We start from the raw sequence: 114,049 nt of genomic DNA, 5'->3' as shown, positions 1-114,049 counted from the left end.
CGCGCGCCCCTCCCCGCCTCGACCAGCCGCGCCTGAACGACCGCGCCGACGCGCGGCCCTTCGCCGTCGCGCTCGATCCGCGCTTCGAAGATCTCTCCGTCCTCGACGAGCGCGGCGCGGCGCTCGCCGATGCCGTCCTCGTACAGCCACTCAGCCAAGCGGCACCCCGGCGGCGGCCAACAGCGACCGCGTCTCGAACAGCGGCAGGCCGACGACGTTCGAATGGCTGCCCGACAGGAAACGCACGAAGACCTCGGCCTTGCCCTGGATGGCATAGCCGCCCGCCTTGCCCATCCCCTCGCCGCTGTCGACATACCAGTCGATCTCGGCCGCGCTCAGCGCCTTGAAGGCGACGATCGTGTCGGCAACCCGGACGCGCGGCTTGCCGTCGGCGCCGACGACGCACACGCCCGACCAGACATGGTGCCGGCGGCCCGACAACAGCGCCAGCATCCGGCGCAGATCGGCTTCGTCGGCGGGCTTTTCGAGGATGCGGCGGCCGACCGCGACGGTCGTGTCGCCCGCGAGCACCACCTCGCCCGCCGCGCGTTCGACCGCGAGCGCCTTCGCTTCGGCGAGCCGCGCGACATAGGCGCGCGGGAGCTCGCCCTTCAGCGGGGTCTCGTCGATTTCAGGGGCCGCGATGCGCGCCGGCGTCAGGCCGATCCGCGCCAGCAGTTCGCGCCGGCGCGGTGAGGTCGATGCCAGTACCAGCGCGGGAGAGGTCGCCGCGCCGCTCACTTGAAGCGATAGGTGATCCGACCCTTGGTCAGGTCATAGGGGGTGAGTTCGACGAGCACTTCGTCGCCCACCAGAACGCGGATGCGATTCTTGCGCATCTTGCCGGCCGTGTGGCCGAGAATCTCGTGGTCATTTTCGAGTTTGACGCGAAACATCGCGTTGGGCAGCAGTTCGACCACCTGGCCGCGCATTTCCAGAAGTTCTTCTTTCGCCATCTATCCTCTATGGGCTCGAAATATCAGGATGCGGGCCCATAACGCCAAATGACGGCAATTGAAAGCAATCTGTCATCCGGCCGGATTGTGCTTCGCGAGGAAGGCATCGAGGCGGTCGAACCAGTCTTTCAGGTTCACCGGATTCGAGAATCCGTGGCCCTCTTCCTTATAGGCGACATATTCGAAATTGCTGTTCCCTGCGGCCTTCAGCGCCGCGATCAGATTCTGCGACTGGCCGATCGGGACCGTGCCATCATCCTCGCCATGCGCGATCAGCAACGGCCGCTGCAGGCGCGCGGCCTGCTGCGTCGGCGAAACCGAAGCGAGATCGAATTCGGGTTCGCCGGTGACGCGGGCGCGCCAGCGCTTGCCCGCCTCCTTGTCGAGATAGCGCCGGTTATATTTGAGCATGGCCTTCAAATCGGCAACCCCCGCCAGGCTCGCCGCGCAGCGATAGCGTTCGGGATTGCGGATCGCGCCCCACATCGCGGCATAGCCGCCATAGGAGGCCCCGACGATGCACACCCGACCCTTGTCGACGATGCCCTCCTTGACCAGCCAGTCCATCCCGTCGTCGAGATCGTCCTGCATCTTGCGCCCGATCTGGCCGATGCCGGCATCGCCGAACGCAGTGCCATAACCGCCCGATCCGCGGAAATTGGGCTGGAGCACCGCATAGCCGCGGTTCGCGAAAAACTGGACCTGCGGATCATATTCGAGCTTGTCGCGCACCCCATAGGGGCCGCCGTGCGGATAGACGATCAGAGGAAGACCCTTCGCCGCGCGCCCCTTCGGCAGCGTCAGATAGGCGGGGATGTCGGTTCCGTCGCGCGCAGCGTAATGCACCGCCCTGGTCACCGCGAGCCGTTCCGGGTCGAGCGCCCGCTGCATCGCGGCGATCGGAGACATCTGACCGGCGGTGCGGTCGAGGAAATAATATAGGCCCGGTTCGTCGGGGGCTGTCGCGAGGACCAGCATCTGCTTGCCGTCGCGACTCCGCGACGCAACCCACGCCTCGCGGCCGGGAATGGCCCGATCGAGCTGCCCCTGCAGCTTCTTGTTCACTGGATCGAACCATTCGACCCGATCGCGATCGTCGGTATAGGACACGCCCTCGAGCGCGGTTCCACCAAGGTTCAGCCAATAATCGTCGATGTCGTAACGGTCGTTGCCATAGACCAGCTCGCCGAGTTCGCGTGTGCGATAGTTGAAGCGATACAATGCCTGCCGGCCATTTTTGTCGCTGAGCGCATAGCCTTCGTCCGATCCCGTGACGATCTTTGCGATCTGGAAATAGGCGTTCTCGTCGCTCGGCTTCACCGCCGCGATCAGATCGAATTTCTCGCCGTCCGAGCGCCGGTAGTAGAATTTGAGCTTGCCGGCCTCGAAACCGACGCCGGCGCGGACGATACCGGTATCGTCGGCATACCATTCCCAGATCGGCGCACGCCGCCGGATGAGTTCGGTCATCGCCCCGTCGGGAAGGGACACGCGAAAGACCGACGGATAATCGAACATGTCCGACTGCATGGACAGAAGCAGATAATGGCCGTCGGGATCGATGAAGAGCACGTCGTCACCCTCCAGCGAACGCCCGACCCGTCCGAGCGCCTTGTTGGTCTTCGTGGCGAAGTCGTGGAGCAACAACACCGTCTGGCGCACATCGACATTCATGAAGCGCGAGCTGCGTTCGATACTGATCAGAAGCTTGTCGTTGCCCGCCCACCGCAGCCAGCGAAAATCGACCTTTTCGGGCAGGTCGACGCGCGACATCGCCTCCTGGTCGACGGCCCGATACAGGATTGCCTGCCGACCCTTGATCCGGCCGAGAAAGGCGATCGACTTGCCATCGGGTGACAAGGCCGCGTTCGATATTTCCGGAAGCCGCGCCAGTTCCTCGGTAGAGATCCGTGCCGGAGGTATGGCCGCCGTCGTCTGCGCGGCGGCCGTCGCCGGACGGATGATCGCTGCCGCAAGCGCAAGCAGCATGCACTCCAATGCCCTCATCATTCCCCCATTCCCTGCGGCCGAACAATAAGCCCCCGGAATTTCGAGGCAATCGGGAATTAGTTCACAATGCGCAGCTTTCGCGCGACGCGCCAGCCGACGGTCTTGGCCCACGCATAACTCGGCCAGCGCGGCGGCATCTTCGGGTCGAGGCCGATGCGGCGGAGCGCGGCGTTGGCGGCGTGCGCCTCGGACTCGCGGTAGCTCCATTCGCTGCGCCAGGTGATCGACAGCGAGATCGAGGGCGCGTCGCCATTGGCGACGAAATGCGGCGCCATCACCGGCATCAGCACCGCGTCGCCGGGGCCGAGCGGCACCTGCTGCGCGGCGCCGAGATACTCATCCTGCCACGGCAGGTTGCGATGCCCGCCGGTGTGATAGCGCTCATGCTGGGTGCGATGCGCGAAGCGTTCGTCGCCCGAGGGCCAGACGTGCATCACCTTGGCCCCGCGCAGCTGGAGCAGGATATTATGCTCGGGGTCGAAGTGGAACGGCGTGATCGATCCCGGCGACGAGATGAAGACGAAGCCCTGCGGCGTCAGCATCGCGCCGGTGCGCGGCTCGACCACCGGCGCCAGTTCGCCGAGCAGGTCCATCAGCAGCGCACGATAGTCGGGCACCGTCTCGATATTCTTGAGTACCGCCCAGCTTCGGTTGGTGTCGATGGTACGGATTGTCTCACCGATCGACAGGCCGTTCGACGGCACATCCTCGGGCGCGATCCCGATCGGCACATCGCCCGGATTATATTCGACCTGGCCCGCGGGCAGATTCTCGCCGAGCGCCGCAAGCGCGTCGAGCGACAGCAGCCGGTGATCGGGCAGACGGTGGTGCAGCAGCCCCGCTTGCGACGGGTACAGCGCCTCCATCCGCGCAAGCGTTTCCGCCGCGAAAACGGGCTGGTCGCTGGTGGGCTGGTCGATGATGGTCTGGCCGGTCATGCCTGGTCTTCTACCTTCGATGCGGGGCGCTTCCAACGGCGCCAGATCCTTTCCGCCTGCGCGAGCGCGCGAAAGCGCAACCGGTCGCCGCTACCACCGAGTGGCGCGTTGACCCAGACGAGATGCCGCCGTTCGCGCCAGACGCTGTCGATCATCGGGTGATCGGGCGCCGCACAGCTGTCCACCCACGCGATGCGCGGATCGCCCAGCAGGTCGAGGTTCGCCTGCTGGAGCAGGACGCCCGGCGAGAAGCGGGCATAATCCTCGTCGAACGCGGTCTTGAAGGAGAAGGCGCCGGGGACGCTGAGGAAGTTGACGAGCATCGCGAGCGGCCGGTCGTTCAGCACCAGCGCGCGCATATCGAGCTTGCCCGCCGCCGCGGCCGCGGTGAGGATCGCGCGGAACCACGCCTCGGTATCGCCGTGGCTGGCGAGCGCCGAGCCCGCCCGGCCCTTCCATCCGCGCGCCTCGAGGTCGAGGAACGCGCCAATCCATTGCTCGACCGGCTCGTCGCCCGTCCAGCGGCGAAAGGAGACGCGCCCTTCCTCGCCGAGACGGTTGGCCTGCCGGCGCAGTTCCTTGCGCTTTTTCGCGCGCACCGCCGAGTCCCAATAGGCTTCGGGCGAAAGGTCGCTTTCGAGCAGCGCGCGCTCCTCGCGGTGGACGATCTCCGCCGCCGCGCCGCGATCGCGCGACACGTCGGCGAGCGCGCGGTGCAGCGGCCCGTCCTCGGTCAGACGCGGCACATGGATCAGCGTGTGCGCCCAGCCCGCCGCATCGCACCAGCCGAGCAGGATCGACCAGAAAAGATGCTCCATCCCCGCGCGCACCAGCGGCGCCCCGTGGAAATGGTTGGGATGCGCCCAGCCGGTGACGTGGCGCAGCGGCAGGGGGCCATATTTGACCGCCGACGCAAGCGGCATCACGCCGATCAGGGGACCGTCGCGCTCGCCCATCACCATCACCAGCCGCGCTTCGCGCGCGGGGTCGAGCAGGTGCAGCGCCGGTTGCAGGCACCAGCGTTCGACGAAGGGATTGGGCTCGCTCGCCTCGTCCGCCAACCCGTCCCACGCTGCAGCGAGGTCGTCGGACAGCGCCAGCGGGTCGACGATGCGCACCGCGAGCGCCGCCGAATCCCCGGCTGCGGTGGCAGTGACCGGAAAGGCTGGATGGACCGTCATCGCCGGTTATCCTAGCATCGAAGCGTTAAGAGGAGGTGGCAATTCGTCTAAGCGCGAAGTCTGTAACTTCGTCATCCCGGACCCTTCGACAAGCTCAGGACAGGCTCGATCCGGGATCCATGTTTGAGGCGCGAGCTCGAATGGACCCCGGATCGAGTCCGGGGTGACGATGGGAGGAACGCCCAACCGAGACGCCAGCGCGTTCAGATACCGAACAGCTTCGCCAGCGACTTTTCGAGCATGAAGAATTGCCAGATCAGCCGGCCATGATCGCGGCGGCCCGACTGGTGCGCGGCGACGACACGTTCGATCTCGGCCATGTCGAACCAGCCCGACCGCGCGAGCGTCGCCGAGGTCGCGAGCGCCTTTGCCTGCGGTGCGAGCGGTCCGCGGAACCATTGCGTGACTGGCGTGACGAAGCCCATCTTCGGCCGGTAGAGGATGTCGTGCGGCAGATAGCGTTCCATCGCCTGCTTCAGGATCGCCTTGCCCGTCCCGCCCTTGACGCGCATCGACGCCGGCAGGCTTGCGGCGAATTCGATCAGGCGATAGTCGAGCAACGGCTCGCGCGCCTCGAGGCTGACCGCCATGCTCATCCGGTCGGTCTTGGTGAGGATGTCGCCGGGCAGCCAGATCATCAGGTCGGCATATTGCGCCCGGTCGAGCGCCTCGCGCGCCGGCGCCTCGCTCATCGCCTTCCAGTAGCGCGCTTCGGCGATATGGTCGCCGAGCGCATGGATCGCGGCGTCGTTGTAGAGCCGCGCGCGCTGCGCGGGACCGGTCACGCCGACCGCCTCGGCATAAGCCTCGATCCCGCCCTTCGACAGACCGGCGAGCGTCGCGCGCGCGCGCAGCGGGCGCGGCGCCCAGTCCATCTGCGGCCAGACGCGCGACAGCGGGCCGAGCAGGCCGCGCCGCAGCACGCCAGGGATCAGGCCGCGCAGCCGCTCCTCCTGATGCTGGAAGACGAGGCGGCGGTATCCCGCGAACGCCTCGTCGGCGCCGTCGCCCGAGAGCGCGACCGTGACCTGCTCGCGTGCGAGTTCGCAGACGCGGTAGGTCGGCAGCGCGCTGGCGTCGGCGAAGGGTTCGTCGAACATGTCGGCGATCCTGTCGACGAGCGCGAAATCGGCGGCGGCGACGGTGCGCGTCCGATGGTCGGTCGCGAAGCGTTCGGCGATCGCTTGCGCATAAGCGGTCTCGTCGAGCGCCGCCTGGTCGAAGCCGATCGTGCAGGTCTTGACCGCCTTTGCGCTCGCCTCCGCCATCAGCGCGACGACCGCGCTGCTGTCGACGCCGCCCGACAGGAAGGCGCCCAATGGCACGTCGGACACCATGCGGTCGGTGACCGCGGCGCGCATCAGGTGGACGAGATGCTCGGCCGCCTCGGCCTCGCCGACGCGGACGCGCTTCGAAAAATCGGGCGCCCACCAGCGCTGCGGCGCGGGAAAGGGCTTGCTGCGTTCGAGGAGGAGAAAATGCCCCGCGGGCAATTTCTCGACCCCCGCGACGATGCAATTGTCATCGGGGACATAGCCCAGCGCGAGGAAGTCCTCGACCGCCGCAAGATTGGGCTCTTGCCGCAGCAACGGATGGCGCAGCAACCCCTTCAGTTCCGACGCAAAGGCAAGCGAACCGTCGGACAGCCGGACATGATGGAGCGGCTTCACCCCCAGCCGGTCGCGCGCGAGGAACAGGCAGCCGCGCGCATGGTCGTGGATCGCGAAGGCGAACATGCCGTTCAGGCGCGCCAGGCATTCGACGCCCCACTGCCGCCAGGCCGCGAGGATCACCTCGGTATCGCCGCTGGTGCGGAAGCGGTGGCCGCGATCTTCCAGCTCGGCGCGCAGCTCGCGGAAATTATAGATTTCGCCGTTGTAGGTGATGGTGACGATCTCGTCGTCGCTCGCCATCGGCTGCGGGCTGCCCGCGATATCGATGATCGACAGGCGCAGATGGCCGAAACCGACGCCGGGCGCGGTCCAGGTGCCGCTGCCGTCGGGGCCGCGATGCGCCATCGGGTGGAGCATCGCGCGCAGGCGCGAGGGATCGACCGGCTTCGCCGTCTCGATATGATAAATGCCTGCGATCCCGCACATATAGAAAGCGGTCTTAACGCGTTTCGAGCGCGCGGTCAGCCATTGCCTGCGCTCCACCCGACGCGGAAACGAAAGCGGCGATCGCATCGCGGCCGCCGTGCGCCTCTTCGGCCGAGACGATCAGCGACAGCGCCCGGGGGTCGCCGCCGAACAGGCGCGCCCTCAGTCCGGCCAGTTTCGCGGTCCGCGCGCTGCCCGTCGCAGTGCCGCCCACAACATACCAGCTCGCGGCATCGCGCAGCAGCGGGCCGGGGTGGAGCAGGCGTTCGGCCTTGCCGCCGTCGACCGCGGGGAGCGCGGCGCTCCATGCCCATTTACCGTCGGGATCGATCGCGCCCTGCCCGAAGGCGACGACTTCGCGCCCTTCGCCCTGCCGTTCATAGCCGCCGATCGCGACCGTGACGCGGTTCCCTTGTCGATCGGTGAAATGGCCGACGACCCGCCGGTCGGCGCCGTCGAAGCGGGGCTCCCAGACGACAGGCTCGGGCGCGGCGGCGGTCCATCCGGCCGGGGTCGCGACCGCAATCGTTTCGGGCAACTCTGCCGTGCGCCCGCCGACGAGCGTCGCCCAGCCGACGAAGAGCAACGGAATGGCAATCGCCCCGCACAGCACAGCCGCCGCATGGCCGGCGCGGCGAAGCACGCCTTCGAGCCCGCTCACATCGACCGCGACATCGTTCGCGGGCCGGTCGAACCAGCGGCGGGCAACAAGCATCACGACCAAAATGACCAGGCCGAAGAAGATCCAGCCATAAAAGACATGATCGATCCCGCCCGCCGCCTCGATCCCCCAGATTTCGGCCGCGACCATCGTGCCATAAGCGCGCAGCGCGTTGGCTAGGATCGTCGTGGCCAGCGCGAGGCCGACGAAGATGATACGCCGCGTCCAGCTTTTGAAACAGAGGTGCGCGGCGAACACCGAATAGGCGAGCATCGCGATCAGGAAATTGACCCCCGAACAGGCCTCGGCCACCTCGAAAAAGCCTGCGCGGGTGGTGATGAACACGCCCTCGATCTCGGCCGACAGGCCCGACAGATGCAGCAGCGCAAGCGAGATTTTCGCGGTGAGCGTCTGGAGCAGCGGCACCAGCTCCTCGCCGAACGGCACGAGGAGCAGTGCGTAAGCGAGCGGAAACAGCAGCCCGCGCACCAGCTTCTCACCCAATGTCGCGGCCACGGCGCCCTGCAGCATCAGCACGAGGCCGAGTTGCCGGAACAGCCCGACCCCCGCCGCCTCGCCGACGAGCCACACCAGCCCCGCGCCCGCGATCCAGACCAGCGCGGGCCACCAGAAAGCGGGCGTCAGCGGGCGCAGCAGCGCGGTACGCTGCGACACCAGCCAGCCGATCATCGGCACCATCAGCAGGCAGTGGGTGAAGGTCGAACTGTGCCACCAGATGCCGGCCATATCGGCGGCGTCGCGGTGGAAGACCGCGAGCATCGCCGCCGCCACGCCCGCGAGTGCGGCAAGGTGCCGCTGCCAGCGCGTCCAGTCCCGCGGGCGGGCGATGGTGTGCGCCGTCATGCCGCGAGCCCGAGCAGGCGCGCGAGCGGCGCGAGCTGCGCATCCCAGCCATAGCGCGCGATCATCTGCGCCCGCGCCGCCCTTCCCATCGCGGCGGCGGCGGCGGGGTCGTCGAACAGGCGAACGACGGCGTCGGCCATCGCACCGGCACCGTCGGCGACGAGCAGATGCTCGCCCGGCGCAGCGTCGATCCCGGTCGCGGCGGCGGCGCTCGCGACCACGGGCCGCGCCATCGCCATCGCCTCGAGCAGCTTGTTCTGCACCCCGCGCGCGAGGAGGAGCGGCGCGACCACCGCATCGGCGGCGGCGAGCCACGGCCGGACGTCGGGCACCTCGCCGGTGACGATCACGCCGGGCAGCGTTTCGAGCGCGCGCACCTCTTCGGCCGGCGCGCGGCCGACGATCGCGAAGCGCGCTTGCGCGTGATGCTGGCGGATGTGCGGCAGGATATCCGACGCGAACCAGCGCACCGCGTCGATGTTCGGCCGATAGTCCATCTGGCCGGTGAAGACCGCGAGCGGGCCGTCGCCCTCGCCCACGCGGTCAAACGACAGCGCGGGATCGAAATGGCCGGTGTCGATGCCGTTCCCGACGGCATGCACCGTGTCGGCGCCGAGCCCGCTGCGCGCGCGGAACAGCGCCGCCTCGGCTTCGCTGACGAACAGGCTCGCATCGACCGCGCGCGCGACCTTGGCCTCGAACGCGCCGAGCCTCCGCGCCTCGCGCGCATGAACCCAGTGGAGCGGCTGGCGTTTGTCCTGCTCGGCATAAGTGGCGAACTTCGCCGAATCGACGTCGACGAAATCCATGACGACCGGCCCCGCGAACCCGGCCGGCAGATATTGCGCCATCTGCCCCGAGAAGGCGACGATATGGCTCACCTTGCCGATCGCGAGCAGCGCGCCGACATGTTCGGCAAGCGCGGCGCTGCGGAACAGGCGGTTCGACACCGGTTCGCCGCGCAGGACTGCCGACGCCAGGGCCACGGGGCGCGATACGCCGCGCACCTCGATGCACAGGCTCCTGCAAAGCGGCGCGAGTTTCGCTTCGGCGACGGCGGCATCCTCGGCCGTATCGGCGAGCGCAGCGACATGGACGGGCGCGAGCTTTGCCAGCGCCTCGAACATGTGCCAGCTGCGGATACGGTCGCCGCGGTCGGGGGGCCAGGGCGCGCGGTGGACCAGAAACAGGATCTCGGCCATTACCCGAGCCCGCGCGCAATCAGCGGGCCGATGCGGTTCGCCGCCCATAGCGGCAGTTTCTTCCAGAGGTCGACCTGCAGCCTATATTTGGCGCTGGTCGGGTTGGTGTCGCGCGCGCGTTCACCGGGCGCGAGCCAGCGCGCATAGACGAGCGGCTCGGGCTCGAAGCCCCAATTCTTCTTGTACGCGAAGGGCCCGGTGCCGAGTTTCGAGCGGCCGAAATCGAAGCGCGTGCAACCCTTCGCCCGCGCATGGCGCAACAGCGCGAAATACATGAGCTCGTTGGCGCGCAGCCTGCGCGCGTCGGCGGTGCCGCCGCCCCAATAGGGCATCACCGTACCGCGCCAATAGAGGCTGAGCACGCTCGCGACCGGCGCGCCATTGGCACGCACCGTCAGGATGTCGGCGTCGCCACCGAATGCGTCGAGCACCGCGTCGAACAGCGCCTTCGGGAACACCGGCGTGCCAAGGTTGCGGACGCTGGTCGCATAGATGCGATAATGGTCGCGCCGTTCGGCTGCATCGGTGCCGGTCGTGACCGTCAGCTCGCTTTCGAGCGCCTTGCGCACCTCGGCGCGCTGCTTGCGCGGAACGGCGAGCAGTTCGGCGTCGTCATCGGCGGCGAGGTTGCGGACGAAGCCGGCATAGACACCCTCCTCGCGGAGCCACCCGTCAGCGTCGGGAAGCGCCCCGCCGCGCAGTTCCACCGAGGGAACGCCGAGCGATTTCGCCATGTCGGCCGCGCCCTGCGCGAGCGTTGCGGCGACCGCGTCATTGTCCGCCAATATACCGCCGTCGACTGCAAAGCCGCTGCCGACGAGCGCCTGCCCGAAGAGCGGCGAGCGGACATGATGAAGCGGCAGCAGCCCGGTGAGCGCGCCGCCCGCGCCGCGCGCGGTCAGAAGGTGGCAGACGTGTCCGGTCGCGCGCGTGATCGCCTCGCACCACGCGCGGCTGTGGAAGGGCGTCGCCTCTGGATGCGCGGCGACATAGGCGTCCCATGCGTCGACATCGGTCAGCGGCACCGGTGGCTGAATCGGCGCGTTCACGCGGCGGCGCGCCACGACTGCGCGCGCTCCTGCTGCGCGGGGAGCAGCGCGTCGGCGCGGGTCCATTCGAAATCGGCGAGCAGTTTCTTCAGCTTGCCCGCCATTGCGGAAAGGCCGGTGTAGTGGCGGATTCTCGACCTCACCGGCGCATCGGCGACGCGCGGCTGGCCGGGATCGATTTCCCACGGATGGAAATAGAGGATCGCGGGATGCCCCTCGCCATTCATCCGCTCGATCGCCCAGCGCGTGAAGCCATAGGGGAGCAGGCGCATGAAGCCGCCGCCACCCGCCGCCAGCGTGCGCCCGGCAAAGCGCGCGGTCGTCACCGGCCATTCGACAAGCTCGCTGTCGGGCAGCGGGCGCCAGGCGTGGCGCGGGCTCTGCGGCCAGCCATAATGGTCGTGGACGACGGGTGCGACACTCGACGAATAGGCATAGCCCTGTTCGGCGAGCACGGCATGCGCCCACGGCGTGCGCGTATCGACCGAGAAGCTCGGCGCGCGATAGCCGCGGATCGCGACCCCGCCGAGATCTTCGAGGATCGCCCGCGTCTTTGTGAGGTCGGCGGCGAAATCGCCGGCCGTCATCGAGAAGACGCGCTTGTGATCATAGCCGTGGCTGGCGAGTTCATGCCCCGCCGCGACGATGCGCCGGATCAGCGCCGGATAGCGTTCGGCGACCCAGCCGAGCGTGAAGAAGGTGCCCTTGGCGCCCGCCTCGGCGAAAATCTGCAGCACCGCGTCGCAATTCGCCTCTACCCGGCATTCGAGCGTCGGCCAGTCGGCACGGTCGATCGTGCGCTCAAAGGCGCCGACCTGGAACCAGTCCTCGACATCGACCGACAGGCCGTTCTGCATCGTCCCTCACCTTCATCAACATCTTAGCAGTCGATGTTCAGAACGTCACGCCGCCCAGACTTCGGACTTCGTGGGGTTGGGCGAATTTTCGGGATCGCGTTCGACCCATTCGATGAGCAGGTCGAGCACGCGGCGCAGCGCCGCATCCTGTTCGACGAGCCGCGCCTCGAGGCTGGCGATCTGGCTTTGCAGCGCCGCGATCTGCGCATCATGCGCGGCCGGGGCCTGAGCGACGGGTTCGGAAACAAGCTCGATCACGTCGTCGGCCGCGGCGGGCGTCCCGGCCTGATCGGCGACGAGCGTCCGCGCGGCGGCGAAATCGGTAGGCGCGGCAAAGGGCGGCCGTCCATCGTTCGCCGCGTCGGACCACGCCTGCGGCGGCTCGGCGGCGGCGGCCGCGTGCGCGACAACCTCCTCGACCGGTAGCGGGGCCAGGCTTGCTTCGTCGATCCCGCGGTCGGCCTCGATCTCGCCGATCACGTTGCGGACATGCTGCGCCGAAATGCGGTGCAGTTCCTCGACCGCGCCGAACAGCAGCAGGCGGCTGACCAGCACGTTCAATTTGCGCGGCACGCCGTCGCTATAGTCGTAGATCAGCTCGAACGCCTCGGGCGCGAAGCTCGGATTGCCCGTCCAGCCGACCTTCTTGAGGCGGTGGAGGATATAGGGTTCGACCTCCTCGGGCTCCATCGGGTCGAGGTGGTGCGTCGCGATCACCCGTTGACGAAGCTGCTCGAGCGCGGGCGTATGGAACAATGTCTGGCGGAACTCGGGCTGGCCGAGCAGGAAGATCTGCAGCAGCGAATGGTCGCCGAGCTGGAAGTTCGAGAGCATGCGCAGCTCTTCGAGCGCCGAGATCGCAAGATTCTGCCCCTCGTCGACGATCAGCAAGGTGCGGCGGCCGGCGCGCGCCTGTTCGCGCAGATATTGCTCGATCGAGCGGAGAAGCTCCGCCTTGCTCTGCTCTTCCCACTCGATGCCGAACTGTTCGGCGACGAGGCGGAGCAAATCGTCGCCCTCGACCTGCGTCGACACCAGCTTGACCGCGGTCAGGCGGTTGGGATCGATCGTGTTCATCAAATGGCCGACGAGCGTCGTCTTGCCGGCGCCGACGTCGCCGGTGATGACGATGAACCCCTCGCCCTGCGCGAGGCCGTAGCCGAGATAGGACATCGCCTTGCGGTGCGTGCCGCTCTCGAAATAGAAAGCCGGATCGGGCGTCAGCTGGAAGGGCCGACCGGTGAAACCATAATATTGATCGTACATCGAAATTCCCCGATCAGAAATTGTACCGCAGGCCCACCAAAGCCGAACCGATCAGGCGGCTGTTGAAGCCATCCTGGTCGAACGCGCTCAGCGCCGCCGCCGCGCTGCCCGTCAGCGAACGCCAGATGCGCCGCGAATAGGCTGCCGAAATCCCCGCCGACTGGACATCGCCCGCACCCGGCGCGCCATTGTCATAATAGTTCAGATAGCCCGCAATGCTGAGATCCGAATCGACATCGAGCTGGCGCCCCGCGGTCAGGAAGAGATAATAGCTCTCGTCCTTCGTCCCATCGAGATAGGCGAGCGGTGACGCCGCCGGAACGAGCAGGCGGCGGCGGTCGTAACCGACCCCGACGCCATAGCTCCAGCGGCCGTAGCTCGAGCTCAGGATCGCCTGCACGCCGCGGTTGCGATACTGGAACGTCCCCGCATTGCCGAGCTGGTTGTTGAGGCAGCCGCCGGTCTGTTCGCCGAAGACGCAGGTGTTGACCTCGCCGCTCACCGGATTGCGCGTCGGGTCGAACTGGGTCGGCAGCGCTGCGAGGCCGGTCGACAGACCGCGACCGAAGCTCGACAGCCCGTCATAGACGCCGACCTGGACCAGGGTCGCATGGTCGGGGCGATAGGCGAAGCTGCCGGTATAGACGGTGTCGCCATAGCGGCGGCCGACGCGCGCGGTCAGCGAGGTGCGGCGGCTCGGCTGCCACATCACGCCCGCGTCCCAGATCAGCCCGTCGACGTCGAACGACAGCTGGCGCGGGCTCGATGTGTCGGTGACATAGCGGCCGTTCGCGTCGAGCACCGGCACGCCGTTGGCATCGACCACCGGGTCGCGCTGGCCGATCTCGACATCCTCGTAACCGACGCCGCCGAGCAGCGCGACGGTCGGCGAGATCGGGACGGTGATGTCGGCGCGGGCGTATTTGCCGTCGAAACGCTGGTCGAGCTGGCTCGCATCCTCGCGTTCCCAGCCGCCCGATACCTGCCAGCCGAACGGCAGGTCGCCCGGCCGCTGGCCGATGCTGCCCCACGCGACATGGTTGGTCGAATGGTCGAAGACATCGCGGGGCTGGACGCCGGGCGCGAGCACCGCGGGATTGTCGACCTCGACCTTGGTGTAGCCGAAGCGATAGCCGGCGCCGACGTCGAGATTGCCGATACGCCGCGCGAAGGTCGGCCCGGCGTAGATGGAATAGAGGTCGGCGACATTGGTCCCGCCCCCGATGAAGAAGCCGCTGTCGGCACCCTGCCCGTCGGCGCGCGCACGCGTCGCGAGCGCCCCGGCCTCAAGGTTCAGCCCCTGCGCGGCTTCGAGGCGGCCGCGCACGAGGCCGCTCAAAATATCGGCGTCGCTGAGCCCGCCGCTTTCGCCGAAGCGATGTTCGTAGCGGATCGTCCCCGCAAGCTCGGCGCGGCGCGTCACGATCGCCGCGTCGACACCGACCGCGACGGTCGTGTAGGTCAGGACATCGCCGTCGCCGCCTTTCAGGTCGGCGGTCAGCACCTGATCGACCTCGAGATAGGGGCTGACGTCGACCTGCCGCTGGCGCTTCTTGCGTTCGCCGCGCTTCGCCTTGCGGCCGGTTTCGGATGCCGAAGGCGCGCTGCTTGCGCCCGGATCGCTGGACGCGGCGCCGGGATCGCCGGAGAATTGCGCCTCGGCGCTCGTCGCGGTTCCCGCGAGCAGCAGCGCGGCAAGCGCCGCCGCCGTGCGCAAGGTGATACGGGGAGACATCACGCGCCGCCTCCCTGGCCGTAATAGGTGCCGAAACGGCGGCCGCCCGGCGAGAATTTCACGCCGTTGAGCAGGAGCTGGATGTGCGGGCACGCCCCCATCAGGCCGATCGCGTCGCGCAGCGCACTTTCCATCGTCAGATCGGCGCGCACGACCATGATGAGTTGGCCGACATGCCCGGCGAGCACCGCCGCGGGCGACGCTGCAAGAACGGGCGGCGAATCGAGGATGACGATCCGGCCCGGCGCGCCCTGTTCAAGCTGCGCGAGCAGTGCTTCGGTCCGCGCCGAGGCGAGCAGTTCGGTATCGTGCATATGCTGCGTACCGGCGGGCATGACCTTCAGCCCGGGAATGTCGGTCTGGATCAGGCAATCGGCGAGCGGCAGATGCGGATCGGCGAGCGCATCCATCAGCCCCGGACTATTTTCAAGGCCAAGCGCTTCGAGCACACTCGGCTTCGCGATATCGGCGTCGATCAGCAGCACGTCGTGGTCGGCCTCGACCGCGAGGCTGAGCGCGAGGTTGACCGCGGTGAAGGTCTTGCCCTCGCCGGGGTTCGCCGAAGCAATCAGCACACGGTGGCCGCGCGGCACGACCGGACGGTTCGCGGTCCCCGCGAAATTGCGGATGATCTCGCGCTTCACGATGCGATATTCTTCGGCAATGCCGGTCACCGGGGCGCCGGGCACGACCATGCCGCGGGACGCAAGCCGGTCGCGGTCGATGCGGCCGTGGCGCGCGGGCTCGATCGCGGGCGCCGCCTTCGCGACATCCTTGCGCGGCGAGGCCTTCACGGGCGCCGGTTCCACGACGGGCGCCACCTCGATCACGGCTTCGGAAGCGGCCTCGGGCGGCAGTACGTCCGCGACCGGTGCAGTCTTGGTCTTCCGCACCTTCTTCTCGGGCTCGGGCGGCAGCTTCGACACGTCGATCGTCGACGCATTCTTCGCGGGATCGAGGCCGAACATGTCGGCGGCGCGTTCGAGCAGCGAGGGCTGGCGCTTGACGGGGCGTTGGTCGTTCATGTCCTCTTCCCCGCTCACGCGACCATGCCGCGCTGGACGAATTCGGCGATCAGCAGCAGCGCATAGAGGCCGACGAGCGCCCCCGCTCCGCTGGCGAGCCACACCAGCCTCTTCCGGCGCTCGACATGGCGGTCGGGCGTCACCACCTCGGTAATCGACCCGATCACCGGCAGCCCGCTCGCACGCTCGAGCTTCGCGGCGGTGGCATAGCTCGGGCGGACCTGCGCGAGGCCGAAGGCCGCGCCGATGCCGCCGCCGATCCCCGCCAGCAGTACCAGCGTCAGGAACAGCGGCCGGTTCGGCGCCGCGGGGCTGGTCGGCTTCGACGGGGGATCGAGCAGTTCGATCTTGATCGCGTCGGTTTCGGTCTGCGCATCGCCGCGCAGCCGCACCTGCTCGCGCTGGGCGAGCAGCTTGTCATATTGCGCCTTGGTCGCGGTATATTCGCCGTTGATCCGGTCATATTCGGCGGCGACACCGGGGTTCTGGATCTGCTGCGAGGTGATGCGCGCGATGTCGCCCGTCAGCTGCGACTTGCGCGCGGTCAGCGCGCTGACCGTCGCCTGGCGCTCGGCGCGCATCGCGGCGAGCGAGGCATAGGCGGGATTCTGCATCCCGCCGCCGCCACCGCCGCTGCCTTCGCGGTCGGCGATGGCCTTCAGCGACGCGATCTGGCTCTTCAGCGCGATGACGTCGGGATGCGCGTCGGTGAGCCCGCGCGCGCGCATCGAGGAAAGTTCGTTCTGCGCCCCGGCAAGCTGCTGGCGCGCGACGCTGCCGCCCACGCCGCCGCCGACGCCGGGGACCGACTGCGGGGTCGAGGCAAGCTGGCCGTTCGCGGCTGCAAGCTGCGCCTGCGCCGATACAAGCTGACTGTCGATCTGGCCGAGTTCGGCGCGCGCCGCCTCGACGCGCTGCGCGGGCGAGCCCGTGCCGCCCGGGATCAGGCCGATATTCTGCGCCTCGAACGCGGCGCGGCGCGCCTCGATCTCGCGCAGGCCCTTTTCGCGGTCGGCGATCTGCGAATCGAGGAATTTCAGGCCCTCGCGCGTGTTGACGCGGCCACCGCGCAACTGATCGTCGCGGAATACGGTGATCAGGCTGTCGAGTATTCCGCTCGCGAGCTTCGCATTGTCGGCGTCGGACAGGCTGCCGATCCCGACCGAAGAGGTCAGCTCGAAGATATTCTGCTGCTGCGGCACGACCTTGATATTCTGCTGCAACATCGCGACCGCGCCCGCCTTGTCGCGCTCGCCGGCATCGGCGCCGATCAGCCCGGTCGTCGCCGCAACCTTTTCGAGGTTGCGCGCGCTGGTCAGCGTCTCGCGGATCTGGTCGATCTGCTGCCCGGCCCCGAACGAGCCGCCGGTGCCATCGTCGGGCAGGATCTGGTTGACGTCGACGAGCAACCGCGCGCGGCTGTCATAGCGGTTGGGGATCGACGCGACCGCAAGCCAGCCGAGGATGCAGATGCCCCAGGCGACCGCGAGCACGAGCCAGCGGCGCGTCCAGACGCTGTGCACCGCCACCCGGATTTCGTCGTAAAGGCCGTTCATTGCTCGCTGTCAGTCCTTGGCAATCATGTCGGTGGGGGCAAAGATCAGAACATGCTTTCGGGGATGATGATCACATCGCCCGGTTGCAAGCGGACGTTCGCCTTGATGTCGCCGCGCTTGATGAGGTCGTTGAGGCGGAGCCCGAATTCCTCCTGCTTGCCGGTGCCCTTGTCATAGCGGACGAGGCGCGCCTTGTTGCCCGCCGCATATTCGCCAAGGCCGCCGACCGCGATCATCGCGTCGAGCACGGTCATGTTGGCGCGGAACGGGATCGAAGCCGGCTTCTCTGTGGCGCCAACGACGCGCACCTGCTGCGAGAAGGTGCTGTTGAAACTGGTGACGATCACGCTGACGATCGGATCGGTGATATATTGGCTGAGCTGCAGCTTGATGTCCTGCTGCAGCATCGTCGGCGTCTTGCCGACCGCGGGCATGTCGGTGATCAGCGGGGTGGTGATGCGGCCGTCGGGGCGGACCTGCACCTTGCCGCCGAGTTCGGGATTGCGCCACACGAAGATCTGCAGCTCGTCGAGCGGCCCGATGATATATTCCTCGCCCGGCCCTTCCTGGTTCGCAACGAAATTGGCGCTGGGAAGCTGCGGCGCCGACCCCGTGCTGCCCATGCATCCCGCGAGGGCGGTCGCGGCGATACCCGAGACCAGCGCAAGGCGTGCGACATGAAGCGAGGGGAAGGACGTCATATTCAAATCACCTTTCGAGCGGCCGAGTGCCCTCTGCCGCCCCTAAACGGCTGCAAAGAAACCCATTGCGTCAGCTTCCGCTATTGCTCGAAAGGGTGAATATACCGTTAGTCTTGCGCTAAGTTCGAGCCGCGTTTGCCTCAGTTTGTGCCGTATCGGCACAGAAACGGCTCTATACGAGCATTTCGCGCGCCGGTCCCTGTCCGAGAAAGCCCGCCGGACTTGCCGACGCACCATAGGCGCCGGCAAGGAAAAGTACAATCAGATCACCGACTTGCGCGCGCGGAAGCGCGACCTGATCGCCCAGACGGTCGAGCGGGGTGCAGAGGCAACCGACCACCGAGACGGTCTCCTCGGGATCGGCGCCGAAGCGATTCGCTACCCCTATCGGATAGTTGCGGCGGATGACGGTGCCGAAATTGCCGCTCGCGGCGAGCTGGTGGTGGAGGCCGCCGTCGGTGACGAGAAAGGTCTCGCCATGGCTGGCCTTGCGGTCGATCACGCGCGTCAGATAGACGCCCGCCTCCGCCACCAGCCAGCGCCCGAGTTCCATCGCGAACCGGCTGTTCGCGAGCGCCGCGTCGCGCGTCGCAAGCGTGTCGCCGAGCGCGGCACCGACCGCCGCGACGTCGACCGCGACGTCGCCGGGGAAATAGGGAACGCCCATCCCGCCGCCGAGATTGACGAGCGGCGGCGTCGCGCCGATCGCGTCGGCCAATCGTCCGGCAAGCGCCACGGTCTGCGCCTGCGTTTCGGCGATGGCACCGGCATCAAGTGCCTGCGATCCTGCGAAAATATGGAACCCCTGCCAGTCGGCTCCGGCGTCGATGAGGCGGCGGACGAGCGCGGGAACGGTGTGGGCGTCGACCCCGAAGGGCTTGGCGCCGCCCCCCATCTTCATCCCCGATCCCTTGAGGTCGAAGTCGGGATTGACGCGCACCGCGAGCCGCGGCGCAACGCCGAGCCGCGCGGCGATCGACAGCGCCCGTTCGGCTTCGCCGGCGGATTCGAGGTTGAGCGTCGCGCCCGCCTCGATCGCGGCTTCGAGTTCGCGGTCGCGCTTTCCCGGCCCCGCGAAGCTGATGTGCTCGGCCGCCATTCCGCTCGCCAGCGCGGCCTTGAGTTCGCCCCCCGACGCAACGTCGAAACCGTCGACCAGCCGCGCCATGAAGGCGAGCAGCGGCGCATAGGGATTCGCCTTCATCGCATAGTGAAGCTGGACCGATGGCGGCATCGCGGCGCGCCATTCGGCGACGCGTGCGGCGAGCAGCGCGCTGTCATAGACGAAGAGCGGCGTGTCGCCCGCCACGTCGGCGAGCGCCTCGGCGCGGTCGCCGCCGATCAGCAGCATGCCGTCGGCATCGGCCGCAAAACCGGGCGGGATCGGACCGTGGGGCTTCATGCCGCCACCGCCTTCGCCCAGTCGGCGGCGATCGCGACGCGGTCGAGCTTGCCGTTGGGGTTCCGCGGCAACGCATCGCGCCACTCGATCGTCTGCGGCTGCATGAAATTGGGGAGGTTCTGGCGGAGATAGGCCGAGAGCGCGGCTATGTCCTCGCGTCCCTCCCTGCCGCGCACGATCAGGACGATCGCGGCGCCGAGCCGCGGATCGGGAACGCCGAACGCGACGGCTTCGAAAATCAGGCCCGATGCCACCGCGACATCCTCGACCTCGGTCGGGCTGACGCGATTGCCCGCGGTCTTGATCATCGCATCGTCGCGCCCGATGAAAGTGAGCAACCCATCGCTGTCGCGCCGTACCGTATCGCCGGACCATACCGCCGTTCCGCCGTATCGCGACGCGGCAGGCGCCGGCCGGAAGCGTTCGGCAGTCCGCGCCTCGTCCTGCCAATAGCCCTTCGCCACCAGCGGTCCGGCGTGGACAAGCTCGCCCGGCTCGTCATCCGCCGCGACGCTGCCGTCGGGACGGCAGACCAGAATTTCAGCGTGCGGAATCGCCCGGCCCATCGAGGTCGGATGCGCCGCGACGAGCGCGGGGTCGAGGAAGGTCGAACGAAAGGCTTCGGTCAGCCCGTACATCGGATAGATGTCGGCCTTCGGAAAGGTCGCGCGCATCGCGTCGATCAGCGAGGGCGTCAGCGCGCCGCCGCTGTTGGTCAGGCGTCGGAGCAGCGCTGCGATCTCGGCAGGCCAGTCGCTCTCGACGAGTTGCACCCAGAGCGGCGGCACCCCCGCCAGCGTCGTCACGCCATGGCGCGCCACCGCCTTCACGACATCGCGCGGGGTCAGATAGTCGAGCGGCGCCACCGAAGCCCCCGCATACCAGCTCGAAAACAGCTGGTTCTGACCATAGTCGAAACTCAGCGGCAGCACCGCCAGCACGCGGTCGCCGGGCACGATCTTCAGATAGGTCGCGACGCTCTCGGCCCCCAGCCACAGATTCGCATGGCTCAGCATCACGCCCTTCGGCAGTCCGGTCGATCCGCTGGTGTAGAGGATCGCGGCCAGATCGTCGGGTTCGGCGATCGACGGCGGCAGGCCCTCCCCGCCCGAATCGATGACGTCCTCGGCAAGCTTCAGATCCTGAACCGCGCAATCATCGGGCAGTCCGTCGCCGAGCATGTCGGCGCGCGATCGGTTGGTGACGAGCAGTTTCGCGCCGCTGTCAGCCAGGATATGCGCGACCTGCGCGCCCTTGAGCAGCGGGTTGACCGGCACATGGATCAGCTCGGCGCGTGCGGCCGCCAGCGGCAACAGGCAGGTCGCGCGCGACTTCGCGCCCCAGCTCGCGACGCGCTCGCCCGGACCGCCGGCCTCGGCCAGCAGCCACGAGGCGAGCCGTCCGACCGCCGCGTCGAGGTCGCCGAAGCTCAGCACGCGGTCGCCGGTCAGCAGCGCAGGCGCATCCGCCGCGCCGCGAAGCGCGAGATGGTCGACCGGATACGACTGTGGGTTTTCGGCTTTGGTCATCGGCTGTTAGGAGAGAGTTGATAGAGGGCCGCAGCATGCAAGGGAACGGTGAAGATCGCGCTAATGATAAGACGCTGCCCGCCACAGCGCGCGCGGCGGATGGCGCATCGCCGTTCGACCGTGCCGAATGGTTCGCGCTGATCGAGGCGCATGGCTTTGCCGCTGGCGGCCGGCACGATGCAAAGGCGACCGTCGGCGACGTCACCGCATGGCTTCCTCTGCGCGCCGAGAAATCCGGTCATTTCGCGGGCCTGACCAACTGGTACAGCTTCGCCATCCGGCCGCTTTACGAGGGTGACGGGGATCGGGGCGTAGCCCTGACCGCGCTTCTGCGCGATATCCGCAACCGGGCCGCGCGCCTTTCGCTCTACCCCGTTCGCGACGGTGATCGCTCCGCCATCCAGTCGGCGCTGCGCGCCGCCGGATGGTGGGTGGACGCCCGCCCCGCGGGTGACCGCCACTGGCTCGACCTCTCCGATATGGACCATGATGGCTGGTGGGCGAGCCGCCCGGGCGCGCTGCGCAGCACCGTCCAGCGCAAGGCGAAGAAGGGCATCGTCGATATCGCGTTGCTGACCTGCTTCGATCCGGAAAGCTGGGCCGCCTATGAAGAGATTTACGCCGCGAGCTGGAAACCGGAAGAAGGCCATCCCGCGCTGCTGCGCGCCTTTGCCGAGGCCGAAAGCGCGCGCGGCACGTTCCGGATGGGATTGGCGCGTATCGAGGGCGCGCCGGTCGCCGCCCAGTTCTGGACGGTCGAGGACGGCACCGCCTTCATCCACAAGCTCGCGCATGTCGAGGACAGCCAGAAGGCGTCGCCCGGCACCCTGCTCTCGGCCGCGCTCTTCCGCCATGTGATCGACATCGACGGCGTGAAGCGCGTCGATTTCGGCACCGGAAACGACGCCTACAAGCGCGACTGGATGAACCGGCACGAGCCCCTTTGGCGGATCGAGGCTTTCAATCCGGCGCGCATCGCGGCATGGGGGCCGGCATCGAAAGCCTTTGCGCGTTCCATGCTGGGGAAAGATACGTGACCGAACCGACCTTCGAACCGTCCGGCGTCGACGCCACGCTTCGCGCGCTGCTCGCCGATGTGCTCGGCCTCGGCGAAGAGCGGGCGGCGGCGCTGACCGACGACAGCGGCCTGTTCGGCGAGCTGCCCGAATTCGATTCGATGGCGGTCGCGACCGTGCTGACCGAGATGGAGGACCGCCTCGGCATCATCATCGACGACGACGAGATCGATGGCGAGATTTTCGAAACCTATGGCAATCTCCTCGCCTTTTCGCTGCGCAAAGTGAACGGTTGAGGTAGGCGCGGGGCGGCATGGCAGAGCATCTGTTCCGCATCGCCCCGTCCGGCGCGAGCCGCGCCACCATCCTGTTCGTGCCGCCGCTGTTCGACGAAGCGAACCGCCTGCGCCGGACGCTGGTCCTGGCGATGCGCGCGCTGGCAGCGGAGGGATATGCGGCGGTGCTGCCCGATCTCCCCGGCCAGAATGAAAGCCTGATCGCGCTGGAAGACGTCGATCTCGAATGCTGGCGGGATGCGCTGGCAGAGGTCGCGGCCGGAATCGACGGCCCGGTCGTGATCGCGTCGATTCGTGGCGGCGCGCTGATCGATCATCGCGCGGAGGCCGCCGCCTGGTGGCGGCTTGCCCCCGTCGGCGGCGCGCCGTTGCTGCGCACGATGCTGCGCGCGCGCGTGACCGCGGATCGCGAGGCGGGGATCGAATCGTCGCTGGAAAGCTTGCAGGCGGCGGCAAGGGACGCGCCGCTGCTGCTCGCGGGCAATGCGCTGTCGCCCGCGATGGTCTCCCAGCTCGGCGCCGCCGAAGCGCAGCCGGTCGCGCCGCTGCGCGCGATCGGCCTTGGCGCCGACGGCATCGCGGGAACGCCATTGTGGCTGCGCGCCGAGCCCGGCGAAGATGCGGCGATGGCGGCTGCGATCGCCGCCGACATCGCCGCATGGAGCAAGACATGCGGCATCAGCTGAGTTTCGTCTGCGAAGGGGCAGCGCTCGCCTCGACCATCGACGAGGCGCCGGGCTCGACGGGCCTGCTGATCGTCTCGGGCGGCAATGAGGTACGGAGCGGCGCGCATCGCGGGATGGCGATGTTGGCGCAGCGGATCGCCGCGGTAGGGCAACCGGTGTTCCGCTTCGACCGCCGCGGAATCGGCGACAGCGAGGGGGTCAACGGCGGCTATGCAAGCAGCGGACCCGACATCGCCGCCGCGATCGCGGCGTTTCGCGAGGCCGCACCCCATGTGACGCGCATCGTCGCGTTCGGCAATTGCGATGCGGCGAGCGCGCTCTTGCTGCACCAGCCGCTGGCGCTGGACGCCCTGATCCTTGCCAATCCGTGGACCTATGAAGACAGCGTGGAGGAAGCCGACGAACCCGCGCTGCCGCCCGCTTCGGCGATACGCGCGCGCTATCTGGCGCGGCTGAAAGATCCGAAAAGCCTGCTGCGCCTGCTGAAGGGCGAGATCGACATAGGGAAATTGTTTCGCGGCCTCTCCGCCCTGAAACAGGCGCCGCAGCCGCCCGCACCCGACAGCCTCGCCGACCGGCTCGACAGGATCATCGCCGAGCTGCCCTGCCCCGCAATGATCCTGCTCGCTACCGGCGACCGCACCGCGCAGGCCTTTATGGACGCGCTGGCGCCGTCACTCGCCTCTATCGAGGCGAACCCTTCGACCGTCGGGATCGAAAAGCTCGCCAGCCCGTCACACAGCTTTGCCGGCAAGGATGCCGACTGGCTGTTGGCTCGGATATTGAGAGGGCTGGCCTGACGGCCGCGTCGGGTTGGGGAGCGGACCAAACGCCCTCTCCCCTTCAGGGGAGAGCGCTATTCCGTCAATGTCCACCACCGGTCGTTACCCGCCGCGCGGCCTATGCCTCCACCATCGCGTGATATTCGGCCTCGGCCAAAAACCGTTCGGCGTCGAGCGCCGCCATGCAGCCCATGCCCGCGGCGGTCACCGCCTGACGATAGACCTTGTCGGTGACGTCGCCCGCGGCGAAGACCCCGGGGATCGAGGTCAACGACGTGCCGGGCGTCACCTGCAGATAGCCGTCGTCGTCGAGCGGCAGCTTGCCCTTGAACAGCTCGGTCGACGGGCTGTGGCCGATCGCGACGAAGCCGCCGTCGGTCGGCTCGTGGCTCGCCGCGCCGGTGACGGTGTCGATCAGGTCGACGCCGACCAGACCCGACACCCCCTCGCCCGAAACAAAGCGGTCGACGCGCTTGTTCCACAGCACCTTGATCTTCGGGTTGGCGAACAGGCGATCCTGCAGGATCTTCTCGGCGCGAAGGTGGTCGCGGCGGTGGATCAGGGTCACATCGTTGCTGTGGTTGGTGAGATAAAGGGCTTCCTCGACCGCGGTGTTGCCGCCGCCGATGACGACGACCTTCTTGCCGCGATAGAAGAAGCCGTCGCACGTCGCGCAGGCCGAGACGCCCTTGCCGCCCAGTTCCTGCTCACCCTCGACGCCCAGCCATTTAGCCTGCGCGCCGGTCGCGATCACGAGCGTTTCGGCGAGATAGATATCGCCGCCGTCGCCGGTCAGCCTGAACGGACGCTGCGACAGGTCGACGTCGACGATCGTGTCCCAGATCATGGCTGTCCCGACATGCGTCGCCTGCGCGGTCATCTGCTCCATCAGCCATGGGCCCTGGATCACTTCGGCAAAGCCCGGATAGTTCTCGACGTCGGTGGTGATGGTGAGCTGGCCGCCGGGCTGCAGCCCCTGCACGACGATCGGCTTCATCCCCGCGCGCGCCGCGTAAATGGCGGCCGACAGGCCGGCGGGGCCGGAACCGAGAATGAGCATTTTGGTGTGGTGCGTGGCGGGCATGATCGTCTTTCGGGTCCGGAGGCGAATCCTGTGCGGGATCGCACAGATGGGTGTTGCCAACCGCGCTAGCAAGGGTCAGTTTCCGCGCCAAGGGGGAGCATGGAAAAGGACATTTCATCCGAGCAGCGAGAGGGAGCGGGCAGGCGGCCCGACCGCTGGGTGCTGATAACCGCCTTGGCGATTGCCTTCGCGGTCGCCGTTGGCTCCTACACCGCCGCCGCCGCGGGCACCGCCGGGGCCATCGGCTACACGGTTCTCGTCATCCTGCCCGCCGCACTGTCGGCCTTCGTCGCATGGGTGGGCAGCATGGGACGCAACTGGCCGCGCTCCACCTTCGCCCTCGTGCCCGTCTGGTTGAGCGTGGGCGTCGCCGTCATCGGCGCCGTTGCATTTCGCGAAGGAATCGTCTGCATCCTGATGCTGTTGCCGCTTTGGCTTCTATTCGGAATGCTGGGCGTCTGGCCGGTCTATCAGTATCGCAAACAGAGCAATGGCGTGGATTCCAGCATCTTTCGTGCGAATGCGCTCTTGCTGTTGCCGCTGCTTTCCTTGGTCGTCGATCAGCATGTCGCGCCGCCGACCGCTCGCTATCAGGTCGTTCGTGAAATCAGCGTCGCTGCGCCGCCGGAAGCGGTCTGGCCGCAATTGCTTGCAATTCCCGACATCGGCGCGGCTGAAGGTGTCTGGACGTTCAGTCAGAGCCTTCTTGGCCTGCCCCGCCCAACCGGCGCCAAGCTGACCGGCCGGGGCGAAGGTGCCGTCCGCGACGCAGAATGGGAGGGCGGGGTGCGGTTCCAGGAAATCGTGACGCGCTGGCAACCCGATCGCGCGCTGCAATGGCGTTTTTCATTTCCCGACGCGTCGATCCGCCTGCGCACCGACGAACATATCGACCCGCACGGCCGCCATCTCTGGATCGAAAGTGGGGGTTATGACCTGATTCCCATGCAAGACGGCGGGACGAAAATCCGGTTGTGGACGCACTATCGCGCCGCGACGCCGCTCAACGCCTATGCGGCGATGTGGGGGGAGATGATTTTGGGCGACATCCAGAATAATGTGCTCGCCATCGTCGCCGGCCGGATCGCCCAGGAGAAGGACCATGAATAGCTGGTGGGAACGTCATGGGGTGCCGCGGGTGATCAAATGCGCCTGCTCGCAGGGGCAGATCATGAAGGCGCGGAGCAAGGTCGTGCCGCACGCGCAGGGCGATGTGCTCGAGCTTGGCTGCGGCGGCGGGATCAACATGGAATTTTACGAGCCCGCGCGCGTGACGAGCTTCACCGGGCTCGATCCCTCGCCCGAGCTGCTCGCGATGAGCCGCGCGGCGGCGTCGGCGCGCGGGATGGACGCCGACATCCAGGGCGGGATCGGCGAGGCGATGCCGTTCGAGAGCGGGCGCTTCGACACCGTCGTGACGACCTTCACCCTCTGCTCGGTCGCCGATCAGGCGGCGGTGCTCGGCGAAATCCGCCGCGTGCTGAAGCCTGGCGGAACAGCGCTGTTTCTGGAGCATGGCGGCGCCCCCGACGCCGGCGTCGCGAAATGGCAGCGGCGGATCGAGCCGGTGTGGAAACGCATCGGCGGCAATTGCCACCTGACCCGCCCGATATCGCAGGCGTATGAAAAGGCCGGTTTTTCGGTGGACCGGCAGGGCGCGGCCTATATGCCCAAGACGCCCCGCCCCTTTGGCTGGGTCGAATATGGCGCCGCGCGCGTCGCATCGTGACGGGAGGATAGCGCGATGATCCGTTTGTGGCTCTTCATTCTTTCCGCCGCCTTTCTTATCGCGCCGACCGGCGCCGAGGCGCGCAAGGTCGCGCTGGTCATCGGCAACGGCGATTATGCGAACACCAGCCGCCTCGCGAACCCGCCGAACGACATCAAGCTGGTCGCGGCGTCGGCGAAGCAGGCGGGGTTCGACGATGTGACCGTCGCGGCCAATCTTTCGGTCAACGATTTCCAGAAAGTCATGCGCGACTTTCGCACCAAGGCCGAAGGGGCCGAGATCGCGATGGTCTATTATGCCGGGCACGGGATCGAGGCGCAGGGAAAGAACTGGCTGATCCCGACCGATGCGCAGCTCAAATCCGACCTCGACCTGCCCTATGAGGCGATCAACCTCGACCGGATGATGGAAGCGGTGTCGGGCGCGCGGATCCGCATCGTCATCCTCGATTCGTGCCGCAACAACCCCTTCGGGCGCACATGGAAATCGGGGACGCGCGCGGTGCAGACGGGGCTCGCCGGCGTCGAGGCCGACGATGTGCTCGTGATCTTTGCCGCCGCGCCGGGCCAACTCGCCGCCGACGGCACCGCCGGCAACTCGCCCTTCGCGACTTCGCTCGCGAAGCGCCTCCCGCAGCCCGACCTGCCGGTGCAATTGCTTGGCGGCGCGATCCGCGACGATGTGCTGGCCGCAACCGGCGGCCGGCAGCGGCCGTTCGTCAGCGCCAGCATTACCGGCACGCCCTTCTATCTGGTCCCGCGCGCGGGTCAGGCTTCCACGGGAAATCGCGCCGCGCTCGAAGAGCTGATGTGGAAGGGCGCGGTCGCCGAGAACAGCGCCAGCGCGTTTAAGGCCTATCTTGCCGAATTTCCGTCGGGCAAACATGCGGCGCAGGCCGGCGAGAGCGTCGCGCGCCTCGCGAAAAATCCCAGGGCCACGCCGGTCGCCGCAAAATCCCTGGTGACGGCGTCGCTTCCGGCGACGAAGAAATACACGCTCTCGAACATCCGCGTCGAGGCGGTGAAGCTGACCGGGCGGCTCGGGCTCGGCCTGCCCGACCAGTTGTTCCTGCGCTTCAACACCGGCGAGCGTTTCCCCGAGGGGTCGCGCGAGATTTTCTCGATCAAGAAGGGCGAGAGCTGGGTCGTCGACCGGAATTTCACCTTCGAACAGCCGGTGAGCTTTCAGCTGCGCGAATTCGACGATATCGGCGGCAGCGACAATATCGGCACCGTCGACCTGGGTTCGACGCCCGGCACCTTCACCCGGACGCTGAACGGCGACGCCAGCGACTATAAGGTGACCTATACGCTGACGGTGGGGTGACGGCCGGTTGCGGACATTCAATATTTCGTCGCCCCGGACTTGATCCGGGGTCCATGACTTGAGCGCTGCTGTGGATCCCGGATCAAGTCCGGGATGACGAAGGTCTGGAGTCCAGCCAAAGCGGCCAGAATATAGAGTCCGCGCTATTCCTTCTCGCCGACCTCGACCAGCCCGTGCCCGACGCTGACGCGCTCGTCGAAGACGAAGCAACTGCCGTGCCAGCGGCTGTCGGCTTCGGGCACCTGCTCGAGATAGGCGAGGATGCCGCCTTTCAGATGCGCGACGTCCTCGACGCCTTCGCTGCGCAGGAAAGCGGTCGATTTCTCGCAGCGGATGCCGCCGGTGCAGAACATCGCGATGCGCTTGCCGGCGAAACGCTCGGCGTTAGCGCGCCACCAGCCGGGGAAATCGCCGAAGCTTTTGGTCCCCGGATCGATCGCGCCGTCGAAGCTGCCATAGCCGACCTCGAACGCATTGCGCGTGTCGATCACCACCGTGCCCGGATCGTCGACAACCGCATTCCAGTCAGCCGGGTCGATATAGGTTCCGGCGTCGCGCGCCGGGTCGACCCCCGACACCTTCATGGTCACGATTTCCTTCTTCAGCCGCACCTTCAGCCGCTGGAAGGGCATCGCCGCGGCGGCCGAATATTTGACGTCGAGTTCGGCGCAACCGGGCAGCGCGCGGATATGGGCGATCACCGCCGCGATGCCGGCTTCACTGCCCGCGATCGTGCCATTGACGCCCTCGCGCGCGAGCAGCAGCGTGCCCTTTACCCCCTGCACGGCGCAAAGGTCGAGCAGCGGCTGGCGCAGCGCGGCGGGATCGTCGAACGGCGCAAAACGATAGAGGGCGGCAACGGTGAAGGTCATAGGGCGCTCCCCTTACCCGCTCGCATCGAGCGAAGTCGAGATGCCTATCGTTGGCGCATGGCCTCACGGTGTCTCGACGTCGCTCGACACGAACGGATATCGTGAGGTCGCCTACCGAAAGGGATCGCTCCGCGCGGTCGCATAATGCGCCATCGCCATTGTGGTCCATTGCGCGTTGACGCGGATGCAGGTCGGGAAGACGCTGGCGTCGGTCACCAGCACATTGGTCGTGCCGTGGACGCGGCATTCGGGGTCGACGACGCCATATTGCGGGTCTTCGTTGATCGCGTTGCCGCCGTGCGGGTGGCTGCTCGACAGCGTCGCGTCGTCAGCTTCCTTTATGGCCTCTTCGAAGAAATCGTCGATATCCATGTCGGGTGTCACCACCTGGCCTTTGGTAAGCGCCGGATAGCATTCGAGCGCCCCCGCGGCGAAATGTACCTTGGTCAGCGTCGCCATCGCGCGGCGCAGCAGCGGCAGGTCTTCGTCGACGTCGAGCTTGAACTTGAGCTTGCCGTCCGTCACCTGCCCCCGCCGGTCGGCGGGGAAGAGGATGCCCGCCGAATGGACGCGGCCGAAATTCTTCATCCGGGCCGCATGATCGCCGAACCAGCCGGGCATCAGCGACGCCATCGCCATCGGCGGCTGGAAATGACTTTCGAGCAGGAAGTCGCCGCAGTCGACATAGCTCGTCATCTGGTCCTCGTCCCACGCATTGCCGCCGACGCCCGGCGGCATCAGCGCGACGACGGGCGACGCGATGTTGAGCGACACCTGATATCCGGTGCCGCTGATGTCGCTGCGATCGAGGAATTTCGACGACGCGATCGTCCCCGCCGCGACGACCACCCCGACGCGCGCGCGGACGAACCGTTCGGACCCGCCCGGCAGCACCAGCTTCACCGCCTCGGCCTCGCGGCGTCCGTCGATGCTCGTCTGCCAGACGATGCGCTCGGCCTTCGTCCCCGGCAGGATGCGCGCGCCATGGTCGCGGCACGCATCGGGCAGATAGGTCTGCGCCATCCCCATCCGCCGTCCATAGGGACATCCCGCGTTGCAATAACCGCAATAGGCGCAGGCATTGGGCGTATTCGGCGGCCCGAAATTCTTCGCGAACCAGTCGGCGACCGCGCGCTTTTCCCTGGGGTCCGACGAGGTCGCGGCATAGGCGTGCCAGCCGTTCGTCAGGTGCGGCCCGTTGTGCCGTCCGCTGCGCGGCTCGGCCGTGTCGATGCCGAGGCGCCCCCTGATCGCGTCGTAGCTCGCATGAAACGCCGCCTTGTCGACCGGCGCGCCGATGCTGGCCCATTTGTCGAGGACATCGACCGCGTCGGGATGCGTGCGCCCGGGTTCATTGACGCGCAGGCAGATACCGTTGTTGACCGTCGACGACCCACCGACGCAGCGCCCCTGAAACACCACGAAATCGCGATCGGTCGAGGTCTGGAGCGCGCCATGCTTGAACAGGTTCGCGACCATGTCGAGTTCGTGGTGATCGATCCGCGGCGAGGGGTAGAAGGGCCCCGCTTCGACAATCAGCACCTTATAGCCCCGCGCCGCGACATTGTAGGCGGCGACCGACCCGCCCGCGCCCGAACCGACGACGATCACGTCATATTCATCGCCGAGCGTCGCCGCATCCAATATAAAGGCATCGTCGATCTCGCGGCCTTCGACGCGCTTGATTTCCAGCTCGCCGGGTCCGCGAACGCGATGCTTCGGCAGGGTGAAGCCGATCTGCTTGTGGACGGGGTTATTCAGGTTGGCATCCTGATCGCCCGGCATCCAGTGACCATAATAGCAGGCGTAAACGATACCGCGCAGCCGCGCCATGTCCTGGAAAAGGTCGATCTGGCTGTTCTGCAGGCGGTTCCGGATCCGCTCGACGCGCGTTGCGACGCCGACCTCGGCGAACATCGGCCCCAGCACGATCTCGGTCCCGGTGAGCGAGAGGCGGATCTCGTCGAGCTTGGTCCCGCCGACCTTGCCGAACAGGCTGCTGATGTTGGCGACGACCTGATCGGGCGTGATTTTCATCTCGGCGCCATGGAACAGCGCCTCGGTCAGCGCCTTCAGGAATTTGAGTTGCCCGAAATTGAACGGTGCGGCCACAAGCCCTTCCCCCCCCCCCTGCTGAGCAGGCGTCTGTGTCCGGGCTCCGCGCCCGAAAGGCAAGCCTATATCGCGCTCAGGCGGCGGCCGTCGCAACCGTTTCGGACAGGAACGGCCGCACCGCCGCCATCGCCTGTTCGACATAGAGACGCTTTTGGCCGACCGGCGCGACATAGTGAAGCGCCTCCTCGACCGCCTCGACGCCAGCCAGCCGCGCGATCATCCACGCCGCGAGATATTGCGAGGCAAGGCAGCCGCCCGCGGTCGCGACATTGCCGTGCGCGACGAACGGTGCGTCGATCACCTCGACCCCGGCCTCGATCACCCAGGGCTTGGTGGTCAGGTCGGTGCAGGCGGGCAGATCGCCGATCAGGCCGAGCTTCGCCAGCAACAGCGTTCCCGAACATTGCGCCCCGACCAGCTGGCGCGCGGGGTCGAGGCGGATGGCGTCCAGAAATTCGGGGTCGGCGGCATAGTCGCGGGTACGAGTTCCGCTGCCGATGATCACCGCGTCGGCCTCGGCGGCGAACGCGATCGGCTTCTGCCGCGCCACGGTCACGCCGTTCATCGACGTCACCTCGGCACTCGGCGCGGTGATATGCGCCGCCCAGCCGCGCGGGCGCAGGCGATTGAGGATGGCGGCCGCGACGAAGGAGTCGAGTTCGTTGAAGCCGTCGAAGGTCAGGACCGCGATCTGCATATCATTCTCCGCCGCCAAGATAGGCGAGGACCCGGCCTTTTCCAGCGCCAGCCGCTACACGGTTCCGGAAAATATGTCGGCGCGCCATGCGGCGAGCGCGGCGGCGTCGCGCGGCGACGCGAGATAGCGGCCCCAGGCCAGCGCCTCGTGCGCAACGATTCCGAACTCCCAGACGCAAAAGGTCGGCCGCACCGTCCCCGCCGCGTCGGGATAGGCAGGATCGAACGGCGCAAAGGCGGACATGTCGCCATGGCGATACCACACCGCCTCCCACAACTCGTTCGACCCGCGCCAGACCGAGACGAGCAGGAAATAGAAATCGGCGCCGCAGCGATGGAGCAGCACGAAGCCGCAATCGCCGGGTTCGACCGCCGCATCTGCCTTACCGCCGAACCAGTCGTCGCACAGGCGCGCGACGCCGTCGGGAACGGGCGCATCGGGTGCGGTCAGATGGTAGAGTTTGAGAGCCGCGCCGCCGGCTTCGCGCAGACCCGCAAACCTGCCGACCTTGGCATAGTGGCGATAGGCATCATCGACGGCAGCGGACATGGCGGACTCCCTTTTGTTCCACCTATGTTCTACATGCCGCCGATCGGGCGGGCAACCGGCTTTCGATCAGGCCGCCTTCTTCTCTTGCCGATATTTGTGAAGCAACGGCTCGGTATAGCCCGACGGCTGCGCCACGCCCTCGAAGATCAGCGCGCGCGCGGCGCGGTACGCAATACCGTCGGGCGTCAGCTTTTCGTACAGCGGATCGCCCGCATTCTGTGCATCGACCTTGGCCGCCATGCGCGCCAGCGCGGCATCGATCTGCGCTTCGCTGCAGACACCGTGGAGCAGCCAGTTGGCGAGCGCCTGGCTGGAAATACGGAGCGTTGCGCGGTCCTCCATCAGGCCGATATCGTCGATATCGGGCACCTTCGAGCAGCCGACACCCTGATCGATCCAGCGCACGACATAGCCCAATATGCCCTGGCAATTATTGTCGAGCTCGCGCGCGATCTCGGCCTCGCTCCAGTTGCGCCCGGTGGCGACGGGAATGTTCAGCAGCCGATCGAGCGACGGCACCGCCTCGCCCGCGATCTCGCGCTGGCGGGCGAACACATCGACCATATGATAGTGGAGCGCGTGCAGCGTCGCGGCGGTGGGCGACGGCACCCACGCAGTGTTCGCCCCCGATTTGGGATGACCGATCTTCGCGTCGAGCATCGCTTTCATGAGGTCGGGCATCGCCCACATGCCCTTGCCGATCTGCGCCTTGCCCGAAAGCCCGCACGCAAGGCCGATGCGGACGTTGCGGTCCTCGTAGCTCGCGATCCAGTCGCTCGACTTCATCTCACCCTTCGGGATCATCGGTCCCGCACGCATCGAGGTGTGGATTTCGTCGCCGGTGCGGTCGAGAAAGCCGGTGTTGATGAAGACGATGCGGTCGCGCACCGCCTCGATGCACGCGGCGAGATTCGCGCTCGTGCGGCGTTCCTCGTCCATCACGCCGACCTTGATCGTGTGGCGATCGAGGCCGAGCATATCCTCGACCGCGTTGAAGAGGCGGTCGGTGAAGCCGCATTCCTCGGGGCCGTGCTGCTTGGGCTTCACGATATAGATGCTGCCCGCGCGGCTGTTCTTGCGGCTGCCGAGGTTGTGCAGATCGTGGAGCGCGCAGAGGCTCGTGATCACCGCGTCACACAGCCCCTCGGGCGCTTCGGCGCCGTTCGGCAGGCGGATCATCGGCGTCGTCATCAGATGGCCGACGTTGCGCACGAACATCACGCTGCGGCCCGGCAGTTTGAACGCCGTACCATCGGGCGCGGTCCAGCTGCGGTCGGGCTCCATCGCGCGCGTGACGGTGCGGCCACCCTTCGCGAAGCTTTCGGTAAGATCGCCGCGCATGAGGCCGAGCCAGTTGGTATAACCGAGCACCTTGTCCTCACCATCGACCGCGGCAACGCTGTCTTCGAGGTCGATGATCGTCGTCAGTGCGGCTTCGAGGATGACATCGGCAATGCCCGCCGGGTCGGTCCTGCCGATCGCGCTGTCGGGGTCGATCACCAGCTCGATGTGCAGGCCGTTATGGCGAAGCAATATCGCGCCGGGCTTGCTGCCCACCCATTGCGACGGATCGGCGAGCGTGAGTTGCCCGCCCTGCCAGTCAGCCCAGCTTCCCGAAGCGAGGGGGACAGTTTCGTCAAGGAACGCCTTGGCGCGCGCGATCACCGCCGCGCCGCGCTCGGGATCGTAGCCGCCAGGCTTCGCCGGCGGCGCGTCGAGCGCGTCGGTGCCATAAAAGGCATCGTACAGGCTGCCCCAGCGCGCATTTGCGGCGTTCAAGGCGAAGCGGGCGTTGAGCGCGGGCACGACGAGTTGCGGCCCCGCCATCGTCGCGATCTCGGGATCGACGTCGGCGGTCCCGACCTTGAACGGCGCGGGTTCGGGGACGAGATAACCGATCTCGCGCAGGAACGCCTGATAGGCGGCGGCGTCGTGCGCCTGCCCTTCCCGCGCGCGGTGCCAGGCGTCGATCTTCGCCTGCAGATCCTCGCGCTTTGCGAGCAGCGCGGCATTTTCGGGCGCGAACCGGCCGAGCAGATCCGCAAAATCGCGCCAGAACTTGGCGCTATCGAGCCCGGTGCCGGGCAGCGCCTTTGTCTCGATGAAATCGACCAGACGCGAATCGACAGAGAGGCCATTTCGGTCGAGAAAATCAGTCATTCAAGCACCCTTTGGTCAGCGCGATCGCGCAATGGAATCCGGGGAGGAAAGGGCCGCCGCCCTATGCCGCGAATGCAGCAGCTTGGCAATGGGGTGCCAATGCCCGCGCAGACCGCTATAGGCCCCGGCATGATACCGCGCGAACATCTCGGCACAGCGCCCGTCCCCGGCGGCGATGCGCTCCATCTCTATCGGCGCGGCAAGGATTTCACGATCGCGCTCGATGGCAATGACCTGATGAGCACCCGGATGAGCGGCTCCGAGGAAGCGCTTGCCGAAATGAGCTGCGACCGGCTGCGCGGCGACGCCGAAAAGGGTGGGGCCCCGCACCTGCTCATCGGCGGCTATGGCATGGGCTTTACCCTGCGCGCGGCCCTGGCGCGGCTCGGCCCGGACGCGCGCGTCACCGTCGCCGAACTGGTGCCCGAGATCATCGATTGGGCGCGCGGGCCGATGGCGGAGCTGACCGCCGGGGCGCTCGACGACCCGCGCGTCGAGCTGCGCATCACCGATGTGTCGGGCGTGATCGGCGGCGCGGCGCAATCGTTCGACGCGATATTGCTCGACGTCGACAACGGCCCCGACGGTCTGACGCGCGAGAGCAACGACCGCATCTATTCGATGGGCGGACTTGCGCGCGCGAAGGCCGCGCTGCGGCCCCGCGGACTGTTGGCGATCTGGTCTGCCGCGCCCGACGCCAAATTTTCACGCCGCCTGAAAGAATCGGGCTTCGCGGTCGAGGAAGTCGTCGTGCGGGCGCGCAGCAACGGCAAGGGGCCGCGGCACATCATCTGGTTCGCGCGTGCCCTTTGACCGGCAATGACAAGGGGTCGCAAAGCCCGGTTCGGCTGGCTATAGCCATGCGATGACCAGCCTCACCGCCACCGAAAACGCGACGATCGAACGCGCCGCCGATGCGCCGATGCTCGCGCAGGTCGAACAATGGGCGACCGTGAACAGCGGCACCGGCAACCTTGCGGGGCTCAGGACCGTCGCCGGTCATCTCGCCGATGCTTTTGCGGCGCTGCCGGGCGACATCCGCCTCGTCGCGCCCGATCCGGTCGAAAGCGTCGACGCCGCCGGCAACATCCGCACCGCGCAGCGCGGCGACCACCTCCACCTCCGCGTCCGGCCCGACGCGCCGGTCCAGTTGCTGCTGACCGGCCACATGGACACGGTATTTCCCGCCGATCATCCGTTCCAGACGCTTCAATGGCTCGAGCCCGGCGTGCTCAACGGCCCCGGCACCGCCGACATGAAGGCGGGCATTTCGGTGATCCTCGCGGCGCTGAAGGCGCTCGAAACCTCGCCGTTTGCGCCGCGCATCGGCTATGACGTGATGATCAACAGCGACGAGGAGACGGGCAGCCACGCCTCGGCCGCGCTGATCGCCGAACTCGCGAAGGGCAAGACCGCGGCGCTGACCTACGAGCCCGCATTGCCCGACGGGGGCCTTGCCGGCGCGCGGCCCGGCAGCGGCAATTTCTCGGTGATCGTCCACGGCCTGTCGGCGCACGCCGGCCGCAACCCCGAGGACGGCCGCAACGCGCTGATCGCCGCCGCCGATCTGGCGCTGCGGCTGAACGCGCTGAAATCGCCCGACCTCAAGGTCAACCCGGCGAAAATCGACGGCGGCGGCCCGAACAATGTCGTGCCCGATTCTGCGATCTTGCGCGTCAACCTGCGCCCTTCGACTCCCGAGGCGATGGCGGCGGCCGAAGCCGCGCTCCGCGACGCGGTCGCCGCAGTTTCCCGCGAGCACGACGTGCATTGCCATATCCACGGCAACTTCAACCGGCCACCCAAGCCGCTCGATCCGGCCGCGACCCGGCTGTTCGAACTGGTGCGCGACTGCGGCGCCGCGCTCGGCCTGCCGCCGATCCGCTGGAAGGCAACCGGCGGCGTCTGCGACGGCAACAATATCGCGGCATGCGGCGTGCCGGTGGTCGACACGATGGGTCCGCGCGGCGGCGCGATCCATAGCTCGGACGAATTTCTGATCGTCGACAGCCTCGCCGAACGCGCGCAGCTGTCGGCGCTGACCATGATGAGAATAGCGGAACGGGGGACTGTGTGAATTATGTGATCCGGGCGGCCAAGCCGGGCGACCTGCAGAGCATTTACGAGATGGCGAAGCTGACGGGCGGCGGCTTCACCAACCTCCCCCCCGACAAGAAGGCGCTGCGCGCCAAGCTGGAGCGTGCCGAGGCCGGATTCGCGTCGGAAAAGGAATATCCGGCCGACGAGCTGTACCTGATGGTGCTCGAGGATCTGGACAGCGGCGAGGTGCGCGGCACCTGCCAGATTTTCGGGCAGGTTGGCCAGCGCTGGCCCTTTTATTCCTATCGCATCGGCACCGACAGCAAGCATAGCGAACAGCTCGGCCGCACCTTCCACGCGCAGGTACTGATGCTGAGCAACGACCTCAACGGGTCGAGCGAGGTCGGCGGACTGTTCCTCCACCCCGCGGCGCGCGCCGGCGGGCTCGGGCTGCTGCTCGCCCGCTCGCGCTATCTGTTCATCGCACGGCACCGCGCGCGCTTCGGCGACCGCATCCTCGCCGAGCTGCGCGGGGTGATCGACGAAGCGGGCGGATCGCCCTTCTGGGACGGGGTCGCCGGCAAATTCTTCGGGATGAGTTTCCAGGAGGCGGACCAGTTCAACGCGGTCCATGGCAACCAGTTCATCGCCGACCTGATGCCCAAACACCCCGTCTATATCGCGATGCTGCCCGAAACCGCGCGCGCGGTGATCGGCGTCCCGCACCCGACCGGACGTGCGGCGATGCGGATGCTGGAGAATGAGGGCTTCGCCTTCGAAAATTATGTCGACATTTTCGACGGCGGCCCGACGATGACCGCGCGCACCGATCAGGTCGCGAGCATCCGCGATGCGAAGCATGTCGAAGTGAGCGGCATTGCCGAGGGCGGCGAGGACGCGCTGATCGCGACCGGTCAGCTGCGCGATTTCCGCTGCTGTTTCGGCACGGTCGGCGCGGGTGGGACGATCGATCCCCATGCGGCAGAGGTGCTGGGGGTCGGGGCCGGCGATCCGATCAGCTGGATCGGGAGGTAAGCCATGCTCACCGAAATCAATTTCGACGGCATCATCGGCCCGACGCACAATTATGCGGGGCTCAGCCGCGGCAATATCGCATCGGCGTCAAACGCGGGCGATGTGTCGCAGCCGCGTGCGGCGGCGTTGCAGGGCATCGAGAAGATGCGCCACAATATCGCGCTCGGGCTTCGCCAAGGCTTCTTCATGCCGCTCGACCGGCCCGACGCGCCGTGGCTCGAAACGCTGTGCACCTCGCTCGATACCGCCGAGCCGCACCTGCGCGCGCAGGCGTGGTCAGCCTCGTCGATGTGGGCCGCGAACGCCGCGACCGTCTCGCCCGCGCCCGATAGCGGCGACGGCAAATGCCACCTCACCGTCGCCAACCTCGTCACCATGCCGCACCGCAGCCATGAATGGCCGGGGACGCTGGCGCAGCTGCGCATCGCCTTCGCCGATCCGGCGTTCGCGGTGCATGGTCCGGTTCCCGCGCCGTTCGGCGACGAGGGCGCGGCGAACCATATGCGGCTCTGTTCGGGGCACGGATCGGCCGGCGTCGAAATCTTCGTTTACGGGTTGAGTGGCGGCCGCTTCCCCGCGCGCCAGCATATCGACGCATCGAAGGCGATCGCGCGCAAGCACAAGCTCGATCCCTCGCGCACGCTGTTCATCCGCCAGTCGGACACCGCGATCCAGGGCGGCGCCTTTCACAACGACGTCGTCGCGGTCGCGAACGAGCATGTGCTGTTCACGCACGAAACCGCGTTCGAGGATCGCGAAGGCGCGCACGCGCAAATCCGCGCCGCCTTCCCCGATGTCGAGATCGTCGAGGTGCCCGCGAGCGCGGTCAGCCTGCCCGAGGCGATCAAATCCTATCTGTTCAACGCCCAGCTCGTCAGCCTGCCCGATGGCGGCATGGGGCTCGTTCTCCCCACCGAAGCGCGCGAGACGCCCGCGGTCTGGACCTGGCTGGAGGCGCATGTCGCGGGCAACGGACCGATCCGCCGCCTGCTGCCGGTCGATGTCCGCCAGTCGATGGCGAACGGCGGCGGCCCCGCCTGCCTGCGCCTGCGCGTCGTCGCCGACCCGTCGACCGTCGACCCGCGCTTCCTCGCCGACCCCGCGAAGCTCGACCGGATCGCCGACGTCGTTGCCGCGCATTGGCCCGAAGCGATCGCGCCCGGCGACCTCGCCTCGACGGCGCTGGTCCGTGACGTCCAGCGCGCGCGCTCGGCGTTGCTGGAGGCGCTGGGGCTGGCGGAATTGATCTAGACGGGTTTCGACCGGAGGTTGCCGTTTGGTTCCTCCCCGTGGCGAAGCCATGGGGAGGTGGCAGCGCGAAGCGCTGACGGAGGGGCAAATGGCGCGACGTTGCCGCCCCTCCACCATCGCCTGCGGCGACGGTCCCCCTCCCCATCGCTGCGCGACAGGGAGGATATTCCTTTCTTCGTCATCCCGGACTTGATCCGGGATCCATCGCGGCGTTGAAGTCGTGGACCCCGGATCAAGTCAGGGGTGACGAATGTCTCGAATCCACCCCAATGCAGACACCACCCTCAAATAAGCCTTTCCTACATTATCCTGCCGTGCCAGCCTTCATCTGGCTCTTTCATTCGGTGAAGAAAGGCGGTCGCGGTCCGGCTTGCAGGCGCGGCCGCGGCGAGACATGCGAGATGCGTTCGCCCCCCCTTCCAAACCGGCGATGCAATGGACTGAACTTTCCTGAACTTTGGAATTCGGGACACGATGACGAACGAACGCAGGACAGCTTCCCATTCCAATCCGAACCGCCCCTTCCCTCCTCTGTCGGGTTAATTTACAGTTTACCATAAGCCCGGCGCGCCGAATCAAGGATTTGCGCCACTGGCACATCCCTTGCTTCGGGAGATGGTGATGCTGAAAAAAATCGGTCGCCTGTTCGTCATCAAGACCCGCTTCGAAGCGTGCCTCATCATTTATGCCCTTGCCGTCGGCGCCATGGCACGCGGCATGGCGTATATCGACCATTATCCGGGGGTCGGCGGCAAGCTGCTGCTGCTCGCCTGCACCGGCTCGGTCTTCCTTGCCGGCGGGAAGATCTTCGACTGCCTGCGCTACGAAAAGGCGGCCGAGGCGGCGAAGGTGGCCGATTGAGGCGGCGGACTTTCGTCCGTCACCAGTTTGTGCCAAGGCCGATCGCATGAGCAGGATCGGCGGGCGTCCCGAAATCAGCACCCAGCATGTCTATGGCCTTACGCTGCGCGTCGCGCGCTGGCGGGCGGGTGCGTCCGGAACGCCGCTGCTGTTCCTTAACGGCATCGGCGCCGACATCGCCGCCGCCGCACCGCTGCTCGCGCAGATTCACGGCCGCGAGGTGTGGACGCTCGACATGCCGGGGGTCGGTGGGTCGCCCGACGCGATCCTGCCCTATAACGCGCCGACGATGGCGGCCATCGTAATGGAGATCGCCGACCGGTTCGATCAAGCACAGATCGACCTTGCGGGATTCAGTTGGGGCGGCGCGCTGGCCCAGCAAATCGCGGTGCAGTTTCCGGGCCGTATCCGGCGGATGGTCCTGATGGCGACGACGCCGTCGGTCGGCGCGCCCGGCATCGGCTGGGCGGCGCTGCTCGACGACGATATGCTCGCAAGCGGGCTCAAGCTGCCAACCGCAACCCCGCTGGGCCTCACCTATCAGACCATGGCGATGGCGGGCTGGACGAGCGCGGCGATGCTGCCGCACCTCAAGAACACGCCCGTCCTCATCCTGATGGGCGAACGCGACGGCGTCGTCCCCGCGGGCCATGGGCAGGCGATCGCCGACCTGATCGACGGTGCGGTGCTGGAAGTGGTGCCGGGATCGCACCTCTTCCCCTTCACCCACGCCGCGAAGATCGCGACGCGGATCAGCGAGTTTCTGGATCGGCCGGACGCGGCACAAGCTGCCGCTTGAGGAAATCGTCGATCGCCGCGGCGGTTTCGTCGGGCGCTTCCTCCATCGGCAGATGACCGATGCCGTCCAGCAGCACGACCTCCGACCCCTCGATGCGTTCGTGGAAGGTCTGTGCGGCGGTCGGGTTGATCAGCCGGTCCTTCTTGCCGAACAGGATCAATGTCGGCGCGGTGATCGCGCTCACCTGGCTCGCCATCGCGGGCTGGCGGTCCATCCGCGCGCGCAGCACCGTCGCCTCGCGGTTGCCGGGGAAGCGCAGCAACTCCCAATAGCGATCGATCATCGCGTCATCGACGATATCCTGCTTCTCGATCGATCCGCGCAGCGATTCCTCGACGAGCGAACGCGGCGTGATCTGTGTCGCGAGCCAGCGGCCGATGGGATATTGGAGGACGCGGAAGCCGACGTTCGACGGCGGCGCCTTTTCGCCCTTGCGCAGCGGCATTCCCGCGGCGTCGATCAGCAGCAGCGCGTCGATCCGCTCGGGCCGCGCCAGCGCATAGCGCCATGCGACCCAGCCGCCCATCGAATTGCCGCCGATGCTGAAATGGTCGAGCGCCAGCTTCGCCATCACGACATCGACCGCCGCCATCATGCCGTCGGCGCTGTAATCGGTGTCGGGGGTGGCGCCGGTGAGCCCATGCCCCGGCAGGTCGAGCGTCACGATGCGGTAGGTGCCTCCAAGCCGCTTCACCAGCGGCTCCCACGTCTGAAGGCTGGCGTTCGAGCCGTGGAGCAGCAGCAGCACCGGCCCGTCGCGCTTGCCCTGATCGCGGTAGTGGACGCGCTGTCCCGCCGGCCCCGCAGCGAAGGCGGCGCCCGGCCCGCCATATTTGGCGATCATCGCGTCGCGGTCGGTGTCGGGGGTACGCAGAACGAGGAAGGCGACGACGATCGCGAGCAGCAGGCCGAGCGGGATCAGGACGCGCTTGCGACGGAACAGCGGACGCCGCGGCGGCAACGGTTCGAAATCATCCTCGTCGATCGTTTGCATATGCCCCCCTCCGAGCATGCGGACCCTAGCTCCGATGCCCGTCCCGTCAATCCACCCTATTGGTGAATCGGGCGGCGGAAGGTTTCGGGCAGGAACAACAGGCCGACGACGACGGTCGATGCCGCGACGATGACCGGATACCAGAGGCCGTAATAGACATTGCCCGTCGCCGCGACCATTGCGAAGGTGGTCGTCGGCAGAAAGCCGCCGAACCAGCCATTGCCGATATGATAGGGCAGCGACATCGCGGTATAGCGGATGCGGCTGGGAAAGAGCTCGACCAGAAGCGCCGCGATCGGGCCGTAGACCATCGTCACCAACAGCACGAGCCAGAAGAGAATTGCGACGACGAGCGGCTTGTTCATCGCGGCGGGAGCGGCCTTTTCGGGGTAGCCCGCGGCGGCGGTCGCGGCGGCGAGCTCCTTGCGGAACGCCTCGGCCGCGCCCGCGCGATCCTCCTCGGCAAGGCGCCAGGGATCCGGCGCGATCAGGATTCTCTTGCCGACCCAGACGTCGGCGCCCTCGCCCGTGATCCGCTCGCGCGTCACGCTTGTATAGCTCACCCCCGCCCTCGCCAGCGCCGACTTGGCGATGTCGCAGCCGGTGCTTTCGAACTTGTTCTTGCCGACCGGATCGAACTGGAAGGCGCACGAGCCGGGATCGGCGGTGACGGTTACCGCCGCGGCCTCCTGCGCCTTTGCCATCGCCGGATTGGCGGCGGTGGTGAGAAGCTGGAAGGTGGGAAAATAGGTGAGTGCGGCGAGCGCGCAGCCCGCGAGGATGATCGGCTTGCGTCCGATCCGGTCGCTCAGCCAGCCGAACAGGATGAAGAAGGGGGTGCCGAGCGCCAGCGCGATGGCGATCAGGATGTTCGCCGTCGCACCGTCGACCTTCAGCGTCTTCTCGAGGAAGAAGAGCGCATAGAATTGCCCCGCGTACCAGACCACCGCCTGCCCCGCGACCGCGCCGAACAGCGCAACGAGCACCCATTTGAGGTTCGCCCAGCGGCCGAAGGCTTCTGTCAGAGGTGCCTTGGAGGTCGTCCCTTCCTCCTTCATCTGCCTGAAGACCGGGCTTTCCTCGAGTTGGAGGCGGATCCAGAGCGAGACGCCGAGCAGCACGATCGAGATCAGGAAGGGAATGCGCCAGCCCCAGTCGGCAAACGCCTGTTCGCCCATCGCCGAGCGCGCCGCGATGACGACGAGCAGCGCCGCGAACAGCCCGAGCGTCGCTGTCGTCTGGATGAAGCTGGTGAAGAGCCCGCGTTTCCCCTCGGGCGCGTGCTCGGCGACGTAAGTGGCGGCCCCGCCATATTCGCCGCCGAGCGCGAGCCCCTGGAGCAGGCGGAGGCCGATGAGCATCGCCGGGGCCGCGGTACCGATCGAGGCATAGGTTGGCAGCAAGCCGACGAGAAATGTCGAGAGGCCCATCAGGCCCATGGTGACGAGAAAGGTGTTCTTGCGCCCGACGAGGTCGCCGATGCGCCCGAAGACGAGCGCGCCGAACGGTCTTACGGCGAAACCCGCCGCGAACGCCGCGAGCGCGAAAATGAAGCCGGTCGTCTCGTTGACGCCCGAAAAAAATTTCGCCGAGATGATCGTCGCGAGCAGGCCGTAGAGGTAGAAATCATACCATTCGAAGATCGTGCCGAGCGACGAGGCAAGGATGACCTTGCGCTCGCTCTGGCCGCTATCGATGGGTGAGGCTACCCCTGCGTCCGTCATTCGCTACCCCCTCGCCCAATTATGGCGCGAAGGGTACCCGGTCGCGGACTTCGGTCAATGGCGCAGATGCACCAACCCCACAACTTCGTCATTGCGAGCGAAGCGAAGCAATCCAGAGCGGTTTAAGCCACCCTAGATTGCTTCGTCGCTACGCTCCTCGCATTGACGAGGGTTTTCGTATCAACCGACGCGCTTGACCGCGCCCTTGTGCGCACCGACACTCTTGTTGCGCGGGCGGAAGCGGCGTTTGCGCTGACCTTCCGCCCCCTCGCCGCCGCCTGCAGCACCGTCACGGCGCGGACCGCGATCACCACGGGGCTTGTTCGCGTCGCGACCCCGCAAGGCTTCGTCGCGCTGGCGCTGCGGGTTGCGGCCCTGGCTGCCGGTGTCGCGCGGCGGCTGCGCCGGCTTGGGCAGGTTGCGCACCAGCTCGTTGAAATTCTCGGGCAGCGGCATCGGCTCGGACTTCGACCGCGTGACGCGCTCGATGTCGCGCATGTACGGACGCTCGTCGGGGGCAATGAAGCTGATCGCCTTGCCTTCGGCGCCGGCGCGCGCGGTGCGGCCGATGCGGTGGACATATTGTTCGGGCACGTTGGGGATCTCGAAATTGATCACATGGCTGACCCCCGACACGTCGATGCCGCGCGCGGCGATGTCGGTCGCGACGAGCAGCTTGATGTCGCCCGAGCGGAAGGCCTGCAGCGCGTGGGTGCGCTGCGACTGGCTCTTGTTGCCATGGATTGCCATCGCCTTGATGCCCGCACCCGCGAGGTGGCGCACGACGCGGTCGGCGCCATGCTTGGTGCGGGTGAAGATGAGCGCGCGGTCGATGTCTTCGCGGGCAATGACCGAATGGAGCAGCGCCTGCTTTTCCTTCTGTTCGACGAAGGTCGAATATTGGCTGATCTTTTCGACCGTGGTCGCGGCCGGCGTCACCGATACGGTGACCGGATCCTCGAGGAACTGTTCGGCCAGATGCGCGATCTCCTTCGGCATCGTTGCCGAGAAGAAGAGGTTCTGGCGGCGCGACGGCAGCAGCTTGGCGATACGGCGCAGCGAGTGGATGAAACCCATGTCCATCATCTGGTCGGCCTCGTCGAGAACGAAGATTTCGACATCGTCGAGGCGCAGCGCGCGCTGGTCGATCAGGTCGAGCAGGCGGCCCGGGGTGGCGACGAGGATGTCGACGCCCTGCGCCAGGTCGCGGATCTGCTTGTTGATCGGCACGCCGCCGAACACGGTCGAGACGCGCAGCTTGGTGAAGCGGCCATAGTCGCGGCAGCTCTGCGCGATCTGCGCCGCGAGTTCACGCGTCGGCGCGAGGACGAGCATCCGGCAGCTGCGCGGATTGGCGCGGTGCGGATAGGTCAGCAGATGATGGATCGACGGCAGCGAGAAGCCGGCGGTCTTGCCGGTGCCGGTCTGCGCGATACCGCACAGGTCGCGGCCCTTCATCAGCGGCGGGATCGCCTGCACCTGGATCGGGGTGGGGACGGTATAATCCTTGGCGGCGAGCGCGCGATTGATGTCGGCGTGCAGGCCAAAGTCGTTGAAAGACGTCATAAAATACTCACATAGGGCGACGCGCAGGCGCATCCGTTCGCATCGAACGGACGGCGCACGGCCGCGGGTTCGAAACGACCCGCGTGAAAGGGTGCCTCAAGGGGACAAAGCGCTGGTCCGGCTCGCCCGCGCCTGAAAATGGACGGGAAATCACGCTGCCGGTGGTTGCGGCGGGGAAACCCGCCATGCTGCGCTGCACAACATATGGCATAGCGTGCGCAATTTTGCAAGCCGGTTACGAATGTTAGTGTCGCTACGCCTTGTCGCCGCCCTTTTCTTTCGTCATCAAACGCGATGGAGGGAGAGCGATATGGCCGAAAAGATCATCGTCATCGACGAGGGCACGACCTCGACCCGCACCATGCTGTTCGATGCCGATGGCACCCCGCTCGGCAGCGCGCAGCGCGAGTTTCGCCAGCATTATCCCGGCCCCGGCCTGGTCGAGCATGATGCGGCCGAAATCTGGACTGCCACGCTCGACTGCACGCGCGACATCGTCGAGCAGGCGGGCGGGGCGCATCAAGTGGCCGCGATCGGTATCACCAACCAGCGCGAGACCGTGGTGTTCTGGGACCGCAAGACCGGCGAACCGCTCGCCCCGGCGATCGTCTGGCAGGACCGTCGCACCGCCACCGACTGTGCGGCGCTGAAGGAAGCGGGGCACGAGGCGGCGGTGCAGGCGAAGAGCGGCCTGCTGCTCGATCCCTATTTTTCGGGCAGCAAGATCGGCTGGGCGCTGAAGCATTGGCCGCAGCTTCGCGATGCCGGCGACCGGCTCGCGGTCGGGACGATCGAATCCTACCTCGTCTTCCGGCTGACCGGCGGCATCCACGTCACCGACGCGACGAACGCCTCGCGCACGCTGTTGATGGACATCAACGGCGCGGGCGGCTGGGACGCCGATCTGTGCGGCCTGCTCGGCGTGCCAATGGGCCTGCTTCCCGAAATCGCCGGCTGCACCACCGCCGTCGGGACGACCGACCCCGACCTGTTCGGCGGCCCGATCGCAATCAGCGGCATGGCGGGCGACCAGCAGGCGGCGACGATCGGGCAGGCGTGCCTGTCGCCGGGGCAGACCAAGGCGACCTTCGGCACCGGCGCCTTCATCCTGTCGGCCAGCGGGCGCGAGCGGCCGGTGTCGACGAACCGCCTGCTCGCCACGATATTGGTGCAGGAGGGCGACGCGCGCTCCTATGCGCTCGAGGGATCGGTGTTCGTCGCGGGGAGCCTGATCAAATGGTTGCGCGACGGGCTCGGCCTGCTCGCGAGCGCGGGCGAGAGCGAGGGGCTCGCGCGGTCGGTTCTCGACAATGGCGGAGTTTATCTGGTTCCCGCCCTCTCCGGTCTCGGCGCGCCGCACTGGCGACCCGATGCGCTGGCGGCGCTGTCGGGGCTGAGCTTTGCGAGCACCAAGGCGCATGTCGCTCGCGCCGCGCTCGAGGCGCAGGCGTATCAGGCTTATGACCTGAAATCGGCCTTCGCCGCCGACGGGGTCGACTGGGCCGAGCTGCGGATCGATGGCGGTATGGCGGCGAACGACTGGATGGCGCAGGACCTGGCGGACATTCTGGACATCGCGGTAGAGCGGCCCGGCTTCGTCGAAAGCACCGCGCTGGGCGCGGCGATGCTGGCAGCAACTGGCGCGGGGCTCTATCCCGACCTGGCCAGTGCCGCCGCCGCGATGCGCGGCACCGCGACGCGCTTCACGCCCGCGCTGGAGGCCGACAAACGCAAAACGCGCCTTGCCGGCTGGCAAAGCGCGCTTGCAAAAGTCCTCGGCTGAGGAAGCGAATTAGCGCTTGAGGGTGAGGCCACCGAAGCGCTTGTTGAACTTCGCAACCTGGCCGCCCGCGTCGAGCATACGGCCCGTGCCGCCGGTCCACGCCGGGTGCGCCGTCGGGTCGATTTCGAGCGTCATCACGTCGCCCTCTTTGCCCCAGGTCGAGCGCGTCTGATATTCGGTGCCATCGGTCATCTTGACCGTGATCATGTGATAGTCGGGGTGAATGTCTTTTTTCATGTCCTGGCTCCTGTGCCGCCGGTTACCGACCGGCGACTGAGTCGATGCTGTCCCCGTCACGGGGCCCGCGAAGCGGCGTCCCCTAACGGCGAATCTTGGAAATTGCAACACCTACGCTCGTCATCCCGGACCTGATCCGGGATCCATCGCAGGCGTTGAAGTTGTGGACCGCGGATCAAGTCCGGGGTGGCGAAAGGAGGTATCCCTCAGTCGCTCGGCGGATCGGCGATCATCGCGGTGAACTGGCACTCGGTCGCCAGTTGGCCGTCCAGCATCGCCTTGCCCTCGAACTTGCAGATGTTCCGCTTCGCCTGAAGGATGGTGACGTGCAGGTCGAGCAAATGCCCCGGCTCCACGGGCTTGCGGAATTTCACCCCGTCGATGCCCATGAAATAGACGAGCTTGCCCGATCCCGCGAGGCCGAGCGATTCGATCGCGAGCACGCCGCCCGCCTGCGCCAGCGCCTCGACGATGAGGACGCCGGGCATGATCGGCCGGCCGGGGAAATGCCCCTGGAAAAAGGGCTCGTTCATCGTCACCGCCTTGACCGCGTGGATCGAGGTGTCCTTCACCATCGAAACCACCCGGTCGACGAGCAGCATCGGATACCGATGCGGGAGCAGGCTCAGGATCCGGCGGATATCCACCGGACCCAGAGTTTCGCCCGCGTTTTCCCCGTCCGCCATTTGACTTAGCGGGTCGTCGGCGCGCTGCCGGTCGGCGCAGCGGGAGCTGCGCCCGGCTGCGCGTTGCGCGCGGCGTCCATCAGCTGCTGGTTGCGCTGCTGGACGAGCTGGCCGGGCTGGTAGCCGGCGGGAACCGTGATCGACACGTTCGGCAGCAGGCGGTTGATTTCGGCGACGACAGCGTCGGTGATGTCGACGTTGTTTTCGCGCGCGAGGACGGCTTCGGGGTTGACCAGCAGGTCGACCTTCTTCGCGGTCATCGCGGCCTTGATCGCTTCGTTCATGCGAACGCTGATCTGGTCCTCGACATAGGCGACGGCCAGGTCGATCGGCGCACTGATGCGCTGCAATTCGGCCGTCGCGGCCTGGCGCTTGTCCTGCACGGCCTTCGCGGCGGCCTGGAGCGCGGCCTGGTTCTGCGGGGTCTTCTTCGCTTCTTCGTTATATTTGGCGACGAGGACGTTGAGTTCGGCCTGCAGCGTCTGGCCGCGGGTTTCCTGCTGGTCGATCTGCGCCTTGTAGGTCGTCTGGATCTGCTGCGAGGCGACGGTGAAGGCGTTCGACCTGGCGGCGGCGGCGCGAAGGTCGGCGACGGCGACGGCCTTCGCCTGCGCCGCGGCGGGAACGGCGACGATGGGCGAAACCGACAGCGCGGCAATGGCGAGCGCCGAGGCGGTGAAAATTTTCTTCATCAGAATTGGGTTCCTACGTTGAATGAGAAGCGTTTGGTATCGTCACCCTCTTCTTTGCGGAGGGCGTAGGCGAAGTCGATGCGGAAGGGCCCGAACGGCGAGTTCCAGTTGACCCCGGCGCCGATCGCCACGCGCGGCATCCAGGTGTTCCCGTAGAAACGCTCTTCGAACGGCGGGAGCGGCGAGAAGCCGTTCGCAACGTCGCAGGTCGAATAGAGCGGCGTCGTGCTGCCGGCCGTCAGGGTCGCGAAGGTCGTCTGGCCAGTTGTCGAGTTACGGCATTTCCACTTGGTCAGGCCGTCCGACGGATCCTTGAAATCGGCGAGCGTCGTCAGCGTCGGGCGCTTCACGCTCCACACCGACCCGACGTCGAGGAACACCGACGGACGCAGCCCGAGTTCCTTGGCGCCGGTGCCCAGCGGAATGTCCATCTCGATCCGGCCCTGATAATAGGCGCGGCCGCCGAGGGCGTCGTCGATCAGGTTGTTGCGGTTGCCGAGGTCGTCGTTGAGCACGGGGTTGGCCGGGTCGGCCAGGTCGACGTCGGTGAAGCGGATCACGCGCGGACCGATGCCGCGGATGTCGAAGCCGCGCATCTGCGGTTCGCCGAGGAAGAAGCGGTCGGTCAGGCGGACCTTGTCGCTCGTCGGGCTCGGGGCATTGCCGAACGGATAGATATAGCCACCCTCGGCCGAGATGTTCAGGATGAAGCGGCTGCCAAGGTTGAAGTGCTTCGATCCCGACAGGCGCGTGCGGACATATTTGACGCTGCCGCCGAGGCCGGCAAAATCCTGGCTGAGCGACAGCGACTGGCCGCGCGTCGGGCGCAGCCGGTTGTCGCGGTCGTCATAGGCGAGCGTGAAGCCGACGAGCGAGGTCGTCCGCGTGCCGATCGCGTCGCACAGATAGCGGCCCGCGACGAGCGGATCGCACTGACCGCCGAAATAGTAGAGATTCTTGTCGAGCGTCACATCGTCATAGTTCAGGCTGTAGCGCCCGAAGAAGGACATGAACTCGGTCAGCGGCACGCCGACGTTGACCTGGAAACCCGTCGTCGTCTGCTCGAACGTCGTTTCGCGGTCGTTGTTGATGAAGTTGAACGAGTTGAGGTCGCGGCGATAGACGCTGCCGCCGATCGAGATATTGCGGTCGAACAGATAGGGCTCGGTAAAGCCGAGCTCGATCGATTTCGAATAGCTCGAATAGTTGACCGACGCCTGCAGCTGCTGGCCGAGGCCGCGGAAGTTGCGCTGGCGGATCGAGGCCTGGAGCAGGAAGCTTTCGATCGACGAGAAGCCCGCCGACAGCGACAGCTCGCCGGTCGGCTTTTCCTCGACGTTGGTTTCGAGGATAATGCGGTCGGGGGTCGTCCCTTCCTTGCGCTCGATCTCCAGATTCTCCTGGAAATAGCCGAGGCTGTTGATGCGGTTCTCGGTGCGCTTGACGCCGAAGCTGTTGAAGGCGTCGCCTTCGTTGAGGCGGAATTCGCGGCGCACCACCTTGTCGTGGGTCAATGTGTTGCCGTTGACGTCGATCCGTTCGACATAGGTGCGCGGGCTTTCGCCGACATCGAAGGTGATGTCCATCGTGCGCGCTTCGGGATCGCGGCGAAAATCGGGATTGATGTCCGCGAAGGCATAGCCGAACAGGCCGGCCGTCTCGCTGAGGCTTTCGACCGTATCCTCGACTTGCTTCGCATTGTACCAGTCGCCGGTCTTCATCGGCAGCAGTTTCTGCAACATCTCCGGCTTGAAGTCGCGCAGGTCGCTCTTCACGTCGACCTTGCCGAACTTGTAGCGTTCGCCTTCCTCGACCACATAGGTGATGATGAAGTCCTGCTTGTTGCTCGTCAGCTCGGCGACCGCCGAGATGACGCGGAAGTCGGCATAGCCGTTCTGCAGGTAGAAGAGACGCAGCTTCTGCTGGTCGTAGGCGAGGCGATCGGGGTCGTAGCTGGTGTTCGACGACAGGATCGTGAGCAGCCCCGACTCCTTGGTCGCCATCTCGTCCTTGAGATCGCCGTCGCTGAACTTCTCGTTGCCGATGATGTTGATCTGGCGAACCTTCGACTTCGGCCCCTCGTTGATCTCGAACACCACGTCGACGCGGTTCTGGTCGAGCTGGACCATCTTCGGATCGACGGTCGCTGCAAAGCGGCCCTGCCGCTTGTAGAGCTCGATGATGCGCGCGACGTCGGCGCGGACCTTCGACCGGGTGAAGATCTGGCGCGGCGCAAGCTTGATCTCGGGCCGGATCTTATCTTCCTTCAGGCGCTTGTTGCCTTCCAGGATGACGCGGTTGATCACCGGGTTTTCGGCGACCTGGATCGTCAGCGCGCCATTGTCGTCGCTGATCTGATAATCCTTGAACAGCTCGGTCGCGGCGAGATCCTTGAGCGCCTGGTCGAGCACCGAACGGTCATAGCTCTGGCCGACGCGCAGGCGCAGGTACGACAGGATCGTCTGCGCCTCGAGGCGCTGGTTGCCGACGATATTGATCGACTTGATCGTCGCGGCGGTCGGCGCGGCTTCACCCGACGGCGCGGGCACGCTCGATGCGGGGACGGTGGGCGGTGCGACCTGGGCGGCGGCGGCAACAGGCCATGCCAGCATGGTTCCCGCCATAAACAACGCCGACCGCTGCGCCCGGCGCTTGAAATTCTGTGATGCCACGCTGTTCATCCCGCAAAACTAACTCAAAAGCGACCAACCCGCTTCCCCGCAGGTTGGCGCGCACTCCCTGCCCCAGTCCGGCTATCCAATCAAGCGCGCGATCCGGTCCCAAAGGCCGAATGAGCCCAAATCATTGAAAGTTACGACCAGCATCAGCGATACGATCGCGGCAAAGCCGAATCGAAACGCCCATTCCTGCGCCTGTGCGGGCGCGGGCCGGCGTCTGATCGCCTCATAGGCATAGAAAAGCAAATGGCCGCCATCGAGCATCGGCAATGGCAAGAGATTTATGAACCCCAGATTGATGGAAATCAGCGCGGCGAGGTAGATCAGCGCCTCCGGCCCCATGCTCGCCGCCTCGCCCGAAACCTGTGCGATCTTGAGCGGGCCGCTCAAGTCCTTCACCGAACGGTTGCCGGTGAGCAACTGGCCAAGCACTTCGCCGGTCTGGCGGATGATCTGGCCGGTCTGGCGCATCGCGACCAGCGGCGCTTCGGCCAGCGGCATCTTTTCGAACACCACCTTGCCGGGCGAGACGCCGATCAGCGCGCGCTCGAACTCCTTGCCGAACTGGTCCTTCTCGCGGACAAGGCGCGGCGTGACGCGAAAGACCTGCTCGGCGCCGCCACGCTCGATGCGGACCGCCATCGTCTCGCCGGGGCGATGGGCGACGGTCATCGGGATATCCATGAAGACATCGATCTGCCGGCCGTCGATCGAGACGATCCGGTCGCCGGAACGAAGGCCTGCGGCTTCGGCTGCCGAACCCGCCTGCACCGAGCCGACGATGGGCGGGCTGGTCGGCGTTCCGACGAAACCCGCAAAACCTGCGAGGATCAGGATCGCGAACAGGAAGTTGGTGACCGGACCCGCTGCCACGATCAGCGCACGCTTCCAGACCGGCTGCGCCGGAAAGGTATGCGACCGTTCGGCGGCGGGCAGCGATTGCCATTCGGCATTGGGCTGGCTCACCGCGTCGCGGTCGCCCGCGAACTGGACGTAGCCGCCGAGCGGCAGCCAGCCGATCTTCCACTCGGTCCCGCGCTTGTCGGTCCAGCCGAGAATCTTTCGTCCGAAGCCGATCGAGAAGGCATCGGCCTTCACCCCGCACCAGCGGCCGACGATATAATGCCCATATTCGTGGACGAAGACGAGCGGCCCGAGGACAAGCAGGAAACCGACGAAATAGAGCCACACCGGCACGTTATGCATGTTCGTAATGGTCCACAAAATGCTGCGCAGCCGCGCGGGATGCGGCATCGACGCTGAATATGTCCTGAAGCGACGCCGGCACTGCGGGCGCGTCTGCATCGATCACCCGGCGCACCGTATCGACGATCGCGGGGAAGGAGATGCGTCCGGCAAGGAACGCCGCGACCGCGACTTCGTTGGCGGCGTTGAGCTGCGCCGGGCGGGCGCCGCCCTCTGCGATTGCCCCGCGGCACAGTGCGGTCGCGGGAAAACGCTCCTCGTCGGGCGCCTCGAAGTCGAGCCGCGCGAGGCTGGCAAGGTCGAGCGGCGCGCATGGCGTCGCCATCCGCTGCGGCCAGGCGAGCGCGCTCGCGATCGGTATCCGCATATCGGGCGACCCGAGCTGCGCAAGGGTCGAGCAATCGACATATTCGACGAGACTGTGGATCACCGACTGCGGATGGACGAGGATTTCGATCCGGTCGAGTCCGACGGGGAAAAGATGATGCGCCTCGATCAGTTCAAGCCCCTTGTTCATCATCGTCGCCGAATCGACGCTGATCTTCGCGCCCATCGACCAGTTGGGATGCGCGACCGCCTGCGCCGGGGTGACGGTCCGCATCTCCTCGGCGCTCCTGGTGCGGAAGGGTCCGCCGCTCGCGGTCAGGATGATCCGGCGCACCTGCTCGATACGGCCGCCCGCAAGGCACTGGAAGATCGCATTATGCTCGCTGTCGATCGGCAGGATCGTCGCGCCCGATTTGCGCGCTGCCGCGATCATCAGTTCGCCCGCCGACACCAAAGATTCCTTGTTGGCAAGCGCGACGTCATGGCCCGCTTCGAGCGCGGCCATCGTCGGGGCGAGTCCCGCCGTGCCGACGATCGCCGCGAGAACCAGATCGGTCGGCCGGGTCGCCGCTTCGGTCAACGCCGCCGTCCCCGCCGCGACGCCGATATTCGTGCCGGCGAGGGCCTGCTTCAGCGCATCATATCGGGCCTCGTCGGCGACCACGACGAGCTCGGGACGGAATTCGAGCGCCAGCCGCGCGAGTTCGTCGACGTCGCTGTTCGCTGTCAGCACATCGACCCGCCACGCCTCGCGATCGCGGCGGACGAGATCGAGGGTCGATTGCCCGACCGATCCCGTGGCGCCGAACAAGGAAAGGCGGCGCGTCATCTCAGCCGGCCGCCCGCACCGCGATGTGCCCCGCGAACGCCAGCGCCCCGAGCAGCAGCGCCACGGGCAGCAGCCCGTCGACGCGGTCGAACAGGCCGCCATGTCCGGGGATGAGCTTGCCCGAATCCTTGACCCCGGCGCGGCGTTTCATCCAGCTTTCGCCAAGGTCGCCAAGTTGCGCGAGCAGGCCCATGAACAGGCCGATCCACAGCGGCACGCCGACGATGCCGCCGCGGTCGCCGATCGTCGCGCTAGCAACGAGCGCGGCAATCATGCCGCCGATCAGCCCCGACCAGGTCTTTGACGGGCTGATCTTCGGCGCGAGGCGCGCACCGCCGAAGGCGCGGCCGGCGAAATAGGCGCCGATATCGGTCGCCCAGACCATGCCGAAGACCCAGAGCGCGGCGGTCATGCCCAGATGCTCGCGGATGAACCAGAGTCCCGCCATCGCGCCGAGGATCGCGACCGGGCCAAGCGCCGTCAGCGCCGCCTTTGCCCCGCCGCCGAGCCCCATCGCGCGCACGAGAGCGAGCCATTCAACCACGACGAGCGCGCCGCCGACGAGGAGCAGCAGCCCGAATGCGATACCACCGAACCACAGCGCGATGCCCGCGATCGCGAACAGCACGATCGCCGATCCCACCCGCGTCAAAAGGTCCGACCTTGCAGCAGCCATATCCTAAAGCCCCCCGTAGCGGCGCTCGCGCCGCGCAAAATGATCGAGCGCCGCCTGCAGGTCGGCGGGCTTGAAATCCGGCCACAATTTGTCGGTGAAATAGAGCTCGGCATAGGCCGACTGCCAGAGCAGGAAGTTCGACAGCCGCACTTCGCCCGAGGTGCGGATGAGGAGATCGAGCGGCGGCAGGTCGGCGGTGTCGAGATGCGCCTCGATCGCCTCGGCCGTGATCGGACCGTCGACCGCGGCGGCGTTCGCCGCGCGCACCAGCTCGTCCTGCGCGCCATAGTTGAGCGCGACCGCCAGCGTCGTGCGGCTGTTGCCCGCCGTGCGTTCGAGCGCGCCTTCGATCAGTTCGACGACATCGGGTGCCAGCGCGCGCCAGTTGCCGATGATCTTCAGTCGCACGTCATTCGCGGCGAATTCGTCGAGGTCGGAGAGGATGAAGCGCTTCATCAGCCCCATCAGGTCGCTGACCTCTTCCTCGGGCCGTTTCCAATTCTCGGAACTGAAGGCGTAGAGCGTCATCGCCTCCAGCCCCATTTCGCCAGCGGCGCGCACGATCGTGCGCACCGCCTCGACACCGGCCTTGTGCCCGGCGACGCGCGGCAGAAAGCGCTTCTTGGCCCAGCGGCCGTTGCCGTCCATGATGATGGCAACATGGCGCGCGCCGTGACGGGGATCAGACACGGGCCAATTCCCCAAGCGATGGCGAGGGGCTCGTTCGAGCGCCGCGAGACCCGACGCCAAGCAGGGGCCTCGACTTCGCTCGGCATAGCCCCTCGTCTTCGCGCGGGGATACGGAAGCTTTTGACCAAAACGTCGCGCGAACAGGCACTAACCCAGGATTTCCTTTTCCTTCGCCGCGGCCGCCGCATCGATCTCTGCAATCGTGCTGTCGGTGAGCTTCTGGACGTCGGTTTCCGACCGCTTGCGCTCGTCCTCGCTGATTTCCTTCTTGTTCTCGTCGGCCTTCAGATTGTCCATGCCGTCGCGGCGGACGTTGCGAACTGCGACGCGCGCCTTTTCGGCATATTGCCCCGCGAGCTTCGACAGCTCCTTGCGGCGCTCCTGCGTCATTTCGGGGATCGGCAGGCGGAGCAGCTGGCCGTCGACGATCGGGTTGAGGCCGAGGCCCGCCGAACGGATCGCCTTGTCGACCGGGCCGACGTTCGCCTTGTCCCACACCTGCACCGCAAGCATCCGCGGCTCGGGGACGCTGACCGACGCCACCTGGTTCAGCGGCATGTGGCTGCCATAAACTTCGACCGTGATCGGATCGAGCAGCGCCGTGTTGGCGCGGCCGGTGCGCAGGCCCGCAAGGTCGTGCTTCAGCGATTCGACCGCGCCGTGCATCCGGCGTTCGAGGTCGGCCTTGTCATATTTCGGCATCTGTCTTTCCTCTCTTGATTCTGTCAGTCGTCGGCGCGGACGACTGTGGCAACGCCCTCGCCCGTCAGCACGCGCGCCAGATTGCCGGCCTCGCGAATGTTGAACACGACGATCGGGATATTGTTATCGCGGCATAGCGCCACCGCGCTCGCGTCCATCACCTTCAAATTGTCGGCGAGCACGCGGTCATAGCTGAGGCTGTCGTATCGGACCGCATTCGGATCCTTCTTGGGGTCGGCATTATAGACGCCGTCGACGCTGGTGCCCTTCAAGAGCGCGTCGCACTTCATCTCCGCGGCCCGCAGCGCGGCGCCGCTGTCGGTGGTGAAATAAGGCGCCCCGACACCCGCCGCGAAGATCACGACTCGGCCCTTGTCGAGGTGGCGTTCGGCGCGGCGGCGGATCACCGGCTCGCACACCTTGTCCATCTCGATCGCCGACTGGACGCGGGTTTCGACGCCAAGCTGTTCGAGCGCATTCTGCATTGCGAGCGCGTTCATCACCGTCGCGAGCATCCCCATATAGTCGGCCTGCGCGCGGTCCATGCCCTTCGCGGCCCCCGCCATGCCGCGGAAGATGTTGCCGCCACCGATCACGAGGCAGATTTCGAGCCCGCGATCCTTCGCCGCCTTCACCTCGGCCGCCATGCTCGCGACCGTTTCGGGATCGATGCCGAACGGGGTCGAGCCCATCAGCGCCTCGCCCGACAGTTTGAGCAGGATGCGTTTCATGCCGGGCAAAGCCATGTGCGGGGGGACCTCTTATATTCTTCGGATATGCGAATGGCGCGCACCCTAGTCAGAGTACGCGCCATTGCCAAGCGGACTGCCACGCCCTTGGCGCAGCAATCCGATTCTGTTTTTAAACGCCAGCGGCGGCGGCGACTTCCGCCGCGAAGTCACTTTCTTCCTTCTCGATGCCTTCACCGAGCTGGAAGCGGACGAAGTCCTTGAGCGTGATCGTCGCGCCGACATCCTTGCCGGCAGCGGCGACGACTTCGGCGACCGGGGTCTTGCCGTCGATCACGAACAGCTGCGACAGCAGTGCATTTTCCTTGCGGAACTTGGCGATCGAGCCGTCGACCATCTTCGCGACGATGTCGGCGGGCTTGCCCGACTGGGCGGCCTTTTCCTCGGCGATCGCACGTTCGCGCGCGACGAGGTCGGCGTCGAGGTCGTCGCCGTTCAGCGCCAGCGGGAAGGCGGCGGCGACATGCATCGCCAGCTGCTTGCCGAGCGGTTCGAGAACGTCGGCGCCGGCGGTCGATTCGAGCGCGATCAGCACGCCGATCTTGCCCATGCCGGGCGCGGCGGCGTTGTGGACATAGCCCGTGACGACGCCCGAGTTGACGGTCAGGATCGCAGCGCGGCGCAGCGACTGGTTCTCACCGATCGTCGCGATGTTGCTGGTCAGCTTCTCGGCGACGGTGCCGCCGGTCGGATAGGCCGCGCTACCCAGCGTTTCGATGTCGGTGATGTTGTTCTGAAGTGCGACCTGCGTCACTTCGCGGACGAATTCCTGGAACTGTTCGTTCTTGCCGACGAAGTCGGTTTCGCTGTTCACTTCGACGAGCGCACCCTTGGTGCCGTCGGTGGCGAAGCCGACAAGGCCCTCGGCGGCGACGCGGCCGGCCTTCTTGGCGGCGGCGGCGAGGCCCTTGGTGCGCAGCCAGTCGATCGACGCTTCGATGTCGCCGCCGTTTTCGGCGAGCGCCTTTTTGCAGTCCATCATGCCGGCGCCGGTGCGGTCGCGCAGTTCCTTGACGAGAGCGGCCGTAATCTCAGCCATGGGATATTCCTTTCCAAAAGCGGCGGACGCTTGTTCGATCCGCCGTCCGCCGCGCGCATGGCGGCGGGATAAGTCAAAGTGATGACCGGGACGGCGCGCGCGGAGCGCCGCACCGTCCCGTCACCCACAGAGCGGATTAGGCGTCGCTCTGACGTTCGGTTTCGGCAGCCGCTTCGGCGGGAACCTGTTCGTCTTCGGTCACCGGAGCGGCGGCTTCGGCTGCCGGCGCTTCTTCGACCAGCGCCGGTTCGGCGACGGGCTCGACGGCCGCGCCCAGGTCTTCGCCGCGATCGGCGCGGGCCTGCTGGCCGCCACGGGTCGCCGCCTGGGCAACCGCGTCGCAGTAAAGGCGGATCGCGCGCGCGGCGTCATCGTTCGCCGGAACCGGGAAAGCGATGCCGTCGGGCGAGACGTTCGAGTCGAGGATCGCGACGACGGGGATGCCAAGGACATTGGCTTCCTTGATCGCCAGCTCTTCCTTGTTCGCGTCGATCACGAACATCACGTCGGGAATGCCGCCCATGTCGCGGATGCCGCCAAGCGACATTTCGAGCTTGTCGCGTTCGCGGGTGCGGTTGAGCACTTCCTTCTTGGTGAGGCCCGAGGTGTCGCCCGAGAGCTGCTCTTCGAGCGTCTTGAGGCGCTTGATCGAGTTCGAGATCGTCTTCCAGTTCGTGAGCATGCCGCCCAGCCAGCGGTGGTTGACGAAGTGCTGACCCGACGCGCGGGCCGCATCGGCGATCGGACCCTGCGCCTGGCGCTTGGTACCGACGAACAGCACCTTGCCGCCGGCGGCCGAAGTCGAGGCGATGAAGTCGAGCGCGCGCGCAAAGAGCGGCACGGTCTGCGACAGGTCGAGAATGTGGATGCCGTTGCGCGCGCCGAAGATGTACGGCTTCATGCGCGGGTTCCAACGGTGGGTCTGGTGGCCGAAGTGGGCGCCAGCTTCGATAAGATTCTGCATCGTGACGACAGGTGCCGCCATGGTATTTCTCCTTCCGGTTGATCCTCTGGAAAGCAAGAACCGGGTTCCGCAAGCGGATGGTCCCGGCACCGGTTTATGTGCGCCTTCCATGTGGAATGGGCGGGCGGTTAGACGCGATTCTCAGAAAAAGCAAGGGGCGGCGGCGCTTTTCAGCCATCGTTCGTCGCAGCGCGAAATATCGGATCGTCGGCAAAGTGACTCCGTTCATCGCATTTTGCTTGAGAACAAAACAAGAACATGGAACGAAAGGCGCAACGAAGCCGTAGCAAGAAGCGGTTTCGCGGGAAACGAAGCCGAAAGGACACAAGATGGTTCAGGTCGCTGCCGCTCTCCTCTTCGCCATTGCCGCCGGTCTCGGCGTTGCGGTCATTCTCGCGATGTTCCGTAGCAACGCCGATGCGATCCTGTCGGCGCTCGCCGGCGATGGCGCCTTCCCCCATGCATCCGCGCCGCAGCCGGGCCCGTCATCGACCGTCATCAAGCTGCGCCCTTCGGCACCGCGCCACCACATCTCGCGCGCCGTCACCGCCCGCCCGCAGTTCAGCCGCGCCGCCTGACCTTCGCGTAGCTTGCAAGCCCGAAGGGGATCAGCGCCACATAGACGGTGCTGACCGCGAGCAAGGTATGCCAGGGCGCGGTGACCAGCGCCGCGCCGAGCAGGCCGACGCCGGCGAGCGCGAATAAGCGCCACGACCGGCGCAGGCGGATCGACGACCAGCTGTACGTCGGGATCGCCGAAATCATCAGCATCGCGACGGCGAGCCCCCACGGCATGACGACATACCATTCGCGGAACAGGTCGCTGCCCGTCACCAGCCACAGATAGACGGGAACGAAGGCGAGCCCCGCCCCGGCCGGCGCCGGAATGCCGGTCAGGAAGCCTGCCGACTTGTGCGGCTGAAACTCCGAATCCATCCGCGAGTTGAACCGAGCGAGCCTGAGCGCGCAGCACACGGCGATAGCGAGCGCGGCGGTCCAGCCGAACTTCGGCGCATATTGCAGCGACCAGAGGAACAGGATCATCGCCGGCGCGACGCCGAAGGCGATCACGTCCGACAGCGAATCGAGCTCGGCGCCGAATTTGCTCTGCGCGCGCAGCAGCCGCGCGATGCGTCCGTCCATCCCGTCGAGCACGCCGGCGAAGATGATCGCGGCGAGCGCCTTGTCCCACTCCTCGCCAATCGCGAAGCGGACGCCGGTCAGCCCGAAGCACAGCGCGAGCGCGGTGATCGCATTGGGCGCGAAAGCACGCAGCGGGATTCCGCCGAGCCGACGCGCTTCCGCGCCGATGCCGTCCTGCGCTTCGTCGGCCACGCTACTGCCCGACGCCGTCGAGGATTTCGGCCTTGCCGATCCGCGCGACGACCGTTTCCCCCGCCAGCGTGCGCTGGCCGAGCAGCACTTGCGGAGTCGTACCCGCCGGTAGATAGACATCGACGCGGCTACCGAAACGGATAAGCCCGACGCGCTGGCCGACTTGAAGCTCGGTCCCCATGCTCACGAAGGGCATGATGCGCCGCGCGACGAGCCCGGCGATCTGGGTGAAGCCGATCCGCACCCCGTCGGCGCGTTCGACGACGAAATGCTGCCGCTCATTCTCCTCGCTCGCCTTGTCGAGGTCGGCGTTCAGGAATTTGCCCGGGATATAGACGAGCTTGCGCAGCGTGCCCGCGACGGGGGTGCGATTGATATGGACGTCGAACACGCTCATGAAAATCGAGACGCGCAGCATCAGCGGATCGGCAAGACCATCGGGTCCGGCGATTTCGGGCGGCGGCGCGACTTCGGCGATCTGCGTCACCAGCCCGTCGGCGGGCGCGATCACGACATCGCTGCCCGTCGGGGTCACGCGCACCGGATCGCGGAAGAACGCCCCGACCCAGGCGGTGACGCCGAGCATCAGCCAGCCGAGGATCTCCCAGCCGAGAAGCCAGAAACAGAGGGTGACGATACCCGCGATCAGCAGGAACTTGCGGCCTTCGGGATGCACCGACGGCCAGCGCCACTTGATACCGCCACCGGGACGGTTCGAGGAAATGGTTGTGGACATGGGCAGTCTTCTAAGGGGCCGGTTCCGCCGTGACAACGGAATAAGACACCAGGATTGCCGCATGATCGCCGCCGGCCCGGCTGCGACGGGGCAGTTGCACGATCGCGCGGCTTTGCCTAAGGCCCGCTGCAACTCCGACTCCCCAAGGAAAAGGCTTAAAGCATGGGCAAGATCAAGGTAGCCAACCCGGTCGTCGAACTCGATGGCGACGAAATGACCCGGATCATCTGGCAATGGATCCGCGAACGGCTGATCCTGCCCTATCTCGACATCGACCTGCACTATTACGACCTCGGCATCGAGGAACGCGACCGCACCGACGACAAGATCACCGTCGAGGCCGCGAATGCGATCAAGAAGCATGGTGTCGGCGTGAAGTGCGCGACGATCACCCCCGACGAAGCCCGCGTCGAGGAATTCGGCCTCAAGAAGATGTGGAAGTCGCCGAACGGCACGATCCGCAACATCCTGGGCGGCGTCGTGTTCCGCGAACCGATCGTCATGAAGAATGTCCCGCGCCTCGTCCCCGGCTGGACCGACCCGATCGTCGTCGGTCGTCACGCCTTCGGCGACCAGTATAAGGCGACCGACTTCCGCGTCCCCGGTCCCGGCAAGCTGCGCCTGGTGTTCGAGGGCGAGGACGGCACGCTGATCGACGAGGAGGTGTTCCAGTTCCCCTCGTCGGGCGTCGCGATGGGCATGTACAATCTCGACGATTCGATCCGCGACTTTGCGCGCGCCAGCCTGAACTATGGCCTCGCGCGCGAATGGCCGGTGTATCTGTCGACCAAGAACACGATCCTCAAGGCCTATGACGGCCGCTTCAAGGATCTGTTCGAGGAAGTGTTCCAGGCCGAATTCAAGGCGAAGTTCGACGCGCTCGGCATCGTTTACGAGCATCGCCTGATTGACGACATGGTCGCCTCGGCGCTCAAGTGGAGCGGCAAGTTCGTCTGGGCCTGCAAGAATTACGACGGCGACGTCCAGTCGGACACGGTCGCGCAGGGTTTCGGTTCGCTCGGCCTGATGACCAGCGTGCTGATGACCCCCGACGGCAAGACGGTGGAATCCGAAGCCGCGCACGGCACCGTCACGCGCCACTATCGCATGCACCAGCAGGGCAAGGCGACCTCGACCAACCCGATCGCGTCGATCTTCGCCTGGACCGGCGGGCTCAAGCACCGCGGCAAGCTCGACGGCACGCCCGAGGTGACCAAATTCGCCGACGACCTCGAAAAGGTCTGCGTCGCAACGGTCGAGAGCGGCAAGATGACCAAGGATCTCGCCCTGCTGATCGGTCCCGACCAGAACTGGCTGACGACCGAAGGCTTCTTCGAGGCGATCGTCGAGAATCTCGAAAAGAAGATGGGCGCATAAACAAGCAAAAAGCTTGAGATAGACGTCTAGCCAATCGGGGCCGGCCTGCATAAGGTCGGCCCTTATGGTATCGGAGACAGAAACCTCGGCGATCGGCAACGCGCTGGTCGTATTGGGCGCCGCGGGCATCGTCATTCCGGCCTTCGCGCGGTTCCGGATTTCGCCGGTCATCGGCTTCATCCTCGTCGGCCTGCTCGTCGGCCCGTCGGGGCTCGGCGCCCTCGCCGCCGACTATCCGTGGCTGAAACATGTCACCATCGGATCGGTCGAGGACATCGCGACATTCGGCGAATTCGGGATCATCCTGCTGCTCTTCTCGATCGGGCTCGAACTGTCGTTCCGCCGCCTTTGGCAATTGCGGACCTTGGTCTTCGGCATCGGCGCCGCTGAACTGTTCGTCGGAGGCGCGATCCTCGGCACCGCTTTGCTCCTGTTCGGCGAACATTCGACTGCCGCCGCCTATGGCCTTGGCATCGCGCTCGCCCTCTCCTCAACCGCGCTCGTGCTGCCGATCGCCGGCACCAAGTCGGCGGTTGGGCGTGCCTCCTTTTCGATGCTTTTGTTCGAGGATCTCGCGCTCGTCCCGATCATCTTCATCCTCGCCGCGCTGTCGCCGGCCGCATCGGGCGACAGCGCCGAACTGCTGCTGACGACATTGTGGCATGGCGCGCTCGTCGTTGCAGCGCTTGCGATCGCCGGCTGGTTCCTGTTGCCGAAAATCTTCGCGCAGGCGGCGCGCGCCAAGGATCCCGAACTGTTTCTCGCCGCCAGCCTGCTCGTCGTGATCGTCGCCGCGCTCGCAACCGCTGCGGTCGGCCTGTCGCCGATCGTCGGCGCGCTGCTCGCCGGGCTGATGATTGCTGAGACCGAATATCATAACGAGGTCGAGGCGATCACTGCGCCGTTCAAGGGGCTGGCGCTCGGGGTGTTCCTGATCAGCGTCGGCATGGGGCTCAACCTCAAGACAATCGCCAGCCAGTGGCCGGAGCTCGTCGCGGCCGTGGTCGGCGTCGTGCTGATCAAGGCCGCGGTCACTGCCGCGCTGCTGCGCTTTTCGGGGCAGGTCCGGCGCGGCACCGCGGCCGAGGTCGGGCTGCTGATGGCGAGCCCGTCCGAAACCACCCTGATCGTCCTCACGACCGCGCTGCAGGCGCAGCTGATCAGCCGCGATACCGCCGAATTCTGGCAGCTGGTCACCGCGATCGGCCTGACGATCACGCCCCTGCTCGCGCGCGTCGGGCACGACATCGCGCGGCGGATCGAGATGCGGACGGGCGACGCCCAGGCCGAGGAGACACCCGAGGGGCGCACGGTCATCGTGGGCTTCGGGCGCGTCGGGCGCACCGTTGCCGAGCTGCTGCGCGAACATGGCCGACCCTATATCGCGGTCGATGCCGACATCGACACGGTCGCCGCCGCAAGGCGGGACGGTTTCGTCGTTCGTTTTGCCGATGTCGCCCGCCCGGGGGCGCTCGACAGGCTGGGGATCGAAAGCGCGCAGGCGATCGTGCTGACGATGGACGATCCGGTGCAGCAGCTCCGCATGACGCGCCAGCTCAAGCAGAAGCACCCCGATCTGCCGATCATCAGCCGCGCGCGCGATGCCGATCATGCCGCCGCGCTGTACAAGGCCGGCGCCAACGACGCTGTGCCCGAAACGCTCGAGAGCTCGCTACAGCTCGCCGAGGCGGTGCTGATCGACCTCGGCGTCGCGATGGGGCCGGTGATCGCGTCGATCCACGATGTGCGCGCCAAGATGCGCCATGACATCATGACCAAGGGCGACCTCGATCACGAGCCGCGCATCAGCAAGCTGCGGACGCCGGGAAGCTGATCCTAGCGGCCGCCCGTCGGCGCGGCCGCCCGGTCGAGCGCCGCCGCGTCGGCGAGCGTCATCCCCTTGGGCAGGATCGCGAGCGACCATTGGCGCGCGGGGACCAGATATTCGCGCGCGAGTCGCTGGATATCGGCCGGGGTGATGCCCGAAATGTCCTGCTCTACCGACAGTGCCGCCGCCGCGACGCGCGGGTCGCGCGTCGCGCCTTCGAGCAGGAACATCCAATAGACGTTGCCCGTCGATGCGCGCGCGATCTGTTCGCGGATCGGGCCGGCGTTGCGCGCCAGCTCGTCGGCGCTGACCGGCCTAGCGACGAGGTCGGCGGCGATATCGCGCGCGATGCCGTAGAAACGATCGACATCCTTCGGCGCCAGCAGGCTGCCGACGAGCAGATAGCCGCCGCTGCCCTCGAACCCCGTCGGCCAGTGGCTGTCGACTGCGGGACCGTAGCTCGCGCCCTGCTCGGCGCGCAGCCGGTCGAACAGGCGGTCGTTGAAGATCGCCGCCAGCACGTCGAGCCCCTGCGCGTCGCGCGGGGCCGCGCGTCCGCCGCTGGTCGGCCAGGCGGTCATCGCCGCCGCCTGCCCGGTCTCGCCACGATGATAGGCGACGACCGGCGTGACATTGTGCTTGGCGAAGGCGACCGTCTGCCCGGACGGGGGAGTAATCGCTGGGCGCGCGGGCAGCGCGCCGAGCGTCTCGGCGAGAATCTTCTTGTAATCGACCGTCGACAGATCGCCGAACAACTGGACCTCGATCGGTCCGCTCGCGAGGCGCGGTTCCCAGAAGGCGCGAAAGGCAGCGGGCGTCAGCGCGGCGATCTGCGCCTTGTCGGGCGCCGCCCAGCGCGCGTCGTCGTTCGCCAGCCAGCCGCGCATATTGCGGTCGAGCACCGCGTTGGGCGTCGCGTCGTTGAGGTCATAGCCGGTGAGATAACCGACGCGCAGCCGGTCGACCGGCGCGGCATCCCAGCGCGGAAAGGCGAGCTTGCCGGCGATCAGCTTCATCTGGTCGGCCAGGTCGGCGGGCTTGCTCTCCGCCGCGATCTCGAACGCGTCGTCGTCGATCGAGAAGTTCATCTGGATCTGACGGCCGTTGGTCAGCTGGTCGAGCTCGTTCTGCCCCCACGGCCCGATCCCGCTCGCCATCAGCGCATAATCGCCGGTCCACAGCAGATTCGGCGCATCGGCGGCAACGCTGCGGTTGCCGGTGCCGAAGCGGACGTTGACGCGCACCTTGCCGGGCTCGACGCGGTTGTTCGACACGAGCGCGGTCACGCCATTGGCGAACTCGAGCCGCTCGGCGCGAAGGCCGGGTAGGCCGCCGGTCGAGACCAGCGTGCCAGGCTTGCCGATCGCGGGAAGCTGACTCATGTCGACCGCCGCGGTCGCGACCCGGTCATCGCGGATCTTCGCGGGCGCCGCGAGCGCGGCGACGAGCGCGGCGTCGCCACCGCGCGTCGGGGTCGGCGTCGTCAGCACGACGCGCGTCACCGGCGCGCCGAAAATCGCCTTGCTCGTCGCCAGCATCACCTTCGGTGTCGCCGAGGCCCGGATCGCCTTGAACATGTCGACCTGGCCCTGCGGGCTCGTCACCGTCTCGTTGATGTCGACCGCGCGCACCATGTCGTCGGCCAGCCGCGATCCGGGCTCGTTGCGGGCGTTTTCCAGTTCCTTCGCGAGGAAGGCCTCGATCTCGTTCGCCTCGCGGTCGATATCGGCCTGCGACGGCGGCGTCGTGACGGCATCGGCGATCACCCCGCGCACATCGGCGAGCGCCGCTTTCCAGTCATTGAGCGGCACGACTTGCGCCATCGTCACATCGGCGCTCCGGCTCAGATATTGCTGCTCGACCGTCGCGACGAGATAGCTGCCGCCCGCCCGCGCACGATTTTCGAGGCGACGATTGACGAGCGCCTGCGCGATGAATTCCAGATAGAGCCGCCGCGTATTCTCGACGGTATCGACGCGCTTCACCCACGGGCGGATCATCGCCAGCGTCAGCGCGAGCGGCTGGTTTGGTTCGACCACCACTTTCGCAACCGGCGCCTTGGGGTCGGGCTTGCCGAAATCGGGCTGCGCCGGCGGCGTCCCATCGCCGCGCCAGTCACCATAATATTGGGCAATCAGCCGCGCGAACTCGGCGGGGTCGCCGTCGCCGACGATTACGACGACCGCGCGCTCGGGCCGATACCAGCGATCATGGAAGGCCTGCACTGCCGGCGCGCTTGCCGCCGCGAGCGATTCGACCGTCCCGATCGGCGGCCGCTTGCCCAGAAGCTGTCCGGCAAACAGATGCGCGTTGGTGATGTCGGCGATCCGCTTTTGCGGCCCGTCGGATTCGCGCAGCTCGGACATGACGACGCCGCGCTCTGCAGTCACCGCAGTGTCCGAAATGCGCGGCTCGCGGACCATCCCGGCGAGCAATTTCATGCTCTCGTCCAAGGTCGCGGCATTCACGTTCGGCAGGTCGAGTTGATAGACCGTCTGCGTCGGCGTCGTCTGTGCATTGGAATCGCTGCCGAAGGTCACCCCAAACCGCTGCCAGATGCGCTTCGCCTCGCCGTCGGGGATATGCTCCGATCCGCGGAAGGTCAGATGCTCGAGCAAATGCGCGAAGCCCAGTTCCTTCTCGCTCTCGAACATCGACCCGACATCCATGCGCACGCGGATCGACACCTGTCCCGGCGGCACGCCGTTGTTCCGCACCGCATAGCGCACGCCGTTGGGAAGCACCCCGAACTGCCACGCGGTGTCGCGGGGGATGTCGCTGCCGGCATAGAGCCAGCTCTCGTTCTTCGCCAAGGCGACGGGCGAAGGCGCCGGCGCCGGTGCGGTCTGGGCGCTTGCAACCGAAGCGAGCAGCACGCCCGCCGCGGCGGCGCAGGAAATGAGGATCGATGCGAGCGGGGAAAGCGGGGCTAGCCGGGGAGAATAGGACATCCATCCACCTTATCGCCTTCGAACCTTGCTGGCCACTGAACTTCGTGCCGCTTGTCCTCCACCGCGCTTCGGCCTAGCCAGACGCGATGGACGCCAAGCTCCCCCCTCTCGCCGCGATCGTGCAGATGACGAGCGGCATCGACCCCGACGCCAATCTGCGGGCGATCGACCGCGCTTTGGGCGAGGCAGCGAAACATGGCGCTGCGATCGCCTTCCTTCCCGAAATGTCGCTGCTGCTCGACCGCGATCGTCAGCGGTCGGCGGCGCAGATCGTCCGCGAAGCCGACAGTCCCTGGCCGGCTGCATTGCAGGACATGGCGCAGCGCCATGGCGTATGGCTGCACTCGGGGTCGATGCCGCTGCTGTCCGACGATGGCAGCAAGCGCGTCAACCGCAGCCATGTGATTGGTGCCGACGGCAGCATCCGCGCGCGCTACGACAAGATCCACATGTTCGACGTCGACCTGCCGACGGGCGAGAAATGGACTGAATCGGCCGCCTATGCCGGCGGCGAAGCGATCGCGCTCGTCGACACGCCCATCGGCCGTTTGGGCCTCAGCATCTGCTATGATTTGCGCTTCCCCGAACTCTATCGCGCGCTCGTCGATGGCGGGGCGGAGGTGATCGCCATTCCCGCCGCCTTCACGGTGCCCACCGGCGAGGCGCATTGGCATACGCTCGTTCGCGCGCGTGCGATCGAGACCGGCTGTCACGTCATCGCCGCGGCGCAATGCGGCGTCCATGCCGACGGCCGCGCGACCTATGGCCACAGCCTGGCGGTCGATCCTTGGGGCGTCGTTCTGGGGGAGGCAGCGGCGAAAAGCGGCGCTGGCGACCAGGGCTTCGACCTGATTGCGGTCGAAATCGACGCAGAGGCGGTCACGAAAGCCCGTCAGGCAATCCCGCTCGCGCGGTCGCGGATGGTTCGCTCGATTACGCTATAGGCAAAGGCAAGACAGGCGCCGGGTCTGCCAGCCACAAGAAGCGAACCTCCGATTGCGGCCCGCACTGAACCGGAATTTATACCGCCCAAAACACAAAGGGCCCCGGACCATGGTCCGGAGCCCTTCGGTAACTGTCGAAACAGCCTTATTACGGGCTGGTCGGCGCGTCGTCGTTGTTGTCCGACGCGATGATGATGCCACCAACGATAGCAGCCAGAGCAACGATCGCGATGATCCAGCTGGTGCTGCCTTCGAGTTCGCTTTCGCCACCGAGATCGGTGGTCGCACGAGCCGCCGGGGCAGCCGAAGCAGCAACCGGTGCCGCGATCATCGACGTTGCTGCGAGGGAGATCGCAGCCTTCTTGAGCAGGTTCATCTTATTCTCCGTCCACTGGAAAACTAGTATTCTCGAATCACAGCGGACCTAGCCACCCTGATTCAGCATCGTTCTTCTATGCATTGTCGCCAGCGATTGCAACGACGTTTTGCCAGTGCCCAACAAATGTTAGGAATTTGCTAAATCAGTAAAAAAACACCAAATTGGTGGCAAATTACCCCCGCCTGACGCGGTCGAAAGCCTCCCTCGTCACGGGGTATCCCAGATGGTCGGGAATGCACAGATAGGGGCGGCCGTCACGCTCCTCGATCCAGGGCGTTACCAGCTCGACCGGGAACTGCCCGGCATGCAACGAAAACTCTTCAAAATCATTGGCTTGTGACAGGCGTTCGAGGTTCCTGCGGGTCGGGAAAATGATCGAAATCTCGCCTGCATCGGCCATCGCCAGCGTGCCTTTCGCGCTGGCCCAGAAGATGTGGCTGTGCTCGGCCTCTTCCACCGTCAGCTCATGGCCGTGTGGCGGCGCGGAAACCGCATAAAAGCGCGTGTCGAAGGTTCGCGCTTCCTTGAAATTGGGGCACCAGCGCGTAAACGGCACCAACGCGTCGAGCGCGACCCGATCGTTCCGTGCGGCGAGGATGTCCGAGAGCAGTTCGCCGCCCAGCAGAGCCCTCCGAACATCCGATGAATCGTGCTCGGAAAGCGACGGCCAGCCGACCGCAAGCCCCGTTTCCTCCAGTGTTTCGCGGAGCGCGGCGACCCGCGCGGCGCCATCGGCATCGCCTTCGGCAAATCCGTGCCGCTGCGCGACGGTGAAATCGTCGGGATCGATACGACCGCCGGGAAACACCACCGCACCCGCCGCAAAGGCCATGTTGCTCGATCGCTTGACCATCAGGATTTCGTCGGGTCCGCCGCCCGCCGACGGGCGCATGATCACGAGCGTGGCGGCGGGAATGGCGCCTTCGGGGAGCGCGGGAGCGAATGATGAAGCGATTCCGGTCATGCCGAATCGATAAACGTGCCGGGCCGCCTTGTCATCTGGTGACACCGACAGGCCATTGCGAGGAGCCCTCCCCGCGTGCAAGATGCGGCGCATCCGCACCGGCCGATGTGGGAGCAGGGCCATGGGAATATTGGAGATTTTGGGTGTCGCCGGTAGCCTGAGCCTGCTCGCGGGCTGGCGCCTCTACCTCACCATTTTCGCGACCGGGATCGCCATGCACTTCGGCTGGCTGCCGCTGCCCGAGCATCTGAAGGCGCTGCAGATCCTCGCGAACCCGTGGGTGCTCGGCATCGCGGGCGTCGGGACACTCGCCGAATTCCTCGCCGACAAGGTCGCGTGGGTCGACACCGCGTGGGACACGATCCACAGCATCGTCCGCCCGCTGGGCGGTGCGCTGCTCGCGCTGGCGCTCGTCGACAGCTCGGACCCGGCCTGGCAGGTCGTCGCCTTCCTGCTCGGCGGCGGCGGCGCGCTGCTCAGCCACGGCGCCAAGGCGACGACGCGCGCGGTGGTCAACGTCAGTCCCGAACCCTTCAGCAATGCCGCAGTCTCGACCGGGGAGGATGTCGCGACGACCGGCCTCCTCGCGCTCGCAATCGCCTATCCGCCGCTCGCGATCGTGATCGCGATCCTGCTGCTGGTCGCTGCGGTGATCGTGATCATCGTGCTGCGCCGCCTGCTCCGCAAGATCAAGGCGACGCTCAAACGCGCGCTCGGCGACGAGCCGGCAGAGTCCGCCCTGCCCCCGCTTTAGGAGGGCAGCAATTCCTTGAGCGGCTTTTCGCTGTCGGCGAGCTGCTCAGGAGTGGCGTGAAGACCGGCGGTGACGATCATCCGGCCCTGGACATAGTCCTTGGTCGCATTGACGCAGTCGAGGGCGATGACCTTGCCGGCCTTCAAATAGACGATCGAGAAGCTGCGCGTCGCGGGATCGCCGCGCAGCACGGCCCGATCGTGCCCGGTCGACAGGCCTGCGGTCTGGAGTTTGAGGTCATACTGGTTCGACCAGAACCACGGGATCGCATGATAGGGCGCCTCGTCGCCAACGATGCCCTTCGCGACGACATTCGCCTGGTCATTGGCATTCTGGACCGATTCCAGCCGGATCGTCGCGCCTTCGGCAAAATCGTTCACATGCGCCGCGCAGTCGCCGATCGCATAGATGTCGGGCAGGCTCGTCTTGCAGAGCCGGTCGACGAGCACGCCCCCGCTACCGCTCGCGCCCTCGGCGCCCGCCGCGATTAACGGTCCGACCGCGGGTACGATGCCGATACCGACGATAACCAGGTCGGCGGGGATGACCTCGCCGTCGGCGAGCCGGACTCCCGTGACATGCGTATCGCCCTCGATCGCATCGACGCAGACGCCGAGCCGCAGGTCGACGCCATGGTCGCGGTGTTCCTTCTCGTAGAAGCGTGAGAGCTCGGCACCCGCGACACGCGCGAGGACGCGGTCGAGCGCTTCCAGAAGCACGACCTTCTTACCCGCCTTGGTCAGCACAGCGGCCGCCTCGAGCCCGATATAGCCGCCGCCGATCACCACGATCTGCTCTGCTGTTTCCGACGCCGCCTTCATCGCATCGGCATCGGCCTTGGTCCGCACCCCCTGCACGCCCGGCAGGTCGCCGCCGGGGATCGGCAACATCCGCGGGCTGCCGCCGGTCGCCCAGACAAGCTTGCCATAACCGATCGTCTCGCCACCGTCCGTCGTCACCGTGTGCGCCGACGGATCGACCGAAACGACACGCTTGCCGAGCAGCATCGTCACTTCGCGTTCGTCCCAATATTTGGCGGGGCGAAGCTGGATGCGTTCGAATTCCTTCTCGCCCGCGAAATATTCCTTGGACAGCGGCGGGCGCTCATAGGGCAGCTCGGGTTCGTCGCCGATGATCGCGATGCTGCCCTCGAACTTCTGCGTGCGCAGCATCACCGCCACCTGCGCGCCGCCGTGTCCGGCCCCCACGATCACCACGTCGAATTTCATAATCCCTCCGCTACGGCATGCGCCCAATTTACGCGCGTCCCTGACATGCACGGCAGAGCCGTACAAGAAACAATGGCTATGCGGCTTGCAGGATCAGCTCGTCGCGCAGCAGGATCAGCTTTGCCCCTAGCGCCGCGATTTCGGTATCGCTTTGCGACCCCGCAACGACCGACGCCGACAGGCAAAAGCCGGGCGCTATGCCCGTCGTCCCCGCCGCCACGGTCCACACCCCGCGATGCGTATAGCCCTGATCGATCGCATAGCCGCGCGCCGCCGCTTCGTGGACCTGCCGCACATAGGTTTCGAACGGCAGGTCGGCCTGCCAGCGGACCGGCGCATAGCGGCGCGCCAGCTCGCCTTCGCCCACGCCCTGCACCGCCGCGATCGCTCGTCCCGCCGCGCCGCTGCCGAGCGGCTGGCGCTGGTCGTCGGCGAGGCTGAGTCGCATCCCCGCATCGCTCTCGGCACGCACCGCGAGCTGCATCCGGTCGCGCGACACGATCTTCCAGAGGCCGACCGCGGCTTCGGTTGCTTGCGCGAACGCCGCCATGCGCGGCAGCGCCCGGTCGACAAGCCGCGTGCCCGCGCTGTCGCGTAGCGCCTCGGCGGCCTGCCACGGCGCGGTCAGGCGATAGCGTTTGCCCGCCGTCTCCCGCTCGATCGCACCCTCCGCGACGAGCGTTTTCAAGAGATTGAGGCAGCTCGACGGGCTCAGGCTGACGCTCCGGCCGATATCGGACAGTGTCAGCGCTCCGGCCTCGCCGAGCAGGCGGAGGATCGCGAAGGCTTGCGAAACAGAGCGTACGGGGCCGGTCATCTTCGCTGAAATATTTTCAACGTGATGAAAAATCAATTCTCAATGTTGAAATGATGCGAAGGGCGGCATATCGCGCTACCAACACGAATCGAACGGGAGAGCGGCGATGAGCGGATGCCTCGACGGAAAGGTCGTTGCGATAACAGGCGCCGGGCGCGGTATCGGCCGCGAACTCGCGCTCCACTGCGCGGCGCAAGGCGCGGCGGTCATCGTCAACGATCCGGGTGTCGCGCAGACCGGGGACGGCGGCGACGCGGCTCCGGCCGAGACGACCGCGAACGACATCATCGCTGCAGGCGGCAGGGCCGCCGCCAATTTCGGCAATGTCGCCGACCCCAGGGAAGCCGCGGGCATCATCGAGGACGCGGTAGCTAGATTCGGCCGCATCGACGCCGTCGTGAACAATGCCGGGATCCTCCGCGACACCATCTGGCACAAGATGAGCTATGAGGACTGGAAGAGCGTTATCGAGGTGAACCTCACCGGCGTCTTCAACGTCTCGAAGGCCGCGACGCCCTATTTCCGCGAACAGCAGTCGGGCAGCTTCATCCATTTCACCTCGACCAGCGGCCTCATTGGCAACATCGGGCAGGCGAACTATTCTGCCGCCAAGCTCGGCGTCGTCGCGCTGTCGCAATCGATCGCGCTCGACATGGCGCGCGCCGGCGTGCGCTCCAACTGCATCGCCCCCTTCGCGTGGAGCCGCATGACCGCCTCGATCCCCGCGACGACCCCCGCCGAGCAGGAGCGCGTCAAGCGCATCCAGGAAATGTCGGCCGACAAGATCGCTCCGCTCGTCGCCTACCTCGCATCGGACCTGTCGAAAGATGTGACGAACCAGATATTCAGCGTGCGCAAGAACGAGATCACGCTCTTTTCGAAACCGCGTCCCGTGCGATCGATGGCGAAGCTCGAAGGCTGGACCGCCGAAGCGATTGCCAACGAGCTGATCCCGGCCTTCCGCCCCTCCTTTGCACGCGCCGACGAGGTTTCGGCGCATGTCTTCCCCTACGACCCGATCTGAGGAAAAGCCCATGAGCAACCCCGGCATGGACGCGGATGTTTTCGACCAGTTCATCGAACAGCTTCAGCGCTATGTGCGCGAGCGCCTTCTCCCCGCCGAAAAGGAGATCGTCGAGAGCGACGCGATCCCCGACGACATCCTCGCCGAAATGCGCGACATGGGCCTGTTCGGCCTGACGATTCCCGAAGAATATGGCGGCGCGGGAATGAACGTCAGCCAGTATATCAAGACGATCCACACGATCAGCTATGCAATGCCGGCGTTCCGCTCGATCATCTCGATCAATATCGGCATGTTCGCCTCGGCGCTGAAAAATGGCGGCACCGAAGCGCAGAAGGCCGAATGGCTGCCGCGCGTCGCCGCCGGCGAAATCGCCTGCTTCGGGCTGACCGAACCCGGATCGGGGTCGGATTCGGCGGGGCTCCAGACCACCGCGACGCAGACCGACAACGGCTGGGTCCTCAACGGCACCAAACGCTACATCACCAACTCGCCCTTCGCCAAAGTCGGCCTGATCATGGCGCGGACGAGCAAGGAGAATCTGCCGAAGAACGCGCATGTCTCGGCCTTCGTCGTGCCCTTCGACGTCCCCGGCATCACGATCGGCAAGTCGGACAAGAAGATGGGCCAGTCGGGCAGTCATATTGCCGACGTCGTGATGGACGATGTCCGCGTCGGCGGCGAGGCGCTGCTCGGCGGCGAGCTCGGCAAGGGCTTCGCCTATGCGATGATGAGCCTCGACAACGGCCGCATGTCGGTCGGCGCCGCGGCGACCGCCTACGCCCGCCGCGCGCTCGACAGCGCGGTACGCTACGCGACCGAGCGCAAGGCGTTCGGCGAGCCGATCGCGAACTTCCAGCTGATCCAGCAGATGCTCGCGCAGAGCGAGATCGACATCTACGCCGCCGAATGCATGATGGAGGACGTCACGCGCCGCGCCGACGCCGGCGAGAATGTCCTGCGCAAGGCGGCGGCGTTCAAGGTATTCGCCAGCGAAATGTGCGGCCGCGTCGTCGACGCCTGCGTCCAGGTCTATGGCGGCGCCGGCTATCTCGCCGAATATGACGCCGAACGCTTCTTTCGCGATGCGCGCATCTATCGCATCTACGAAGGCACGACGCAGATCCTGCAGCTCCAGATCGCCAAGCATATGCTGCGCGAGTTTGCGGCGGCTTGAAGGTGATTTTCTCCCAATCCCTTTCCAGCGTGTTCCCCCGCGAAGGAGTGTCGGGTCGGATCGTCCCCCGGACGATCCTTGAACATGCGGGGCAAGTTCAACCCGATACTGGGCCATCACCTACCCTCGCTTTATTTGGCGGACGGCGATGGCAAGACGATAGCTCGGGTGATGGACCCCCGCCTTCGCGGGGGAACACAGAGGGGGTGGGCCCGGTCCATGTATAACCTCCTCTCCGGCCTCTCGGTCATCGAAGCCTCCTCCTTCGTCGCCTCGCCCACGGCCGGGCTCTATTGCGCGCAGTTCGGCGCCGAGGTGATCCGCGTCGACCAGATCGGCGGCGGCCCCGATTTCCGTCGCTGGCCGGTCACCGCAGAGAATAACTCGCTCTATTGGGAGAATCTCAACCGCGCGAAGAAGTCGGTCGCGCTCGATCTGTCCAAGCCCGAGGGGCGCGAACTGCTGCAAGAATTGGTGCGCGCGACGGGTCAGTTCATCACCAACTTCCCCGTTGACGGCTTCCTCTCGCACGCCAAGCTCGCCGAGGGCCGCCCCGATCTGATCACCGTCCGTGTGATGGGCTGGGCCGACGGCTCGCCCGCGCTCGATTACACGGTCAATAACAGCGTCGGCTATCCGATGCTCACCGGCGCGGGGCCCGAACCCGTCAATCATGTGCTGCCCGCATGGGATCTGCTCACCGGCGCCTATGCCGCCTTCGCGCTGCTCGCCGCGATCCAGCGGCGGAGTGTCAGCGGAGAGGGCGGCGAGGTGCGCATCCCCCTGTCGGACGTCGCGATCGGCACCGTCGCCAATCTCGGCGGGATCGCCGAAGTGCTTTACTCGGGCGAGAATCGCCCGCGGCTCGGCAATGCCGTCTATGGCCTCTTCGGCCGCGACTTCGTGACCCGCGACGGCGCGCGGACGATGATCGTCGTCGTCACCCCGCGCCAGTGGGCGAACCTGATAGCAGCGCTGAACCTCGGCGATGCCATCGCGAGCATCGAAGCATCGCGCGGCGTGTCCTTCGCCAGGGACGATGGCCTCCGCTTCGACCACCGCGATGCCCTCTATCCCTTGTTCGAACAGGCGATCGCGAGCCGCGACCATGCCGATCTCGCCGCCGCCTTCGACGCGGGCGGGATCGTCCATTCGCCCTATCGCACGATGCACGACGCCGCGAACGACCCGGCGCTCGTCGCGGACAATCCGATCTTCGGCAGCACCACTAACCCCAGCGGCTTCGCCTATCCCGCCGCGGGCGCCTTCGCCACCATCCCGCAGGCGGATCGCGAGCCCCCGCGCCCTGCGCCCCTCAACGGCCAGCACAGCGAAGAAATACTGTCCTCGCGCCTTTCGCTGTCCTCGGGCGAAATCGCCCGCCTGATCGATGCGGGGATTGTCGGTGTCGGCTGAATTGCCCCACTCCCCCTTCCTGTTCCCCCGCGAAGGCGGGGGCCCATCATCCGATCCTTGCGATGCCGGCCAGCGGTTGCTGAGGGCTGAGAGGGCAGGTGATGGACCCCCGCCTTCGCGGGGGCACACGCAATTTATGTTTGGAGATTAGAAAATGACCCTTCGCCGCGCCGCCATCGTCGCCCCGATCCGCACCGCCGTCGGCAAGTTCGGCGGCTCGCTCTCGTCGATCACCGCCGGCGATCTCGGCGCCGTCATCCTGAAGGCGCTGATCGAGCGCACGAAGATCGATCCCGCGCGCGTCGACGACGTCGTCTTTTCGCAAGGCTATGGCAATGCCGAAGCGCCAAGCATCGGCCACTGGTCGTGGCTCGCCGCGGGCCTGCCGCTCGAGGTGCCCGGTTACCAGCTCGATCGCCGCTGCGGCTCGGGGCTGCAGGCGGTCGTCAACGCCGCGATGATGGTCCAGACCGGCATGTCCGACGTCGTCGTCGCGGGCGGCGTGGAGTCAATGTCGAACGTCGAGCATTATACGACCGACGTCCGCAAGGGCATCCGCGCGGGCAACCTCACCCTCCATGACCGCCTCACCCGCGGCCGCGTCATGTCGCAGCCGGTCGAGCGCTTCGGCGTCATCACCGGCATGATCGAAACCGCCGAAAATCTCGCCAAGGACTATGACATCAGCCGCGAAGCCTGCGACGCCTATGCCGTCCGCAGCCACCAGCGCGCCGCCGCCGCATGGGCGAACGGCCTGTTCGACGACGAACTCGTCCCCGTCTCGGTCCCCCAGAAGAAGGGCGACCCCGTCGTCTTCGCGCACGACGAAGGCTACCGCGCCGATGCCACCATGGAATCGCTCGGCAAGCTGAAAGCCCTCGAAGGCGGCGTCGTCACCGCGGGCAACGCGAGCCAGCAGAATGACGCTGCCGCCGCGTGCCTCGTCGTTGCCGAGGACAAGCTCGACGAACTCGGGCTCACCCCCATCGCCTGGTACCACAGCTCGGCCGCCGCGGGCTGCGACCCCAGCCGTATGGGCATCGGCCCCGTCCCCGCCGTCGAACGCCTCTTCGCGCGCAACGGCCTCGGCTGGGGCGACATCGACCTCGTCGAGCTCAACGAAGCCTTTGCGCCGCAGGTGCTCGCGGTGCTCAAGGGCTGGGGCTGGAGCGACGACGACAGCCGCAACGAGATTTTGAACGTCAACGGCTCGGGCATCTCGCTCGGCCACCCGATCGGCGCGACCGGCGGGCGCATCCTCGCCAATCTGACGCGCGAACTCGTCCGCCGCGACGGCCGCTACGGGCTTGAAACCATGTGCATCGGCGGCGGTCAGGGCATCGCCGCGATCTTCGAGCGCGCGGCTTGAATGTCTCGGCGATCGGCAAACAGCAGACAACCAGCGTGAACCAAGCCCCTCCTCCTCGTCACCCCGGACTTGATCCGGGGTCCATAGCGCCGCCGATGGCATGGACCCCGGATCAAGTCCGGGGTGACGAAGGAATAGGGGGCAGGCTCTGACGATGCGTGCGGATCTGAACGGCGCTCTGATCGCAGCGCAGGTGTATCGCAACGCCGCACAGCAAGCCCTAAGTGAGCGGTTAAATCATCCGTGTGTCCCCGCGAAGGCGGGGACCCATCATCCAACGGCTCAAAATAGCACCGACGGGAGATGGACCCCCGCCTTCGCGGGGGAACAGGAAAGCCCGAAAAGCTCCAGGCCGGACCTCTCCCCCATCGACCGCGAACAACGCGCCGCGCACGGCTTCGCATGGGTCGCAACCACCGTTGCCGCGCTCGAAGCCACGCTCGGCTGGCTCGACTCGAACGGCGACTCCAATCCCCTCGACGACAAAATCGCCGCCCTCGCCTTCGCTGAAGGCATCGGCCAACTCACCGGCGGCCTGCCGATGGGGCAGAACGAAATCTTCCGCCCCGCCGACCTCGGCCTCACCGCCGCAGCCCGCACGCTTGCCGACGCCTGCGCCGACCTGCTGAATACCGACCACGCCACGACCCGCGCCAGCGTCGCCGCCGCGCTCGCCGAAGGCCATTGGCCGAGCGAGACGCTCCACGACGCCGACCTCGACGCGATCCGCGAACAATATCGCCGCTTCACCGACGCCGCGATCGTCCCGCACGCCCACGCTTGGCACCTCGCGAACGACCTGGTCCCCGATGCAACGGTGCAGGCGATGGCTGAGCTAGGCACCTTTGGTGTCTGTATTCCCGAGGAATATGGCGGGCTCGGCCTCGGCAAGCTCGTCATGTGCATCGTCACCGAAGAGCTGTCGCGCGGCTGGATCGGCGCCGGGTCGCTCGGCACGCGGTCGGAGATTGCGGGCGAATTGATCGCGATGGGCGGCACCGACGCGCAAAAGACCGAATGGCTGCCGCGGATCGCCAGCGGCGAGATCCTGCCGACGGCGGTGTTCACCGAACCCGACGTCGGCTCCGACCTCGGCGCGCTGCAAACCAAGGCGCGTCGCGAGGGCGACCGCTGGATCATCGACGGCGCGAAGACCTGGATCACCCACGCCGCGCGCTCGGACCTGATGACCCTGCTCGCCCGCACCCTGCCCGATGCGAAGGGCTATGCCGGCCTGTCGATGCTGCTCGTCCCCAAGCCGCGCGGGACCGAGAGCGATCCCTTTCCTGCAGCCGGGATGACCGGCAGCGAGATCGAGGTACTCGGCTATCGCGGGATGCGCGAATATGCGCTGCAGTTCGAGGGGCTTACGGCACCCGCCGACGCGCTGCTCGGCGGCGAGGAGGGGCAAGGCTTCAAGCAGCTGATGCGCACCTTCGAGGGCGCCCGCATCCAGACCGCCGCGCGCGCCGTCGGCGTCGCGCGCCGCGCGCTCGAACTCGGGCTCGACTATGCACTGACCCGCAAGCAGTTCGGGAAGGCGATCATCCATTTCCCGCGCGTCGCCGACAAGCTCGCTATGAGCCTCGTCGATTTCATAACCGCGCGCGAGCTGAGCTACGCAGCCGCGCGCGCGAAGGATTCGGGCAAGCGCTGCGATATCGAGGCGGGCATGGCGAAGCTGCTCGGCGCGCGCGCCGCCTGGTCGAACGCCGATGCCGCGCTGCAGATCCATGGCGGCAACGGCTATGCCCTTGAGTATGAGATCAGCCGTATCCTCTGCGACGCGCGCATCCTCAACATCTTCGAGGGCGCAGCCGAGATTCAGGCGCAGGTGATCGCGCGCGGACTGACCGGAGGACGCAATTGATGAGCGACTGGCAGGCCTGGATCGGCCGCGAGGATGTCCGCCACGATCATATCGATCCCGCCGCGGTCGCGCGCTGGCTAGCGACGCTCGACCGTAGCGCGCCCGCCGACGGCAGCGTCCCGCAGGCGTATCACTGGTGCCTTTGCCTGCCCGACGCGCCGACCGCGACCCTCGGCGCCGACGGCCATCCGGTGCGCGGGGACAGCGACGACAGCTTCCTGCCCCCCATCCCCCTGCCGCGCCGCATGTGGGCGGCGAGCAAGGTCGAATTCCTCGCGCCCTTGCGCCCCCGCCAGTCGATCATGCGCAGTTCGCGCGTCGCCTCGATCACCGAAAAGCAGGGCGGCACGGGCAAGCTCGTCTTCGCCGAAATTGCTCACGAAACCCGTGGGGACGGCGCCCTCGCGGTGCGCGAAATCCAGTCGATCGTCTTCCGCGAGCCCGCGCCCGCCGGCGCTCCCGCTGCCCCTCCCCCGCCCGGCGAGGGCAAGTTCGACGCATCGGGCTGGGAAGCGCACCGGATGCTCGTCCCGTCCGAAGCGCTGCTGTTCCGTTACTCGGCGCTGACCTTCAACAGCCACCGCATTCATTATGACCTGCCCTATGCGACCCACGAAGAGGGCTACCGCGGCCTCGTCGTCCACGGCCCACTCACCGCGACGCTCCTGCTCGACCTTGCGGCGCTACATCTCGGGGACAACATGCTCCAACGCTTCGCCTTCCGCGGCCTGTCCCCCGCGATCTGCGGTGATCCGCTCCATCTCGTCCTTCGTCGCGACGACGACACCATCGCCCTCGCCGCTTTTGCCGCCGATCGCCGACAGGTGATGGCGGCGACGGCCAACTGAAAGAGAAATATCGATGTCCGAACCATTGCACCCCGAAATTCGCGAATCCGTTCGCCGCCTGTGCGCCGAATTCCCCGGCAGCTATTGGCAGGCGCTCGACCGCGATCGCATCTATCCGACCGACTTCGTCCGTACCCTGACCGAAGCGGGTTTCCTGTCGGTGCTCGTGCCCGAAGAATATGGCGGCGCCGGGCTCGGCCTGTCGGCGGCGACCGCGATCCTCGAGGAGATCCATCGTTCGGGCTGCAACGGCGGCGCCTGCCACGCGCAGATGTACACGATGGGGACGATCCTGAAGCACGGCTCGCCCGAGCAGAAGGCGCGCTACCTGCCCGGCATCGCGAGCGGGGCGCTTCGCCTGCAGGCCTTCGGCGTCACCGAACCGACGAGCGGCACCGACACGACGCGGATCAAGACCTTCGCGCGCCGCGACGGCGACGATTATATCGTTTCGGGCCAGAAGATCTGGATCAGCCGCGCCGAGCACAGCGACCTGATGGTCCTGCTCGTCCGTACCACCCCGCGCGATCAGGCCCAGAAATCGTCCGACGGAATGAGCGTGCTGCTCGTCGACATGCGCGAGGCGGTCGGCAACGGCCTCACCATCCGGCCGATCCGCACGATGCTCAACCATGCGACGACCGAGCTTTTCTTCGACGACCTGCGCGTTCCCGCCGCAAACCTGATCGGGGAGGAAGGCAAGGGCTTCCGCTATATTCTCGACGGCATGAATGCCGAGCGCATCCTGATCGCCAGCGAATGCATCGGCGACGGCCGCTTCTTTATCGACCGCGCCGCCGCCTACGCCTCGGAGCGCGAGGTATTCGGGCGCCCCATCGGGGAGAATCAGGGCATCCAGTTCCCGATCGCGCGTGCGCACGTCCAGATTTCGGCGGCCGCGGCGATGGTCGACAAGGCGGCGGCGATGTTCGAGGCGGGCGAGCCTTGCGGCACCGAAGCCAACATGGCGAAAATGCTTGCGTCGGAGGCAAGCTGGTACGCCGCCGATATGTGCATCCAGACGCACGGCGGCTTCGGCTTCGCCGAGGAATATGACATCGAACGCAAGTTCCGCGAAACGCGCCTCTATCAGGTCGCGCCGATCAGCACGAACCTGATCCTGAGCCACGTCGCAACGCATGTGCTGAAACTCCCCAAGAGCTTCTGAGCGGGACGCGCGGAGAATTTGGGGAAGCTATGGTGCCGCTTACAGGACTCGAACCTGTGGCCCCATCATTACGAATGATGTGCTCTACCAACTGAGCTAAAGCGGCACTGGTGCCCAGAAGAGGATTTTTCGCCAAAAGTCAAATCTGGCGGAAAACCGTGGGTTTGGGTCAGCTACGTTGCGGCGGTGGACTAGTCGAATGGAGTACCTAGCGCAAGCCCCCTTATCCGCCTGATTGCTCCGCCTTCCATTTTTCTAGTGCAGCCCAGCCACAACGTATGTCCGCTATTTGCCGCCAAGTCGCGTAGCTCTCGGTGTTGTCCTCGACCACATAGGCATCCGCAACCTCTTTGGCCTTGGCGCAAAGCTCTTGCTGCGTTGCCCCTCCCTTGGCGAGAACTTGGAATTGGCGGAACAATACGGCTGACCGCGGTTCGCCACAGGCGGACAGGATCAGGGGCGACAACAACAGCAACCAACGCAATGCGACCTCCTAGCTACAAACAAGTTGCGCGTATGAGCGACGGGTTGCCAACAACTTAAATTCTGGGGTCCCCAAACCGAAATTCAGTATCATCATGTTCGGGCTGTTGATCCCTCATGCAGGCCAGTGCCTCATCGTGCAGTTTACTCGCAGCAACGGCGATAGACGCGGTCAGCATAAAACGGGCTTTTTGCTGCAAGGCAGCGTCCGGTATCTTGCCGTACTTCACAAGCTCGCATTTTTCGGCGGCCCGCATCCAACTGAAGAAATAGGCGTTAACCCGGCGCACCCTATATGCGACTTCGGGGTAAGTTAGGGATGCGACTTCGCCCTTTCCTGCCGACGCAGCCATGAACCAGCGCCTGCCCGCTCTCCGCCCGAAAAAGTAGCCAGACAGGAAAATTGCGGGCAGCAACATTAGCAAGAAAAAGGAGAGCAAATTGGTATCCGGCATCTATCGGTCGCCAGCCGCTAGGGCCTCGATAATCATTGCCAACCTATCCGCATGGCAAAAAAGGCGCTGGGGATACTCCGCGACAAGCGAGTTAAGGCCTAGCGCCTCTGGAGAAGCGATGAGAAGCATGGGTAAGAATATCTCAAACATCCACCGCCGGTATTATTTTGCCGTCGGGAACGCAACAATGGCCAACTAGCCTAAATCGAAAATCGGTATCCTCATGCGAGGGGGCAACTCTGACCATAGACACGGCAGTTACCCCCCGTGGGGGGCGCCCCCGGCTCCATACAGCGCGCGCCCGGCGATTGCCCGGCTTCATCCCCTGCCGATGATCGGGCGCGGCCCAGCGTCAAACCCTCTTGCATCCCTGACTGTTCACGCATAAACGTTCGATAACTTGTGAACGCCTAGGAGCGATTTCATGCCTACCCCGAGCAAAGCCATTGCCTATCTCCGTGTATCGACTGACCGGCAGGGACGCAGCGGTCTTGGCCTAGAAGCCCAGCGTGAAGCCGTGGCGCGCTATGCCGCTGCATCGGGGCTGGATATCGTCGGGGAGTACCAAGAGATTGAAACCGGCAAAGGCAGCAATGCCCTCGCCAAGCGTCCACAGCTTCTTGCCGCGCTCACAGAAGCGAAGCGGACGAAGGCCAAGCTAGTGCTCGCCAAGCTGGACCGCCTTGCCCGCAACGTCCATTTCATTTCAGGCCTCATGGAGACCGGGGTTGATTTCGCCGTGGCGGACATGCCGAACGCTGATCGCTTCCAGCTTCATCTCTATGCGGCCCTCGCGGAGCGGGAAGGCGAGATTATATCGCAGCGGACGAAGGCAGCCCTTGCCGCGGCCAAAGCGAAGGGGACCGTGCTGGGGACCAACGGCAAGGCGCTGGCAGCGGCGAACAAGGCAGCGGCAATGGAGCGCCTAGAGCCTCTTGCTGATCGCCTACAGGCCATGAAGGACAGCGGCCTATCCGTTCGCCGGATGATCGCAGCCTTGAACGATGAAGGCATTCCTTCGCCAGCCGGGGGCAAGTGGCATCCTGCCAATCTGCATCGGGCGCTTAGTCGGCTGGCCGCGTGAGGGCTGGCGCGGCTGGATAGGGGCGCCCCTTTTGAAGTTGTCCACGGGTCGGCACACGGGCGCGAGACAAACGGGTGGAAATGGCCTCTCTTCATGGTTGGCTTTCTTGAAAACTAGGGACATAATTGTCCCCGACACCCGGCACGGATTGATTTGACCCTTTATAAGGAGAAGTCCGTGCAACGCTGGTCTGCCCTCGTGGCTATCGTCAAATCCTTCAACGAGCGGGGATCGCCCCGGCTGGCTTTCGCCACGGTGATAGCGTTCCTCATTCCGCCGATCTTTTTTGCGGCGCTGGTGGCCTTTAAGGTCTCTTGAGGGCCGGGGGAAATGCGTCAGTCGGATTGATACCACTATTGACATAGAGAACGCGGCCCAGCGCCCGGCAAGGCGTCGGCCTATTGCGGCTGCCCTATTCTGATACCGACACAACATCAGCACCCGCGAGAGGACTTCCCATGCTCATCACCATTGACGCCAGCAAGCTATCAGACCCCGATGCAGTCGCTCGATACGCAGGCCGCGAGCGGTCCTATCGCTCCGGGATGCGCCATGCTCTTGAAGCCCTTGGCGTCCCCGTCCCCGCTCCGCTGCAACCGCGTCAGCCGGGCCGCAAGCGGGCGCACTCACCGACTTAAATCCTTAGTCTCGACGCGCGGGCTTTTCCGTTGAACGCGCATCGCGATTTTCCTTGGGCCGTCGGCCCCTCCCTGCCGCTGTCCTACATTCTCCTGTGGGCGGCAGGGAGGGGCCGCGCCTTGGGCCTCCCCGTCTGCGCTGTCTGTGCTGGCGCGCTTGCGCCCCGGATTGAGCCGGGCCGGACACAGGCGAGCGCGGGGGATAGCTGTCTCGGCTTTGATACACATGAAAACAATCGAAAGGACACCATGACTAATTCGGGCACCCTGCCCATTTCCGCCGCTGGTCTAGATGCTTTGCGGAACGACCCCGGCCTTGCCGACTATTTCCGGCGCAATCGGGCGCGCATGGCTGCTTGCCGTGCGATGCTGGACCTGCTCCGCATTCCGTACCCCGATTGGGCGCTCCGCGACATTAGCGGACGTGGCGCACAGCACAGGGATATGATCGCCATGTTCAACCGGGACAACCCGCATGAACGCTTCCCCTCGGCTCGATAGATGGACGACCACGACCCAGCCGGGGACGCACAGGCTATGCGGTTCGCCCTAGATCGGCTTGACATTGTCGGTGGACCCTCCCCGCATTGGGCGCATTGGAACATCACCGGCCCAAGGTCGGAGCACAAGGCGATGCTCGCCCGGTTCAATGCCGATAATCCCGACATCAATAATCCCTGGGGGTACACCCCGGCCATCGGCTGACTGCCGCCCTTACCTATAGGAGAATAGAATATGCTCGCCGTACCGGCCTGCAAATACCGTGCTGTCATCGACGCTAACCGCCAGACCTTCTTCGATTGGGCTATCCCGATCATATTCGGCCAAACACTTTTCGCTGATGAACGCATCCCCTTCTTGTCCGACGATGAACATATGAGCCTGATCCTGTTCGTCATCGGCAACATCATGGACGACCCGGCCTTACTTGCTGACTTCATGCAAGCTAACCGCAAGGGCGCGCCCAAGGTCTTTCGTGCAATCCGATAACCCCCTCGTCCCGGACGGCATATGCCACGGCCCGGACCTATCGAAGATGACGCAGCGGGACCGGATGGAGCATCACCGCAAGCAGATACGGAACGCCGCCAAGTGGCAAGGTATCGACGGGGTGAACGCTTACAAGGCGCAGCATCCCGAAGCGAAGCGCATCCGGGTTATCAGTGAGCCGGTGGCCTATCCGCCAAAGCCAAAGGGATATGACGCAGCGATCCTCGCCCTAGTCATCCTGTGGTTCAACAGCGACGCCGCCTTGGCCTCGACCAATCGGGACGACGTGCTGCGCCTCAATGCCAAGCTCGGGAGCGACTTCGACCCCGACCGCTTCTTTAGCCGGGCAGTATCGAAAGGCCTCCGGGAAAAGATCGCCGCAACATTCACCCAGCAGGGCGCGCATCTGGACCCCTCCACCATCAAGAGCCTGTCCACCGTCCGAAAGGCCGTCGCCGCCGCCAAGGCGCGCGCTGCGCCCGCGGCAATCCCCTTCGCCGGGATCGGGACGCGCACCGGGAATATGCTGACGATCGGCAGCCAGACGTTCCGTATCGAAAACCATTATGGGCGCGAATGTGTCCGGCTTTCGATGAACGGGAAGCGGCAGCGGATACCCCTCGACGCATTGCAGATCATGTTCGCGGGAATGGAGCGGGAAAAGCGGGGGGACACCCCCTCTTACCTACTATGTAATAGTATAGGGGAACTGGCCCGAAACTCCGAAAGTCCCACAATCGACCCCCCGGAAAGCAGCCTTCGGGCCAATTCCCACCCTCCCGAATGTAGGGAACTGGCCCGAGAAGTCCCGCCCCCCTCGACCGCTGACCGCATTGCGAAGCTAGCCGTCACCACAGCGGCGGGCGCTATCGCTGGCAGGATGGGGCAGACCCCTCCAGTGCGCTTTTCCTTTCGCATTTACCCGATGCCTTCCTGAAGCGCGTGCAGCCAGCCGTGGCGGAACCCGACGAACGGGAGCTGGACGAAACCGATAGCGAGATTGCCCGCCTGAAATCCGCGCTGGAAACCGTTTCCGCCGATTGTTCGCGCAATGACTGGCTGCTTGTCTTGTTGGCCATTCATTCGACCGGCTGGAGCTGCGCCGAAGAAATCGCCCGCGAATGGAGCATGACAGCTCCGCATCTTTGGGACGAACGGGCTTTTGCCGCCGTCTGGAAAAGCGCCAGTGCCAGCCGCGAAGGCGGGCGCACTGTTCGGAGCATCTACTATGCCGCCGCCCGCAACGGCTGGATTGACCCCGACGCCAACATCTATGCCGAAACGCTTGGCGATATCGACAACGGCCACCGCTTCGCCGCCGCCAATCGGGGCCGCCTGATCCATGACCGCGCGACCGGGAAATGGCGCGAATATGCCAATGGCATCTGGCGACTGTGTGAAACCGGGCAGGAAGTGACCGCCGCCAAAGCGGTAGCAGATGCCAACTTGCGGGAAGCTGGCGCGAAGCTCTCTGCCAACCCAAGCGACGGCAGCAAAGCGGACTATGGCCAGGCCTTGAAGGTCCATCGATCCGCGCCCCGCATTGCCGCCATGATCGATATGGCGAAGGCCGAACAGGGCATGACTGTTGCTGATCCTACAGCCTTTGACCGCAACCCGCTTTTGCTTGGCGTCGAAGGCGGGGCCATCGATTTGCGCGCGGGCAAATGGCTGGCCCCTTCGCCCGCGCACCGGATCAGCAAATGCGTTGGCGTGGCCTATGATCCGAATGCCACCTGCCCGCGATGGGAAGCGTTCCTGTCTGACATTCTGGCGGATCAGGAACAGGTTGCCTTCCTCCAGCGGTTCGCCGGATATTCACTTACCGGGCTTGTCGATGAAGAGGTATTCCTGTTCATGCAGGGGGCCGGGGCCAACGGCAAAAGCGTCATGGCGAACGTGCTGGCTGCGGTGTTTGGCGAATATGCCGTTACAGTCGGTTCGGAATTGCTGGCAGTGACAAAGAACGAGGGGGAGGCTTCGCGCTTCAAGCACCGCTTGCTTGGGGCACGGCTGGCGTTGGTCAATGAAGTTGGACAGGCCGACACGTTCAACGATCAGCGGATCAAGGAAATCGTTTCGCGCGAAGCCATCCCAACCCGTGCCCTTTATGGTGAAGCGTTCGATTTCTATCCGACGCATACGCTTTGGGTTCGCGGCAATCATCGCCCTGCCATCCGCGATGCAGGGGACGGAATGTGGCGGCGGCTAATCCTGTTGCCATTCGCTCGCCAGTTCGCACCGGATGAACGGGTGCGCGACCTTGACCGGCAATTGCTGGAGGCGGAAGGCAGCGGCATTCTGAATTGGTGCATTGCCGGTTGCCTGCGCTGGCAAAAGATCGGCCTTCAGGTGCCGCCGTCAATCTTGCAGGAAACGGCGATGTATCGCGACGACACCGACGTTATCGGGGACTGGCTGGCAACCGAATGCGATATGAGGCCGGATGCCCGGTGCAGCATCGCTACCATTTTTGCCTCCTACCAGAATCACTTCGCCATGCTTGGCATGACTCCGATGACGCGCCCCGCCTTCGTCCGCATGATGGGCACGAGGGGGTTCCGGCGGCTGAAGAGCAACGGCAAGAGCTATCTCTTGGGAATCGATGTGAGTTTCGGCGATTTGTGAGGGCACGAAGGGCGCTACTAAAGCAGTTCGCCAAAACCTTGTCTGAAAACGCAATTCAGGGAGGGTTACGGGAAACAAGCCTTGAAGCGCCCTTCGCGCCCTGAAATCATTTTCGGTGATCCTATGGCCGATTCCCGGTGGAATCTGAATCAGCGGCTCCGCGCCCCCGCCATACGGATGCCCCCGCCAGAGGGACCCAAACTTGCATCAAGCAGCGCGCAAAGTGTCGAGATAGTCGGACCACCATTGCGCCATTTCCACCCGCTCCGCCCAATGTGCGCCGCGATGATAGGCACCGCGCAAGCCATCCGCCGCCTTGTGCGCCAGCGCCCGTTCAATGGCATCGGGATTCCACTTGCCGCTTTCGTTTAGCAGCGTGCTGGCCATTGCGCGGAAACCGTGCGCCGTCATTTCATCGCCGGAATAGCCCAGCCGCCGAAGTGCCGCGTTGATTGTGTTTTCCGACATGGGCCGTTTACCGGGATAGAGCGAAGCGAACACATAGCGATGACGGCCTGTCAGGGCTTGTGCCGCTTGCAGGATAGCAATTGCTTGGCGGGAAAGCGGGACCATGTGTGGCTGGCGCATTTTCATCTTGGACGCTGCGATTTTCCAGACGCCCGCCTCCAAATCGATTTCCTCCCATTCGGCTTGCCGCAATTCGCCGGGGCGCACGAACACATGGGGAGCGAGCTTCAGCGCCAGTTGCGTCATGGGTTGGCCGTCATAGCCATCTATCGCCCGAAGCAACGCGCCCACGCCCTTGGCATCAAGGATGGCCGCATGGTGCGTGACTTTGGGGGCCACCAATGCGCCGCGCAATGTAGCGGCTGGATCAGCTTTGGCGCGGGCCGTGGCCACGGCATAGCGGAACACCCGGCTGGCGAAGGACCGCATTCGCCGCGCTGTCTCCAGATGCCCCTTGGCCTCCACTTTCTTGAGCGCCCCAAGCAATTCAACCGGGCTGATTTCATCGACCGGGCGCGACCCCAAGGCCGGTTCAAGCAACGATAGCAGCCAGCGCGCTTTGCCAATGGTGACAGCCGCACGGCCTTCCCTGTCCGACTTTTCGATGTATTCTTCGGCCACTGCTTTGAACGTGTTTTCCGCCCGTAGCGTGGCGTCCAGCCGCTCTGTGCGCTTTTGTTCCGATGGATCGATGCCAGAGGCAATCAGCTTGCGCGCTTCAGTGCAGCGTTCGCGGGCTTCCTTCAGCGCCACATCGGGATAGCGGCCAAGCGAGAGCTTCTTTTCCTTGCCCGCAATCCGATACTTCAAGCGCCAGAGTTTGCCGCCGGACGGCTGCACCAGCAGGAACAGCCCGCGTTCGTCCGATAGCTTGATGGGTTTGGGGCCAGGCTTGGCCGCGCGGATTGCAATGTCACTCAGGGGCATGGGGGCCACTCCAAAAGCTAGTTTGGATTTGGCCCCCATCATGGCCCCCACTTTTGCCCGGTTGCGGGCGAATGGAGGCGGACAACAGCGGCCAGATCAGGCCACTTTATCGCAGATTTCCTTGGTTTTTTCAACTGTTGGCGCATATCGCCGAACAGGTAAATGGTGCCCAGAAGAGGACTCGAACCTCCACGACCTTGCGATCGCCAGCACCTGAAGCTGGTGCGTCTACCAATTCCGCCATCTGGGCACGGGGTAGGAGCGGGCGCTTAGCGGCGGCGTGACCGGCTTGTCAACCGCGCGAGCGCGCGGTGCGCAATTTTATTCGCCAAGCCGCGGTTTCGCGTCGTACCGTACACCCTGCCCCCTTGCTCCGGCGGACGCTTCGCGGCATGGGGAGCGCATTCGGCGCCGTGTGCGCCGCCAGAGAATCGGACACAGGCGCACATCATGCAAAAGCTTGACGGACAATTGATCACCGTGTTCGGCGGCGGCGGCTTTCTCGGCCGCTATGTCGTCCAGCGGCTGCTCGCACGCGGCGCGCGCGTCCGCATCGCCGAGCGCGAGCCGCGCAAGGCGCTGTTCCTGAAGCCGCTCGGCGGGCTCGGCCAGATGCAGTTCGTCGCCGCCGACGTCCGCGACGCCGCAAGCGTGGCGCGCGCGGTGCAGGAAAGCGATGCGGTGATCAATCTCGTCGGCGCGTTCGACGATATGGCTGCCGTGCAGACCGATGGCGCGCGCCATGTGGCGGCCGCCGCCAAGACCGCGGGCGCGCAGGCGCTCGTCCATATCTCGGCGATCGGCGCCGACAGCAACAGCCCTTCGGCCTACGGTCGCAGCAAGGGCGAGGGCGAAGCCGCCGTGCGCAAGGCGTTTCCCGACGCCGCGATCCTGCGTCCCTCGATCCTGTTCGGCCGCGAGGACAATTTCATCAACCGCTTTGCGACGATGATCCGCTTCCTGCCTGTCCTTCCGGTGATCGCGCCGGAGACGAAGTTCCAGCCGGTCTATGTCGGCGATGTCGCCGATGCGGTGGTCGCCGCGCTCGGTGACGAGGCCGCGGGTAAGATTTTCGAGCTCGGCGGGCCGCAGGTTCTGACGATGCTCGACCTGCAGCGGTGGATCGCGGAGGCGACGGGCCGCAAGCGGCTGTTCGTCGAATTGCCCGACATGGTCTCGGATGCGCTTGCGACCGGCCTCGGCTGGGCCCCCGGCGCACCGATCACGAAGGACCAGTGGCTGATGCTCCAGCGCGACAATGTCGTCGCGGCTGGCGCCGCCAGCCTCGGCCAGCTTGGCATCACCCCGACCTCGCTCGCCGCGGTCGCCGAAGGCTGGCTGGTGCAATATCGCCGCCACGGCCGCTTCGCCCAGACTGCCTGATAGCGGCCGGAAATAGCGGCTGGAAAATAGCGCGCGGGCTGTTAGGCTCGGCCGAGGACATAAGGGGCGTCCGGCATCGGTCGGGCGCCCTTTCGTTTATTCGCAACCTTCAAGACGGAATCCCATGAGCATCTGGCTGACCGCGATTATCCTCGGCATCGTCGAGGGGCTGACCGAATTTCTTCCCGTTTCCTCGACGGGCCACCTGATCCTGGCGACCGAGCTGCTCGGTTATGACGCGGCGAAATGGGCGGTGTTCAACATCGCGATCCAGCCCGGCGCGATCCTGGCGATCGTCGTGCTTTACTGGCGCACCTTCCGCGACATCTTCACCGGGCTACTCCGGCGCGACCCCGTCGCCTTCGCCTTCGTACGCAACCTGCTTCTGGCCTTCATTCCCGCCGTCGTGCTCGGGCTCGCCTTCGGCGACTATATCGAGGCGCTGCTCGAGAATGCCGTCGTCGTCGCCTGGGCGCTGATCATCGGCGGCGTCGGTATCCTGATCGTCGAGCGCTTTGCCAAGCCGAAGGAAAGCGGCGGCGTCGCGGCGCTCTCGACGCGCCAGTCGATCATCGTCGGGCTGGTCCAGTGCATCGCGATGATCCCCGGCGTCAGCCGCTCGGGCGCGACGATCATGGGCGCGATGGCGCTCGGTATCGATCGCAAGACCGCCGCCGAGTTCAGCTTCTTCCTCGCGCTGCCGACGCTGACCGGGGCCACGGTGCTCCAACTCGCCAAACATCATGACGCGATCACGAAGAACGACATCGGGCTGATCGCGCTCGGCGCCTTCGTATCGTTCGTCGTCGCGTGGGCGGTCATCAAGGCCTTCCTTGCGGTGGTAACCCGCTATGGCTTTGCGCCTTTCGCCTGGTATCGAATCATCGTCGGCGTGGCCGCGCTAGTATGGCTCGCCGCAAGATAGGGCCGATTTGGTATTATATGCGAAACATAATTGCGCAGTAAGGCCGGTGCAGTCCAAGAGCGTCTGATTTAAGGTCAGTATTATTGACCTAATCGGCATTTCCTTCGTGACAGGCCTTTCCCAGCCATGCCATCGCCCCCGCAACGAAGGGGATACTGCATGGCTTCCGAACGCATGCTCCAGTTTGTGGGGCGTGAACAATCCTACCCTGACAAGCGGTCGGCCGAGGAGCGCGCGCGCGATTTCCGCGAGATCGCCGAGCGCTATGCGGCGCCCGACGCCGATGCGCAGGCCGCGCGCTGTTCGCAATGCGGCGTGCCCTATTGCTCGGTGCATTGTCCGCTGCACAACCATATCCCCGACTGGCTGCGCCTGACCGCCGAAGGGCGGTTGCGCGAGGCGTATGAGCTGTCGAACGCGACCTCGACCATGCCCGAAATCTGCGGCCGCATCTGCCCGCAGGATCGGCTGTGCGAAGGCAATTGCGTGATCGAATTTTCGGGCCACGGCGCCGTCACGATCGGCAGCGTGGAGAAGTATATCACGGACACCGCCTGGGCCGAAGGCTGGGTCGAGCCGCTGTATGTCGGCACGCCCACCGGCCAGTCGGTCGGCATCATCGGCGCCGGCCCGGCGGGCCTGACCGCCGCCGAATATCTGCGCGCGATGGGGCACGAGGTGCATGTCTATGACCGCCACGACCGCGCCGGAGGGCTGCTCACCTACGGCATCCCGGGCTTCAAGCTCGAGAAGGATGTCGTGATGCGCCGCATCGAGCGGCTTCGGGACGGCGGCATCCATTTCCACCTCGGCTTCGAGGTCGGCAAGGATGCCACGCTCGACCAGCTGCGGCAAAAGCATGACGCGATCCTTGTTGCGACCGGCGTGTACAAGGCGCGCGAAATCAACGTACCGGGCAACGAGGCCGCGGGCGTCGTCGCCGCGCTCGACTATCTGATCGCCTCGAACCGCAAGAGCTTCGGCGACACCGTCGTGGAATTCGAGGACGGCCGCCTCGACGCCAAGGGCAAGCACGTCGTCGTCGTCGGCGGCGGCGACACTGCGATGGACTGTGTCCGTACCGCGGTGCGCCAGGGCGCCAAGTCGGTGAAGTGCCTCTATCGCCGCGACCGCGAGAATATGCCGGGTTCGCAGCGCGAGGTCGCCAATGCCGAGGAGGAAGGCGTCGAGTTCGTCTGGCTCTCGGCACCCGAAAGCTTCACCGCCGACAAGAGCGTCAAGCAGGTGGCGGTGCAGGGCATGCGCCTTGGCGCGCCCGATGCGAGCGGGCGCCGCAGCCCCGAGCCCGATCCCGGCCGCAAGTTCGACCTGCCCGCCGACATGGTGATCAAGGCACTGGGCTTCGACCCCGAAGAGCTGCCGCACCTGTTCGGCGCGCCCGACCTCAGCGTCACGCGCTGGGGCACACTGCGCGTCGATCACCAGACGATGATGACCAGCCTGCCCGGCGTTTTCGCGGCGGGCGACATCGTGCGCGGCGCCAGCCTGGTCGTCTGGGGCATCCGCGACGGCCGCGACGTCAGCGATCAGATGGCAAAGTGGTTGAAAGCGAAGGCGATAAGCGAAAAGAAGGCAGCATGACCAACAGGGGAAGGATCATGTTTATGTCGAAATGGAAATCCGCGCTGCTCGCCGGCGCCATGCTGATCGTGCCTGCGCAGGCTTTTGCTGCGCCGAACAAGGAAGCGCCTGTCGTCGTTTTCGAACCTTCGCAGACGAAACCGGAGACGATTCCGGAGACCGAATATAACAGCGAGGCCGCAATGGCCGACGCCAAAGCGAAGATGCAGAAGGAGATCGACGAAGCGATCAAGCTGGTCGAGAAGATCTTCGGCACCGACAAGCTGCCACCCGTCGCGCCCGCACAGCTGGCGCTCGCGCAAACGACGACCACCGCGCTGATCCCGCCGGGCAGCCTCGAGAAGATGCTCGACAATCTCTACGGCAAGCTTTTCAAGGGCCTGCTCGGCGAGTTCGGCGGCATGTCCGACGTGATGTTGTCGATCAAGACCGGCGTCGACAGCGAAAAGATCGCGACGCTCGACGAGAAGAGCAAGACCGCGATCGCCGACCTGTTCGACCCCTATCGCAAGCAGCGCGAGGACCAGCTGATGACGGTCGTCAAGCCGTTGATCAGCGAAGCGCTCACCGACTTGGAAGGACCGATGCGGAGCGGGCTCGCGCACGCTTATGCGCGCAAATTCTCTGCCGCGCAGCTCGGCGAGATGAACGCCTTTTTCGCGACCCCGACGGGCAAGGCGTACAGCGCCGAATGGATGGCGCTCCAGGCCGATCCCGAGGTGATGCTGGCAATGATCAAGGCGGTGCCGCCGCTGGTCGGCAAGTTCATCGACCGCGGGCCCGAGATCGAAGGCAAGTTCAAGGCGCTGCCCAAGGAAAAGCAGCTTACCGACATGAGCGACGCCGAGCTGGCGAAACTCGCCAAGCTGATGAAGGTCGACGTCAAGACGCTGAAGGAAAACCGCGACGCGTGGAACAGCCCGCCGGTCGAGGACGCGGTCGAAGCAAGCGAGGATTGGGGCGCCGCCGATGCCGCCGCCGATGCTGCTGCGGCCGATGTCGCCGAGGCCGCGGCAGCGGCTGCGGACGCTGCCGGGGAGGCGATCGACGATCCCGCCTTCGACCGCGAAAACTGGTCGGCCGCCGATCGCGCCCGCGTCGAGCAGCTCGAGGAAGCGGCGAGCAGCGCCGCAAGCGCCGCCTATGACGCGCAGGAAGCGGCTATCGCCAACGCGCGCAAGAAGAAGCCATCCGGAAAATAGAAGCGGCCGCGGCCGTGAGGAACTGTGAATGACCCACTACCCCACCCCCGATCACGCGCGGCTCGCCGAAAGCGGCATGTATCGCCCCGACATGGAATCCGATGCCTGCGGCGTCGGCATGGTCGCGGCGACCGACGGCAAGCCGTCGCGCCGCGTTGTCGAGGCGGCGATCGAAGCCTTGCGTGCCGTCTGGCACCGCGGCGCGGTCGACGCCGACGGCAAGACCGGGGATGGCGCGGGTATCCACGTCGACCTGCCGGTCCGCTTCTTCGACGATGCGATCGCGGCGTCGGGGCACAAGGTGCGCCCGAACCGCCTCGCCGTCGGCATGGTCTTCCTGCCGCGCACCGACCTTTCCGCGCAGGAAGAATGCCGCACGATCGTCGAGGCCGAGATCATCGATGCGGGCTACACCATCTATGGCTGGCGCCAGGTACCGGTCGATGTATCGGTGATCGGCGACAAGGCGCAGCGCACGCGCCCCGAGATCGAGCAGATCATGATCGCCGGGCCCCTGCCCGACGAGCAGTCCGCCGCCGAGTTTGAAAAGCAGCTCTATCTCGTCCGCCGCCGCATCGAAAAGAAGGTGATCGCGGCGCAGATCGCCGATTTTTACGTCTGCAGCCTGTCGGCGCGCTCGATCATCTACAAGGGCCTGTTCCTTGCCGAGAGCCTCGCCGATTTCTATCCCGACCTCACGAACAAGCTGTTCGAAAGCCGCGTCGCGATCTTCCACCAGCGCTATTCGACGAACACCTTCCCGCAATGGTGGCTCGCCCAGCCGTTCCGTACCCTCGCCCATAATGGCGAGATCAACACGATCCGCGGCAACAAGAACTGGATGAAGAGCCACGAGATCAAGATGGCGAGCCTCGCCTTCGGCGAGCATTCGGAGGACATCAAGCCGGTGATCCCGGCGGGCGCCTCGGACACGGCCGCGCTCGATGCGGTGTTCGAGACGCTCTGCCGCGCCGGCCGCGATGCCCCGACCGCGAAGCTGATCCTCGTCCCCGAAGCCTGGGCGACCGACAGCGAAATGCCGCAATCGCACAAGGCGATGTATAATTACCTCGCCAGCGTCATGGAGCCGTGGGACGGCCCCGCCGCGCTCGCGATGACCGACGGCCGCTGGGCGGTCGCGGGGATGGACCGCAATGCGCTGCGGCCGCTGCGCTACACGCTCACCGCCGACAATCTGCTCGTCGTCGGGTCCGAAAGCGGCATGGTGCTGCTGCCCGAGGCGAGCATCCGCAAGAAGGGGCGCCTCGGCCCCGGTCAGATGATCGCCGTCGATCTCGAAGAGGGCACGCTCTACGAAGACCGCGCGATCAAGGACAAGATCGCCGGCGCGCATGATTATGGCGCGCGCGTGAAAGGCTTCCGCACGATGGCCGACCTGCCCAAGGGCGGCAAGTCGACGCTCGGCCAGTGGGACCGCAGCGAGCTGCTCCGCCGCCAGGTCGCTGCCGGCCTGACGATGGAGGATATGGAACTGATCCTCAGCCCGATGGTCGAGGATGCGAAGGAGGCCGTCGGCTCGATGGGCGACGACACGCCGCTCGCGGTCATTTCCGACAAGCCGCGCCACGTCGCGCAATTCTTCCGCCAGAATTTCAGCCAGGTCACGAACCCGCCGATCGACAGCTTGCGCGAACGGCATGTGATGAGCCTCAAGACGCGCTTCTCGAACCTCGCCAACATTCTCGACGAAAAGGGGCAGAGCGCGCACGTCCTCGTGATCGACTCGCCCGTGCTCGTCGGCGACGACTGGGACCGTCTGCGCGCCTATTTCGGTGACGCGGTCGCCGACATCGACTGCACCTTCGCGGCCGGGGGCAACGCCTCGACGTTGCGCGACGCGATCGCGCGCATCCGCCGCGAGGCCGAGGATGCGGTGCGCGCAGGACGCAGCGAGCTATTCCTCTCGGACCAGAATATCGGCGAGACGCGCGTCGGCGTCGCCATGGTGCTCGCCGCCGCCGCGGTTCACACCCACCTCGTCCGCAAGGGCCTGCGCAGCTATGCCTCGATCAACGTGCGGTCGGCCGAGGTGCTCGACACCCACGCCTTTGCGGTGCTGATCGGGGTCGGCGCGACCACCGTCCACGCCTATCTCGCCGAAGCGGCGATCGCCGATCGCTGGACGCGCGGGCTGTTCGGCGGCGAGCTGTCGCTGGCCGACTGCCACGTCCGTTTCCGCAAGGCGATCGACGACGGCTTGCTCAAGATCATGGCGAAGATGGGGATCGCGGTGATCTCCAGCTATCGCGGCGGCTATAATTTCGAGGCCGTGGGCCTCAGCCGCGCGCTCGTCAACGACCTCTTCCCCGGAATGCCTGCGAAGATTTCGGGCGAGGGCTATCAGTCGCTCTTCATCAACGCGACCGAAAAGCATGAAGCGGCGTTCGACAAGCGCGTTACCGCGCTCCCCATCGGCGGCTTCTATCGCCAGCGCGCGGGCGGCGAAACGCACGCCTATTCGGCGCAGCTCATGCATTTGCTGCAGACGGCGGTCGCGACCGACAGCTATTCGACCTACCTGCAATTTGCGCGCGGCGTTGCCGACCTGCCGCCGGTGTATCTGCGCGACCTTGTCGAGTTCAACTATCCGTCGCAGGGCGTCGCGCTCGACAGCGTCGAGGCGATCACCGAGATCCGCAAGCGCTTCGTCACCCCCGGCATGTCGCTCGGCGCGCTCTCGCCCGAGGCGCACGAAACGCTGGCGATCGCGATGAACCGCATCGGCGCCAAGGCCGTCTCCGGCGAAGGCGGCGAAGCGAGCGAGCGTTACCAGCCCTACGCCAATGGCGACAACGCCAACAGCAACATCAAGCAGATCGCGAGCGGCCGCTTCGGCGTCACCGCCGAATATCTCGGCGCGTGCGACGAGATCGAGATCAAGGTCGCGCAGGGTGCAAAGCCCGGCGAGGGCGGCCAGCTTCCGGGCTTCAAGGTGACCGAATTCATCGCGCGCCTGCGCCACTCGACCCCCGGCGTGATGCTGATCAGCCCGCCGCCGCACCACGACATCTATTCGATCGAGGATCTGGCGCAGCTCATCTACGATCTGAAGCAGATCAATCCGAAAGCGCGCGTCTGCGTGAAGCTCGTCAGCTCGGCGGGCATCGGCACCGTCGCGGCGGGCGTCGCCAAGGCGCACGCCGATGTGATCCTCGTCTCGGGCAACACCGGCGGCACCGGCGCAAGCCCGCAGACCAGCGTCAAATATGCCGGCACGCCGTGGGAGATGGGGCTCAGCGAGGTCAATCAGGTCCTCACGCTCAACGGCCTGCGCCATCGCATCCGCCTGCGCACCGACGGCGGGCTCAAGACCGGCCGCGACATCGTGATCGCCGCGATCCTCGGCGCCGAGGAATATGGCATCGGGACGCTGAGCCTCGTCGCGATGGGCTGCATCATGGTGCGCCAGTGCCACAGCAACACCTGCCCTGTCGGCGTCTGCACGCAGGACGAGAAGCTGCGCCAGAAATTCACCGGCAGCCCCGAGAAGGTCATCAACCTGATGACCTTCATCGCCGAGGAAGTGCGCGAAATCCTCGCCAAGCTCGGCTGCCGCAGCCTCGACGAGGTGATCGGCCGTACCGAGCTGCTGCGCCAGGTCAGCCGCGGCGCCGAACATCTCGACGACCTCGACCTCAACCCGATCCTCGCGAAGGTCGACGCGCCGGATGATCAGCGTCGTTCGCAGGGCCCGAACTTCCGCAACCCCGTCCCCGACAGCCTCGACGCGCAGATCCTGAGCGACGCCAAGCCGCTGTTCGAGCGCGGCGAACGGATGCAGCTGACCTACAATGTCCGCAACACGCACCGCGCCGTCGGAACGCGCCTGTCGGCCGAGGTCACCGCGCGCTTCGGGATGAACGGGCTCGCCGACGATCATGTGCAGGTGCGCCTCCGCGGCACCGCGGGCCAGTCGCTCGGCGCCTTCCTGTGCAGCGGCATCACGCTCGAGGTATTCGGCGACGCGAACGACTATGTCGGCAAGGGTCTGTCGGGCGGCCGCATCGTCGTGCGCCCGACGGTATCGAGCCCGCTCGTCAGCCAGCACAACAGCATCGTCGGGAACACCGTCCTCTATGGCGCGACCGCGGGCACCCTGCTCGCGGCGGGTCAGGCGGGCGAGCGTTTCGCGGTCCGCAACTCGGGCGCCAAGGTCGTCGTCGAGGGCTGCGGCGCAAACGGCTGCGAATATATGACCGGGGGCACCGCGGTGATCCTCGGCCCGGTGGGGTCAAACTTCGGCGCGGGGATGACCGGCGGCATGGCCTTCATCCTCGACACCGACGGCAGCTTCGAGGGCCGCGCCAACGGCGAATCGATCATCTGGCAGCGGATCGCGAGCAGCCATTGGGAAGCCGTCCTGAAGGAGCTGGTCGAGGACCATGCGCGCGCGACGGGCAGCAAATGGTCGGCCGAAATCCTCGCCGACTGGGACCGCTGGCGGGACCAGTTCTGGCAGGTGTGTCCGAAGGAAATGCTCAGCCGCCTGACGCAACCGCTGAACGAGGAAGAGGTCGCCGTGGAGGCGGCGGAGTAGTTCGTCGTGCGAAGGATACGGTTCGCCGTACCGCCACAGGATGTTCAGCCGCGCGAAAGCGTCGGCCCGCTAGACGCGCGGATCGATCTTCGTGTCCGAAAGGATATGCCATGCGCCTGACCATCGCCGCCCTCCCCCTGATCGCGCTTGCCGCGCCGCTGCCGGCGACCGCCGCCGACCGCGAGGTCGCGGGCGCCGTCGCGACGCTGAACGACCCGGCGACGCAGGAACGGATGGCCGACACCGTGACCGCACTGGTCGCCGCGTTGATGCAGATGCCGGTCGGGCCGCTCGCCGATGCCGTCGCGCGCATCGACCCGGCGTCGCGCGCTGCCGACATTCCGCCCGACGCCACCGTCGGCGACATCGCGGGCCATGACCCGGCCTATGCCGAACGCATGGGCGCCGATGTCCGCGCGGGGACGCGGATGGCGGGACAGGCCGCCTCGGCGCTCGCAGCCTATGCCCCGGTCCTCAAGGACATGGCGCGCGACCTCGCCGCGCAATGGGAGCGCGAACGCGCCGCCGCGCGCCGCTAGGGGGAATGCGAGCGCGAAGCCGCACGCCGCTAGATACTTAGTCCACAGACATGCGCCTATAGGCGTTGCACGCAGCGCCTGCCTGCCGCTATGCGGTAAGCATGTGGCAGCTCTATCAATTCCCGCTCTGTCCCTTTTCGCGCAAGATCCGGCTCCTGCTGGGCGAGAAGGGTGTCGGCTATGAGCTGGTGCGCGAATCGCCGTGGGAGCGCCGCGACGAATTCATCGACCTCAATCCCGCCGGCCGCACCCCCGTGATGGTCGATCAGGCGCGCGGGCAGGTGCTGATCGACAGCAACGCCATAGCCGAATATTTCGAGGAGACCGTCGAGGGCAAGGCGATGATCAACGGCACCGCCGCCAATCGCGCCGAGATCCGCCGCCTCGTCGCCTGGTTCGACCAGGATTTCTATTTCGAGGTCACCGGGCCTTTGCTCTTCGAGCGGATGCAGAAGCGCATCGTCCACCGCCAGCCCCCCGATGCCGGCGCGCTGCGCGAGGCGATGAAGGCCGCGAACCAGCATCTCGATTATATCGACTATCTGATCGACCACCGCACCTGGCTCGCCGGCGCAACGATGAGCCTCGCCGACCTCGCGGCGGCGGCGCACATCTCGGTCGCCGACTATCTCGGCGGCATCGACTGGACGGGGCACGAGCAGACGAAGGGCTGGTATTCGGGCCTCAAGTCGCGCCCGAGCTTCCGCCCGCTGCTCGCCGAGCGGATGGAAATCGTGACCCCCCCCAAATATTACGAGGATGTCGACTTCTAGGGAAGCGGATCGCGCTAATGCGCGTCGGTCGGCGCCGGGCCGCCGATCGGCGGTGGCTTGCAAAAGGGCACCATGACCAGCGCCGCGAGGAACAAATAGGACATCAGGCGGAAGACGTCGTCGAAGGCCAGCGTCAGCGCCTCGCGCCCGATGATCCGGCCTAGCGTTCCCTCTGCCATCTGCTGCGCGAGTGCGGGGTCGGACACATAGCGGCCGATGCTTTGCGCCAGCGCCGACGCCGCCTCGTTCGCGGCATCGGCCGAACGCCCGAGCGCTTCGGAGAGGCGCAGCATGTGGAGCCGCATATTGTCGCCGAGCCAGGTATTGACGAGCGCAATCCCGATCGCGCCGCCTAAATTGCGCATCAGGTTGAACAGCCCCGACGCGTAGCGCAGCTCGGGGCCCTCGAAATTGCCGAGCGCGAGCCCGACCGACGGCACGATGCAGAGCATGATCGCAAAGCTGCGCACGACCTGCGGCCAGAAGAGCGCGGCGAAAGCCCATTCGGGGGTCATGAAACTGAACATCCAGAGGCCGACCGCGAACAGGGTCAGCCCGAATGTGATCACGATGCGCTGGTCGACGCGCTGCGACAGCGCGGCGGCGATCGGCACGCCGAGCAATTGCGCGAGACCCGCGACGAACACCGTCGTCCCGATCTCCGACGCATTATAGCCCTGCACGCGGCCAAGATAGATCGGGATCAGATAGGTGCTGGCATAGAGACCGAAGCCGATGACGAGGTTGAAAAGGCAGGCGAAGGCGAAGGTTGGAACGCGGAATGGCGACAGCTTGACGATCGGCCCGTCCGAGCGGAACGAGCGTTCGAGAAACAGGGCGAAGGCGACGAACGACACCCACGCGCCGATCGCGATCTCGGGCTCGCTGAACCAGTCGTGCTTCGGCCCTTCCTCCAGCACGAATTCCAGCCCCGCAAGGAACACCGCCATCGAGGCGAGATGCACCCAGTCGATCCGGCGCAGCATCGGCAGGTTCGGCTTGTCGACGCGAACGAGCGCCAGAATCATCAGCGTCACCATCGCGCCCGGCAAGACATTGATGAAGAAGACCCAGCGCCAGCCGAGCGCGTCGGTGATCCAGCCACCCACCGTCGGGCCCAACGTCGGCGCAAGCACCGACACCATGCCGAGGATCGCGGGGATCATCGCGCGCTGCTTGCCCTGAAAGAGCATATAGCCCGTGGCGAACACCGTCGGGATCATCGCGCCGCCGACGAAGCCTTGCACAGCGCGGAACAGGATCATCGATTCGATGCTCCACGCCATGCCGCAGAGGATGCTTGCGATGGTGAACAACCCCGCCGACGCCGCGAACAGCCACCGCGTCGACAGCGCCTGCGCGAGAAAGGCTGAAAAGGGGATCATCACCAGCTCGGCCATCAGATAGGCGGTCTGCACCCAGCTGATTTCGTCGGGCCCGGCGCTGAGTCCCGCCTGCACCTCGTTGAGCGATGCCGCGACGATCTGGATGTCGATCAGCGCCATGAACTGGCCGAACGCCATCACCGCAAAGATCAGATATTTCCGGGCGTTGGGCATCGCCGCCGGATCGAACGGCGCATCGGGCACGGCGGGCGACTGCCCGGGGGAGAGGGGAATGGAGGCCATGGGTCTTGTGTCCTGTCGTCTTTATATTATATGCGTCATATAAAAGGAGACGCAAGTGCGCTATTCAAGCGACCACAAGGCCGAGACCCGTGAGCGGGTGCTGAAAGAGGCCGCGAACGAGATCCGCGCCAAAGGACCCGACAATGTCGCGGTATCGGGCATCATGGCGCGTGCCGGACTGACCCACGGCGGCTTCTATGCCCATTTCCCGTCGAAGGATGCGCTGGTGAAGGAAGCGATCGGGACCATGTTCGCCGACGCGCGCGCGCGTAGCGACAAGATCGACGCCGACGGCGATCCGCGCGACGTCCTGCGGGCCTATATCGATTTCTATCTTTCACCCGCGCATCGCGATCGGCGCGATCGCGGTTGCCCGCTGCCGACGCTGTCGGGCGATTTTGCGCGCTCGCAGCCCGAAACGCGCGAGCGCTTCGGCGCCGGGGTGGTCGGTATCGCGACCCGTCTCGCGGCTCCGCTCGCGAAGCTTGGATATGCCGATCCCGACGCCGAAGCGCACGCACTATTGGCCCAACTCGTCGGCGGCGTCGCGCTTGCGCGTGCGGTCGGCGATGCCGCGCTGTCCGACGCGCTGCTCGCCGATACCCATGCCAGCATCGTCCGCCGCTATTCGCTGGAGACCGCGCAATGACGCTCGCCAAGGTGCAGGGCCTGATCGCGAGCGGTGGCCGCCCGCCGATCGGCGAGACGCTGGGCTTCCAGCTCGTCGAGGCCGGCGATGGCTGGGCGGCATTCGAAGGCGTTCCCGGGCCCGAACATTATAACCCGATGGGGATCGTCCACGGCGGCTATGCCGCGACCCTGCTCGATTCCGCCTGCGGGATCGCGGTGGTGACGAAACTCGCCGACGATCAGGCGATGACCACGCTCGAGCTCAAGACCTCCTATCTCAAGGCGATGACGGGCAAGACCGGAAAGGTGCGCGCCGAAGGGCGTGTGATCTCGGTCGGCCGCCGCGTCGCCTATGTCGAGGCGAAGCTGACCGATGCCGAGGGGCGGCTCTATGCGACGGCAACCTCAACCCTGCTGGTGATGCAGCCATGAACGCGCCCGTGACCATCGAGACCGAAGTCGCCGCACCCACGCGCCGCCGGATCGCAGTGCCCCAAAAGGCGTGGAAGGTCGGGCTGGTCGCGCTTGCGATCGCCGCCCTCGGCATCTGGTGGCTCGTCTCGCCCGCGACCGCCGAATCGACCGACAACGCCTATCTGCAAGCCGATTCGAGCGAGGTTGCGCCGCGCGTCGGCGGGCTCGTCACCGCGGTGCTGGTGAAGGACAATCAGGCTGTTCGCGCGGGCGATCCGCTCGTCCGCATCGACGTGCGCGATTATGATTCGCGCGTCATGGCGGCCGAGGCCGCTGTCGCCGACGCCGACGCGCAGGTCGCGACCGCGCGCGCCACCCTTGCGTCGCTCGGCGCCGAACAGAAGCTTGCCGCCGCGCACATCCGCTCGATGAACACGCAGATCGCCGCAGCTGACGCCGAATATGCGCGCGCGGCCGCCGACCGGAAACGCTATGACGCGCTGCTGATCGACGGATTCGTGCCCAAGCGCGATGCCGAACAGGTGTCGGCGAACGCGGTGAGCGCCGCCTCGGCGGCACAGCGTTCGCGCGCCGATCTCGGCGCCAGCGTCGAAGCGGCGGCGGTGACGCGTGCCAAGGGACCGATCCTCGCAGCGCAGGTGCAGGCGGCCGAAGCCACCGCGGCGAAGGCCCGCGCCGCGCTCGCGCTCGCGAAGCTCGATCGCGGCCATACGCTGGTTACAGCGCCGATCGACGGCGTCGTCGGCAATCGCCGCATCCAGGTCGGCGACTATGTCCAGCCGGGCTCGCGCCTGCTGACCGTGGTTCCCGTAAAATCGATCTACGTCACCGCCAATTTCAAGGAAACGCAGACGCGCGAGATGCGTCCGGGACAGAAGGCCGATATCTATGTCGACGCGCTGGGGCAGACCTTGACCGGCACGGTCGAAAGCCTCGCGCCGGGATCGGGCAGCGAGTTCACGCTGCTGCCCTTCGAACCCGGATCGGGCAATTTCACCAAGATCGTCCAGCGCGTCGGGGTGCGCATCCGACTCGATCCGGGGCAGGCGGCGCTGGCGCAACTACGGCCGGGGCTGTCGGTGACGGCGAAGGTGCGCCTGCGCGACTGACCGCGTCGAAGCATCGTTTCGGCGCGGCTCATGTTAACAACGTAAATTTCACCTTGACCCGGCGTCGTCCGTCGATCAATGTTTACATCGACAACATTGAGTCGCGAAAGGATCGGCGGATGAGGACGCTGCTTTACGCCATTGGGCCGATGATCTTCGATTCGCTGGGGATCATCGTGTTTGCGGTGCTGCTAGCGCTTGGCGCCGACATCGTCGCCGCCACGGTTGCCGGCACCGCGGTAGCCGTCGCCGTCGTCGGCTATGAGGCGCTACGCGGCCACAAGATCGCGGCGCTGCAATGGATCAGCCTCGCCTCGGTCCTCCTCGCTGCTGCCGCGACGCTGACGACAGGCGATCCGCGCTTCGTGATGGCGAAGCCGACGATCGTCTATCTGATCGTCGGAACGGTGATGCTGCGCCGCGGCTGGCTCGACCGCTATATCCCGCCCGAACAGAAGGCGCTGGTGGGCGACGTCATGGACCGCTTCGGCATGATCTGGTCGGCGCTGATGTTCCTGAGCGCCGGGCTCAACCTGATCGTCGCGGTATTCTTCACCGAGTGGTGGCCGCTGTTCATTGCGGTATTCCCGCTTGCCTCGAAATTCGGCCTGTTCGCGATCCACATCGCGGTTGTGCACGTCACCGGCCAGAATCGGCTGCGCCGCCGCGCGGGCGGGCTGCAGCCCGCAGCGGAGTGAGGCCTGTGCTCGCAATGACCCTTGGGGGCTGAAGCTACGCGGCGTTCAGAAAGTCGACGACCATCTTCACCGTCGCTTCGGGTTGTTCTTCCATCAGCCAATGCCCGGAATCGGCTATGACACCTTCGCGGACATCGGTCGCGGCGGACCGCATGACGAGCGCCATCGTCGGACCGAACGACTTGGCGCCGCCGATTCCCAAGACGGGCATCGTCAGCCTTTTACCCGTGGCGAGCCAAGCGCGATTGTCGATCGCATCCTGATCGAAGGCTGCAAATTGTGCGAACCCCGAATGCATGGCGCCCGGCAGCGCATAAAGCGCCGCATAATGTTCGCGCGATGCTTCGTCGAATTTCTTCGGATCGGCGGAAAATTCGTTCCAGAAACGATCGAGGTATATGCGCTCGCGGCCGGCGACCAAGCGTTCCATATCGGGGCCGCCGAAGCGGAAATGCCAAAGCAGCGGGTTCTTCAAAATCTCCTCCCACGGCCCGACGCCCGGAACCGGCGCGTCCAGTAGTGCGAAGCGCGTCACGCGACCGGGGTTTTGCGTCGCGAGCGCGAAGCCGACCATATTGCCGATGTCGTGGGTGACGAGCGCGAACTTGTCGATCTTGAGCTGGTCGAGAATCGCCGCGATGTCGCGGCCCTGCGTCGCCTTGTCATACCCGCCGTCGAGATGCGCCGACAGCCCCATGCCGCGCAGGTCGGGGACGACGACCGTGTGATCCTTCATCAGCGCGGCGGCGAGCGGCGCCCACATGTCTCCCGTCTCACCATAGCCGTGAAGCAGGACGACCGCCGGGCCTGCGCCACCTACGCGGACGTGCAGCGTCGTGCCGTTGGCGGCGATGTCCCGCGACTGGAATGCTGCCGGGAAGGGTGGCACCTGCGCCATCGCGGGCAGGCTCATCAGCCCGAGCGACAATGCCGCAAGCAATCTGCCAGAATTTTTCATGGGCCAGCTCCCCCGATCGAAGCCGGCCAGCGCCGCTTCAGGCAGTCAACATGCTCTGAAGGATGATTTTACGCAAGGCCCGGCTCGACCCGGCGTCCGTCTGGCCGGGGGCGACACTTCGACGTTCGGTTTTATTCGGCGTCGAGCCCGTACGCCGTGTGCAGTACGCGCACCGCGAGTTCGGTTTCGTCCTCGTCGATCAGCACGCTGACCTTGATCTCGCTGGTCGAAATCGCCTGGATGTTGATGCCGCGGTCGGCGAGCGCGCGGAACATCGTGCTCGCGACGCCTGCGTGGCTTTTCATGCCAACGCCGACGACGCTGATCTTCGCCACCTTGTCGTCGCTGATGATCCGGTTGAAGCCGATTTTGTCCTTCGCGCCCTCGAGCAGGTCGATCGAGCGCAGCAGGTCGGTTCCCGGAACGGTGAACGTCACGTCGGTCTCGCCCTTGTCGCGCCCGACGTTCTGGATGATCATATCGACGTTGATCCCCGCCGCGGCGAGTGGGCCGAAGATCGTCGCGACGGCGCCAGGCCGGTCGGGGACGCGGGTGACGATGACCTTCGCTTCATTCTTGTCGTGGGCGATGCCGGTGATCAGCTGCCGTTCCATCTGATGTTCCTCTATTTCCTCGTCGCTGACGATCATCGTGCCTTTTGCGGGAGCCTCGTCGCCCTCGACGAAGCTGGACAGCACCTGCACGCGCACGCCCATCTTCATCGCGAGCCCGACCGACCGGGTCTGGAGCACCTTGGCGCCGACGCTCGCGAGTTCGAGCATTTCTTCATAGGTCACATAGTCGAGCTTGCGCGCGCGCGCGACGATGCGCGGGTCGGTGGTGTAGACGCCATCGACGTCGGTATAGATATCGCAGCGATCGGCCTTCACCGCCGCCGCGACCGCGACCGCACTGGTGTCCGAGCCGCCGCGGCCGAGCGTCGAGACGCGTCCGTCGTCCATCATCCCCTGGAAGCCCGGGATCACTGCGACCTCGCCCCTGCCCATCGCGGTCAGCAGCGCGCCCGTGTCGATATCGAGGATACGCGCGCGCGCATGGGCTTCCTCGGTGCGGATCGGAAGCTGCCAGCCAAGCCAACTACGCGCGGGAACGCCCATCGCCTGCAGGGTGAGCGCGAGCAGGCCCGACGTGATCTGTTCGCCCGCCGCGACAACGACGTCATATTCGGCGGGGTCGTAGCGCGGGTTCGCCTCGCGGCAGAAGTTGACGAGCCGGTCGGTTTCGCCCGCCATCGCCGAGACGACGACGGCGACTTCATTGCCGTTCGCCACTTCGCGCGCGACGAGTTTCGCGACGGTGCGAATCCGCTCGGTGCCCGCCATCGACGTGCCCCCGAATTTCATCACGATCCGCGCCATCTCGCCCCGCTTTCCTGAACTGGTTTCGTCCGCAACTTTCCCTTGGGTTTCTGCGGCGTCCGGCTGTTAAGCAAGGGGGCGGACGATGGCAAGCGCGCGAACGCGTGCACGGGATAGAATTTCTTGCACCCGCGAAGGCACAGTGCCAAATCGCTGGGCATGAGCGCCCAAACGATCAATCCGAACGAAGCCGCCCATTTCGGCGCTCTTGCCGCCGACTGGTGGGATCCGCACGGATCGTCGGCGATGCTGCACAAGCTGGGTCCGGTGCGCCTCGCCTATATCCGCGGCCAGATCGACGCGCATTGGCACGTCGACGCCCGCGAACGCTTTCCACTCAAGGGCCGCACCGCGATCGACGTCGGTTGCGGTGCCGGGCTGCTCGCCGAGCCGCTGGCGCGGATGGGGGCGCAGGTCACTGGCGTCGACGCGGCGCCGGAGAATATCGCCGCCGCGCTGGGCCATGCGGCGGGACAGGGGCTCGCGATCCGCTATCACGCGGGCGAGCTCGCGGCGCTGCCGCCCGCGACCTTCGATCTCGTCACGTCGATGGAGGTCGTCGAACATGTCACCGACCCTGCCGCCTTCATCGCCGAGCTGGCGGCGCGGCTCGCGCCCGGCGGATTGATGATCCTGTCGACGCCGAACCGCACTGCGCTATCGAAGCTGTTGCTCGTCGAAGCCGCCGAGCGGCTCGGCGCGGTTCCGCGCGGGACGCACGACTGGGACCAGTTTCTGAAGCCCGAAGAGCTCACCCGGTTAATCGAGGACGCGGGGCTCGAGGTCGTCGACCGCACCGGCCTCTCCCCCTCGCCTACCAAGGGCTTCAAATTGGGCGGCAGCGAGGCGCTCAACTATCTCGTTGCGGCGAGGCATCGGGTGTGAGCCGCGACCCGCGGGTCGATGCCTACATCGCGGCAGCGCAGCCTTTCGCCCAGCCGATCCTCAGACACCTGCGCGAGCTGGTGCACCACCATGCGCCGGGCGCGGAAGAGACGCTGAAGTGGAGCGTGCCGCATTTCATCCTGAACGATCAAAATCTGGCGGGCATGGCGGCGTTCAAGGGCCATGCGACCTTCGGCTTCTGGCGCGACGAGGAGGTGACGGGTTCGCCGCGCGACACGGGCGCGATGGGCAGTATGGGGCGCCTCGCGACGCTCGCCGACCTGCCATCGGACGAACAGCTGGCGGCCTGGATCGCGAAGGCAGCGGCACTCTGTGCCGAAGCAAAGCCGAAGCGACCCAGGCCTGCGCCGAAACCGGCGCTCGAGGTGCCCGCCGACCTCGGCACGGCGCTGGCGGCCAATGCCGCCGCGCAGGGCCATTGGGACGCCTTCTCGCCCGGCAAGCGCCGCGACTATATCGAATGGGTGCTGGAGGCGAAGCGCGAGGAGACCCGTGCGAAACGCATCGAGACGATCGTCGCGCAGGTCGCCGAGGGCAAGGACCGCAACTGGAAGTACAAGAGCTGCTGACCCTGTCGCCTTGAGCCTAAAAAAGTAGACCCGCCCCCAGGCCCATGTCCCCGGGGGCGGGTCGCGACCCGTCGTCTGTGCCGAAAGCTCAGGCGAGGTCGAAACGGTCGGCGTTCATCACCTTGGTCCAGGCCTTGACGAAGTCCTTCACGAACTTCTCTTCGTGACCCGTCTCGGCATAAACTTCCGCCACGGCGCGGAGTTCCGCGTTCGAGCCGAAGATCAGGTCGGCGCGGGTCGCGCGCCAGGTTTCGCCGCCGCCCTTGCGGTCGGTGGCGACATATTCCTGATCGTCCGAACCCTCGACGGCCTTCCACACATTGGTCATGTCGAGCAGGTTGACGAAGAAGTCGTTGGTCAGCTGGCCCGACCGCTTGGTGAAATGGCCATGCCCGCGTTCGCCATGATTGGCGCCGAGGACGCGCAGCCCGCCGATCAGCACCGTCATTTCGGGCACCGACAGGCCGAGCAGCGAGGCGCGGTCGAGCATCATTTCCTCGATCTTCACCGCCAGTTTCTTCTTGCCGACATAGTTGCGGAAGGCGTCGGCTTCGGGCTCCATCACGTCGAAGCTTTCGGCGTCGGTCTGCTCCGCGGTCGCGTCGCCCCGGCCGCCGGTGAACGGCACCGCGACGTTGAAGCCCGCATCCTTGATCGCCTTTTCCAGCCCGACCACACCGCCAAGCACGATCGTGTCGGCGATCGACAGGTTGCCGCGCAGCCCTTCGAGCGTAGTCAGCACCTTGGCGAGCAGCGCGGGTTCGTTGACCTCCCAGTCCTTCTGCGGCGCCAGACGGACGCGCGCACCATTGGCGCCGCCGCGGAAGTCGGACTTGCGGAACGTGCTCGCCGACGCCCACGCGGTCTTGATCAGTTCGCTGACGGTCAGGCCGCTCGCCGCAATCCTTTCCTTCACCGCGGCGATGTCGGCGTCCGACGGCTTGGTGCCGGCGGGAATCGGGTCCTGCCAGATCAGGTCCTCGGCGGGCACTTCGGGCCCGAGATAGCGGACCTTCGGCCCCATGTCGCGGTGGCACAGCTTGAACCAGGCGCGCGCGAAGGCGTCCTTGAACGCTTCATGGTCGTTGCGGAACTTCTCGCTGATCTTGCGGAATTCCGGATCGACCTTCAGCGCCATGTCTGCGGTCGTCATCATCGTCGGAACCTTGATGGTCGGATCCCATGCCGCCGGGGCCATATCTTCCGGTTTCTGGTTGATCGGCTGCCATTGCTGCGCACCGGCGGGCGAGTGGACGATCTCATACTCATAGTCGAGCAACAGACGGAAATAATTTTCCGACCACTCGGTCGGGGTGTTGACCCACGACCCTTCGATACCGCTCGTTACCGCGTGCTCGCCGATGCCGCCGCTCTCGTGGCTGCTGACCCAGCCGAAGCCCTGCGCCGCCAGATCGCCGCCCGCGGGCGCCGCGCCCAGCAGCGACGCGTCGCCATTGCCGTGCGCCTTGCCGAAGGTGTGGCCGCCCGCGGTCAGCGCGACGGTTTCCTCATGGTTCATCGCCATGCGGTGGAAGGTTTCCTTTATGTCGCGCGCCGACTGCAAAGGATCGGGGTTGCCGCCCGGTCCTTCCGGATTGACATAGATCAGGCCCATCTGGATCGCAGCGAGCGGCCCTTCGATCTCATGAAAGCCCTTGTCGGGGTCGATACGCGTCTGCACGCCTTCGTTGACCCACTTTTCTTCGCTGCCCCAATAGATGTCGCGCTCGGGCTCGAAGACGTCGGCGCGGCCGCCGCCGAAGCCGAACACCGGCCCGCCCATGCTTTCGATCGCGACATTGCCGGCGAGGATGAACAGGTCTGCCCAGCTGATCTTGTTGCCGTATTTCTGCTTGATCGGCCACAGCAGGCGGCGCGCCTTGTCAAGATTGCCATTGTCGGGCCAGCTGTTGAGCGGTGCGAAGCGCTGCTGCCCGCTATTCGCGCCACCGCGGCCGTCCGCGGTGCGATAGGTGCCGGCGGCGTGCCACGCCATGCGGATGAAGAAGGGACCATAATGGCCATAGTCGGCCGGCCACCACGGCTGGCTGTCGGTCATCAGCGCGGTCAGGTCATTCTTCAGCGCCTGATAGTCGAGCGACTTGAACGCCGCCGCATAGTCGAAATCGTCACCGAGCGGGTTCGATGAACCATTGGGATTGAGGATCTCGGTCGCCAGCATGTCGGGCCACCAATCCTTGTTGGTCCGACCGAGCAGGGCGCGGACGCCGCCGGGCTGATGCACCGGGCAACCGCTGCCGATGGGGGTCTGGTCGTTCATGCAGTCTCTCCTCTTTTCAGATGTTGTATGATCGTGATGCGGCAGGATGACGGGCGCATGACGGCGCTGCGGCCAAGGGGCCGCAAGGGTCGGTCGGCGCGGGCAGGCGTCGAGTCGATGGTGTCATCCTTTCGTTCTGACCGGAGCAGACTACGCCGCGCCGTCCGATCGACCTAAACGAATAAGCTGAATTCAGTCATCGACCGAAGCGATCAACGGCGCGGCGGGCCGCAGGTGCGACGAGCCGCCCGTCGCGGCCCGGCCACGCCCCGGCGCGACGGCGCAACATCTTGATCTCGCACGAGTTGATGAAGCGTCGCAGCATGATGGCATGGTGCGGCATCAAGGAGATGGAAAGTGGCTAACACCCCCGACCAACATAACCAGAAGACTCCCCAGGCTGATCGCGACGAAGAACAGCGTCGTCAGCAGCAGCAGCAGGACGGTAACGACCGCCAGCAGGGCGGTCAGCGCTCCGATCAGGATCGCAACAAGAACCCGCAGCAGCGCTGAGCCCAGGCTGCACGAGAAAGGGCCGCTCCCTCGCGGGAGCGGCCCTTTTCTTTCGTGCGGCGGAAGCCCGCACCTAGAAACTGAACTTGATCGTTCCGCCCCACGTCCGCTCGTCACCCGGCGTACCGGCGATGAGGCCGGTGTTACCGGGCGCGACCTGCAGCAACTCGATATAGTTCACGTCGAACGCGTTGCGGACCCAGCCGAACACGTCGACACCGTCGCTGCGGAAGCCGACACGGAAATTGGTCAGCGCATAGCCCTTGACCTCGGTATAGATCGACGGCGACGCGTTCGAATTCCAGTGCGAGCGGTAATTGCCGTCGACCCCGAAATAGAGCTGCCCTTCCTTCGCGAGCAGTTCGAGCGGCGCATTGATCTCGGCCCCGTAGGAGAAGGCCCATTTCGACACGCCCGGCAGGCGCTGGCCTGAAATGTCGCACTGCCGCGGGCTGAGCGCGCCGGGGACGCCGGGCTGCGAATAGTCGGGCGTCGCATTGGCCGGCTGGAACGTACCGCCCGACAATTCGGGCGGGCACGGCGCATTGGTGAACTTTTTGTATTTTGCGTCGGTGTAGGCGCCATTGGCATAGGCGGTGAGGCGGTCGTTCGCGACGATCTTGAAGTCGGCCTCGATCCCCTGCGAGCGCACCTTCTCCGCATTGGCAAGGTAACCGCGCACCGTGCCGAACTGGCCGCCGTTCACCGTCGCCTGGAAATTCTTGATCTCGGTCCGGAAGGCGGAGAGATTGAAGGTCGCGCGGCGGTCGAGGAACTGGGTCTTGAGCCCGATCTCATAGTGATTGACCGATTCGGGCTTCACCGTGCTCGCGTCGAGGTTCGGCGTATTGTCGGCGTTGAGCGGCAGGCCGTTCTGGTTGATACCGACGGTCTTGAAGCTCTTCGCATAGGTCGCATAGGCAAGGATGTCGCGGCCCAGCTTGTAGTTGACGTTGAAGTCGTAGCTGAAGTTCCAGTCGCTGACCGAAGGCTGGGTGAGCTGCGGCTGATAGACGCCGCACTGCGCTGCCAGCACCGATCCCGCGGGCAGGCTGGTCGCCGGGGGGATAGGGGTACAGTTGAGCACCTGCCCCGCCCCATCGGTCACGATGCGCTGATAGAACCCCGTCTTCTTGTCATAGTTGAGGCGGAGACCCGGCTGGATCGTCAGCGCGTCGGTCACCTTCCAGCTAAGCTGCCCATAGGCAGCCGCGCTGGTCGACGTCAGATATTGGGTGTTGGTCGCCGTGAGCCCTTCGAGGATGCTCGGGATGCCCGCCTGCGCGCCGGTGAGGCTCCAGCGGCTGGCGTCTGCACCCTGCTGTTCGGTGCCCTGCGTGTCGATGCGCTGCTTGAAGCCGAACAGACCGACGACGAAGTCGATCCTGTCGCCCTCGTAATTATAACGGAATTCCTGGCTATACTGGTCCTGCTGCGAGGGATTCTGCGACTTGGAGACGATCGACAGGCCGGTGAAGTCGCGGTCGTTCTCGGGCTTCCAGTCCCAGAAGCGCCAAGCGGTGATCGAGGTGACGGTGCCGGGGCCGACGTCCCACTTCACGCGCAGCGACGCGCCGCCGATCTTGTTGCCCGCATTCAGGCTGGCGTCGATGTCGGTCAGGCGATCATAGACGTTGCGGCTGGGAACCGCATAGGGCCGGGTCGGATTGGCCGCATTATAGGCGGCGACAAGCCCGTCATACTGGCGCGCGAGCGCGCGCTGCGTCCGCCCGACGCGGACGAACGCGGTGCCGAAGCCTTCGGGATCCTGCTTGCTGTAGTCACCCGAGAGCGTGATGCTGAGATCGTCGTTAGGCTGGAACAAGAGCTGGCCGCGCAGCCCGAGATTGTCCTGTTCGTTGATCCAGCGGTCGCTCGTCGTGTTGAACAGCGTGCCGCGACGGCTGGTCGCGGCAATCGCGACACGCGCAGCGATCTTGTCCGAAAGCGGACCGGAAATCGCCGCCTTGGCCTGCCGGTATTTGAGATTGCCGACGCTCAGCTCGGCGCGGCCCTCGAAGTCGAAGGTCGGCTGGTTGGTCGTGATGTTGATCGCGCCCGCGGTCGTATTCTTCCCGTAGAGCGTACCCTGCGGACCGCGGAGCACCTCGACCTGGGCGACGTCGAGGAAATCGAAGGTCGCGGCGGCGACGCGCGAATTATAGACGTCGTCTACATAGATGCCGACACCTTGTTCGAAGCCGTCGCTGGTCAGGCCGAAGGGCACGCCAAGGCCGCGGATGTTGACCGAGGTGTTGCGCGGGTTCGAGGTATAGACCTGCAACGTCGGAGCGAGTTGCTGGAGCTTCACGACGTTGAAGTTGCCCGTCGCCTCGATCGAATCGCCCCGGATCACCGAGATTGCGACCGGAACTTCCTGCGCCGTTTCCTGGCGGCGGCGCGCAGTCACGATGATCACGTCGCCGCGGCTGACATCGTCATCGATCTGCGTGGCGGCATCGGCCGCGCCGGCCGCCGCCCCGGCGACCGCCGAGCCGTCTTCCGTTCCAGCCGCTGCTTCCGCCGCGAAAGCGGGCGTGGCGCCGAGCGCGAGCAGGAAAGAAAGCGTAAGAGCCGACGCCGGCAAGCGGCGGCGGGCGGACGGATATTTTGCGGTCATGACAATTTCCTGTTGCTTTGATGATGCAAGAAAATTGCCACATCCGGCGGTCCGGTCTGCGGCAGGAAGGGGAGAATCCCCGGTCGGGAGCTGTGAAAATCAGTTCGGGTAGCGGTGGCGTTCGGTCACATCGACCTGCACCAGCCGTCCTTCGTGGACGGTGAGCTGGATCGCTCCGAACTTCAGCTTTTCCAGCGCATCGAGCACGGTCTGCACAGCGCGCGGCGTATCGCCGCTTTCACCCTGCGGCTGTTCTTTGGTGGTGCTCATGCTTTGCCTTTCCCTCCTTGTGAGTCGACGAAACCATATCCTAAGTGTTTTAGTTGACAATCAATAAATTTGCTTTCTGCGCCCAAAGGTGAAGTTGCCGCGCCGAACGGATTCAGCGCTGCGACCAGCCGAAACCGTTCGTCGCCGAAGTGATTGCGCCCGCGCGCCAACGCTGGCAAAGGCGCAGCCAATGACCAAAATGAACGAACTGATGGCCCGCGGTACCGAACTTCTCGGCAGCGACTATGCCATCCTTTGCGGCGCGATGAGCTGGGTCTCGGAACGCAATCTGGTGAGCGCGATCAGTAACGCCGGCGGCTTCGGCGTGATCGCGTGCGGCGCGATGACACCCGAAATGCTCGATACCGAGATTGCGGCGACCAAGGCGCTCGCGACGCGCAATTTCGGCGTCAACCTGATCACGATGCACCCGCAGCTCTTCGAGCTGATCGAGGTGTGCGCGAAGCATCGGGTCGGCCATGTCGTGCTCGCGGGCGGCCTGCCTCCCAAGGGCAGCCTTGAGGCGATCAAGGCGTCGGGCGCGAAAGTCATCTGCTTTGCGCCAACGCTGGCCCTCGCCAAGAAGCTCGTTCGCTCGGGAGTCGACGCGCTGGTGATCGAGGGGATGGAAGCCGGCGGCCACATCGGCCCGGTATCGACGAGCGTGCTGGCGCAGGAGATTCTGCCCGAACTCGCGAACGACGTGCCGATCTTCGTCGCCGGCGGCATCGGCCGTGGCGAGGCGATCGCGGGCTATCTCGAAATGGGCGCCTCGGGCGTCCAGCTCGGCACGCGCTTCGTCTGCGCGACCGAGAGCATCGCGCATCCCAATTTCAAGAAAGCCTTCATCCGCGCCGCGGCGCGCGACGCCGTCGCCAGCGTCCAGATCGACCCGCGCCTGCCGGTGATCCCGGTACGCGCGCTCAAGAACAATGGCACCGAAGCCTTCACCGCGAAGCAGCGCGAGGTCGCGAACAGGCTCGACGCGGGCGAGGTCGACATGGCGGCGGCGCAGCTCGAAATCGAACATTATTGGGCGGGCGCGCTCCGCCGCGCGGTCATCGACGGCGACGTCGACGGCGGTTCGTTAATGGCAGGGCAATCTGTGGGTATGGTAACCCGCGAGGAGAGCGTTGCCGAGATTATCGCAACTTTGGTGCAACAGGCCGACGAGGCGTTGCGTGCCCGGGGTTGAAACCGCATGGTCGAGCGGTTGGGGAGAATATCATGACTATGTCGCGTAAGATCATCGCAGTCGGCTTGCTGGCGAGCGTCGCCGCCTGCTCGGCAAAGAAGCCCCCTGCCCCGCCGCCGCCCCCGCCGCCGGTCGCGATCGTGATC

General features: G+C 66.0%; 102 protein-coding genes and 2 tRNA genes (1 of these 104 cut by a window edge). 47 read left to right on the top strand and 57 right to left on the bottom strand.

The features are described from left to right. From ATE64_RS14580 to ATE64_RS14495, 18 genes are all read right to left on the bottom strand, one after another. On the bottom strand, positions 1-158 hold the 5' portion of the coding sequence (locus ATE64_RS14580) for a hypothetical protein (RefSeq protein WP_058456917.1). The gene continues 820 nt to the left of window position 1, outside the view; only the first 158 of its 978 coding nucleotides appear in the window; the start codon lies at positions 156-158; its stop codon lies beyond the left edge, outside the window. Then, positions 151-741 carry a Maf family protein gene (locus tag ATE64_RS14575; protein ID WP_082657799.1) on the bottom strand — a complete coding sequence of 197 codons (591 nt, stop codon included), beginning with the start codon at positions 739-741 and terminating at the stop codon, positions 151-153. Before ATE64_RS14575 ends, ATE64_RS14580 begins: the two co-directional genes overlap by 8 nt. Beyond that, a complete protein-coding gene (gene infA / locus ATE64_RS14570) occupies positions 738-956 on the bottom strand; it encodes a translation initiation factor IF-1 (RefSeq protein WP_010162480.1) in 219 nt (72 codons plus the stop codon). The genes ATE64_RS14575 and infA overlap by 4 nt, the downstream gene beginning before the upstream one ends. Before the next feature lie 72 nt (positions 957-1,028). Then, positions 1,029-2,966 (bottom strand): S9 family peptidase, encoded by a 1,938-nt coding sequence (locus ATE64_RS14565; protein ID WP_082657798.1) that lies wholly within the window; start codon positions 2,964-2,966, stop codon positions 1,029-1,031. Positions 2,967-3,022: 56 nt separating this feature from the next. Continuing rightward, positions 3,023-3,904, bottom strand: a complete 882-nt coding sequence (locus ATE64_RS14560) for a cupin-like domain-containing protein (protein ID WP_058456915.1) — start codon at positions 3,902-3,904, stop codon at positions 3,023-3,025. Beyond that, positions 3,901-5,085: a GNAT family N-acetyltransferase gene (locus ATE64_RS14555; protein WP_058456914.1), complete on the bottom strand. Its 1,185-nt coding sequence runs from the start codon at positions 5,083-5,085 to the stop codon at positions 3,901-3,903. Before ATE64_RS14555 ends, ATE64_RS14560 begins: the two co-directional genes overlap by 4 nt. Positions 5,086-5,288: 203 nt before the next feature. After that, positions 5,289-7,184, bottom strand: coding sequence for an XrtA/PEP-CTERM system amidotransferase (locus ATE64_RS14550; protein ID WP_058456913.1), 1,896 nt, complete (start codon positions 7,182-7,184; stop codon positions 5,289-5,291). A gap of 13 nt (positions 7,185-7,197) precedes the next feature. After that, positions 7,198-8,709 (bottom strand): EpsI domain-containing exosortase, encoded by a 1,512-nt coding sequence (locus tag ATE64_RS14545; RefSeq protein ID WP_058456912.1) that lies wholly within the window; start codon positions 8,707-8,709, stop codon positions 7,198-7,200. Continuing rightward, positions 8,706-9,911, bottom strand: a complete 1,206-nt coding sequence (locus ATE64_RS14540; RefSeq protein WP_058456911.1) for a TIGR03087 family PEP-CTERM/XrtA system glycosyltransferase — start codon at positions 9,909-9,911, stop codon at positions 8,706-8,708. The genes ATE64_RS14545 and ATE64_RS14540 overlap by 4 nt, the downstream gene beginning before the upstream one ends. Beyond that, the gene (locus tag ATE64_RS14535; protein WP_231729151.1) at positions 9,911-10,975 is read right to left on the bottom strand and encodes a FemAB family XrtA/PEP-CTERM system-associated protein; all 1,065 of its coding nucleotides are present in this window, start codon (positions 10,973-10,975) and stop codon (positions 9,911-9,913) included. Before ATE64_RS14535 ends, ATE64_RS14540 begins: the two co-directional genes overlap by 1 nt. Next, complete coding sequence (locus tag ATE64_RS14530; RefSeq protein ID WP_058456910.1) at positions 10,957-11,817, bottom strand: XrtA system polysaccharide deacetylase; 861 nt, start codon at positions 11,815-11,817, stop codon at positions 10,957-10,959. Before ATE64_RS14530 ends, ATE64_RS14535 begins: the two co-directional genes overlap by 19 nt. A 45-nt stretch (positions 11,818-11,862) precedes the next feature. Then, positions 11,863-13,083 (bottom strand): XrtA/PEP-CTERM system-associated ATPase, encoded by a 1,221-nt coding sequence (locus ATE64_RS14525; protein ID WP_058456909.1) that lies wholly within the window; start codon positions 13,081-13,083, stop codon positions 11,863-11,865. A 13-nt stretch (positions 13,084-13,096) separates the two neighbouring features. Beyond that, positions 13,097-14,818 (bottom strand): hypothetical protein, encoded by a 1,722-nt coding sequence (locus ATE64_RS14520; RefSeq protein WP_058456908.1) that lies wholly within the window; start codon positions 14,816-14,818, stop codon positions 13,097-13,099. Further along, the gene (locus tag ATE64_RS14515; RefSeq protein WP_058456907.1) at positions 14,818-15,843 is read right to left on the bottom strand and encodes an AAA family ATPase; all 1,026 of its coding nucleotides are present in this window, start codon (positions 15,841-15,843) and stop codon (positions 14,818-14,820) included. Before ATE64_RS14515 ends, ATE64_RS14520 begins: the two co-directional genes overlap by 1 nt. 14 nt (positions 15,844-15,857) lie before the next feature. Then, positions 15,858-17,399: an XrtA system polysaccharide chain length determinant gene (locus tag ATE64_RS14510; RefSeq protein WP_058456906.1), complete on the bottom strand. Its 1,542-nt coding sequence runs from the start codon at positions 17,397-17,399 to the stop codon at positions 15,858-15,860. 44 nt (positions 17,400-17,443) lie between these two features. Then, positions 17,444-18,100: an XrtA/PEP-CTERM system exopolysaccharide export protein gene (locus ATE64_RS14505; RefSeq protein ID WP_058456905.1), complete on the bottom strand. Its 657-nt coding sequence runs from the start codon at positions 18,098-18,100 to the stop codon at positions 17,444-17,446. A gap of 172 nt (positions 18,101-18,272) precedes the next feature. Beyond that, positions 18,273-19,502 carry a pyridoxal-dependent decarboxylase, exosortase A system-associated gene (locus ATE64_RS14500; RefSeq protein WP_058456904.1) on the bottom strand — a complete coding sequence of 410 codons (1,230 nt, stop codon included), beginning with the start codon at positions 19,500-19,502 and terminating at the stop codon, positions 18,273-18,275. After that, entirely contained in the window at positions 19,499-21,031 is a 1,533-nt protein-coding gene (locus ATE64_RS14495) for an acyl-CoA ligase (AMP-forming), exosortase A system-associated (protein ID WP_058456903.1), read from the bottom strand. The genes ATE64_RS14500 and ATE64_RS14495 overlap by 4 nt, the downstream gene beginning before the upstream one ends. A 35-nt stretch (positions 21,032-21,066) precedes the next feature. On the opposite strand from ATE64_RS14495, the gene ATE64_RS14490 reads away from it, so the two are divergent. The 4 genes from ATE64_RS14490 to ATE64_RS14475 are packed head-to-tail and all read left to right on the top strand — an operon-like array spanning position 21,067 to position 23,829. Beyond that, positions 21,067-22,068 (top strand): GNAT family N-acetyltransferase, encoded by a 1,002-nt coding sequence (locus ATE64_RS14490; RefSeq protein ID WP_058456902.1) that lies wholly within the window; start codon positions 21,067-21,069, stop codon positions 22,066-22,068. Further along, entirely contained in the window at positions 22,065-22,343 is a 279-nt protein-coding gene (locus ATE64_RS14485) for a phosphopantetheine-binding protein (RefSeq protein WP_058456901.1), read from the top strand. The genes ATE64_RS14490 and ATE64_RS14485 overlap by 4 nt, the downstream gene beginning before the upstream one ends. 17 nt (positions 22,344-22,360) lie before the next feature. After that, positions 22,361-23,029, top strand: a complete 669-nt coding sequence (locus ATE64_RS14480) for a hypothetical protein (protein ID WP_058456900.1) — start codon at positions 22,361-22,363, stop codon at positions 23,027-23,029. Further along, a complete protein-coding gene (locus ATE64_RS14475; protein ID WP_058456899.1) occupies positions 23,014-23,829 on the top strand; it encodes a hydrolase 1, exosortase A system-associated in 816 nt (271 codons plus the stop codon). Before ATE64_RS14480 ends, ATE64_RS14475 begins: the two co-directional genes overlap by 16 nt. A 100-nt stretch (positions 23,830-23,929) precedes the next feature. Here the strand turns inward: ATE64_RS14475 and trxB are convergent, their stop codons facing one another. Then, complete coding sequence (gene trxB / locus ATE64_RS14470) at positions 23,930-24,895, bottom strand: thioredoxin-disulfide reductase (protein WP_058456898.1); 966 nt, start codon at positions 24,893-24,895, stop codon at positions 23,930-23,932. Between the two features lie 99 nt (positions 24,896-24,994). Between trxB and ATE64_RS14465 the strand changes: the two genes are divergently transcribed. From ATE64_RS14465 to ATE64_RS14455, 3 genes are read left to right on the top strand one after another with little or no spacing between them, the layout of a single operon-like run. Beyond that, positions 24,995-26,005, top strand: coding sequence for an SRPBCC family protein (locus ATE64_RS14465; RefSeq protein ID WP_058456897.1), 1,011 nt, complete (start codon positions 24,995-24,997; stop codon positions 26,003-26,005). Beyond that, entirely contained in the window at positions 25,998-26,624 is a 627-nt protein-coding gene (locus ATE64_RS14460) for a class I SAM-dependent methyltransferase (RefSeq protein ID WP_082657795.1), read from the top strand. The genes ATE64_RS14465 and ATE64_RS14460 overlap by 8 nt, the downstream gene beginning before the upstream one ends. Positions 26,625-26,639: 15 nt before the next feature. Beyond that, on the top strand, positions 26,640-27,950 hold the full coding sequence (locus ATE64_RS14455; protein ID WP_058456895.1) for a caspase family protein: 1,311 nt from the start codon (positions 26,640-26,642) through the stop codon (positions 27,948-27,950). Between the two features lie 143 nt (positions 27,951-28,093). On the opposite strand, the gene ATE64_RS14450 is transcribed toward ATE64_RS14455, so the two are convergent. The 5 genes from ATE64_RS14450 to ATE64_RS14430 form a co-directional block, all read right to left on the bottom strand. Then, entirely contained in the window at positions 28,094-28,822 is a 729-nt protein-coding gene (locus ATE64_RS14450; protein ID WP_082657794.1) for a rhodanese-related sulfurtransferase, read from the bottom strand. Positions 28,823-28,933: 111 nt separating this feature from the next. After that, on the bottom strand, positions 28,934-30,934 hold the full coding sequence (locus tag ATE64_RS14445; RefSeq protein ID WP_058800174.1) for a GMC family oxidoreductase: 2,001 nt from the start codon (positions 30,932-30,934) through the stop codon (positions 28,934-28,936). A gap of 76 nt (positions 30,935-31,010) precedes the next feature. Next, positions 31,011-31,634, bottom strand: coding sequence for a DJ-1/PfpI family protein (locus tag ATE64_RS14440; RefSeq protein WP_058457594.1), 624 nt, complete (start codon positions 31,632-31,634; stop codon positions 31,011-31,013). 54 nt (positions 31,635-31,688) lie between these two features. Then, positions 31,689-32,183, bottom strand: a complete 495-nt coding sequence (locus tag ATE64_RS14435; RefSeq protein WP_058457595.1) for a hypothetical protein — start codon at positions 32,181-32,183, stop codon at positions 31,689-31,691. A 66-nt stretch (positions 32,184-32,249) separates the two neighbouring features. Next, positions 32,250-34,343 (bottom strand): malate synthase G, encoded by a 2,094-nt coding sequence (locus ATE64_RS14430; RefSeq protein WP_058457596.1) that lies wholly within the window; start codon positions 34,341-34,343, stop codon positions 32,250-32,252. Positions 34,344-34,472: 129 nt separating this feature from the next. Between ATE64_RS14430 and ATE64_RS14425 the strand changes: the two genes are divergently transcribed. The 6 genes from ATE64_RS14425 (at position 34,473) to ATE64_RS14400 (ending at position 40,329) form a co-directional block, all read left to right on the top strand. Next, entirely contained in the window at positions 34,473-35,156 is a 684-nt protein-coding gene (locus ATE64_RS14425) for a spermidine synthase (protein WP_058457610.1), read from the top strand. A gap of 52 nt (positions 35,157-35,208) precedes the next feature. After that, positions 35,209-36,420, top strand: a complete 1,212-nt coding sequence (locus ATE64_RS14420) for a hydrolase (protein WP_058457597.1) — start codon at positions 35,209-35,211, stop codon at positions 36,418-36,420. After that, positions 36,417-37,418, top strand: coding sequence for an arginine N-succinyltransferase (locus ATE64_RS14415; RefSeq protein ID WP_058457598.1), 1,002 nt, complete (start codon positions 36,417-36,419; stop codon positions 37,416-37,418). The genes ATE64_RS14420 and ATE64_RS14415 overlap by 4 nt, the downstream gene beginning before the upstream one ends. Positions 37,419-37,421: 3 nt before the next feature. After that, entirely contained in the window at positions 37,422-38,669 is a 1,248-nt protein-coding gene (locus ATE64_RS14410; RefSeq protein WP_058457599.1) for an N-succinylarginine dihydrolase, read from the top strand. Positions 38,670-39,290: 621 nt separating this feature from the next. Next, on the top strand, positions 39,291-39,530 hold the full coding sequence (locus ATE64_RS14405; RefSeq protein WP_058457611.1) for a hypothetical protein: 240 nt from the start codon (positions 39,291-39,293) through the stop codon (positions 39,528-39,530). A 46-nt stretch (positions 39,531-39,576) separates the two neighbouring features. Then, positions 39,577-40,329: an alpha/beta fold hydrolase gene (locus tag ATE64_RS14400; protein ID WP_058457600.1), complete on the top strand. Its 753-nt coding sequence runs from the start codon at positions 39,577-39,579 to the stop codon at positions 40,327-40,329. Here the strand turns inward: ATE64_RS14400 and ATE64_RS14395 are convergent. The 3 genes from ATE64_RS14395 to ATE64_RS14385 all read right to left on the bottom strand — a co-directional run bounded on the left by ATE64_RS14395 (position 40,283) and on the right by ATE64_RS14385 (position 44,613). Next, positions 40,283-41,323 carry an alpha/beta hydrolase gene (locus tag ATE64_RS14395; protein ID WP_058457601.1) on the bottom strand — a complete coding sequence of 347 codons (1,041 nt, stop codon included), beginning with the start codon at positions 41,321-41,323 and terminating at the stop codon, positions 40,283-40,285. The two genes, ATE64_RS14400 and ATE64_RS14395, sit on opposite strands and share 47 nt — an antisense overlap. Positions 41,324-41,379: 56 nt before the next feature. Further along, positions 41,380-43,047 (bottom strand): MFS transporter, encoded by a 1,668-nt coding sequence (locus tag ATE64_RS14390; RefSeq protein ID WP_058457602.1) that lies wholly within the window; start codon positions 43,045-43,047, stop codon positions 41,380-41,382. A gap of 180 nt (positions 43,048-43,227) precedes the next feature. Next, positions 43,228-44,613: a DEAD/DEAH box helicase gene (locus tag ATE64_RS14385; RefSeq protein ID WP_058457603.1), complete on the bottom strand. Its 1,386-nt coding sequence runs from the start codon at positions 44,611-44,613 to the stop codon at positions 43,228-43,230. Positions 44,614-44,923: 310 nt separating this feature from the next. Here ATE64_RS14385 and ATE64_RS14380 point away from each other — a divergent pair, with 310 nt between their 5' ends. Beyond that, positions 44,924-46,396: a glycerol kinase gene (locus ATE64_RS14380; protein WP_058457604.1), complete on the top strand. Its 1,473-nt coding sequence runs from the start codon at positions 44,924-44,926 to the stop codon at positions 46,394-46,396. A 9-nt stretch (positions 46,397-46,405) separates the two neighbouring features. Here ATE64_RS14380 and rpmE read toward each other — a convergent pair whose 3' ends face one another. From rpmE to rpsB, 12 genes are all read right to left on the bottom strand, one after another. Then, complete coding sequence (rpmE, locus tag ATE64_RS14375; protein WP_058457605.1) at positions 46,406-46,633, bottom strand: 50S ribosomal protein L31; 228 nt, start codon at positions 46,631-46,633, stop codon at positions 46,406-46,408. A gap of 206 nt (positions 46,634-46,839) precedes the next feature. Further along, entirely contained in the window at positions 46,840-47,319 is a 480-nt protein-coding gene (fabZ, locus tag ATE64_RS14370; protein WP_058457606.1) for a 3-hydroxyacyl-ACP dehydratase FabZ, read from the bottom strand. Between the two features lie 5 nt (positions 47,320-47,324). Next, positions 47,325-48,011, bottom strand: coding sequence for an OmpH family outer membrane protein (locus ATE64_RS14365; RefSeq protein ID WP_058457607.1), 687 nt, complete (start codon positions 48,009-48,011; stop codon positions 47,325-47,327). Then, the gene (gene bamA, locus ATE64_RS14360) at positions 48,011-50,692 is read right to left on the bottom strand and encodes an outer membrane protein assembly factor BamA (RefSeq protein WP_058457608.1); all 2,682 of its coding nucleotides are present in this window, start codon (positions 50,690-50,692) and stop codon (positions 48,011-48,013) included. The genes ATE64_RS14365 and bamA overlap by 1 nt, the downstream gene beginning before the upstream one ends. Before the next feature lie 72 nt (positions 50,693-50,764). Beyond that, positions 50,765-51,895: an RIP metalloprotease RseP gene (rseP, locus tag ATE64_RS14355; protein ID WP_058457609.1), complete on the bottom strand. Its 1,131-nt coding sequence runs from the start codon at positions 51,893-51,895 to the stop codon at positions 50,765-50,767. After that, on the bottom strand, positions 51,888-53,051 hold the full coding sequence (locus ATE64_RS14350; RefSeq protein ID WP_058800173.1) for a 1-deoxy-D-xylulose-5-phosphate reductoisomerase: 1,164 nt from the start codon (positions 53,049-53,051) through the stop codon (positions 51,888-51,890). The genes rseP and ATE64_RS14350 overlap by 8 nt, the downstream gene beginning before the upstream one ends. Before the next feature lies 1 nt (position 53,052). Next, entirely contained in the window at positions 53,053-53,727 is a 675-nt protein-coding gene (locus tag ATE64_RS14345; RefSeq protein WP_058457264.1) for a phosphatidate cytidylyltransferase, read from the bottom strand. Positions 53,728-53,730: 3 nt separating this feature from the next. After that, positions 53,731-54,417 (bottom strand): polyprenyl diphosphate synthase, encoded by a 687-nt coding sequence (gene uppS, locus ATE64_RS14340; RefSeq protein ID WP_082657793.1) that lies wholly within the window; start codon positions 54,415-54,417, stop codon positions 53,731-53,733. Positions 54,418-54,564: 147 nt separating this feature from the next. Next, on the bottom strand, positions 54,565-55,119 hold the full coding sequence (gene frr, locus ATE64_RS14335) for a ribosome recycling factor (protein ID WP_058457263.1): 555 nt from the start codon (positions 55,117-55,119) through the stop codon (positions 54,565-54,567). A gap of 23 nt (positions 55,120-55,142) precedes the next feature. After that, on the bottom strand, positions 55,143-55,865 hold the full coding sequence (gene pyrH, locus ATE64_RS14330; RefSeq protein ID WP_058457262.1) for a UMP kinase: 723 nt from the start codon (positions 55,863-55,865) through the stop codon (positions 55,143-55,145). Between the two features lie 115 nt (positions 55,866-55,980). Further along, positions 55,981-56,907 carry a translation elongation factor Ts gene (tsf, locus tag ATE64_RS14325; protein ID WP_058457261.1) on the bottom strand — a complete coding sequence of 309 codons (927 nt, stop codon included), beginning with the start codon at positions 56,905-56,907 and terminating at the stop codon, positions 55,981-55,983. Between the two features lie 136 nt (positions 56,908-57,043). Further along, positions 57,044-57,892: a 30S ribosomal protein S2 gene (rpsB, locus tag ATE64_RS14320; RefSeq protein ID WP_058457260.1), complete on the bottom strand. Its 849-nt coding sequence runs from the start codon at positions 57,890-57,892 to the stop codon at positions 57,044-57,046. Between the two features lie 308 nt (positions 57,893-58,200). On the opposite strand from rpsB, the gene ATE64_RS14315 reads away from it, so the two are divergent. After that, positions 58,201-58,449: a hypothetical protein gene (locus ATE64_RS14315; protein WP_058457259.1), complete on the top strand. Its 249-nt coding sequence runs from the start codon at positions 58,201-58,203 to the stop codon at positions 58,447-58,449. Here ATE64_RS14315 and ATE64_RS14310 read toward each other — a convergent pair. Then, on the bottom strand, positions 58,433-59,206 hold the full coding sequence (locus ATE64_RS14310; protein WP_231729150.1) for a phosphatidylcholine/phosphatidylserine synthase: 774 nt from the start codon (positions 59,204-59,206) through the stop codon (positions 58,433-58,435). The genes ATE64_RS14315 and ATE64_RS14310 overlap by 17 nt on opposite strands. Position 59,207: 1 nt before the next feature. Next, entirely contained in the window at positions 59,208-59,942 is a 735-nt protein-coding gene (locus ATE64_RS14305) for a phosphatidylserine decarboxylase (protein WP_058457258.1), read from the bottom strand. A 162-nt stretch (positions 59,943-60,104) separates the two neighbouring features. Between ATE64_RS14305 and ATE64_RS14300 the strand changes: the two genes are divergently transcribed. Together ATE64_RS14300 and ATE64_RS14295 are read left to right on the top strand one after the other, a co-directional pair. Then, positions 60,105-61,319 carry an NADP-dependent isocitrate dehydrogenase gene (locus ATE64_RS14300; RefSeq protein ID WP_058457257.1) on the top strand — a complete coding sequence of 405 codons (1,215 nt, stop codon included), beginning with the start codon at positions 60,105-60,107 and terminating at the stop codon, positions 61,317-61,319. A gap of 64 nt (positions 61,320-61,383) precedes the next feature. Next, positions 61,384-63,153 (top strand): cation:proton antiporter, encoded by a 1,770-nt coding sequence (locus ATE64_RS14295; protein WP_058457256.1) that lies wholly within the window; start codon positions 61,384-61,386, stop codon positions 63,151-63,153. A 2-nt stretch (positions 63,154-63,155) separates the two neighbouring features. Here the strand turns inward: ATE64_RS14295 and ATE64_RS14290 are convergent, their stop codons facing one another. After that, positions 63,156-66,098 carry a M16 family metallopeptidase gene (locus tag ATE64_RS14290; RefSeq protein ID WP_058457255.1) on the bottom strand — a complete coding sequence of 981 codons (2,943 nt, stop codon included), beginning with the start codon at positions 66,096-66,098 and terminating at the stop codon, positions 63,156-63,158. An 86-nt stretch (positions 66,099-66,184) separates the two neighbouring features. Here ATE64_RS14290 and ATE64_RS14285 point away from each other — a divergent pair, with 86 nt between their 5' ends. Then, positions 66,185-67,042, top strand: a complete 858-nt coding sequence (locus tag ATE64_RS14285) for a carbon-nitrogen hydrolase family protein (RefSeq protein WP_058457254.1) — start codon at positions 66,185-66,187, stop codon at positions 67,040-67,042. 148 nt (positions 67,043-67,190) lie between these two features. On the opposite strand, the gene ATE64_RS14280 is transcribed toward ATE64_RS14285, so the two are convergent. Continuing rightward, entirely contained in the window at positions 67,191-67,418 is a 228-nt protein-coding gene (locus ATE64_RS14280) for a hypothetical protein (RefSeq protein ID WP_058457253.1), read from the bottom strand. A 175-nt stretch (positions 67,419-67,593) separates the two neighbouring features. Continuing rightward, on the bottom strand, positions 67,594-68,385 hold the full coding sequence (locus ATE64_RS14275) for an NUDIX domain-containing protein (RefSeq protein WP_058457252.1): 792 nt from the start codon (positions 68,383-68,385) through the stop codon (positions 67,594-67,596). 121 nt (positions 68,386-68,506) lie between these two features. Between ATE64_RS14275 and ATE64_RS14270 the strand changes: the two genes are divergently transcribed. Beyond that, entirely contained in the window at positions 68,507-69,139 is a 633-nt protein-coding gene (locus ATE64_RS14270) for a DUF4126 domain-containing protein (RefSeq protein ID WP_058457251.1), read from the top strand. Here the strand turns inward: ATE64_RS14270 and ATE64_RS14265 are convergent. Together ATE64_RS14265 and ATE64_RS14260 are read right to left on the bottom strand one after the other, a co-directional pair. After that, positions 69,136-70,368: an FAD-dependent oxidoreductase gene (locus tag ATE64_RS14265; RefSeq protein ID WP_058457250.1), complete on the bottom strand. Its 1,233-nt coding sequence runs from the start codon at positions 70,366-70,368 to the stop codon at positions 69,136-69,138. The two genes, ATE64_RS14270 and ATE64_RS14265, sit on opposite strands and share 4 nt — an antisense overlap. 76 nt (positions 70,369-70,444) lie before the next feature. Continuing rightward, positions 70,445-71,185 (bottom strand): helix-turn-helix domain-containing protein, encoded by a 741-nt coding sequence (locus ATE64_RS14260; protein WP_058457249.1) that lies wholly within the window; start codon positions 71,183-71,185, stop codon positions 70,445-70,447. Positions 71,186-71,291: 106 nt separating this feature from the next. Here ATE64_RS14260 and ATE64_RS14255 point away from each other — a divergent pair, with 106 nt between their 5' ends. The 7 genes from ATE64_RS14255 (at position 71,292) to ATE64_RS14225 (ending at position 80,057) form a co-directional block, all read left to right on the top strand. Next, a complete protein-coding gene (locus ATE64_RS14255; protein WP_058457248.1) occupies positions 71,292-72,209 on the top strand; it encodes an SDR family NAD(P)-dependent oxidoreductase in 918 nt (305 codons plus the stop codon). A 10-nt stretch (positions 72,210-72,219) separates the two neighbouring features. Then, positions 72,220-73,386, top strand: coding sequence for an acyl-CoA dehydrogenase family protein (locus tag ATE64_RS14250; protein WP_058457247.1), 1,167 nt, complete (start codon positions 72,220-72,222; stop codon positions 73,384-73,386). Positions 73,387-73,605: 219 nt separating this feature from the next. Then, entirely contained in the window at positions 73,606-74,802 is a 1,197-nt protein-coding gene (locus ATE64_RS14245; RefSeq protein ID WP_058457246.1) for a CoA transferase, read from the top strand. Positions 74,803-74,956: 154 nt separating this feature from the next. Next, positions 74,957-76,171 (top strand): acetyl-CoA C-acetyltransferase, encoded by a 1,215-nt coding sequence (locus ATE64_RS14240; RefSeq protein WP_058457245.1) that lies wholly within the window; start codon positions 74,957-74,959, stop codon positions 76,169-76,171. A gap of 154 nt (positions 76,172-76,325) precedes the next feature. Next, positions 76,326-78,041 (top strand): acyl-CoA dehydrogenase family protein, encoded by a 1,716-nt coding sequence (locus ATE64_RS14235; RefSeq protein WP_058457244.1) that lies wholly within the window; start codon positions 76,326-76,328, stop codon positions 78,039-78,041. Next, positions 78,041-78,889 (top strand): MaoC family dehydratase N-terminal domain-containing protein, encoded by an 849-nt coding sequence (locus ATE64_RS14230; protein WP_058457243.1) that lies wholly within the window; start codon positions 78,041-78,043, stop codon positions 78,887-78,889. Before ATE64_RS14235 ends, ATE64_RS14230 begins: the two co-directional genes overlap by 1 nt. Before the next feature lie 13 nt (positions 78,890-78,902). Continuing rightward, entirely contained in the window at positions 78,903-80,057 is a 1,155-nt protein-coding gene (locus ATE64_RS14225; RefSeq protein WP_058457242.1) for an acyl-CoA dehydrogenase family protein, read from the top strand. Positions 80,058-80,087: 30 nt separating this feature from the next. Here ATE64_RS14225 and ATE64_RS14220 read toward each other — a convergent pair. The 3 genes from ATE64_RS14220 to ATE64_RS14215 all read right to left on the bottom strand — a co-directional run bounded on the left by ATE64_RS14220 (position 80,088) and on the right by ATE64_RS14215 (position 80,995). Continuing rightward, positions 80,088-80,163, bottom strand: a tRNA-Thr gene (locus ATE64_RS14220). A gap of 117 nt (positions 80,164-80,280) precedes the next feature. Beyond that, a complete protein-coding gene (locus tag ATE64_RS21750) occupies positions 80,281-80,541 on the bottom strand; it encodes a hypothetical protein (protein WP_156416594.1) in 261 nt (86 codons plus the stop codon). A 55-nt stretch (positions 80,542-80,596) separates the two neighbouring features. After that, on the bottom strand, positions 80,597-80,995 hold the full coding sequence (locus tag ATE64_RS14215) for a hypothetical protein (protein WP_058457241.1): 399 nt from the start codon (positions 80,993-80,995) through the stop codon (positions 80,597-80,599). A gap of 424 nt (positions 80,996-81,419) precedes the next feature. Between ATE64_RS14215 and ATE64_RS14210 the strand changes: the two genes are divergently transcribed. From ATE64_RS14210 to ATE64_RS14185, 6 genes are all read left to right on the top strand, one after another. Beyond that, entirely contained in the window at positions 81,420-82,079 is a 660-nt protein-coding gene (locus ATE64_RS14210) for a recombinase family protein (RefSeq protein WP_058457240.1), read from the top strand. A gap of 177 nt (positions 82,080-82,256) precedes the next feature. Further along, positions 82,257-82,397, top strand: coding sequence for a hypothetical protein (locus ATE64_RS21745; protein ID WP_156416593.1), 141 nt, complete (start codon positions 82,257-82,259; stop codon positions 82,395-82,397). Between the two features lie 569 nt (positions 82,398-82,966). Continuing rightward, positions 82,967-83,218, top strand: a complete 252-nt coding sequence (locus ATE64_RS22110; protein ID WP_058457239.1) for a hypothetical protein — start codon at positions 82,967-82,969, stop codon at positions 83,216-83,218. Between the two features lie 234 nt (positions 83,219-83,452). Further along, positions 83,453-83,707 (top strand): hypothetical protein, encoded by a 255-nt coding sequence (locus ATE64_RS14195; RefSeq protein ID WP_058457237.1) that lies wholly within the window; start codon positions 83,453-83,455, stop codon positions 83,705-83,707. A gap of 46 nt (positions 83,708-83,753) precedes the next feature. Further along, positions 83,754-84,644, top strand: coding sequence for a hypothetical protein (locus ATE64_RS14190; RefSeq protein WP_058457236.1), 891 nt, complete (start codon positions 83,754-83,756; stop codon positions 84,642-84,644). A gap of 17 nt (positions 84,645-84,661) precedes the next feature. After that, positions 84,662-86,335, top strand: a complete 1,674-nt coding sequence (locus ATE64_RS14185) for a phage/plasmid primase, P4 family (protein WP_058457235.1) — start codon at positions 84,662-84,664, stop codon at positions 86,333-86,335. A gap of 207 nt (positions 86,336-86,542) precedes the next feature. Here ATE64_RS14185 and ATE64_RS14180 read toward each other — a convergent pair whose 3' ends face one another. Together ATE64_RS14180 and ATE64_RS14175 are read right to left on the bottom strand one after the other, a co-directional pair. Beyond that, the gene (locus ATE64_RS14180) at positions 86,543-87,730 is read right to left on the bottom strand and encodes an integrase arm-type DNA-binding domain-containing protein (RefSeq protein ID WP_058457234.1); all 1,188 of its coding nucleotides are present in this window, start codon (positions 87,728-87,730) and stop codon (positions 86,543-86,545) included. Positions 87,731-87,893: 163 nt separating this feature from the next. Then, positions 87,894-87,980 (bottom strand) — tRNA-Leu (locus ATE64_RS14175). Positions 87,981-88,180: 200 nt separating this feature from the next. Here ATE64_RS14175 and ATE64_RS14170 point away from each other — a divergent pair. The 7 genes from ATE64_RS14170 (at position 88,181) to ATE64_RS14140 (ending at position 98,712) form a co-directional block, all read left to right on the top strand. After that, positions 88,181-89,113: a complex I NDUFA9 subunit family protein gene (locus ATE64_RS14170; protein ID WP_058457233.1), complete on the top strand. Its 933-nt coding sequence runs from the start codon at positions 88,181-88,183 to the stop codon at positions 89,111-89,113. 124 nt (positions 89,114-89,237) lie between these two features. Next, positions 89,238-90,038 carry an undecaprenyl-diphosphate phosphatase gene (locus ATE64_RS14165; RefSeq protein WP_058457232.1) on the top strand — a complete coding sequence of 267 codons (801 nt, stop codon included), beginning with the start codon at positions 89,238-89,240 and terminating at the stop codon, positions 90,036-90,038. Between the two features lie 159 nt (positions 90,039-90,197). Then, on the top strand, positions 90,198-91,640 hold the full coding sequence (locus ATE64_RS14160) for an NAD(P)-dependent oxidoreductase (protein ID WP_058457231.1): 1,443 nt from the start codon (positions 90,198-90,200) through the stop codon (positions 91,638-91,640). A 23-nt stretch (positions 91,641-91,663) separates the two neighbouring features. Further along, positions 91,664-92,842 (top strand): DUF2059 domain-containing protein, encoded by a 1,179-nt coding sequence (locus tag ATE64_RS14155; protein WP_231729149.1) that lies wholly within the window; start codon positions 91,664-91,666, stop codon positions 92,840-92,842. A gap of 28 nt (positions 92,843-92,870) precedes the next feature. Beyond that, entirely contained in the window at positions 92,871-97,400 is a 4,530-nt protein-coding gene (gene gltB, locus ATE64_RS14150; protein WP_058457229.1) for a glutamate synthase large subunit, read from the top strand. A gap of 110 nt (positions 97,401-97,510) precedes the next feature. Beyond that, positions 97,511-97,939 (top strand): hypothetical protein, encoded by a 429-nt coding sequence (locus tag ATE64_RS14145; RefSeq protein ID WP_058457228.1) that lies wholly within the window; start codon positions 97,511-97,513, stop codon positions 97,937-97,939. Between the two features lie 101 nt (positions 97,940-98,040). Beyond that, complete coding sequence (locus tag ATE64_RS14140) at positions 98,041-98,712, top strand: glutathione S-transferase family protein (protein WP_058457227.1); 672 nt, start codon at positions 98,041-98,043, stop codon at positions 98,710-98,712. A gap of 14 nt (positions 98,713-98,726) precedes the next feature. On the opposite strand, the gene ATE64_RS14135 is transcribed toward ATE64_RS14140, so the two are convergent. After that, positions 98,727-100,340: a DHA2 family efflux MFS transporter permease subunit gene (locus ATE64_RS14135; RefSeq protein WP_058457226.1), complete on the bottom strand. Its 1,614-nt coding sequence runs from the start codon at positions 100,338-100,340 to the stop codon at positions 98,727-98,729. A 55-nt stretch (positions 100,341-100,395) separates the two neighbouring features. Between ATE64_RS14135 and ATE64_RS14130 the strand changes: the two genes are divergently transcribed. From ATE64_RS14130 to ATE64_RS14115, 4 genes are all read left to right on the top strand, one after another. Continuing rightward, positions 100,396-100,989 carry a TetR/AcrR family transcriptional regulator gene (locus ATE64_RS14130; protein WP_058457225.1) on the top strand — a complete coding sequence of 198 codons (594 nt, stop codon included), beginning with the start codon at positions 100,396-100,398 and terminating at the stop codon, positions 100,987-100,989. After that, a complete protein-coding gene (locus tag ATE64_RS14125) occupies positions 100,986-101,402 on the top strand; it encodes a PaaI family thioesterase (RefSeq protein ID WP_058457224.1) in 417 nt (138 codons plus the stop codon). Before ATE64_RS14130 ends, ATE64_RS14125 begins: the two co-directional genes overlap by 4 nt. Next, positions 101,399-102,514 carry an HlyD family secretion protein gene (locus tag ATE64_RS14120; protein ID WP_058457223.1) on the top strand — a complete coding sequence of 372 codons (1,116 nt, stop codon included), beginning with the start codon at positions 101,399-101,401 and terminating at the stop codon, positions 102,512-102,514. Before ATE64_RS14125 ends, ATE64_RS14120 begins: the two co-directional genes overlap by 4 nt. A 119-nt stretch (positions 102,515-102,633) precedes the next feature. Next, positions 102,634-103,212 carry a septation protein IspZ gene (locus tag ATE64_RS14115; protein ID WP_058457222.1) on the top strand — a complete coding sequence of 193 codons (579 nt, stop codon included), beginning with the start codon at positions 102,634-102,636 and terminating at the stop codon, positions 103,210-103,212. 34 nt (positions 103,213-103,246) lie between these two features. Here ATE64_RS14115 and ATE64_RS14110 read toward each other — a convergent pair whose 3' ends face one another. Both ATE64_RS14110 and ATE64_RS14105 read right to left on the bottom strand, forming a co-directional pair. Then, on the bottom strand, positions 103,247-104,170 hold the full coding sequence (locus ATE64_RS14110; RefSeq protein WP_058457221.1) for an alpha/beta hydrolase: 924 nt from the start codon (positions 104,168-104,170) through the stop codon (positions 103,247-103,249). A gap of 131 nt (positions 104,171-104,301) precedes the next feature. Beyond that, positions 104,302-105,549: an aspartate kinase gene (locus ATE64_RS14105; protein WP_058457220.1), complete on the bottom strand. Its 1,248-nt coding sequence runs from the start codon at positions 105,547-105,549 to the stop codon at positions 104,302-104,304. A 159-nt stretch (positions 105,550-105,708) separates the two neighbouring features. On the opposite strand from ATE64_RS14105, the gene ubiG reads away from it, so the two are divergent. After that, positions 105,709-106,434, top strand: coding sequence for a bifunctional 2-polyprenyl-6-hydroxyphenol methylase/3-demethylubiquinol 3-O-methyltransferase UbiG (gene ubiG / locus ATE64_RS14100; protein WP_058457219.1), 726 nt, complete (start codon positions 105,709-105,711; stop codon positions 106,432-106,434). Then, a complete protein-coding gene (locus ATE64_RS14095; RefSeq protein ID WP_058457218.1) occupies positions 106,431-107,024 on the top strand; it encodes a YdeI/OmpD-associated family protein in 594 nt (197 codons plus the stop codon). Before ubiG ends, ATE64_RS14095 begins: the two co-directional genes overlap by 4 nt. 88 nt (positions 107,025-107,112) lie before the next feature. On the opposite strand, the gene katG is transcribed toward ATE64_RS14095, so the two are convergent. After that, positions 107,113-109,305, bottom strand: a complete 2,193-nt coding sequence (gene katG, locus ATE64_RS14090) for a catalase/peroxidase HPI (protein ID WP_058457217.1) — start codon at positions 109,303-109,305, stop codon at positions 107,113-107,115. Positions 109,306-109,662: 357 nt separating this feature from the next. Here katG and ATE64_RS21740 point away from each other — a divergent pair, with 357 nt between their 5' ends. Continuing rightward, positions 109,663-109,818: a hypothetical protein gene (locus ATE64_RS21740; protein WP_156416591.1), complete on the top strand. Its 156-nt coding sequence runs from the start codon at positions 109,663-109,665 to the stop codon at positions 109,816-109,818. A gap of 73 nt (positions 109,819-109,891) precedes the next feature. Here ATE64_RS21740 and ATE64_RS14085 read toward each other — a convergent pair whose 3' ends face one another. Further along, complete coding sequence (locus tag ATE64_RS14085) at positions 109,892-112,438, bottom strand: TonB-dependent receptor (RefSeq protein ID WP_058457216.1); 2,547 nt, start codon at positions 112,436-112,438, stop codon at positions 109,892-109,894. Between the two features lie 99 nt (positions 112,439-112,537). After that, on the bottom strand, positions 112,538-112,708 hold the full coding sequence (locus tag ATE64_RS21215) for a YezD family protein (protein ID WP_082657791.1): 171 nt from the start codon (positions 112,706-112,708) through the stop codon (positions 112,538-112,540). 190 nt (positions 112,709-112,898) lie between these two features. On the opposite strand from ATE64_RS21215, the gene ATE64_RS14080 reads away from it, so the two are divergent. Next, complete coding sequence (locus ATE64_RS14080) at positions 112,899-113,903, top strand: nitronate monooxygenase (protein WP_058457215.1); 1,005 nt, start codon at positions 112,899-112,901, stop codon at positions 113,901-113,903. The last annotated feature ends 146 nt before the right edge of the window (positions 113,904-114,049 follow it).

Origin of the sequence: Sphingopyxis sp. H073 (assembly GCF_001468395.1) — a bacterium.
Lineage (GTDB): Bacteria > Pseudomonadota > Alphaproteobacteria > Sphingomonadales > Sphingomonadaceae > Sphingopyxis.
Note: the sequence above shows the minus strand (reverse complement) of the source record. Positions and strands in the feature narration are given on the sequence as shown.

Bases quoted from the DNA above. Each gene is read 5' to 3' on its own strand.
- ATE64_RS14365 (WP_058457607.1), bottom strand. From the start codon at position 48,011: ATGAAGAAAATTTTCACCGCCTCGGCGCTCGCCATTGCCGCGCTGTCG.
- ATE64_RS21215 (WP_082657791.1), bottom strand. From the start codon at position 112,708: ATGAGCACCACCAAAGAACAGCCGCAGGGTGAAAGCGGCGATACGCCG.
- bamA (WP_058457608.1), bottom strand. From the start codon at position 50,692: ATGAACAGCGTGGCATCACAGAATTTCAAGCGCCGGGCGCAGCGGTCG.
- rpsB (WP_058457260.1), bottom strand. From the start codon at position 57,892: ATGGCGGCACCTGTCGTCACGATGCAGAATCTTATCGAAGCTGGCGCC.
- ATE64_RS14560 (WP_058456915.1), bottom strand. From the start codon at position 3,904: ATGACCGGCCAGACCATCATCGACCAGCCCACCAGCGACCAGCCCGTT.
- ATE64_RS14540 (WP_058456911.1), bottom strand. From the start codon at position 9,911: ATGGCCGAGATCCTGTTTCTGGTCCACCGCGCGCCCTGGCCCCCCGAC.
- gltB (WP_058457229.1), top strand. From the start codon at position 92,871: ATGACCCACTACCCCACCCCCGATCACGCGCGGCTCGCCGAAAGCGGC.
- trxB (WP_058456898.1), bottom strand. From the start codon at position 24,895: ATGCCCGCCACGCACCACACCAAAATGCTCATTCTCGGTTCCGGCCCC.
- ATE64_RS14305 (WP_058457258.1), bottom strand. From the start codon at position 59,942: ATGTCCACAACCATTTCCTCGAACCGTCCCGGTGGCGGTATCAAGTGG.
- ATE64_RS14510 (WP_058456906.1), bottom strand. From the start codon at position 17,399: ATGAACGGCCTTTACGACGAAATCCGGGTGGCGGTGCACAGCGTCTGG.
- ATE64_RS14400 (WP_058457600.1), top strand. From the start codon at position 39,577: ATGAGCAGGATCGGCGGGCGTCCCGAAATCAGCACCCAGCATGTCTAT.
- ATE64_RS14450 (WP_082657794.1), bottom strand. From the start codon at position 28,822: ATGACCTTCACCGTTGCCGCCCTCTATCGTTTTGCGCCGTTCGACGAT.
- ATE64_RS14435 (WP_058457595.1), bottom strand. From the start codon at position 32,183: ATGTCCGCTGCCGTCGATGATGCCTATCGCCACTATGCCAAGGTCGGC.
- ATE64_RS14495 (WP_058456903.1), bottom strand. From the start codon at position 21,031: ATGACCAAAGCCGAAAACCCACAGTCGTATCCGGTCGACCATCTCGCG.
- ATE64_RS14525 (WP_058456909.1), bottom strand. From the start codon at position 13,083: ATGTACGATCAATATTATGGTTTCACCGGTCGGCCCTTCCAGCTGACG.
- ATE64_RS14270 (WP_058457251.1), top strand. From the start codon at position 68,507: ATGGGAATATTGGAGATTTTGGGTGTCGCCGGTAGCCTGAGCCTGCTC.
- ATE64_RS14085 (WP_058457216.1), bottom strand. From the start codon at position 112,438: ATGACCGCAAAATATCCGTCCGCCCGCCGCCGCTTGCCGGCGTCGGCT.
- ATE64_RS22110 (WP_058457239.1), top strand. From the start codon at position 82,967: ATGACTAATTCGGGCACCCTGCCCATTTCCGCCGCTGGTCTAGATGCT.
- ATE64_RS14190 (WP_058457236.1), top strand. From the start codon at position 83,754: ATGACGCAGCGGGACCGGATGGAGCATCACCGCAAGCAGATACGGAAC.
- ATE64_RS14155 (WP_231729149.1), top strand. From the start codon at position 91,664: ATGTCGAAATGGAAATCCGCGCTGCTCGCCGGCGCCATGCTGATCGTG.
- ATE64_RS14080 (WP_058457215.1), top strand. From the start codon at position 112,899: ATGACCAAAATGAACGAACTGATGGCCCGCGGTACCGAACTTCTCGGC.
- infA (WP_010162480.1), bottom strand. From the start codon at position 956: ATGGCGAAAGAAGAACTTCTGGAAATGCGCGGCCAGGTGGTCGAACTG.
- ATE64_RS14395 (WP_058457601.1), bottom strand. From the start codon at position 41,323: ATGCAAACGATCGACGAGGATGATTTCGAACCGTTGCCGCCGCGGCGT.
- ATE64_RS14275 (WP_058457252.1), bottom strand. From the start codon at position 68,385: ATGACCGGAATCGCTTCATCATTCGCTCCCGCGCTCCCCGAAGGCGCC.
- ATE64_RS14405 (WP_058457611.1), top strand. From the start codon at position 39,291: ATGCTGAAAAAAATCGGTCGCCTGTTCGTCATCAAGACCCGCTTCGAA.
- ATE64_RS14285 (WP_058457254.1), top strand. From the start codon at position 66,185: ATGGACGCCAAGCTCCCCCCTCTCGCCGCGATCGTGCAGATGACGAGC.
- rpmE (WP_058457605.1), bottom strand. From the start codon at position 46,633: ATGAAAAAAGACATTCACCCCGACTATCACATGATCACGGTCAAGATG.
- ATE64_RS14280 (WP_058457253.1), bottom strand. From the start codon at position 67,418: ATGAACCTGCTCAAGAAGGCTGCGATCTCCCTCGCAGCAACGTCGATG.
- ATE64_RS14315 (WP_058457259.1), top strand. From the start codon at position 58,201: ATGGTTCAGGTCGCTGCCGCTCTCCTCTTCGCCATTGCCGCCGGTCTC.
- ATE64_RS14440 (WP_058457594.1), bottom strand. From the start codon at position 31,634: ATGCAGATCGCGGTCCTGACCTTCGACGGCTTCAACGAACTCGACTCC.
- ATE64_RS14115 (WP_058457222.1), top strand. From the start codon at position 102,634: ATGAGGACGCTGCTTTACGCCATTGGGCCGATGATCTTCGATTCGCTG.
- ATE64_RS14290 (WP_058457255.1), bottom strand. From the start codon at position 66,098: ATGTCCTATTCTCCCCGGCTAGCCCCGCTTTCCCCGCTCGCATCGATC.
- ATE64_RS14385 (WP_058457603.1), bottom strand. From the start codon at position 44,613: ATGACGTCTTTCAACGACTTTGGCCTGCACGCCGACATCAATCGCGCG.
- pyrH (WP_058457262.1), bottom strand. From the start codon at position 55,865: ATGGCTTTGCCCGGCATGAAACGCATCCTGCTCAAACTGTCGGGCGAG.
- ATE64_RS14170 (WP_058457233.1), top strand. From the start codon at position 88,181: ATGCAAAAGCTTGACGGACAATTGATCACCGTGTTCGGCGGCGGCGGC.
- ATE64_RS14550 (WP_058456913.1), bottom strand. From the start codon at position 7,184: ATGTGCGGGATCGCAGGCATTTATCATATCGAGACGGCGAAGCCGGTC.
- ATE64_RS14180 (WP_058457234.1), bottom strand. From the start codon at position 87,730: ATGCCCCTGAGTGACATTGCAATCCGCGCGGCCAAGCCTGGCCCCAAA.
- ATE64_RS14265 (WP_058457250.1), bottom strand. From the start codon at position 70,368: ATGAAATTCGACGTGGTGATCGTGGGGGCCGGACACGGCGGCGCGCAG.
- ATE64_RS14145 (WP_058457228.1), top strand. From the start codon at position 97,511: ATGCGCCTGACCATCGCCGCCCTCCCCCTGATCGCGCTTGCCGCGCCG.
- ATE64_RS14520 (WP_058456908.1), bottom strand. From the start codon at position 14,818: ATGTCTCCCCGTATCACCTTGCGCACGGCGGCGGCGCTTGCCGCGCTG.
- ATE64_RS14530 (WP_058456910.1), bottom strand. From the start codon at position 11,817: ATGCAGAACGGCCTGTCGGTCGATGTCGAGGACTGGTTCCAGGTCGGC.
- frr (WP_058457263.1), bottom strand. From the start codon at position 55,119: ATGCCGAAATATGACAAGGCCGACCTCGAACGCCGGATGCACGGCGCG.
- ATE64_RS14505 (WP_058456905.1), bottom strand. From the start codon at position 18,100: ATGACGTCCTTCCCCTCGCTTCATGTCGCACGCCTTGCGCTGGTCTCG.
- tsf (WP_058457261.1), bottom strand. From the start codon at position 56,907: ATGGCTGAGATTACGGCCGCTCTCGTCAAGGAACTGCGCGACCGCACC.
- ATE64_RS14490 (WP_058456902.1), top strand. From the start codon at position 21,067: ATGCAAGGGAACGGTGAAGATCGCGCTAATGATAAGACGCTGCCCGCC.
- ATE64_RS14295 (WP_058457256.1), top strand. From the start codon at position 61,384: ATGGTATCGGAGACAGAAACCTCGGCGATCGGCAACGCGCTGGTCGTA.
- ATE64_RS14160 (WP_058457231.1), top strand. From the start codon at position 90,198: ATGGCTTCCGAACGCATGCTCCAGTTTGTGGGGCGTGAACAATCCTAC.
- ATE64_RS14465 (WP_058456897.1), top strand. From the start codon at position 24,995: ATGGAAAAGGACATTTCATCCGAGCAGCGAGAGGGAGCGGGCAGGCGG.
- fabZ (WP_058457606.1), bottom strand. From the start codon at position 47,319: ATGGCGGACGGGGAAAACGCGGGCGAAACTCTGGGTCCGGTGGATATC.
- ATE64_RS14425 (WP_058457610.1), top strand. From the start codon at position 34,473: ATGATACCGCGCGAACATCTCGGCACAGCGCCCGTCCCCGGCGGCGAT.
- ATE64_RS14500 (WP_058456904.1), bottom strand. From the start codon at position 19,502: ATGAAGCCCCACGGTCCGATCCCGCCCGGTTTTGCGGCCGATGCCGAC.
- ATE64_RS14230 (WP_058457243.1), top strand. From the start codon at position 78,041: ATGAGCGACTGGCAGGCCTGGATCGGCCGCGAGGATGTCCGCCACGAT.
- ATE64_RS14345 (WP_058457264.1), bottom strand. From the start codon at position 53,727: ATGGCTGCTGCAAGGTCGGACCTTTTGACGCGGGTGGGATCGGCGATC.
- ATE64_RS14240 (WP_058457245.1), top strand. From the start codon at position 74,957: ATGACCCTTCGCCGCGCCGCCATCGTCGCCCCGATCCGCACCGCCGTC.
- ATE64_RS14390 (WP_058457602.1), bottom strand. From the start codon at position 43,047: ATGACGGACGCAGGGGTAGCCTCACCCATCGATAGCGGCCAGAGCGAG.
- ATE64_RS14430 (WP_058457596.1), bottom strand. From the start codon at position 34,343: ATGACTGATTTTCTCGACCGAAATGGCCTCTCTGTCGATTCGCGTCTG.
- ATE64_RS14455 (WP_058456895.1), top strand. From the start codon at position 26,640: ATGATCCGTTTGTGGCTCTTCATTCTTTCCGCCGCCTTTCTTATCGCG.
- ATE64_RS14255 (WP_058457248.1), top strand. From the start codon at position 71,292: ATGAGCGGATGCCTCGACGGAAAGGTCGTTGCGATAACAGGCGCCGGG.
- ATE64_RS14235 (WP_058457244.1), top strand. From the start codon at position 76,326: ATGCGTGCGGATCTGAACGGCGCTCTGATCGCAGCGCAGGTGTATCGC.
- ATE64_RS14105 (WP_058457220.1), bottom strand. From the start codon at position 105,549: ATGGCGCGGATCGTGATGAAATTCGGGGGCACGTCGATGGCGGGCACC.
- ATE64_RS14420 (WP_058457597.1), top strand. From the start codon at position 35,209: ATGACCAGCCTCACCGCCACCGAAAACGCGACGATCGAACGCGCCGCC.
- ATE64_RS14380 (WP_058457604.1), top strand. From the start codon at position 44,924: ATGGCCGAAAAGATCATCGTCATCGACGAGGGCACGACCTCGACCCGC.
- ATE64_RS14210 (WP_058457240.1), top strand. From the start codon at position 81,420: ATGCCTACCCCGAGCAAAGCCATTGCCTATCTCCGTGTATCGACTGAC.
- ATE64_RS14110 (WP_058457221.1), bottom strand. From the start codon at position 104,170: ATGAAAAATTCTGGCAGATTGCTTGCGGCATTGTCGCTCGGGCTGATG.
- ATE64_RS14140 (WP_058457227.1), top strand. From the start codon at position 98,041: ATGTGGCAGCTCTATCAATTCCCGCTCTGTCCCTTTTCGCGCAAGATC.
- katG (WP_058457217.1), bottom strand. From the start codon at position 109,305: ATGAACGACCAGACCCCCATCGGCAGCGGTTGCCCGGTGCATCAGCCC.
- rseP (WP_058457609.1), bottom strand. From the start codon at position 51,895: ATGCATAACGTGCCGGTGTGGCTCTATTTCGTCGGTTTCCTGCTTGTC.
- ATE64_RS14300 (WP_058457257.1), top strand. From the start codon at position 60,105: ATGGGCAAGATCAAGGTAGCCAACCCGGTCGTCGAACTCGATGGCGAC.
- ATE64_RS14480 (WP_058456900.1), top strand. From the start codon at position 22,361: ATGGCAGAGCATCTGTTCCGCATCGCCCCGTCCGGCGCGAGCCGCGCC.
- ATE64_RS14555 (WP_058456914.1), bottom strand. From the start codon at position 5,085: ATGACGGTCCATCCAGCCTTTCCGGTCACTGCCACCGCAGCCGGGGAT.
- ATE64_RS14475 (WP_058456899.1), top strand. From the start codon at position 23,014: ATGCGGCATCAGCTGAGTTTCGTCTGCGAAGGGGCAGCGCTCGCCTCG.
- ATE64_RS14515 (WP_058456907.1), bottom strand. From the start codon at position 15,843: ATGAACGACCAACGCCCCGTCAAGCGCCAGCCCTCGCTGCTCGAACGC.
- ATE64_RS14245 (WP_058457246.1), top strand. From the start codon at position 73,606: ATGTATAACCTCCTCTCCGGCCTCTCGGTCATCGAAGCCTCCTCCTTC.
- ATE64_RS14225 (WP_058457242.1), top strand. From the start codon at position 78,903: ATGTCCGAACCATTGCACCCCGAAATTCGCGAATCCGTTCGCCGCCTG.
- ubiG (WP_058457219.1), top strand. From the start codon at position 105,709: ATGAGCGCCCAAACGATCAATCCGAACGAAGCCGCCCATTTCGGCGCT.
- ATE64_RS14120 (WP_058457223.1), top strand. From the start codon at position 101,399: ATGAACGCGCCCGTGACCATCGAGACCGAAGTCGCCGCACCCACGCGC.
- ATE64_RS14545 (WP_058456912.1), bottom strand. From the start codon at position 8,709: ATGACGGCGCACACCATCGCCCGCCCGCGGGACTGGACGCGCTGGCAG.
- ATE64_RS14135 (WP_058457226.1), bottom strand. From the start codon at position 100,340: ATGGCCTCCATTCCCCTCTCCCCCGGGCAGTCGCCCGCCGTGCCCGAT.
- ATE64_RS14165 (WP_058457232.1), top strand. From the start codon at position 89,238: ATGAGCATCTGGCTGACCGCGATTATCCTCGGCATCGTCGAGGGGCTG.
- ATE64_RS14125 (WP_058457224.1), top strand. From the start codon at position 100,986: ATGACGCTCGCCAAGGTGCAGGGCCTGATCGCGAGCGGTGGCCGCCCG.
- ATE64_RS14350 (WP_058800173.1), bottom strand. From the start codon at position 53,051: ATGACGCGCCGCCTTTCCTTGTTCGGCGCCACGGGATCGGTCGGGCAA.
- ATE64_RS14410 (WP_058457599.1), top strand. From the start codon at position 37,422: ATGCTCACCGAAATCAATTTCGACGGCATCATCGGCCCGACGCACAAT.
- ATE64_RS14215 (WP_058457241.1), bottom strand. From the start codon at position 80,995: ATGCCGGATACCAATTTGCTCTCCTTTTTCTTGCTAATGTTGCTGCCC.
- ATE64_RS14195 (WP_058457237.1), top strand. From the start codon at position 83,453: ATGCTCGCCGTACCGGCCTGCAAATACCGTGCTGTCATCGACGCTAAC.
- ATE64_RS14260 (WP_058457249.1), bottom strand. From the start codon at position 71,185: ATGACCGGCCCCGTACGCTCTGTTTCGCAAGCCTTCGCGATCCTCCGC.
- ATE64_RS14460 (WP_082657795.1), top strand. From the start codon at position 25,998: ATGAATAGCTGGTGGGAACGTCATGGGGTGCCGCGGGTGATCAAATGC.
- ATE64_RS14565 (WP_082657798.1), bottom strand. From the start codon at position 2,966: ATGATGAGGGCATTGGAGTGCATGCTGCTTGCGCTTGCGGCAGCGATC.
- ATE64_RS14250 (WP_058457247.1), top strand. From the start codon at position 72,220: ATGAGCAACCCCGGCATGGACGCGGATGTTTTCGACCAGTTCATCGAA.